Raw genomic sequence first — 115343 nt, forward strand, 5'->3', positions numbered from 1 at the left:
GTCTACTGCATATCAGCATCCTCACCTTGGTCAGTCAACAGGCTATGATTATACAAGAACAAAGAATCCAACACGTTCTGCATTTGAAGAATCCTTTGCGAAATTAGAAGGAGGCATTGCTTCATTTGCCACTTCAAGTGGCATGGCTGCAGTACAACTCATATGTAACTTGTTTCAACCAGGTGATGAAATATTAGTCGCTTTCGACTTATATGGTGGTACATTTAGATTATTTGACTTTTATGAAAAACAATATGGTATCAAATTTAAATATGTTGATTTCCTAAATTATGAAGAAGTTGTTAACGCTATTACGACCAATACAAAAGCACTTTTCATAGAACCTATTTCGAATCCACAAATGATCGAAATTGACGTTGAACCTTATTACATCTTAAGTCAACAGCATGATCTATTAACAATTATCGACAACACGTTTTTAACACCTTATTTATCCACGCCTTTAGAAGACGGTGCTGACATTGTACTCCATTCAGCAACTAAATATATTGGTGGTCACAATGATGTATTGGCTGGGGTTGTATCTGTTAAAGATGAATCATTAGCTGAGCAACTTGGGCAATTGCATAACATGATTGGAGCAACATTGTCTCCTATCGATAGTTATTTATTACAACGTGGCTTAAAAACATTACATTTACGTATTGAACGGTCAGAAGCAAACGCTAAGAAGTTAGCCGAGCGATGTAAAGTTTCTAGTGCAATAGACGAAGTACTATACAGTGGTAAAACGGGCATGCTGAGTTTACGTCTAAATAAAGACTTTAGCGTTGCTAAATTTTTGGAAAATTTAGAAATCTGTATCTTTGCAGAAAGTCTAGGTGGAACAGAAACATTCATTACTTTCCCATACACACAAACGCATGTCGATATGCCGGATGAAGAAAAAGATAAACGTGGCATAGATGAACACCTTATACGCTTATCTATTGGTATTGAAGATTATAACGACATTGAGTCAGATATTTTACGAGCATTGGAGAATTCTAAAGTAGGAGTGATTTCATGAGCTTATCAAAAGAAACCGAAGTTATTTTTGATGAACACAGAGGTGTAGATTACGATTCAGCTAACCCACCACTTTATGACTCTTCAACATTTCATCAAAAAGTGCTTGGTGGCAATGCAAAATTTGATTATGCCAGAAGTGGCAATCCAAACCGCCAACTTCTTGAAGAGAAATTAGCAAAACTTGAAGGAGGACAATATGCATTTGCGTACGCCTCAGGTATCGCAGCAATTTCAGCGGTATTACTAACATTAAAAGCAAATGATCACGTCATTCTTCCTGATGATGTATACGGTGGCACATTCAGACTTACAGAACAAATTTTAAATCGCTTTGATATTCAATTTACGACTGTTAATGCTACACAACCTGAAGAAATTGAGCGTGCGATTCAGCCGAATACCAAACTCATCTACGTAGAAACACCATCCAATCCTTGTTTCAAAATTACAGATATACGTGCAGTAGCAGCGATTGCTAAACGTCATCAATTACTTTTAGCAGTAGATAACACATTTATGACACCGCTGGGTCAATCACCACTTGCACTTGGCGCTGATATTGTGGTTCATTCAGCTACTAAATTTTTAGGTGGCCACAGCGATATTATCGCAGGCGCTGCCATTACAAATCGTAAAGACGTCGCTGATGCATTATATCTTTTACAGAATGGTACGGGCACTGCATTGTCAGCACATGATAGTTGGACATTAGCCAAACACTTAAAAACATTACCTGTGCGGTTTAAACAATCAACATCAAATGCGGAGAAACTTGTAGCATTTTTAAAAGAAAGAGAAGAAATTGCCGAAGTATATTATCCAGGAAACAGTTCATTACACTTATCACAGGCAAATAGTGGTGGTGCCGTGATTGGATTCCGATTAAAAGATGAAACGAAAGCACAAGACTTTGTAGATGCTTTAACTTTACCCCTAGTTTCAGTAAGTCTTGGGGGTGTAGAAACGATATTATCTCATCCAGTCACAATGTCACATGCTGCTGTTCCTGAAGATGTTCGAAATGAACGTGGCATTACCTTTGGCTTATTCCGATTAAGCGTAGGTCTAGAACAACCTCAAGAATTAATTGCTGACCTCAACTACGCATTAAAGGAGGCTTTCAATGAGTCGATTATTGAATCAATTACAGAACAACGTTTTAGTAGCTGACGGTGCAATGGGAACAATTCTCTATTCAGAGGGTTTAGATACATGTCCAGAAGCTTATAACTTAACACATCCAGAAAAAGTAGAGTCTATACATCGTTCTTATATAGAGGCCGGTGCCGATATTATCCAGACCAACACGTATGGTGCTAACTTTGAAAAGCTAAGACGCTTTGGCTTGGAACATAAAGTAAAGGACATTCATAAGGCAGCTGTAGCCATCGCAAAACGTGTCGCACGACCTGATACTTTCATACTTGGCACAATAGGTGGTTTCAGAAGTTTACAGCAAGAGGAATTGCCTTTGTCCACCATTCAGTATCACGCTGAAAATCAAATCGATACACTTGTTGAAGAAGGTGTTGATGGGTTATTGTTCGAAACTTACTACGACTTAGAAGAACTGACAAATATTGTTACAACAACACGTCGAAAGTACGATATCCCTATCATTGCGCAATTGACCGCATCAAATACGAATTACTTAGTCGATGGCACTGAAATCAATAAAGCTTTACAGCAACTAGTTGCCTGTGGCGCCAATGTTGTTGGATTAAATTGCCATCACGGTCCACGCCATATGCAACGCTCATTTTCACATATTGAGTTACCAGAAACGGCTTACTTATCATGCTATCCAAACGCAAGTTTACTGGATATTGAGAATAGCGAATTTAAGTATAGCGATAATGCACAATATTTCGGAGATGTCGCACAAGAACTTATTAATGAGGGTGTGAGATTAATTGGAGGATGTTGTGGCACAACACCACAACACATTGCGTATATCAAATCATCTGTAAAAGATTTAAAGCCTGTTAAAAATAAAAACGTCATTCCAATTAATCGTCAGACAAATCGAGCAGTCACACATACGTATAAACATAATTTAACAACAAAAGTTAAAAACAGACCAACAGTTATTGTCGAACTTGATACACCTAAACATTTAGATACAGATCTCTTCTTTGAGAATATTGGCAAACTTGACGAAGCGAACATTGATGCTGTTACCCTCGCTGACAATTCACTTGCTACTGTTCGTGTTAGCAATATCGCTGCAGCGAGCATCATACGCCAACGTTATAACATTGAACCCCTCGTGCATATTACATGTCGAGATCGTAATTTGATTGGCTTGCAATCACACTTACTTGGCTTATCGCTTATTGGTGTTAATGAAATTTTAGCGATTACAGGTGACCCTTCAAAAGTAGGCCACCTACCCGGTGCCACGAATGTCTACGACGTAAATTCAAAAGGATTAACCGAATTAGCATTAAGATTCAATCAAGGTATTAATACTGATGGTGATGCGCTGAAGAAACATACAAACTTCAACATCGCTGGTGCATTTGACCCTAATGTACGCAAACTTGACGGTGCAGTAAAACGCCTTGAGAAAAAAGTAGCTGCCGGTATGAATTACTTCATTACACAACCTGTGTATAGCAAAGAAAAAATTAAAGAAGTATATGAGGCGACGAAACACCTTAATGTCCCTCTATTTATAGGTATCATGCCTATCGCAAGCTATAACAATGCACTTTTCCTACATAACGAAGTGCCTGGTATTAAAATGTCTGAAGACGTATTAAGCCAATTTAAAGCAGTAAAAGATGATAAAGAAAAAACAAAAGCATTAAGTTTGAGACTTTCTAAAGAATTGATTGATACAGTGCATGAGTATTTCAATGGTTTATACATTATCACACCATTCCAACGTATCGATTATTCATTAGAACTCGCAGCATATTCCAAAGCAATTACCCAAAACAAGGAGGCAATATCATGACAACAATTACAACTTCAAATTTAGGATTCCCAAGATTAGGTAGAAAAAGAGAATGGAAAAAAGCCATCGAGAGCTATTGGGCTAAAAAAATCGATAAAGCAGAATTAGATCAAAAGTTAAGTGACCTACATAGAGAAAATTTACTATTACAAAAAAATTATAATTTAGACAGTGTACCTGTTGGTGACTTCTCCTTGTATGATCATATTCTCGATACATCATTATTATTCAACATCATCCCTGAACGTTTCCAAGGTCGCGAAGTTAACGATGATTTATTATTCGATATTGCACGCGGTAATAAAGAACATGTCGCGAGTGCACTCATTAAATGGTTCAACACGAATTACCACTATATTGTTCCTGAATGGGATAATGTTGAACCTAAAGTGAACCACAACATTTTATTAGATCGCTTTAACTATGCGAAATCTCTTAACGTTAACGCTCACCCTGTGATTGTAGGTCCTATTACGTTTGTAAAATTATCTAAAGGTGGACATCAATCATTCGAAGAGAAAGTTCAAACACTATTACCTTTATATAAAGAAGTGCTTCAATCATTAATTGACGCTGGTGCAGCTTATATCCAAGTTGATGAACCAGTATTAGTTACTGATGAAAGCGAAACTTATGAAGCTATTACTAGAGAAGCTTATGACTACTTTGATAAAGCAGGTTTAGCTGACAAATTAGTCATTCAAACTTACTTCGAACGTGCCAATGTTAAATTCTTAAGTTCATTACCAGTTGGTGGTTTAGGATTAGACTTTGTACACGACAACGGTTATAACTTAAAACAAATTGAATCAGGTGACTTCGATTCATCTAAAACATTATATGCAGGTATTATTGATGGCCGTAACGTGTGGGCTGCAGATATCGAAGCTAAGAAAAAATTAATCGAAACGTTACAAGGACACGCAAAACATATCGTTATCCAACCTTCATCATCTTTATTACATGTTCCAGTATCATTAGATGATGAAACTTTAGAGCAATCTATCGAAGAAGGTTTAAGTTTCGCCACTGAAAAGTTAGACGAATTAGACGCGCTACGTCGACTATTCAATCAGAATGATAGCGCAAAATATGACGAATTGAAAGCACGTTATGAACGTTTCCAAAGTCAATCATTCAAAAATCTAGAATACGACTTCGATAGTGTACCGACAAGCCGTAAGTCACCTTTCCCTGAGCGTAAAAAAGCACAAGACGCACGCTTACACTTACCTGACTTACCAACAACTACAATCGGTTCATTCCCTCAAACACAAGAAGTACGTAAATATCGTGCCGATTGGAAAAACAAACGTATCTCTGATGAAGCCTATAATAACTTCTTAGAAAGTGAAATTGCACGTTGGATTAAAATCCAAGAAGATATCGGTTTAGATGTATTAGTGCACGGTGAATTCGAACGTAATGATATGGTTGAATTCTTTGGAGAAAAACTTCAAGGTTTCTTAGTAACAAAATTTGGATGGGTACAATCATATGGTTCACGCGCAGTTAAACCACCGGTAATATACGGAGATGTAAAATGGACTGAACCACTAACAGTCAAAGAAACTGTATATGCGCAAAGTTTAACTGACAAACCAGTGAAAGGTATGCTTACTGGCCCTGTAACTATCTTAAATTGGTCATTCGAACGCGTAGATGTACCACGTAAAGTCGTTCAAGACCAAATCGCTTTAGCCATTGACGAAGAAGTATTAGCGCTAGAAGAAGCGGGTATAAAAGTAATCCAGGTAGATGAACCAGCTTTACGTGAAGGTTTACCATTACGTTCTGAATACCATGAACAATATCTTGCAGATGCAGTAAATTCATTCAAATTAGCAACATCTTCAGTACAAGATGAAACGCAAATTCATACGCATATGTGTTATTCTCAATTTGGTCAAATCATCCATGCTATCCATGAATTAGATGCTGATGTTATCTCAATTGAAACATCACGTAGCCATGGTGATTTAATCAAAGATTTTGAAGATATTAACTACGATTTAGGTATTGGCTTAGGTGTTTATGATATTCATAGTCCACGTATCCCTACAGAAGATGAAATCGCTACAGCGATTGATCGTTCTTTACAACAAATTGATCGTTCACTATTCTGGGTTAACCCAGACTGCGGCTTAAAAACACGTAAAGAAGATGAAGTAAAAGACGCTCTTACTGTACTTGTAAATACAGTTCGTAAAAAACGTGAATCAAATAATCAAAATAAACCCGCGTAGGGAGGGAGCAGTACAGAAATCACTTGTGATTTCGTAGTACTGTCCCGGCACAGCTGACTAGAACTGAAGCGAGCTTTTCCTAAAGCGATGAGTCAGTTCAGTCAGCCACTGCCAAAATCAACATAGAATAACAATTACAATTGGAGGTATTGAACATGCCAAACTATCCATTATGGGATCAACTAAATCAACTGAAAGAAGCTGAATGGGTTGATTTAACACATACCTTTGACCCTGAAATACCTCGATTTAGTGAATTTGAAAAAGGTGAAGTTTCCACTCTTTTCACAGTCAAAGAGCACGGCTTTTACGTGCAACGTTGGAATATCGTCACTCAATATGGTACACACATCGATGCACCTATTCACTTTGTAGAGAATAAACGTTACTTAGAAGAGCTAGACTTGAAAGAGTTAGTATTGCCCCTTATCGTCTTAGACTTTTCAAAAGAAGCTGCAGAAAATGCTGATTTTATCGTCACACGTGACCATTTAGAGCAATGGGAAGCTAAAAACGGACGTATTGAAGAAGGCACGTTTGTAGCATTACGTACTGACTGGTCGAAACGTTGGCCAGATATTGAACAATTTGAAAATAAAGATTCTGATGGTAATCAACATTTACCGGGTTGGGGCTTAGATGCCTTGAAGTTCTTAGTCGAAGAACGTGGCGTAAAATCAATTGGCCACGAAACATTCGACACAGATGCGTCGGTAGATACCGTTAAAAATGGTGACATCGTTGGAGAACGTTACATTCTTGGACAAGATACGTTCCAGCTTGAATTGTTAACGAATTTAGACCAATTGCCAACGCGTGGTGGGGTCATTTATGCCATTAGTCCGAAACCGAAAGACGCACCTGGGTTCCCAGTACGTGCATTTGCGATTAAACCTTAAATAATGACACTTGAAGGCTTGATAACGAGCGATCAAAGCCAAATCTTTCCTAATATTATATAAAATCCTGTCACATCACCCATTACATTCTAGTATCGGGATGTGGCAGGATATTTTATTGATACGTTTTTATAATATTAATGATGTCTTCGTGAATATCCGGATGCGCGATAATCGCACCTTTAACATGATTTAAATCGATAGAGTTGCCTTGAATATCTGTTACAACTAACCCCAACTCTTTCGCATATAATATTTGTGCACTCATATCCCACAGGTTTGCTCCCATATCAATACTTGCACCGAAATCACCAGTGATTGTACGCAATGCACCAATGCCACCAGCGCCAATAAATCGAAAACCATGCGCATGTGAAATCAACGCTTTGAGTAATTCAGAACTCGCACGTTTAGGATCAATAGAAATCAAAGCATCGTTGAGATGATAATACTTGTCTACATAAAGTGGCACGCCATTAATCGTCACACCTTGACCTTGAACAGCTTTATATAATTTCTGTTGATAAAATTCATATGTATAGGCTAGTAAAGGCTCGCCATCGTAGAATAAACTTACAATTAAACAATAATCCTTACCTTGCTTAACAAGATTGGTTGTTCCATCAATAGGATCTATCGCCCAAGCATAACCACGATACATATCTACTTCACTGTTACTTTTTTCCTCACCCATAATCTGGTGTTCTGGATAATTTGCTTTAATAAGTTGAGTGAAATCCGCTTGAACTTCTTTGTCAATATTCGTCACTAAATCTAAGTCATGCTTTTTAGTTTCAACAGCCACATCTTGTAACATCACATCTACTTTTTTAGCAATATGCACTATCCATGTTTCAATACGATGGTCAATATCTTGAATGACATACACGCCCTTCTCACCTCTTACTTTCAGTTTAATAATTGCTTTTTTAATTTTAAAAAATTATCCTTTTTCAACTATACCTAAGATTCGTTAACCTATTAAGTTCTTGTATGAAGTTTATATGTTTTTTCTAATAAAATATCTATTAAATACTCTGCCATTTAATCATTTTCTTTAATAACACTATCTTACCACTAGATTGACAAGAATGTTTAACGGGTAAATATTCAGTAGTTAATTTTTAAAGAATGTGGGGGAGATTAAATGAGTGATAAAACAGTTTATGATGTTATTGATACAGGTGTGAATTATCTATTATCAGTTTATGATAATTGGAACGTTGAGAAAGTATTAGATAAAGAGAATGATGTTTTTCCAAATACTTTACATTGGCAATTTGGACATGTTTTAACTATCTTCGATTCTGCTTTATCAATGGGTTCTCAAAATGCCGTTGATATTGAAACGTATACTAAATTATTTGGTTATGGTTCTAGTCCTGAAAACTGGGAGGAACAAGACATACCATCAATTGAATCGATTAAAGAGGACTTAAAAACAATTCCAGATCGTGCTCGTCAACTTACTGATGAACAACTATCACAAGAACTTGAACAACCGATTGCTGGCTGCAAAACACTTAACGAATTATTAGTGTTAAATGCCATTCACGTCCCATTACATGCAGGCAAAATTGAAGAAATGGCTCGTGTGCTTAAACAGGCCAAGTAATCCAAGTTTCATAATAAATACTTTGAGGGGATAAATATGAATATTATTGCGAATAGTATCTTTGTAGATAATCAAGAAGAAGCTTTACAATTTTTATACAGACATTTTAGGTTTTGAAAAGAAAATAGATGAACCTGTAGGCGAAGGATTTAGATGGCTTACTTTAGTATCTCCGAATCAACCAGATGGTGCTCAATTGGTCTTAGAACCAAATGGCAACCCTATTGCAAGTGATTATCAACAACGTCTATTCGAAGCCAACATACCTATTACGATGTTCGGCGTAGAAAATGTACAACAAACCTATGATGCATTAACGCAAAAAGGTGTTCACTTTACCGTTGAACCGACTACAAGGGGTAGTGCTAAAATGGCCATTTTCAACGATACTTGCGGTAATTTAATTCAAATAGTAGAACAATAAAGAATGAAACGCTTAACATAGTTTATTACTACAAACTGTTAAGCGTTTTTTTATAAGCTTCTACTTACCACTCTTCTTTAACATCCCCATATTCTTCTCTTAATAGACTATACACATAACTATCTGAGAACGCTCCACGTAGACGTTCACTATCTCTCAACACGCCCTCTTGCGTAAAACCAAGTCGCTCAGGTATGGCCCTGCTTTTCGGATTGCGCGTCGACATTTGAATTTCCACACGATTTACATCAAATTCTTCGTACACATAGCGAATCAACGCCTTTGTGCATGCTGTCATAATCCCTTTTTTCTGAAAGTGCTCTGCCAAATAGTAACCGATAGACGTTCGTTTGTTAACAAGATCTAAATAATGCAAGCCGATGACTCCTACAAGTTCCTTGTCATACCATCATATGCCGCAATGAAATCCATATCCGCATCAGTGCGGTTTTTAAATACAACTCCTCATTTCTTATTCGCGTGTAAACTGTTGCAATAGTGAATAGATAAAATTTTTACTATATTCAACCTTCTTTATTTATTCAGCAAAAGGTAGAAATTCTGATAGATACTTACGATTACTATCTATTAATTTAAATAGTTATTCTGCTTCACTTCTCGTTCTTCAAATATTTTTAATTTCAAAAGTTCATTAATTTGATATCCAAATATAATTAGAATCTCTTATATTTTTAAAACATGAAAGAAATTATAACCAAAGCAACATATTACACAATTCAAAGGTATAAACTTATTACATGTTTGTAAAATTTTAAACTTATTCATTATTCTTTTAACTATATATGTTAAGCTTTTATACATCTACTTTATTAAATTTGAAAGGAGTTAAATACATGGAAAACAAATCTAAACAGTTTTCAAATGTATTTATTTTTGCTTCAGTTACTGTAGGGTTACTGGTAATTATTGGAGCCATCTTCCCTAATCAATTTGGTTCAATTTCAGGAGCAATCGGAAGTTTTATTACAGAAACATTCGGTTGGTACTATATGTTACTTATTAGTATTATTCTGATATTTTGTATCACTCTTATTTTTCATCCAATTGGAAAGCTTAAATTAGGAAAACCTGATGATAAACCAGAATTTAATACTATTTCATGGCTAACAATGCTATTTAGTGCAGGTATGGGTATTGGGCTTGTATTCTATGGATCTTCTGAGCCCATTTCACATTATCTATCTCCACCAACAGCGAGTAAAGAAACAGAAGCTGCTCTAGCTGAAGCTATGCGTTCAAGTTTCTTACATTATGGACTACATCCTTGGGCAGTTTACGGTATTGTTGCTTTGGCCCTTGCATATACACAGTTTAGAAAAAATGACTTAGGACTCATTTCTCGTACATTACGTCCTATTTTCGGAAATAAAGTAGAAGGTCCATTAGGTACTGTTATAGATGTTCTAGCTGTTTTTGCTACTATTATTGGGGTGGCAGTGTCACTTGGTGTTGGCGCCATGCAAATTAACGGTGGTTTAAATTATTTATTTGGAGTGCCAAACAATAAGCTTATTCAAGGTGTTATTATTCTTATTGTTACAGTTTTATTCTTACTTAGTGCTTGGAGTGGCTTAAGCAAAGGTATTCAGTATTTAAGTAATTTAAATATGCTTTTAGCTGCGATGTTACTTATTATTATTCTAATTGTAGGTCCTACAATTTTAATTATGAATATGTTTACATCCTCAATTGGTGAATATTTGAATACCCTTATTTTTAATAGCTTTGATGTTGCTCCACTTAATTCACAAAAACATGAATGGTTACAGTCATGGACGATTTATTATTGGGGCTGGTGGATGAGTTGGTCACCATTTGTAGGTATCTTCATCGCACGTATTTCGAAAGGTCGTTCAATTCGTGAATTCGTTATAGCAGTATTAGGTGTTCCTACAATTATTAGTATGCTATGGTTTACAGCCTTTGGTATTACTGGTATTGAAATTGGTAAGCAATCTAAACACATCTTTAGTATGCCACCTGAAACACAATTATTTGGTATTTTCAATGAAATGCCTATGGGTACAATTTTATCGTTTATCGCTATTATCTTAGTAGGCTCGTTCTTTATTACATCCGCAGACTCAGCTACATTTGTATTAGGTATGCAAACATCATTTGGACGTTTAAATCCATCCGGTTTTGTTAAGATTGTTTGGGGAGTCATGTTATCAGCGATTGCCTACGTACTTTTACTATCTGGTGGATCGACAGGTCTAGATGCTCTGCAATCAGCTGCTATTATTTCAGCATTACCATTTAGTTTTGTTGTTATTTTAATGATGATTTCATTTTTCAAAGATGCAAATCAAGAAAGAAAATTCTTAGGTTTAACCTTACAACCTGATCATCAACGTAAAAAGAACTATATTAAAAATAACACAAACCAACAACCTAAAATTAAATAGGACAAAACCTGAGACATTATTAAATGTCTCAGGTTTTATATATTGATGGTAGTCGATGATTAAATTGAAAATGCATTTGTCGCAAGCTTTCTTCTACTTTAGTCCTCTTTTTTGGGGACGACAAATTCAAAATGAATTCTATCTTACTTTTTTGGTTTGTATGGTATATATACATGAACAATACGATAAAATAAGTGATCACAACGAATTAGATACGTTCGTTGTGATCACTTATTTTTCAAATGTTCTTGGATTAAAAATTAGTTTCAATTCGTTAAATGGCCAATATCTCCAAACTACTTTATCTACAATTTTTTATCAACAAGACCAACCACATCAAATTGGCTATCTATACTATTATAAATAAATCTATTCGTTCTGCCACTCATTCATCCCAATCTATACATTAACTAAATAAAAAATTTCATATAATATATTTTTATATTAAATGTTAAAAACTATCCTTTTAGGGTAAGACGTAAATAAACATGCTTTTCAAAGGTGATTTATAAATGATTTATAATAAATTAATTAGTGGTGTATTAGCTTTTACAATAATTTTGAGTGGATGTAGCTTAAACCTGAATTTAGATGATAAAGATAAAAAAAGTTCGAATGATCCACAACAATCAAAAGTGACACAAAATGATAAAAACTCATCAAATGACCAAAATGAATCAGAGAATAATATCAATAATCAAAATATTAGTAAATCTTCAACAGCTAAAGAAAATGATCAACAACCTCCAATAAATAAAAAACCTATAAGTGAATATCATGCATTAAATGTAGCTAAAATTTATGCTAAAAAATATTTAAATTCTGGACGAGAACAAAGTGAATTTTATATTGATAAAAATGCAACAAATAATGAAGCTTATTTTGTTAATTTTAAAAACGGAACAGTTGCTGGGCCTGCATTAACACAAACAATTAAGGTTAATAAATATCGTGGAGAAGTTATAGATAGTTATACTAATGCAACTGATGAAGAAATGAAACAATTTAATAAGGCTAAAGAACAAAAGCATGGTCAAAATCAAGAAGACAATAATCAAATTACTAATGATAATCAAGAAGAAACAAACACCAAAAATCAATCATCGGAAGATAAAGAAGGTACGGAATCTAATCATAATGATGATAATGTGCAAGAAGAATCATCGTCTTCTGAGGATCAACAAGCACAAGACAAATCATCAGAAAATGATTAGTAGCTTAAATCTATGTAATTTAGACTATATTTTTAACATATTTTAGTGGAAATAGATAGAATACAAGAAAAATAAGGAGTGTTAAGTATGGCTAATAAAATTGCAATTGCTGGGGCGGGTGCAATGGGAAGTCGTATTGGTACTTACCTAAAACAAAGTGGACAAGATGTTACATTAATAGATTACTGGAAAGATCATGTTCATCGAATAAATGAAAAAGGAGTAGAAGTTCAAACTGAACATGATACTTATACTGTTGAAATGCATGCCACATTCCCTGAAGAGGTCAATCAAACCTATGATATTATCGTACTTTTAACAAAATCAATGCAATCTGAACAAATGTTGCAAATTTTAAAAGAGCAGGGAGCAATTAGCGAGGATACTGCCATCTTATGTATGATGAATGGTTTAGGCCATGACGAACGTCTATCACAATTCGTTCCAAAATCACAAATTTTCTTAGCCGTAACAATGTGGACAGCTGGATTACGTGGTCCAGGTCAATTGCTATTAGAAGGTGAAGGTTCAATTGACTTTCAACGTGCTGATGGTAAAAAAGACCCACGTACTCAAGAAATTGCAGATATCTTAAATCAAGCTCATTTAAATGCCACTATCAGTAATGATGTATTTAAAGCAATATGGTCTAAAGCCACGCTTAACAGTGTTTTAAATCCACTGTGCACGATATTAGATAAAACAATCGGTGAATTGGGCGCTTATGATCATTCTAGAGCAATGATACGCCCAATCATTGAAGAAATTGTCGACGTAGCACATGCTAAAAATGTAGATATTCATATTAACGACTTAATCTCGAAAATTGAAGCAGCTTATCCTGATCATGCACAAGGTTTACACTATCCTTCAATGCATCAAGATTATAATCATGGTCGTTTAACTGAAATAGATTACTTAAATGGTCAAATTGTGAACTATGGTAAATCATTAGGTATCGCAACTCCTAATAATGAACTGATTACTCATCTCATTCATCAATTAGAAATGAAGTTAAATAAACGTTAATATGAAATAATGTAAAATTAAACTATACTTTTTTGTGAATTATTTGAAAGAATTGGTATTTTTTTGATAAAACTCAATTGTTGTCATTGCCCTAAATAATATATATATATTGATTTTTAAATTAACTTGTAAATGAATAATCAATATTAAATCTTTCTAAATAAGAATAAAATAATAAGACCACTAGTCAAAATTGTTAGACTAATGGTCTTATTATTTTATATATTATTTGTAAATATTTTAATTACTTTTTCAATAGCTTTATCCCAAAATGCATAATCATGTTTTCCTGAGCTCTTTATAAAGTCATACTGTACATTTTTTTTATCTAAATAGTTAATAAAATCTAAGTTACCTTTATAAAGTTCATCTTCTGTACCACACATAATTAATAACTCTGGCAAATCAATATTTTTCTCTATAGCTTTATCAACGAGATGATAAGGATCAAAATTACTACCAACTATCTCCTTATCCGTTCCAACTATAGACTCTGGTGAAAAATCATACCATTTGTATTTTTTAAGCATAGAAACGTCGAATGCAGCAGATAAAGGAGCAGCTTTAGAAAACAACTGACTTTGTGTTAATGCAAATTTAATTGTTCCATATCCTCCCATTGAATGCCCTGCAATAAAATTATCTTCTCTTTTTTTAGACAACGGTAAAATCTGGTGTACATAATTGTAAACTTCTAAAATGTAATCATAATAACTGTGTCCAAAAGCCATATTCGTATAAAAACTGTGATCTGCATTAGGCATTATAATCGCTAATTGATATTCATTAGCATAGCGTTCTATACTTGTATATCTCATATACGAATGAGTGTCGCTAGATAGTCCATGAAATAACATCATTGTTTTAAGTTTTTTTGTTTCGTTCGCTGAATCAAAATAACTGTCATCTTCAGGTAAAATAACATTTAAAGATTGATGCATTCCAAGCGTTTTTGATAAATAATTCATCTGGATTAAAGCCATATTATCTACTCCTTAAATACTTTATTAATTATTCGTTTGTGTAGCTGGATCTAATTTTTTCTCTGCTAGACGTAAAATAATATCTATAAGGATTACTATCACAACAATGGGTAATGCACCAGCCAAGATAAATAGTGTGCCATCAGTAGCATTCGTACCACGAATAACGACATCACCAAGTGAAGGCGCTCCAATGAACGAACCAACAGCAACAACACCTATTGCAACTACTAGTGCAATACGTATGCCTCCAATAATTACTGATAAAGAAAGTGGTAACTCAATCATACGTAAGACTTGATTACGTGTCATTCCCATTCCTTTTCCAGCATCTTTAATATTGATATCCACTTCATTAATACCAGTATACGTATTTTTTATAATAGGAAGAAGTGCATATAAGAAAACAGTGAAAATAACAGTATTAATACCTAGTCCTATTACTAACATTAAAATTGCTAACATAGCAATTACAGGCACTGTTTGAATAATGTTAGCTAATGTAATAATAATTCCAGACAACTTACCAAACCTTGCAATAAGTATTCCAAGAGGTATACCGATAATAGCAGCAAATAATACTCCATATATTGACATTAAGAAGTGATTAATAAATAACTCCCATAGATAACCAAAATTTGTTTGATAATAATGTATTAGTTGTTCGAATAAATTACCTTCCATTAGTTTTGAACACCTTTCTGTTTAGAGTCATTTTCATCGTCAAAGTAATTATGTTTTTTTAAGAAATCTTCTGCTACTGTTGCTGGTTCTTTACCTTTTCCATCTGCTTGATAGTTTAGTTCTTGCATTTGTTCAGTTGAAATTTTACCTTCCAATTTTTTTATAATTGGTTTTAATTCTGGTTTTTCTTTTAATAATTGATCAGTCGCTAAAGGACTTGCATCATATGGTGGAAAGAAATGTTTATCATCTTTAAGTACTTTCAAATCATATGCCGCTATACGACCATCAGTAGAATAACCTACTGCTACATCTAAATTACCAGAATGTAATGCATCATAAACCAAGCCAATTTGCATAGGTCTTACTGTTTTAAAATCGATACCATATTCTTTTTTAAATCCTGAATAGCCATCACCTTTACGACTTTCCCAAGAACTATCCATACCTACCCTTAATTTATTTGCATGTTTTTTCAAATCAGAGACTGTTTCTAAATGATATTTTTTTGCTGTTTCTTTCGTTACCATCAAAGCGTAAGTATTTGCAAAACCATATGAATTAAAGAATGTTTGATGATATTTATCTTTAAAGCCTTTTTGTGTTGCCTTCATTGCTTTGTTAGGGTCTTTAATTGGATCTTCCCCTAATGCCCCTGTTAAATCAGTACCTGTATAACGTGTACCAGACATATTTGCTTGATCACTTGTAATAGCATTATGCTGAATAACACTTGATCCTAAGTTATTAATTAAAGTAGGTTGTATTTTATTATTTGTATCATGTTCAATTAAAATTCTTAACATATGTGAAATGATTTGAGATTCACTTGTGCCTAAAGATGTAATTCTAACATCGTCATCTGAATTACTATTTTTTAAACCTGGTAAACTACATCCAGACAACACAGTTAGACATAGTACAAAAACTGCAATATATTTTTTATAATATTTCATAATGTCCTCCTTTATTGTTTATCTGGAAACTTTAAGTCCTTTCGGAACTATCCACTTTTCAATTTGAGCTAAAATTAAATCTACAATTAGTGCAAGTACAGTTACTAAAATAGTACCTACGATAATCATCATTGGCTCATATAAAGCTAAACCATTGAAAATCAAGTCACCTAGTCCTCCAGCACCAACATAACTTGCTAAAGCTGCCCAGCTAATTACATATACTGAAGATAAACGGATACCACTTAAAATCATTGGTAAAGCTAATGGTAATTCGACATCTTTCATCAATTGAAAATTTGTCATACCCATACTACGTCCTGCTTCTTTTACATTGCTATCAATATTTTGGACACCTACAATTGTATTATTTAAAATTGGTAATAATACGTAAATAAATAATGCAATAATTGCTGTTGTTTTACCCACACCAAAAAGTGGAATCATTAAAGCTAAAATTGCTAAAGTTGGAATTGTTTGTAAGATTCCAGCTACAGTTAAAGAAATCTTCGATAACTTTTCTCTTTTTGATAGTAGAATCCCCAAAGGAATAGCAACAATCATAGCAAGTAATAACGCTACTACTGATATATACAGATGCTCAAAAGTTTTATTAACTAATATGCCACCATTGTCTATTAAATAACTCATACTTTATCCGCCCCTATTTCTTTAGGCTCGACAATGCCTTCATCTTCATTTATTGTTTCTTCTTCAATTTCACCCCAAAGTGTATCGTATACGATATCTACTAAGTTAGATCGAGTTACTAATCCGATTAGAGTTTTACCATCTGTATCAACAATGGGTACATTTCTTACATTACGTTTTAAAATTGTACGTACAGTATCTTGTAATTTACTATCAACTTTAACGCGATAAATATCTCGCTGCATTGTATCAATAAGTTCTTTCATTTGACGTAGTCCTTGATTAATATCTTCAATATCTAAATATCCAAGTAAATGATGTTTATTATCAATTACAAAAACTGTGTCTACTCGTCGGTTTCTCATAATATTAACTGCATCATTTAATGACTCATCAATATGTACAGTGACTGGTGTAATCATTGCATCTTTTACTGTTCGTACATTTGGTCTATCTTGAATCAAACGATTCTGACCAATAAAATCTTTAACAAAATCGTTAGCTGGATGACGTAAAATATTATCTGGTGTATCATATTGAATTACTTTACCTTCAGACATAATACAAATTTTATCTGCTAATTTAATTGCTTCATCCATATCATGTGTAACAAAAATGAATGTTTTTCCTAGTTGTTTTTGTAATTTTTTCACTAAATCTTGTAATGTGTCTCTGGTAATTGGATCTAATGCACCAAATGGCTCATCCATTAAAATAATATCTTGCTCAGCTGCCAAGGCACGTACTACACCAATACGTTGTTGTTGTCCACCAGATAATTGTGAAGGATATCTATCTAAATATTCTTCAGGCAAATCTGCAAGTTTAATCAACTCTTTTGCTTTTCTGTCTTTTTTCTCTTGCGACCATTTTAATAGTTTAGGTACAAGTACAATATTTTCTTTAACTGTCATATGAGGCATTAGACCAATTTGTTGAATCACATAACCAATATTTCTTCTTAATTCTACTGCATTGATATCTTTAATATTCTTACCATTAATTGTAATCTCACCATCTGATGATTCGATCATTCTATTAATCATTCTTAATGCGGTTGTTTTACCACTCCCACTTGTTCCTATGAAAGCAACAAAATCTCCTGATTCAATATCAATGTTCATATTATCTACTGCTTTTTTCCCACCTGCATAGACTTTTGATAAGTTTCTAATACTTAACATATATCCAGTCCTCTCTTTTTTATATTTATTACAAACTGAGGACTTAAAGTGTATGTTATACAAAGTTTACTAAGTAAAAACAAGGCACATTAAGTCCTCAATATTTCAATCATTCAATTATTAACTACTAAATTAGCCTCTATTTTCTTCTATTAATTCCTATTCGATGTCCTAATTGTTTAGGTCTTTCATTAATAGGGATTGTATTAAAATATAACTCTATAGATTCTAATATTTGTTCAGGAAAAGGTGCTGATCTATTTGTATTTATATCTATTCCCATCAACATAACTTCATATATGGCGCTACATATATCATCCTTATTAAACATTTCCATATAAACGTGTACACGTTTACTATCGTAATCATAAAGATGTACTTTTACCTGAATATTTTCGTCTTCTTTCATTTCTTTTAAAAATGTTATATGATTTTCTAATGTGAAAATTGTATACTGCAATCTTTGAATTGTTTCTTGATTAAGACCAATTAATGCTAACCATGCATCTGTTGCATCACTAAAAACACGGTTGTATTCAGCATCATTCATATGTCCGTTATAATCAACCCATTCTTTTTTTACATTTGTTTGGTAAATATAATGTTCTGACATATTAATTTACCACTTGATGTTTTTTAGATTTTTTCATTGAATCTGTATCTTCTGGCCAATATTCTTCTGCGAGTTGTTTTACTTTAATCAAGAATTCATTACGTTTTTGATCAAGTTCTGACATTGTATATCCTTGTGATGTCGCTTCACTACCGCTCACTACTTTTTCGTAAAGATCCTCTGTCAATTCTGGCGCAATTAACTTAGTCCATGGTTTTTTCAATGCAGGACCAAATTGTTTAAGCATGTGTCTCATACCACCTTCGCCACCTGCAAGATGAAATGTCATGAATGGTCCATATTGTGCATAACGTAAACCAGCTGCATGCGTAAATGCTTTATCTACTTCTTCTGTTGTCGCAATACCATCATTAACAATATGTAGAGATTCTCTCCATAATGCCTCCATTAGACGATCTGCAATATGTCCTTCAATTTCATTTCTTACATGGAGGACATCCATGCCAATATTCTCATAAATTTCCTCAGCTTTAATAATCGTTTCTTCTGAAGTACTTTGACCTGGTACAATCTCAACAAGAGGTAAGATATATACTGGATGGAAAGGATGTGCTACTACTAAACGTTCAGGATTCTTTAAATTTTTTTGCAATTCAGTTGGTATAATACCAGATGTACTTGAACCAATAATAGCAGACGGTTTCGCATAAAAATCAATTTCTTTTAAAACAGAATCTTTAATAGATTCTACTTCCGGAACATTTTCTTGAATAAGGTCTGCATCTTTAACTGCTGCTTTCAAATCTGTAGTAAAGCTTAAATTATCTAGTGATGCATTCTTAGCTAACCCCATTTTTTTAGCATAAGGCCAGTTTTGTTTAACTTGTGTTAGCATTCTTTCATAGGCACCTTCGCTAGGATCTGTAGCAACGACTTCATGCCCATGAGCGAGTATTCTTGTTATCCAGCCACTACCAATTACGCCTGTTCCAACTACTGCGAACTTCATTATTTACCTCCTTGATTATTTTTAAGATTAAGTTTCTCTCTTGCTTCTGCAGGTGTTAATGGGACTAAATCATATTCTTTCATTATTTTCTTAGCTTCTTCAACTAATGCTTCGTTTGTTGCTTTAACACCTTTTGAAATATACAAGTTATCTTCAAGACCAACACGAATATTTCCACCGCGTTTAGCAACTTCTCTAACTGTCGGTAATTGCATTCTACCAATACCGAATGCAGACCATTGTGCATCTTCAGGGATTCTTGAAATAAGATAGTCTAACGTTTGACCATCATTTTCAGCACCCCAAGGTATACCTAAACAAAATTGGAACATAGGTTGTTCGACTAAGCCTTCTTTAACAAGTTGCTTTGCAAAACTGACATGACCTGTATCAAAACATTCAAGTTCTGGTTGTACACCTGCATCTTTAATCATTTGCGCTTGTTCTCTCAGCCATGAAGCGGGACTAATATATATCGAATCTCCCATATTAACGCTGCCACAATCAAGCGTACACATTTCTGGTAATGTGTCACCTACTGGTCTATGACGCTCTTTAGGCGTTTGAATCCAGGTTCCTTTACCACCTGTTTCTGGGTGTTCTTGACTTGGAATAAAGTCGCCACCGCCACCAGCTGTTACATTAATAATAATATCTTCGTCTGCCTCTCTAATGAGTCTTACAGTTTCACTATACAGTTCTGGATCATGACTCACCCCGCCTGTTTTAGGGTCTCTAACATGAATATGTGCTACTGTTGCTCCAGCTTTTGCACACTTAATTGCTGAATCAGCAAGTTCTTGTGGTGTTACTGGAACATTTTCATTTTTGTCAATTGTATCTCCAGCGCCTGTAATTGCTGCAGTTAATAACACTTTTTTCAAGATAAGCACTCCTTTATATTTTAAATACGTTACAAACTATACCAACTGGTCGGTAAAGTTTCAACCGTAGCATAAAAAATAAGCTGAAAAGTTTCAATCTCACCTAACAGCTTAAAACCTGAAAATTTATTTTTTTTCTTTATTAATACCTACTTCTACGTTTTCTTTTAACCGATTTATTACTCTTTCACGCATTGATTCATCAATTGCACTTATTCCAAAAACTTCTGATAACCATAAACCATCAACAGCTAACCTAATGATTGTTGCATCTATTTCATCTAGACCGTCATTAACAATTTGAGATTGCCAATCTTCATATAAAGATTTTAATGGTAAGAGTAGCGCTTTATTTGAACCTTGTGCAGCAAGCATTGCAGAAGTAATAGGCGCATTTTCAACACGATGCTCTTTCGTTGCTTCAATAAACGCATTTAACCATTGTCCTTGTTTACAATGTGTATTATCAATATGACTATTTACATTTTCTCGATATAATTCATTAGCATAATTGACAAGTTCTTTTATTAGACCTTCTCTATTTTTAACATGATAAAGCAAACCACCCTTGCTTATACTTGCTTCTTTTGCTACTGCATCTAATGTTAAATAGTCAGTACCTTGTCTATTTACTATATTAGCTGCAGATTCTAAAATATACTGTTTCTTAGATTTCCTCGTCATCAATTCACCCTCTTCCAATTAAAATCAATATTGTTTACATAATACTCTTAAATAGATAGAGATTATTATATTATATAAATTATTTTAAAAAAAGTTTTACGTTCTAATCTTTTTAACTATATTAAAAATGATTACACTTAAAAAATGTATAAAGTATGTGAGAATAAGACAAAGAATTCAAAATGCATTCTTCTTCCTATCCCAACTGTGTATGTAACCTAATTTATATTTAATATAAACTTCTTTTACGAAAGTCCTAGCTCTATGACTTAAATCAAATTGAACTTAAATTTTTTAACCTTTTGTATTGATTGTATAAGAGTAGAAGTGAAAAACTTAATATAAGTGTATTTTCTTTCATTTTAATTATTGATTATCTTTGTAAACGATCATTTAAAATGCTTTATGTCAAGTAGATAAGTAAGTAATTAAAAGATACTATTAAATTTAACTAATTTCTCATCTTTAAATTTCATTTTCATATTCTTCTCTCAATAAACTATCTGAGAATTCCCCAGGTAATCCTAAAAATTGTCGATTTTGTTTAGTTAAATCGTTAGTCACAATAATTCACTTTCTCCCTTTGCTTATTTGTGATTTCTTTAAAGTTGTTCGTTGACAAGACGTTCTATAGGAAGACCTTTTTTTAAAACGTTCAATATAACGATTAAAGCTTACTATTTCTTTTTTCATTTGGTTCAATTTTGATAGAATCAGTATCTTTAAAAGCAATTTCATTAAGATAACTAGATAAATTTACATAGTTTTCTGCTACAAGATATCTAGCTAAAACAGCAATCCCCCCATGCTCCACCCTCACTAGCAGTTTGCATAACACTAACGGGACTTTGCATTGCTGCTGCCAAAAATGTTTGAGCAACTTTTTTGGTTTTGAATATACCTCCGTGTCCATATATTGAATTAATTTCAATATCTTCATTCTTTTTAATAAATCAATACCAATTTTTAATGTACTAAATGCACTATATATGTGAGTCTTCATTATATTAGCTAAATTGAATGAACTATCTATCGATCATACTAACATAGGATAACCTGTTGAACCTCTGTAATAAATTCTCCGGAAATTATCACTTTTAAACTTAAATATTGTAATATTATAATTTATACCCCAAAACTGACTCCATCTTTACAATAGTTTTTATTGTGCTATCCTACACTTGGAATATTCTTAATCTAACATAAAAATTTTAACCACTTTCACTTTATTATATATAGTTTTACTAAACAATAAGCTTAAAAATAGAAAGAGATAACTCTATTCTCTATTATATTCGGAATGAATCTATAAGTGGATATCATACGTTTATTGATTACTTAAAAAATTATTATAAAATCATCTTGTAAATAAATTTGAATGTATATTTACAATAGAATTAATCATCATATTCTTCCCGGAGTAAACTATACACATAACTATCTGAAAATTCTCCTTGTAAACGTTCATCACTTCTCAATATACCCTCTTGTGTAAAACCAAGTCTTGTTGGTATAGCTCGGCTTTTCTTATTTTTAGTAGACATTCGTATTTCGATTCGGTTAATATCATATTCTTCATATACATATTGAATAAGTGCTTTAGTGCATCTAGTCATAATACCTTTCTTTTGAAAGTCTTCAGCTAAATAATAACCAATCGAAGTTGTTTTATTAACTAAGTCTAAATAGTGCAATCCTATGACCCCAATCAGTTCTTTATTGCTCCATATTCCACAATGAAATCCATTACCATCGATAAATTGTTGCAACGCTGAATGGATAAAGTGTTTACTATCTTTCACCTTCTTTGTATGTTCGACAAAAGGTAGAAATTCTGCTAAGTAGTTACGATTGCTATCTACTAATTTAAATAACTGTTCTGCTTCTCGTTCTTCTAATATCTTTAATTTAATATCTTTATCTACTTGGTAACCAAAAATCATAACTATCCCGCCTATGTATTTAATTATTAATAAATCTCAAAGAAAAACCGCTACTAAAGTGGATATGGAAATCCATCACCACGAGTGAACTGTTCTAGTGCCGACTGAATAAACTTCTTACTGTGTGTAACTTCCGTTGTATATTCTACAAATGGCAAGAACTCGCCTAAATAATCCCGATTCGCATCAACTAATTTGTAAAGTTGATCCGCTTCACGTTCTTCTAATATCTTCAACGTCACATGTTCATTCACTTGATAACCAAACATCATAACTATCGCCTCCAGTTTAAATTTTCAAATTATTCGGTAAATTAAATATATAGTAACATAAATTGATTTAATTAATATTAAAGCTTATAAATTATTATGCTTCAAAAATCCTTAAAAATTAAGGCTGAGCAATTAAATTCAATCGCTCAACCTCATTATGGTAATAACTATTCATTTATTAATAACCAGAACCGACTTCTTCACCATCTTCATCGTATTCAGTTACATAACCATCGTCAGTGTCAACGGTATATGATCCGGCTAAATCTCCGTCTTTGTCAGTAAATGAGAAGCCCCATTTACCATCATCTGTTTTTTCTGGTTCTTTGTATGTGTAAGTATCCGTATCTAACGTATGACCTTCGTATGATTCTACTTTATCAATGACGTTATCACGTGTCACTTCGCCTGAACTTGAATCAGAATCATCGCTATCACTATCAAACTCAGCATCCATTTTGTCATCGATATACTTATCAATCTCATCATCATCAAACGTAACTGTGACATCTGTTACGTCATCATCGTCTTCCCCAGAACTAGTCACATTAACAGAATCTGATTTGAACGTTTTACCTTCATAAGTACCTTGTGCATAAACGGTTACTTCTTCATCAGGGTTATATGGTCCAAATGTTTCAGAAGATGATTCACTTCCGATTTCTTTATCATTCGCGTATATTTTCACATTGTTTAACATATAGCCGCCATCAACGCTGACTGTGAAACGTTTTTGTTTAAATGATTCATAAGCAGTAGCATCATCACTCATGTTAATCATTAACGCACCTTTGAATTTCTTACCATCGATGTCTTTTGTTGCTTTTAAATTGTAATCACCGATTGGGAACGTACCTAACGTTTTTTCGTCATCTTCCGTAACCGTTGTCGTACGCTTTTTACCATTATATTCGTAAGTAATATCTCCACTACTACTTGGATAAATGCTCACTGATTTTTGTGGAACATTGAATGAATAATTATCAAAAAATAGGAATTTCTTGCCATCCTTTGAAATATTTAACACACTATTTCCATTAGCATCTACAGATAAATTATTATAACGATTATCTTTAATTTCTTTCGCGCTTTGTTCTACGTTACTACCGACATTATTTAAGTCATCTTCTGTTTTGATGTAATTTAAATATGCGCGTGCTTCTTGTTTGCTTAATTTTTGGTCATTTTGAGTTGTAACTTCTTTGGCTAATGCCTTTTCGTCATCTTTCTTGATTGCTTGTGCAATATTAGATGCTTGTTTTTCCGGAGAAAATTGATTTTTTAATACTGAAAATGCAAGAATCAAAGCAATTAGCAATATAGCTATAACTGCAATAATAATCCAAGTCTTTTTATTATCGCCTTTACGTGGTTGTTGATCATGTCTGTCGGTATAACCGTTTTGATTATGGTTATTATACCCTTGATATTGATGCTGCTCATGCTTATCTTGTCGACTTTGGTTGTGATGATCTTGCTGTGTGTTAGAGTGATTTGTTTTAGATTGCTGAACGGGTTTCCCACAATTTGTACATACCTTCACACCTTCGCGAAGAGGTTGACCGCAATTACTACAATATTTCATTAGTAAATCGAACTCCCATCAAATAGATTATTGAACTCACTGATTAAGTTTCCAAAGATTTGGTTAAATAAAGATTCACCGAAAATAGTCACAAATAAGAAGAACACAATAATGTAAATAATCACACCGTAAAAACTTGAAAAGCGAGTATGATGATTTGCACTATATTTGGCAATCATGTAAACACCTGAAACAACGATTAATAAAATGGATAGTATAAATAATGCGCCACCAAAGCTAAAAGAATTAGCGAACATTAAAATAAGTGCAATCAATAGTACTGCGACTGAAACACTATTAATAAGTACAAAATCTGACAATACTTTTTTAAATGTAATTGGCTGTCTAACTACTAATCGCGTAATACCATATGTTGCTCCCACTATCACTGCTAGGAATAAAATGATACCTAAAACAACAGAAAAGATAATTTGGCTTTTCGGTGTTTCAAACATTCCAACTGATGAAGGAATTACAATAGCAAGTAACAGTGCTACGACTAATAAACCGACAATGATTAAAGAAAATAACAATTTAAAACTAAATGCTTGTTGGCTTTTTAGTACTTGATCAGGTGAAGCGAAAGCACTTTTAAAGAAACCTTTACTTTCTTCTGTCACTTCTTTTGCATGGTCACTAAATTGGCTTGTTTGTTGTGGTTGTTGATGGTTTGAATATGACTGATTGTATTGTGGTTGATTGTGATATGTATGTGATGCATTGTTGTGAGGTTGTTGGTGCTGATTTGATTGAGGTTGATGCATTTGATGTTGTTGTGTCGATGTAGTATAGTCAGGTACATGCTGATGATCTCGCACTTTACCTTCTTCATTAGGATGTTTATCCTGTTTCGATTCGTTTGTTCTTGATAAATGATTACTTTGATTTGATGTCGTTTCGTTACCTTCACCTAATGATCTAGTTGAATCGTGTCGTCTACCATTAGCTTCAGCATTAGAGATATCTTTTTCAGCAGAATTAATAGTATGAGACTGTCTATCTATTTTATGGCCACACTCTCCACAAAATAAATCGTTAGGTTCGATAGCATTTCCACAATTTGGACATTGCATAGGAATCCCTCCAATTTTATTATTTTTTAAATCTTCAAAAAGTATATCATTTATTTTGTGTTGCTTTCTATATTATTTTAAACTTTTTATCAAAATAATTATATATTTTAAAAAGCATTATTTAGATGTGCGTATTTAATATAATAATCTAAATATTGACTTGACTAAACTGAAATAAAAAAACGATGAAGTCTAAGACTCCACCGCCAATAAAATTTTAATTATTTAATTGTTTTTTCTAAAATATGCCTGGGTTAAAACCAGCTTCCCATTTATTAAATGGCCAATATCTTAAAACAACTTTACCTACAAGTTGGTCTTTATCTACTAAACCAACTTCACCAAAACGGCTATCTACACTATTTTGTCTATTATCACCTAAAACTAAATACTTATCTTTAGGGATTTTATTTTTGCCATTTGCACCGTTCACTTGGCTTGTTTTAAATGTACCTGTCAAATACTTACCTTGTTTATGCTTCTTATTATAATCTAAATAAGGCTCTGATACCTTTTTGTCATTAACATATAATTGATCACCTTTATACTCAACTTTATCACCTGGCGTACCAATCACACGCTTAATAAAATCACGTTGTGCATCTTCATGGAAGACAACGACATCACCATTATCAATGTGGTTCAATGTTTTCGAAATCTTACTAACTATCACTTTATTTCTATCTTGGAAAGTTGGATACATCGATGAACCTGATACTGTGTATGATGTTCCAATAAACTTTAATACAATACCTACAATTAAGAGTGCGCCACCAATGGCTACAATCCATTCAATTATCTCTTTTTTCAATTAAACCCCGCCTATCATCTTTTATAAACACAACTTACTTTATCACAAATATATTGCAAAGTCGTTTCACTCATCTTTAAAAAGCGTAACGTTAATCAATTTACTTCGTTTTGAAAATTAAGCTCATCAAGAAAATCATCCTCAATGTGCTTATTGATAGCTTCATCGTAACAAACCTATCACAAGATTACTATTCAAGTTATCACATTTAAGAATGCCTTCTTACTTACAATTTCAAAAAATAATCTAATCTTTCATATTCGTAAGAAATGGCATCGACTTTGTAAGGTTAGATAAAGGCAGTACTGACGCAACCCTTCTACAATTATAAGTGTAATAGAAACAAGGAGTGATGATATTGAAAACCTTAAGAAATATATTCATTGCAGTTGCCGTCATTGCAATTATTGTTATCGGAGGATTGTTTGGATTAAATGCTTATTCCAATCAACACCCTAACAATCGCTCAATCAACGACTGGAACAAGCTCAATCCTTTAGCCCAAACATATGAATATTACATTAAGACTCAGAAACCATCTAAAGTGGAAGTCGTTGATAAAGAAAAAGACTTCTATATCTATCATTACAATCAAACTGGTTACACGAAAGATGGTAAATCTAAAAAAATTGAATACACAGCATCAAAAAAATTAAAACAAAATCATTACTTAGTTGTACGCGAAAAATCTCACACAATTCTGTCATACGAAGAAGTTAAAAAATCAGAAATTCCAACTAAAGCAAAAGAAAAATTATAAATCAAACAAGGAGTGCAATCGACATGCCAATTTTAAACGTCAATCATTTATCAAAAGTATATGGAAATAAGCAAAAGTATAAAGCCCTAAACGACATCAACTTTTCAGTGGATAAAGGGGAATTCGTCGCCATAATGGGACCTTCAGGTTCAGGTAAGACTACCCTCCTCAATGTCATTAGTTCCATCGATAGTATTTCTGGAGGAACTGTAGAAGTAAGTGGCAATGAAGTTAATCAACTCAAAGATAAGCAATTAGCACAATTTCGTAAGAAAGAACTTGGATTTATCTTCCAAGATTACAGCGTCTTACCTACCTTAACCGTTAAAGAAAATATTATGTTGCCACTATCCGTTCAAAAAGTAAGTAAAGATGAGATGGAACAAAATTATAAAGAAGTCACTGAAGCACTCGGTATTTATGAGTTAAGCGATAAATATCCAAGCGAAATATCAGGTGGTCAGCAACAACGTACCGCTGCCGCACGTGCATTCGTTCATAAACCGTCTATCATCTTTGCCGATGAGCCGACAGGAGCACTTGATTCGAAAAGCGCACAAGACTTACTTAACCGTCTAGAAGATATGAACGAGCGATTCAATAGCACGATAATCATGGTAACTCATGACCCATCTGCAGCGAGTTTTGCACAGCGTGTCATTATGTTAAAAGATGGCAATATTCATTCAGAAATCCATCAAGAAGATAAATCTAAACGTGAATTTTATGATGAAATCATTCAATTACAGTCAGCCTTAGGTGGTGTCGCAAATGACGTTTAATCAAATTACACTCAAAAACTTAAAAAGTAATTTTAAAAATTATGCACTGTATCTTTTTTCACTCATTTTTAGTATTATTTTATACTTTAGCTTTGTCACTTTGCAGTACACACAGAGTATTAATAATGGTGATTCTCCAAAAGTAATCCAAGAAGGTGCTAAAGTAGGCGCAGTTTTCCTATTTATTACAATTATTATTTTCTTAATGTACGCGAACCAATTATTTATTAAACGTAGAACACGAGAATTTGCGCTATTTCAACTTATCGGACTAACACGACAAAACATTTTAAGAATGCTAGCTATTGAACAGTTCACATTCTTTGTTATTACTGGCATCTTAGGTATTGTAATTGGTATTGTAGGCTCTGAAATTCTACTCAATATTTTAGTGAAGATGATGCATTTGAAAGTAGGTGTCTCAATCGGATTTGAATTTCCTGCATTGATTCAAACAATTGTGATGCTTGTACTAGCATTTATCTTGATTATGCTCCAGAACTTTCTTTTCCTAAAAAGAAGAACCATCCTGTCACTGATGAAAGATAATACTAAATCAGAAGCTACTAAAGCTAAAATTACCGTTCCTGAACTTATTGCCGGTATTCTAGGCATTATCATGATCATCTTTGGATATTATATTTCCACTGAGATGTTTGGTAAGTTCGAAGCTTTAACAATGGTCTTGATCACACCTTTCTTAATTCTGTTTCTAACCGTTGTGGGGGCTTATCTATTCTTTAGAAGTTCAGTATCTATCATATTTAAATCACTGAAAAAATCTAAACATGGACGCATTTCAATTACAGATGTCGTATTTACTTCATCAATTATGCATCGCATGAAGAAAAATGCGATGTCACTAACAATTATTGCTATTATTTCAGCAGTGACAGTAACTATTCTATGTTTTGGTGCAATTAGCAAAGCAAATACAGATTATATGATTCAAGTATCCTCACCTCAAGATGTTAACTTTGCTAAAGCGCAATCAGCTCAAAAGTATGAAAAACTATTAAAACAAAATCATATTCAATATGACACGAAAACTTTTGAAGGTAGTAATACGAAATTATTTAAAAATGATGCCTTAAAAAGTAAAACAAACGAAGGTATGCAAAATGCTGGTATCGTTGTTATGCCAGATAAAAATATTAATGGTAACCATGCTACTATTACTAACCTACAAGGACCACTTTCTGGCATTGTAAGTGTTCATACGAGTGAAGATATGACACTTCAAGGTCAACAAAAAATGACATTAAACGTGAATAAAAAGGATGACAATGAGGTAATTCCGTCGACCGTTTCTATAGGAGGTCCTGTCTTAAAAGTAAGTCCAGATAATTTCAATAAATTGAAAATGAAGGACCAACTAATGCATCATTACGGTTTTAATATCACAGATCATAAAGACCTCTCTAAAGCGGAAAAACTAGCTCAGAAAGTAAGTGCAAATGTTGAATTAAAAAATGACACGAAGAAAATGCTAGATGAAAGTAACGGTATTCTAATGTTTGTCACATCATTCTTAGGATTAGCGTTTCTCATCGCAGCGGGATGTATTATCTATATTAAACAAATGGATGAAACCGAAGATGAAATTAACAATTATCGCATATTAAGACGTATCGGCTTCACACACACGGATATGACGAAAGGTCTAGCATTAAAGATTCTATTCAACTTCGGTTTACCTTTAATCATCGCATTATTACACGCACTATTTGCTGCAATGGTATTTATGAAACTATTGGGAGAATACTCTCCAACACCGATTATCATTGTGATGATTGTTTATTCACTTGTTTACCTTATCTTTGCAACAATCTCATTTATCCATGCAAATCGAATTGTAAAACACTCTATTTAATAATTGAAAAGAAAGGACGTTGTTTAAATGAATATTAAAGAATTAATTCGCAAATCTTACGAGGATTTATTAAGTTTGAAAGTCAATTGGTTTAACGGTCTTATGTTAGTACTTATCGTCTTCATCTTGAGTGGCATTGCGACACCATTTATTGGAGTACCAGTAGGCTTACTTGGTGGTGGTTATATTCTAAAACGTTATGAAGAAAAGACTAATAACTAATATTGAAAATCAAAGCATTTAGAACAAATATATTAAAGGGCTACATTGCAAATAGACAGTAGTTAACTGAGCTGAGAAAGTGCCTTAAATCAAGCGATTCTCAGCTCTATTCATACATACGGGGTTTGGGGCCACAACATAGAGAATTTCACAAAGAAATTCTACAAGCTAAGCAGATTAGGGTAGGATAGAATTCAAAGGAATTCTATCCTACCCCTTTTTTCATTTTATTTTAATAATTATGATTATTATATATTAATACCGTTTTTTTATTTTATATATTTTATAATTAAATTGACAGAAATATTTTATTCATCTAAGAAAGGACATCAAGTTATGCAACAAAAAAACAAAGTATCGCTTCTCTATTCGAAAGTTTTCAATAGGAATAGTCTCCATATTATTAGATGCCTTTTTATTTATGGACTTTCAAGATGTAGCTCATGCAAGTGAATTACATAATAGTACGTCAACAACAGACACGGCTTCCAATCAACAATCTTTTGAAAAGAAAGTCAATAATTCAACACATGAAGACGTACAAAATGCAACTTCACCATCTCAATCTATTCCCCTGAAAAATTTAGAAAATACAACAAAACTCAACCCAAATTTCGATGCTGAACCATTAACGATTACAGCGACTGTTATAGTAACTGAAGGAAATGGCATCTTAAATGCCAATGTAAGTTATGCATATGATTCAGATGATGATAATAATCAGGCATTCACTAACTATTACGTAACACCCAAGCAATTAGACTTTGATGTTCATTTTACAAAATCTTTAGTTGGTCGTCCGTTGAATAATGGAGAGTTTCAATTCACTATGAAAAATGCTGACAGCGAAGTTATCGCTACTGGTACAAATAATGCGACAGGTCAAATTAATTTCAACTTTATTGAAGGTAAACGTCCAACTTATACAAATGCCGATGCCGGTAAGACCTTCACGTATACTGTTGAAGAAGTTCCTAGTAATTTACCGAATATAAATAGTGATGCTATGAAAGCAATTGTAACTGTGAATGTCACTAAAGATTTACATGTGCTTACAGCAACATCCATTGTGCCAGCAGATACTGAATTTAACAACACTGTTGAACCACCAGTACCACCAACGCCAAACAAACCACCACATAATCCGCCTAAAACACCGGGTCAACCTCCAGTTAACCCACCAGGCAACCCACCTGAAAAACCAGGTGTGCCACCAACACCTAAACAACCAAATCAACCGAAACACCTACCAAATACTGGTAGCGACGACGCTAATATGAATAAATCATTATTAGCAACAATGTTTGCAGGTTTAGGTAGCGTATTATTAATTGGTAGAAGAAGATTACGCAATAAATAATCACTTATAATTACTAAAGGCCTATGAAGCATTGCGTTTCATAGGCCTTTAAATTGTTATGGTAAAAATTTAAATGATAGATAAATACTCAACCAGCATATGATTACAAATGCGCCTACTACAAAGATAAATGATAAGATACTCGTAATGAAATTGCGTGTTTTAGTAGTCTGAACTTCATTAGGATCTTGACCATTCATAAAAGCTACGATTCGATCGTAATTATCCATGCCGTGTTTATATTTAATTTTATCTATCCTTGTAGAACTATAAAAACCTATAGAAAAAATGACATAGGTTATCGCAACACCCCACCAACTTAAATAAAATAAAAGCGGTCCTATTAAAACACATGCTAATAACGTCCAAATTAGCATCATCCACGTCCAAAAATCCATGTCTTTTTTAATTTCTTCATGTTCCATACGTTTCACGTCTCCTTTGACAAGATCATCTAATGAAACATTAAATAAGTTACACATCATTAATAAATTATGGATATCTGGATAGCTTCTTTCATTCTCCCAATTAGAAATCGTTTGTCTCGAAACATATAATTTCTCAGCTAGGTACTCTTGAGAATAATTTTCTTTTTCTCTATATTTCCGAATTTGTTGACCGATTTCCATCACCCATAACTCCTTAACCATTTAGATTAATCTTGCCTAGATTATAAGCAAGATAGACATTAATAGTTGTATCTCACTTCAACTCCATAGAAACGTTTCTTCATATAAAAAACTACCAAATTTCTTTGTCATTCGCATCTTTTTCATTGTCAAAGTCCTTTTACATGTTGATTTATCAGTATTTATAAGACTTCTCGACGTCTAAAAAAGGAACTGCGCTATTTATTTAAACGCAGTTCCTTTTGTTAATTAAGATATTATTGATTAAAAGATTTTAAGATAACGTCTAGCATTTTTTCAATATATGCTTCATCAAGTGTTTCCGGTTTAATTAAAATATTGAAATAAATTGGTGAGAAAATCATATCTATAAATAAATCTTGATCCTCTTCTTTTATGTGATGTGCTATGATTGATTTCAATAATTTTCGATTACTTTTAAAATAACCCTTCATAAACAATTCACGTGCTTCAACTTGTTGATTACTAATTAATATTTCAATAACCGCACGCCCTAAATTCGTTTTATAAATTTCCATTATTTTAATTAAGAATTGATACAACCCCGTGTGTAGATCTTTATTTTCATTTTCAAAAATCTGTGTTCTACTCACGAACATATCTACAATAATTGAAGATTTATCTTTCCAACGTCGATATATTGTAGCTTTAGACACACCTGTGTTTTCAGAAATTTGATCGATGGTGATGTCTCTAAAATGTGTTGTAGCCAACATTCGATCTAATTCATTAAAAATTTTATGATTGATTGTCGGATCTTTCGGTCTTCCAGCCATGTTTTCCCCTTCTTAAATGCGTAATAAATTCAACCGCTTCAAAAATAATTACTGCACTTACAAACCATGCAATAAATCCAATAACAATACTAAGTAGCCATTGATTTGTAAAATATAGCATCGCCCATGTTGCTAGTATACTAATAAGTACGCCCGTCATGCCAAAAACTGCACCTCTACTTACGTGCTTAGCAATAACATCGCCATGTTGCATTCCTGTGATAAACAATGAAACCAAGAATACTGCAGGTAATGTAGCAAACACACCCCCGAGTTCTTTCCAAGGTAAAATAACAGAGATAATATAACTCAGCGTAACTGCAAGTCCCCCAACCAAGAATTTAATTAATGCTAATTTCATTACAAAAGCCTCCAATGATTAATTCATATGTCTAACAACAAATATACTTAGAGAAATTACAAGCCAACATATTAATGCAAATCCTGTTCCTCTTTTATAATCTCTTTTACTAATATAAAGAGACGTTAAAAAGACTGTTATGATGCACGATATAATTCCAATAATGGCACCAGAACTAAGATGAATTGACATTTGAACTAATTGATTGCCACGATGATCTATCGCAAGGGCTATAATTGCAGCTAAGTAGACTGCCGGCATAGTAGCGATAATGCCACCCATTTTACCACCGACCTTCTCAGCCATTATAGATGCAATCGCCACTGCAAGACCTCCAATAACAAAATGAAGAATAGCACTAGAAATGGATATTCCGAACACAATAAACCCTTCTTCTTTAATTATTAAACGATACGTTTCGTTTAATAATATTGTAAATCTATTTATTAGCTATGTAAACAGCACTTTATAATAAAAATGAATGCTATATGAACATAAAAAACACTAAAATGATTCAACTTTTAATCATCTTAGTGCTATTATTAAGTGGTATAACTTTAAAACCTATTTTTCAAGGAATAGCATTATACACACTTTTCATCTATTTTTTATAAATTTTTATTTTAATTTCGTAATAATCATCATGTTCTTTATCACGTTGTTCTACACGTATACCAGATTGTTCAATGGCTTGAATGCTTTTTCCAACTTCGTCACGGGCTTGTGTTAAATCTTTAGAGAATTGGAAAGATTGAGCCTTTACTTTTTCTGGTCCAATTTTCTGTTTAACACGTGCCTCTGTTTGTTTAACATTTAATTTTTGACTAATCACTTGTTCAATTAGCTTTTCTTGATCGTCCTCTTTAAGAGATAAGACAGCACGAGCATGACGCTCAGTAATCTTGCCTTCTCTTAAACGACTAATCACTTTAGGTGCTAATTTCAATAATCGCAATTTATTTGCGATAAAACTTTGACTTTTACCTAAACTTTTAGCTAATTCACTTTGCGTTGTTCCACCAATCTCAAGAAGCTTTTTATAAGCTTCCGCTTCTTCAACAGCAGATAAATTTTCACGTTGAATATTCTCAATTAATGCAACAACTGCTGTTTCTTCATCATTCATATGACGTATAATGACATCTGCTTGAGATTTATGCAGTGACTGTAGTGCTCTAAAACGTCGTTCACCCGCAATAATTTCGTACATATTCTCTTCAATCGGTCTTACAACGATGGGTTGTAATAAACCATGCTCGTCAATAGATTCAGCAAGTTCAGTAATCTTACTTGAGTCAAACACCTGTCTTGGTTGATAACGGTTAGGTACAATACGCTCAATTTGAATGGATTCGACGCTAGAATTGCGATCTTCTTCAATGTATCCAACGATGTCATCTTTATTTTTCAATCCAAATAATTTTGAAAAAGGCTTTTTCATTATCCATTCACTCCTCTTAAAATTAATTTTAACATGTAGGTGCTATTAATTTTTTAGTAAAGGAGATTTATTAGGCGTACCAGGTTTTCTAGGATATTTTTTAGATGTTTGACGACGTTTATCTATAATAATCATTTGTCGTTCACCAGCATCTTCTGGTAAATCAAATGTATAAGAATCACTAAAGACGCCACCTAATATACTAATCCCAAATTGTGCTTCTTCTAATTCTTCTTCTCCTTTAGAAGACTTCAATGCGATGAACTGGCCACCCTTTTTAACTAAAGGAAGGCACAATTCACTTAACACTGTAAGTCTGGCTACTGCACGTGCTGTAACTACGTCATACGTTTCTCTGTTTACGCCTTTACCGAATGTTTCAGCGCGATCATGTACAAAGCTAACTTGTGTTAAGCCAAGTTCAGCAGCTAGATGATTTAAAAATTGAATACGTTTATTTAAAGAATCTACAATGGTTACTTTCAATTCAGGGTAAACAATCTTCAATGGAATACTTGGGAAACCTGCACCTGCACCAACATCACAGATGGTTAAAGGCTGATTGAAATCATAATAAAAGCTCGGTGTAATTGAATCATAGAAATGTTTCAAATAAACTTCATGTTCATCTGTAATACTTGTGAGATTCATTTTCTCATTCCATTCTACAAGTAAACGATAATATGTTTGAAATTGTTCTTTTTGTTTATCTGACAATTCAATTCCATGTTCACTTAATTCTTTAGCTAGCCATTCTACGCCATTCATTAATTTTTCACCCTTTGCAATTTACCTTGCTCTAAATAAACAAGTAAGATTGAGATGTCTGCTGGGTTAACACCAGAGATTCGTGATGCTTGTGCAATATTCAATGGTTTAACTTCAGCTAATTTTTCACGAGCTTCAGTCGCTAAACTATCCACTTTACTATAATCTAAGTCTTCCGGAATTTTTTTCTCTTCCATGCGTTTAACTTTTTCAACTTGTTGCAATGATTTATTGATATAGCCTTCGTATTTCGTTTGAATTTCAACTTGCTCTTCAACCGCTTCAGGTAATTGATGACTTTCTTCTAGAATTTCTAAGATTGTATTATATGTCATTTCAGGACGTCGTAATAGATCAATTGCTAGAATGCCATCTTTTAGACGTGAACCACCATTTGCCTCAATGACAGATTGTGTGTGTTCATTTGGTTTAATACGAATATCAGTTAAACGTTGGATTTCATCTTGAATTTGCTGACGCTTTTCATTAAAACGCGCGTAACGTTCTTCTGAAATCATACCTAATTCATAACCTACATCAGTCAAACGCAAGTCAGCATTATCATGACGTAGTAATAATCTATATTCTGCACGAGATGTTAATAAGCGGTAAGGCTCATTCGTACCTTTTGTAACTAAGTCATCAATTAAAACACCAATATATGCATCTGAACGACTTAAGATTTTTTCTCCGGTACCAAGCACTTTACCTGCAGCATTGATTCCAGCCATAATACCTTGACCAGCCGCTTCCTCATATCCTGAAGTACCATTGATTTGTCCAGCCGTATATAAATTTTTAATCATTTTAGTTTCCAATGTTGGCCATAATTGCGTTGGCACAATCGCATCATATTCAATGGCATAACCCGCACGCATCATGTCTGCCTTTTCAAGACCAGGAATCGTTTCTAACATTTGACGTTGTACGTGTTCTGGTAAGCTTGTTGAAAGTCCTTGAACGTAAACTTCATTTGTATTACGACCTTCAGGCTCTAGGAAAAGTTGATGTCTAGGTTTATCATTAAAACGCACAAATTTATCTTCAATTGATGGACAATAACGAGGACCTGTTCCTTTAATCATACCTGAATACATAGCTGATAAATGTAGATTATCATCGATGACTTTATGTGTACGATCATTGGTATATGTTAACCAACAAGGTAATTGGTCTAGGATATATTCTGTAGTTTCAAAACTAAATGCACGACCTACATCATCACCAGGTTGAATTTCCGTCTTAGAATAGTCAATTGTTTTCGCGTTTACACGTGGAGGTGTACCCGTTTTAAAGCGCACAACTTCAAAACCTAATTCTCTTAAATTATCAGCTAGAGTGATAGATGGAAGTTGATGATTTGGACCACTTGAATATTTCATGTTACCTAAGATTATTTCACCACGTAAGAATGTACCTGTCGTAATAACAACCGCTTGAGCGCGATATTCAGTACCGATATTTGTGCGGACACCTTTTACTTCATTGTCTTCAATAATTAATTCATCCACCATACCTTGCATGATGTCTAAATTATCTTCATCTTCAATGACACGTTTCATTTCTTGTTGATATAACACTTTGTCTGCTTGAGCACGTAACGCACGTACTGCTGGTCCTTTACCAGTATTTAACATACGCATTTGGATATGTGTTTTATCAATCGCTTTAGCCATTTGTCCACCTAATGCGTCAATTTCTCGAACGACAATACCTTTCGCTGGACCACCTACTGATGGGTTACATGGCATGAATGCAATATTATCTAGATTAATTGTTAGCATTAGTGTTTTTGCGCCACGTCTTGCAGATGCCAAACCTGCTTCAATACCTGCATGTCCAGCACCAATGACGATTACATCATATTCTTGAACCACCTAATTGACCTCCTTTAAATTTCCTTTGTCCTTAATTTTATAAATAAGACTTCCTACCGTCTCAGTTTCTTTAATATTTATCATTTCTTAAACGTTACATAGCTATAAGGTATAAACTATTATTTTCCTAAGCAGAATTGACTAAATAGTTGATCAATCAATTCATCACTAGCAGATTCACCAATAATTTCACCTAATAATTCCCAAGTACGCGTTAAGTCAATTTGAACCATATCCATAGGAATACCTGATTCAGCTGCATCAATCGCATCTTGAATGGCATTTCTAGCTTGCTTTAATAAAGAGATATGTCTTGAATTAGATACATACGTCATATCTTGGTTTTGAACATCGCCACCAAAGAATAAATCTCGTATTTGTAATTCTAGTTGATCAATACCTTCTTGTTTAAGCATAGATGTTTGGATAAGTGGTGTATCACCAATCATTTCTTTTACTTCATTTATATCTAAGTTTTGTTCTAAATCAGTTTTGTTAACAATTACAATGGCATCTTCATTTTTAATAACTTCATATAATGTACGATCTTCTTGTGTTAATGGCTCATTGTTATTTAATACAAATAAGATTAGATCTGCTTCACTTAAGGCTTTGCGTGAACGTTCGACACCAATTTTTTCAACGATATCTTCAGTGTCACGAATACCTGCAGTATCTACCAATCTTAATGGTACACCTCTAACATTGACGTATTCTTCTAAAACGTCACGAGTTGTACCTGCAACTTCAGTTACGATGGCTTTATTATCTTGAATAAGGTTATTTAACATTGACGATTTCCCTACATTTGGTTTACCAACGATAACGGTTGAAAGACCCTCTCTCATAATTTTACCTTGTGTTCCAGTCTCTAATAATAGATTAATTTCGTTTTTAATCTTTTTAGATTGCTCTAATAGGAATTCAGTTGTAGCATCTTCAACATCGTCATATTCTGGATAATCAATGTTCACTTCTACTTGCGCGAGAATTTCTAAAATGGATTGACGTTGTCGCTTAATTAAATCACTTAGTCGCCCTTCGATTTGGTTCATGGCAACTTTAGAAGCACGATCTGTTTTAGAACGAATAAAATCCATAACAGCTTCAGCTTGTGATAAATCGATACGCCCGTTCAAGAATGCACGCTTTGTATATTCCCCTGGCTCTGCCATTCTTGCACCATGCGTCATTGTAAGTTCTAATATTCGATTAATTGTTAAAATACCACCGTGACAATTAATTTCAATAATGTCCTCGCGTGTAAATGTTCTTGGTGCTCTTAGCACAGATATCATAACTTCTTCAACAACTTCATTTGTTTCGGGATCTACGATATGACCATAATTAATCGTATGTGAATCTACGTCTTGTAACTTTTTCTTTCCTTTATATAGCTTATCTCCAATTTCAACGGCTTGTGGTCCAGATAAACGGACAATACCGATTGCTCCTTCACCCATAGGTGTTGAAATACTAGTTATCGTATCAAAATCCATGATTATCCTCGCCTCCTTATTCAAGTAAAATTTCATTATAACATTGTAATTTGTTTCTATAAAAATTGCTAATAAGTTGATTTATCGCTCATAAGTTAAGACTTCGGTTTGTCTAACGTCAGACTAACAGGTGTCTAAAACTCCCCTACCCTTCTATCTAATCTTTTTATTAAAGACCTTTGCAATTTTTAATACATGTTCTAAGCTACCCTGGATTTCAAGTGTAGTCATATCCTTAGCTGGTTGCCTAGCAATAACGATAATATCACGTGCAATAATATCTTCTTTATGAATTTTGAAATTCTCTCTTATCGCACGTTTAATTCTATTTCGAGTCACTGCATTGCCTAATTTTTTAGATACACTAATACCTAATCGAAAATGATCTTTATTACTATTGTAGGTATAAACAACAAACTGTCTATTTGCTACCGATTTTCCTCTTTTATAAATCGTTTGAAAATCAGTATTCTTTTTTATACGGTAAGCCTTCTCCACGTTCACATCACTCGCTTATTTTATTCTTTGCCATCTTAGCTAAAGTTAGTTTTGATATAGCGTATCTCAATTTATACCTATTCAAACGAAAAAAAAGACCACTGAGAAGTCAGTGATCTTATGCTGATAAAACTTTACGGCCTTTACGACGACGACGTGCTAAAACTTTACGGCCATTTTTAGTGCTCATGCGTTTTCTGAAACCATGAACTTTACTATGTTTACGTTTATTTGGTTGATAAGTACGTTTTACCATGCAAAACACCTCCATCTACATATTTATCCAGCTCACTTGCTCTTGTAGTGATCCTGATTATTTTAATAGATAAATTATAATTTCTGATATCAGAATTCTTGTTTTAATTCAATTTTATCTAGTCATAATTCAAACAACTACTACAATATAACAAATTACTATTTATAAAGCAAGTAGCATTTGCATTAAGATGTTATTTTTTAACCACTTGTCAACAACCATTTTTAATATTTATACATTTCGCCAAACGTGCGTCTCACACACTTTATTCATTTTAAATTCATCTTTATAAATTATTTCCCAAAGCTGTTGTAGTACATAAACTTAGTTTTTTAAAATTATCCACTTATACACATACGAGATTCAAGATTCTGTGGATAATATATTAATTATTAACAGATTTATACCGAATTTAACAACATATTCACACCTATTTGACATCTCTCTAAGTTAAAAAGTATAATTATGTGGATAAGTCGTCTAACTCATTATTTTTAAAGGATTTATTTATTGATTTTATATACGTATTTAGTGTGAATAAATCATAGCATATATAAAGTTATCCACTGAATGTTATTAACTTGTGGATAATTATTAACATGCTGTGATTATTTTTATCCACTTGTCTAAATGTCTGTGTATAAGTCCTAAATTTAAAAGAAGATGGAGTTTATTTTATGTCAGAACAAGAAATTTGGAAAAAAGTATTAGAAGTTGCTGAATCAGAAATATCTAAATCGACATTTAATACTTTTTTGAAAGATACAGAACTCAAAGAAATTCGTGATAATGTTGCAATCATCTTTGTAATTCATGAATTTTACGCAGAATGGTTAAATTCAAACTACAAAGAAGTAATCCAAACAATTATGAAAGATGTTATTGGTTATGAAGTTGAACCCAAATTTTTCACTGCTGAACAATTAGCTGAACTTGATGAGACAAGTCGTAAATCTAACACGCCAAGCGAACCTCAACGTCAAATCATTGAAGATGGTCATGAAGGCACAGATCAATTCAATACTCACAATACATTTGATACTTTCGTCATTGGACCTGGCAATAGATTTCCACATGCAGCAAGTCTTGCAGTTGCTGAAGCACCAGCACAAGCATACAACCCTCTATTTATATATGGTGGCGTTGGTCTTGGTAAGACACATCTTATGCATGCGATCGGTCATCATGTTCTTAGCAATCAACCAAATGCTAAAGTACTATATACTTCAAGTGAAAAATTCACAAATGACTTCATCAAATCAATTCGTAACAATGAACCTGAAGCCTTTAGAGAGAAGTATAGAAACATCGACGTGTTACTGATTGATGACATTCAATTTATTCAGAATAAAGAACAAACGCAAGAAGAGTTCTTCCATACATTTAATGAATTACATCAAAATAAGAAGCAAATTGTCATTTCAAGTGACCGTCCACCTAAAGAAATTGCAAAATTAGAAGACCGTTTACGTTCTCGTTTCGAATGGGGATTAATCGTTGATATTACTCCTCCTGACTATGAAACGCGTATGGCGATTCTTCAGAAAAAAATCGAAGAAGAGAATTTAGAAATTCCTGCTGAAGCTTTAAATTATATTGCTAATCAAATTCAATCAAACATCCGTGAATTAGAAGGCGCACTCACACGTTTGCTTGCCTATTCTAAACTTCAAGGCAGACCTATTACGACTGAATTAGCAGCAGAAGCGCTCAAAGATATTATTCAAGTTCCTAAATCTAAAAAAATTACGATTCAAGATATTCAAAAAGTCGTTGGACATTACTACAACGTTCGCATCGAAGATTTCAGCGCAAAAAAACGTACAAAATCAATTGCTTATCCACGTCAAATTGCGATGTATTTATCAAGAGAACTTACTGATTTTTCATTACCTAAGATTGGTGAAGAATTCGGTGGTCGAGATCATACGACAGTAATTCATGCGCACGAAAAAATCGCTAAAGATATTAAAGCCGATACAATTTTTAAACAAGAAGTTGAAGATTTGGAAAAAGAAATTCGCAATCAATAAAATAAAAGTTGAAAACTGTTATACAACAGATTATGAATGATAAAGTGGGAAATAAAAAATAGTGACAAGTTATTATGGTATAAGAAGCATTGATTAATGATAAACGTCATAAACATTTTATTCGTAATTGTGGATAATGTTTAAAAGTAATACACAACATCAACAGTTTATCTACATGTGTATAACTTTGGCACACAAGGATTTTCTTAACATATCCACTAATCCACAAGCCCTACTACTATTACTATGAATTTAAAACCTATATAATTATATATAAACGACTGGAAGGAGTTTAAATTAATGATGGAATTCACAATTAGAAGAGATTATTTTATTAATCAATTAAATGACACATTAAAAGCCATCTCACCAAGAACAACATTACCAATTTTAACGGGTATCAAAATCGATGCTAAAGATAACGAAGTCATCCTTACTGGTTCAGATTCTGAGATATCTATTGAAATTACAATCCCTAAACAAGTAGATGGTGAGGATATCGTCACTATTTCTGAAACAGGTTCAGTTGTACTTCCTGGTCGTTTCTTCGTAGATATTATTAAAAAACTACCAGGTAAAGATGTTAAATTATCAACAAATGAACAATTTCAAACACTGATTACTTCAGGACATTCTGAATTTAACTTAAGTGGTTTAGATCCTGATCAATATCCATTATTACCTCAAGTATCACGTGATGATGCAATCCAATTATCAGTAAAAGTATTAAAAAATATCATTGCACAAACAAATTTCGCAGTGTCCACCTCAGAAACACGACCAGTACTTACTGGTGTTAACTGGCTTATACAAGATAATGAATTAATATGCACTGCGACCGATTCACACCGCTTGGCTGTAAGAAAGTTGAAATTAGAAGATGACTCTGAAAATAAAAATGTCATCATTCCAGGTAAAGCTTTATCAGAATTAAATAAAATTATGAGTGATAGCGATGAAGAGATTGATATTTTCTTTGCTTCAAATCAAGTTTTATTTAAAGTTGGAAATGTAAACTTTATTTCTCGTTTATTAGAAGGACATTATCCTGATACAACACGTTTATTCCCTGAGAATTACGAAATTAAATTAGGCTTAGACAACGGTGAATTCTATCACGCAATCGATCGTGCTTCTTTATTGGCACGAGAAGGTGGTAACAACGTTATTAAGTTAAGTACAGGTAATGATGTTGTAGAATTATCATCTACATCACCTGAGATTGGTACTGTAAAAGAAGAAGTTACAGCAACGGATGTAGAGGGTGGCAACTTGAAGATTTCTTTCAACTCTCGTTATATGATGGATGCGTTAAAAGCGATTGATAATGATGAAGTTGAAGTTGAATTCTTTGGTACGATGAAACCATTCATCCTTAAACCAAAAGAAGATGATTCTGTCACACAATTAATTTTACCAATTAGAACGTATTAGTTTTAAAAGCTATTAACTTGGAGTTACGACGAATTCAAAAGGAATTCCGTCCTAACTCCTTTTTTATTTAATTTAAGCTCATTCAGCCTTCAATATAGACACAAAAGTTATTCACTAGTGGGATAACTCTAAATAATATATCATCAAGCTAAAATGGCCCTTAAAATTAAAAATCAGGCTATTCTCTATACAACCTCATTTGTAATCTTCAATTTTCTTTAAAAAAGCCGCTTCAAATTGAAAAATATAACTAATTTTCCTACTAAAATTAAATATGTAAAAAGATATTGTAAAGTAAACGGTTTCACATTCCATTTTAAATGAAATTTAAACCTAAAAAAGGTATAATATATTAATGACACATAAAGAAACGGAGTGATTATTTTGGTTCAAGAAGTAGTAGTTGAAGGCGATATTACGTTAGGCCAATTTCTTAAAACGGAAGGCATTATTGAATCAGGTGGACAAGCTAAATGGTTCTTACAAGATGTTGAAGTTCTAATTAATGGCGAGCGCGAAACACGTCGTGGTAAAAAACTAGCTAACCAAGATCGAATTGATTTCCCAGATATCCCTGAAATTGATTCTGTAATCATTATTCATCAAGGTGAACAATGAAACTTAAAACACTCCAATTAGAAAATTATCGTAACTATGAAGAAGTTACGCTCGAATGTCATCCTGATGTGAATATTCTGATCGGAGAAAATGCACAAGGGAAGACGAATTTGCTTGAATCAATTTACACATTAGCTTTAGCCAAAAGTCATCGTACATCGAATGATAAGGAGCTTATACGGTTTAACTCAGAGTATGCTAAAATAGAGGGTGTACTAAATTATAGACATGGAACGATGCCACTAACGATGTTTATAACTAAAAAAGGTAAACAAGTAAAAGTGAACCACTTAGAACAAAGTCGACTAACTCAGTATGTTGGACATCTTAACGTGGTTCTTTTTGCGCCAGAAGATTTAAATATTGTTAAAGGCTCCCCTCAGATACGAAGACGCTTTATTGATATGGAATTAGGTCAGATATCTGCAGTATATTTAAATGATTTGGCTCAATACCAGCGTATTCTCAAACAGAAGAATAATTACTTAAAGCAACTGCAATTGGGCCAGAAGCAAGACACTACAATGTTAGAAGTCTTAAACCAACAATTTGCACAATATGCTTTAAATGTAACGTTGAGACGAGAGCATTTCATCAAAGAATTAGAATCATTGGCTAAACCGATTCATGCAGGTATCACGAATGAGAGAGAAACGTTGTCATTAACTTATTTACCAAGTATTAAACTCAGTGATATGAGCAAAGGTGAACAGACGTTATTGGACGAAGTGATTACGCTATTGAATGACAATATTAAGCGAGAAATGGATAGAGGCGTCTGTTTATTTGGACCACATAGAGATGATTTAGGCTTTAATGTAAATGATATGGATGCACAAACATATGGATCTCAAGGGCAGCAACGTACGACTGCATTATCCATTAAATTAGCAGAAATAGAGTTAATGAATATTGAAGTTGGAGAATATCCAATCTTATTATTGGATGATGTGTTAAGCGAATTAGATGATTCTCGACAAACACATCTATTAAGCACGATTCAACATAAAGTACAAACCTTTGTAACAACAACATCTGTAGACGGCATAGATCATGAAATTATGAATAATGCTAAGCTTTATCGAATCAATCAAGGTGAAATTATAAAGTAATAGAAAGTGATGGTGAATACATTGTCAGATGTAAACAACACAGATAACTATGGTGCTGGACAGATACAGGTATTAGAAGGGTTAGAAGCCGTTCGTAAAAGACCTGGTATGTATATAGGGTCAACTTCAGAAAGAGGTTTGCACCACTTAGTATGGGAAATCGTGGATAACAGTATCGACGAGGCACTTGCTGGTTATGCAAATCAAATCGAAGTTATTATTGAAAAAGACAATTGGATTAAAGTAACTGACAATGGTCGAGGCATTCCTGTTGATATTCAAGAAAAAATGGGCCGTCCAGCAGTTGAAGTTATCTTAACTGTACTGCATGCTGGTGGTAAATTCGGCGGTGGCGGTTATAAAGTATCTGGTGGTCTACATGGTGTAGGTTCTTCAGTTGTTAACGCATTGTCTGAAGAATTAGAGGTATACGTTCATCGTAACGATACTATCTATCATCAAGCATATAAAAAAGGTGTACCTCAATTTGATCTTAAAGAAGTAGGTAGCACTGATAAAACAGGTACAGTCATTCGCTTTAAAGCAGATAGTGAGATATTCACTGAAACAACTGTTTATAACTATGAAACGCTACAAAAGCGTATTAGAGAGCTTGCATTCTTGAACAAAGGTATTTCAATCACTTTAAGAGATGAGCGTGAAGATGTAGAGCAACGCGAAGATACATATTACTATGAAGGCGGTATTAAATCTTACGTTGAACTATTAAACGAAAATAAAGAGCCTATTCATGAAGAACCTATTTATATTCATCAAACTAAAGATGATGTAGAAATAGAAATCGCTATGCAATATAACAGCGGTTATGCAACAAACTTATTATCTTATGCGAATAATATTCATACTTATGAAGGTGGTACGCATGAAGATGGTTTCAAACGTGCCTTAACGCGTATATTAAATAGCTATGGAACACAAAGTAAGATTATTAAAGACGATAAAGAAAGATTGTCTGGCGAAGATACACGTGAAGGTTTAACAGCCGTCGTATCAATTAAACACGGTGATCCTCAATTCGAAGGACAAACTAAAACGAAATTAGGTAACTCTGAAGTACGTCAAATTGTTGATAGATTGTTTGCCGAGCATTTTGAACGTTTCTTATATGAACATCCAAATGTTGCACGCATCGTTGTGGAAAAAGGAATTATGGCATCACGTGCACGTGTCGCAGCAAAGAAAGCACGTGAAGTGACACGTCGTAAATCAGCTTTAGAAATTTCAAGCTTACCAGGTAAACTTGCAGACTGTTCAAGTAAGAAACCTGAAGAAAGTGAAATCTTCCTAGTAGAGGGTGACTCTGCCGGGGGGTCTACAAAAGAAGGTCGTGACTCTAAAACACAAGCTATCTTGCCGTTAAGAGGTAAAATCTTAAACGTTGAAAAAGCACGTTTAGACCGTATTCTTAACAATAATGAAATACGTCAAATGATTACAGCCTTTGGTACTGGTATTGGTGGCGAGTTCGATATCTCTAAAGCACGTTATCATAAAATTGTAATCATGACAGATGCTGATGTGGATGGCGCGCATATTAGAACTTTATTACTAACGTTCTTCTATCGTTTCATGAGACCACTAATCGAAGCGGGATATGTGTATATTGCACAACCGCCATTGTATAAATTAGCACAAGGCAAACAAAAATATTATGTATTTAATGATCGTGAACTTGATAAATTGAAATCAGAATTAAGCCCTACACCTAAATGGCAAATATCACGTTATAAAGGTTTAGGAGAAATGAATGCGGATCAATTATGGGAAACGACTATGAATCCTGAAAACCGTATGATGTTACAAGTTAAATTAGAAGATGCGATTGAAGCGGACCAAACATTTGAAATGTTAATGGGTGATGTAGTTGAAAATCGTAGACAATTTATCGAAGACAATGCAGTATATGCGAACTTAGATTTCTAAGTTAACGTCTAGTATTGAAAATCTTAAAGACTGTACAGCATAATGGCTTGCAGTCTTGCTATTTTAAGTGAATTGATTATAGAAGGAGGATATCTTGATGGCTGACTTACCTCAATCAAGAATAAATGAACGAAATATAACCAGCGAGATGCGCGAATCATTCTTAGACTATGCAATGAGCGTTATCGTTTCACGTGCGTTACCTGATGTACGTGATGGTTTAAAACCTGTACACCGTCGTATCTTATATGGCTTAAATGAACAAGGTATGACCCCTGATAAACCATATAAAAAATCAGCACGTATCGTTGGGGATGTAATGGGTAAATATCACCCTCACGGAGACTCATCAATCTATGATGCCATGGTCAGAATGGCACAAACATTCAGTTATCGTTATCCACTTGTCGATGGTCAAGGTAACTTTGGTTCAATGGACGGCGATGGTGCCGCTGCCATGCGTTATACTGAAGCGAAGATGACTAAGATTACGTTAGAATTACTGCGTGATATTAACAAAGATACAATCGATTTTCTAGATAACTATGATGGTACTGAAAGAGAGCCGGAAGTCTTACCTTCTCGTTTCCCTAACTTATTAGTTAATGGTGCATCAGGTATCGCTGTAGGTATGGCAACAAATATTCCTCCTCACAATTTAACCGAAGTCATCAACGGTGTTTTACATTTAAGTAAGAATCCAGATGTAACGATTGCAGAGCTTATGGAAGATATTCAAGGCCCTGATTTTCCAACAGCTGGTTTAATTCTAGGGAAAAGTGGCATCCGACGTGCTTATGAAACAGGTCGAGGATCAATTCAAATGCGTGCACGTGCGGAAATTGAAGAGCGAGGTGGCGGTCGCCAACGTATCGTAGTGACTCAAATCCCGTATCAAGTTAATAAAGCGCGTATGATTGAGAAGATTGCAGAACTTGTTCGTGAAAAGAAAATTGAAGGTATTACTGATTTACGTGATGAAACAAGTTTACGTACTGGCGTTAGAGTAGTAATCGATGTTCGTAAAGATGCAAATGCCAATGTTATTTTAAACAATTTATATAAACAGACGCCATTACAAACTTCATTTGGTGTTAATATGATTGCACTTGTTAATGGACGTCCAAAATTAATCAATTTAAAACAAGCTTTAGTTGAATATTTAGAACATCAAAAGACAGTTGTACGTCGTCGTACTGAATACAACTTGAAAAAAGCGAAAGACCGAGCACATATCTTAGAAGGTTTACGTATAGCGTTAGATCATATCGATGAGATTATTACGACAATTCGTGAATCAGAAACAGATAAAGTCGCTATGGAAACATTGCAAGAGCGTTTTAAATTATCTGAACGTCAAGCGCAAGCTATTTTAGATATGCGTTTGAGACGTTTAACTGGTTTAGAACGAGATAAAATTGAAAATGAATACAACGAATTACTCGGTTATATTTCTGAACTTGAAGAAATCTTAGCCGATGACGAAGTTTTACTTCAATTAGTTCGTGATGAGTTAACTGATATTAAAGAACGTTTTGGTGACAAACGTCGTACAGAAATTCAATTAGGTGGCTTAGATGATTTAGAAGATGAAGATTTAATTCCTGAAGAACAAATCGTCATCACATTGAGCCATAATAACTATATTAAACGTTTACCAGTTTCAACGTATCGTTCACAACACCGTGGCGGACGCGGCGTTCAAGGTATGAATACATTGGAAGAAGATTTCGTAAGTCAACTTGTAACGTTAAGTACACATGACCACGTTCTATTCTTCACGAATAAAGGCCGTGTTTATAAACTTAAAGGATACGAAGTTCCAGAATTATCTCGCCAATCTAAAGGTATTCCAGTCATTAATGCGATTGAATTAGATAATGATGAAACAATCAGTACGATGATTGCTGTTAGAAACCTTGAAGATGAAGATAGTTACTTAGTATTTGCAACTAAAAATGGTATTGTGAAACGTTCTGCTTTAAGCAATTTCTCACATATCAATAAGAACGGTAAGATTGCGATTGGATTCAAAGAAGACGATGAATTAATTGCAGTACGTCTTACAGATGGTAACCAAGATATCTTAATTGGAACATCCCATGCTTCATTAATTAGATTTGCAGAAACAAGTTTACGTCCATTAGGTCGTACTGCTGCAGGTGTAAGAGGTATCTCATTACGTGAAGATGATGTCGTTGTAGGTCTAGATGTTGCCCATGCCGATAGCGAAGATGAAGTGCTAGTCGTCACTGAAAATGGTTATGGTAAACGTACGCCAGTGAGTGAATATCGCTTATCAAATCGTGGTGGTAAAGGTATCAAGACTGCGAAGATTACTGAACGTAATGGTAATATCGTTTGTATCACAACTGTTAATGGCGAAGAAGACTTAATGATTGTTACAAATAGTGGTGTTATCATTCGTTTAGAAGTAGAAGATATTTCTCAAAATGGTCGTGCAACTCAAGGTGTTCGCTTAATGAAATTAGGCGATGATCAATTTGTATCAACAGTTGCTAAAGTTATTGATAAAACAGAAGATGAAGATGCGACTGAGGCTGCTCAAACTGAAAATGGTGAATCAAATGCAGAAAGTACAGAAAGTCCTAGTGAAGAAGTAATTGATGATGATACACCAGGTAACGCACTTCATACTGAAGCGGACGAAGAGACTACAGTTTCATCTGATGAAGATGCAACAGATGAACGTATTGAAGTTAGACAAGACTTCATGGATCGTGTAAATGAAGACATTGAAAATGCATCTAACAATGATGAAGATGACGAAAACTAAAGAATAGAAGGTTAATCAATAATAGAAAGTTACAACAATATTGATTTCTTCAACAAATAAGACTTCCCTAATACCAGGGAAGCCTTATTTTTATAGCTTATTTAGTTTTCTAATTCTTTCATAACGTATGGAATTTCACTAATTAAACGTGAAGGTGGTACGACATACATAGATTCAGATAATTTTTCTCCAATATAACTATGTGTATAAGTTGCGCTTGTTATCGCATCTCTAAAATCATCAAATTGTCCAACAAAGCTTGTAATCATACCAGCTAACGTATCTCCCATGCCACCAGTCGCCATTGCCGGTGTACCAATGGCAAGTCTATATTCTTTGTCTTTGAAGAATATTTCAGTACCGTGTTTTTTCAGTACAACTGCAGCACCTAACTTATCTACAGCTTCTCTATTACGTTCATAAGTTTGTTCTTCAATAGGGATACCACTCAAACGTTCCCATTCCTTTTGATGTGGCGTGAAGATAACACGGCAAGTTGGGATATCAGGTTTTAATTTACTAAATATCGTTATAGCATCACCATCAACAATTAAGTTTTGATGTGGCTGAATATTTTGTAGTAAAAATGTAATTGCGTTATTACCTTTGAAATCGACACCTAAGCCTGGCCCAATTAAAATACTATCAGTGTTCTCAATCATTTTAGTTAACATTTTAGTGTCGTTAATATCGATAACCATCGCTTCTGGGCAACGAGAATGAAGTGCAGCATGATTTGTAGGATGTGTAGCTACTGTAATTAATCCACTCCCACTATAAACACATGCACGCGCAGCCAACATGATTGCTCCCCCTAAATTGGCACTCCCACCTATAAGTAAAATCTTTCCATAGTCACCTTTATGTGTCTCTTCTTTTCTTTTAGGAATATTAACTGTTGTTAATGTTTCCATGAATTAAACCCTCCCTTGAAGACGTTTCGAACGTATAATACTAAATTGTAAAAATGTGATTATTGTCAATTCTATATATAACTCAAATTTTAAGTGACGATGAGATGCGTAGCGAAAGCATCAACAACTAACTCGCCTGTTGAGTTTTAAATTTGAATGTTTGTTTATGACCTTTTTAAATACAATAGAAAATATTATACCTGTGAATGACTTTCGTCAACACTATTATGAAGATTATTTTGTAATGAATGATGGGAAGTGATTATGTTGGTTAATAGAGGGTGTTTACGACTAGCATGAATATAATATTATTTACAATTTACTTGCTAATTATAAAGGAGTTTGCTATATTAAAAATAACTTAATAAGTTATTGTTCGTGGGACAAGTAACATAATTAATTAATTTCAGAGAGCTTGTGTTGAGTGTGAACAAGTAATTGATTGTTATGCGAATCTACCTACAATTGTGAACAACCGGTAATAACCGTTATTTTAAGGAAAGTGCAATTTGATACATATGTAGTGTTAAATTGTTAAATAGGGTGGCAACGCGTAGACCACGTCCCTTGTAAAGGGGATGTGGTCTTTTTTTATTGAAAATACGCATGTTATCCGAAATTAAATTTTTCAAAAATTGGGAAGGATGAGTATTACATGTTAGACATTAGACTATTCAGAGAACAAGCAGACACAGTTAAGAGCAAAATTGAACTACGTGGAGATGATCCTAAAGTAGTTGACGAAGTATTAGAATTAGATAATGAACGTCGTCAATTAATCGGTAAAACTGAAGAAATGAAAGCACGTCGTAACAAAGTAAGTGAAGAAATCGCTGAAAAGAAACGTAACAAAGAAAATGCAGACGACGTTATCAAAGAAATGCGTGAACTTGGTGACGAAATCAAAGAAAACGACGCTAAACTTAACGAAGTGGATAATAAAGTTAGAGATATCTTAATTCGTATCCCTAACCTAATTGCTGAAGATGTACCACAAGGGGATTCTGATGAAGAAAACGTTGAAGTTAAAAAATGGGGTACACCTCGTGAATTTGACTTTGAACCAAAAGCACACTGGGACTTAGTAGAAGAATTAAAAATGGCAGACTTTGAACGTGCTGCAAAAATTTCAGGTGCGCGTTTCGTATACTTAACTAAAGATGGTGCATTATTAGAACGTGCATTAATGAACTACATGCTTACTAAACATACAACGCAACACGGTTATACTGAAATGATGACACCTCAATTAGTTAATGCAGATACAATGTTTGGTACTGGTCAATTACCTAAATTTGAAGAAGATTTATTCAAAGTTGAAAAAGAAGGTTTATACACAATTCCAACTGCAGAAGTTCCATTAACAAACTTCTATAGAGATGAAATCATCCAACCAGGCGTATTACCAGAAAAATTCACTGCTCAAACAGCTTGTTTCCGTAGTGAAGCAGGATCAGCTGGTAGAGATACAAGAGGTTTAATCCGTTTACACCAATTCGACAAAGTTGAAATGGTTCGTATCGAAAAACCTGAAGATTCTTGGGACGCTTTAGAAGATATGACACAAAATGCTGAAGCAATTCTTGAAGAATTAGGTTTACCATATCGTCGTGTTATCTTATGTACTGGCGACATCGGTTTCAGTGCTAGTAAAACATACGACTTAGAAGTATGGTTACCAAGTTATGACAACTATAAAGAAATTAGTTCTTGCTCAAACTGTACTGATTTCCAAGCGCGTCGTGCTAACATCCGCTTTAAACGTGATGCCGCTTCTAAACCAGAATTAGCACATACTTTAAATGGTAGTGGACTTGCTGTAGGTCGTACATTTGCAGCTATCGTTGAAAACTATCAAAATGCAGATGGTTCAATAACAATTCCAGAAGCATTAGTACCATTCATGGGTGGTAAAACTGAAATCCGTCCAGTAAACGACTAATTCATTAGTTAGTAAGAAGTACAGATTAAAATAAATATGTTAAGGCTATATCGCAAATTCGTAGTAGCTTACTAAACTGAGAAAATGCTCTTACCGAGCTTTTCTCAGTTTTTTTTCGTCCTTACATATGAGATTCTAATATATTAAATTTAGTCCATCTCCTCTTAGTATATTTCTAATAATTAATTGCATAAAATTCCACTTTTTCTTAATAAAGGGATGAAGTAAAAAGGCTAATTTAGACTACTTTTTAAGAGATAAATAAACCGTTGTCTACAAAAACAGACACATTTAAAATACTTTCAAATCAACACTTCTAAGTAGTCGTTCAGTCTAACGTCACACAACCCTGCGTCTAATGTTGTTGCCACTCTAGCATCCGTATATTAGACTGAAAATATTAGTATATTACTTTATAAAATTAATAAGAATAAAGGAGGTTACAAAGATGCCATCACATGTGACATTTAAACAGGGCGTTAAAGAATGTATACCTACTTTATTAGGCTACGTTGGAATTGGACTATCATTTGGAATAGTGGCGGCTTCACAACACTTTAGTATCATCGAAATACTATTATTATGTTTGCTTGTGTATGCTGGTGCAGCACAATTTATTATATGTGCGCTTGTGGCTACTGGAACACCGATTTCTGCCATTGTCCTTACAACATTGATTGTCAATTCACGTTTCTTCCTACTTTCAATGACGTTAGCACCTAATTATAAAGATTATGATATTTGGAATCGACTAGGCTTATCTTCAATTTTGACAGATGAAACCTTTGGCGTTGCAATCACGCCTCATTTAAAAGGGGAGAAGATAAACGATCGTTGGTTACATGGATTGAATCTAACTGCATATTCATTTTGGGCACTAGCAAGTATTGTTGGTGCGTTACTCGGTAAATACATATCTAATCCAGATATGTTAGGTCTCGATTTTGCGATTACCGCGATGTTTATCTTTTTAACAATGGCACAATTTGAATCAATCACTTCATCTAAACTTAAAATTTACATAGTACTTATCGTATTTGTCATCGTGATGATGCTCAGTTTAAGCTGGTTCATGCCGTCATACGTCGCAATTTTAATTGCATCTATGTTAGCAGCAACATTAGGGGTGGTGATGGATAAATGACAACATCTTGGCACATGTTTATATTAATCGTGTTGTGTGGACTTGTAACTTTAATTATTCGAGTAGTCCCATTCTTAATGATTTCACGTATTCAACTTTCAGAAACGGTAATTAAATGGTTATCGTTTATACCAATTACATTATTTACAGCACTTATCTTAGATGGCATTATCGAGCAACAAGAGGGCGTAGCAGGATATACACTCAATATCCCATTTGTTTTAGTAACAATTCCGACTGTTTTTGTTGCACTTTTTACACGAAGTCTTACGACAACAATATTAGTGGGGATTGTTCTTATAGCAGGTTTACGTTTCTTCTTTTAGAAAAGGCAGAACCCAACAACTAACAATTGAAGTTGGTTATACAATTAGATACAATAAAAGTCTAGAACGTAAATGGTACATTGATACTATTTTATAAATACGCAGTAAATGAATAGAGATAAAAAACTTATTAAGAGAAGTGGAGGGACACGGCCCTGAGAAACTTCAGCAACCGGCGATGCATACGCACGGTGCTACTACCAACGAGATACTCGAATGATAAGTAATGGAGACAAATCGCCTCATACTTTAATAATTGAGTATAGGCGATTTTTTATTTAAAAGGAGGTAACCGCATGACCAATTACACAGTAGAAACATTAAATTTAGGACCCTTTACAACTGAATCAGGTGAAATGATTGATAATTTACAATTACGTTATGAACATGTAGGCTATGCTGGTCAACCGCTTGTTGTAGTGTGTCACGCACTTACTGGTAATCATCTAACATATGGCACAGATGACGAGCCTGGTTGGTGGCGTGAAATTATAGACGGTGGTTATATGCCGATTTATGATTATCAATTTCTAACGTTTAATGTTATTGGTAGTCCCTTTGGTTCAAGTTCTCCTTTAACTAATCCAAATTTTCCAAAGCATTTAACTTTGAGAGATATTGTAAAAGCTATTGAATTGGGCATACGCGCACTTGGCTTCGACAAGATTAATATTTTAATTGGTGGTAGTCTAGGTGGCATGCAAGTCATGGAGCTTCTATATAATCAACAATTTGAAGTGGATAAGGCGGTTATTCTAGCAGCAACTGATAAGACGTCGTCATATAGTCGTGCTTTCAATGAAATTGCACGAGAAGCGATTCATCTTGGTGGCAAAGAAGGTCTTAGTATTGCACGACAATTAGGCTTTCTAACGTATCGTTCATCTAAAAGTTATGACCAACGCTTTTCACCAGATGAAGTGGTGAGTTATCAACGACATCAAGGTAATAAATTTAAAGAAACTTATGATTTGTCCTGTTATTTAACAATGCTAAATGTTTTAGATAGCCATAATGTTGATCGCGGACGCACGAATGTAGATGATGTTTATCAATCTCTAGATACTAAGGTATTAACAATGGGATTTACGGATGATTTATTATATCCAGATGATCAAGTGAGGGCAGTAGGGGAACGATTTAAATATCATCGTCATTTCTTTGTTCCAGATAATGTAGGTCATGATGGCTTTTTATTAAATTTTAATGATTGGGCACCTAACTTGTATCATTTTCTTAAAGTAACGAAATTTAAGCGGAAATAGACGAAGCGGGTAGGTCGTCGCTATGGAAGTAAAAACACATTGTTATAGTCTTATGCTATACCTCAATCTTCACAATTTGTTTTAATTTTGCTTAGAGGTTAAAATAGAAGTTATAGTCAAAATAGTATAGGAGTGGCGAATTTGTTTTCAAAAGTACATCCTAAAGCAACAATTATAGGAACAATTGCACTTGTTATGGTTGCTTTAGTTACGTATGTATTACCAGTACTTGGATTAATTCTATGTTTATTCGCTACAATTCCAGGTATTATTTTATGGAATAAGTCTATTCCATCATTTGGAATTGGAGCTTTGATCACAGTTATTCTTACCACATTGTTGGGTAATACATTTGTATTAAGTGCCATGATTTTAGTTTTAATACTTAGCTTTATTATTGGCCAATTATTGAAAGAACGTGCCTCTAAAGAACGAATCTTATTTATAGCTACAACATATTTAAGTATATTTACTTTAGTCGCATTTATGTTATTACAAACGTTTAAAAAGATACCTAGCGCTACGACATTAATTAAGCCTTTTAAAGATACAATGCATAATGCTGTTGTAACATCAGGTGTTGAAGCAGATTATAAAACAATCTTAGAAGAAGGCTTCCGTCAAATGGCAGTTCAACTTCCAAGTTTTATTATCATTACGGTCTTTATTTTAGTCTTAATTAACTTAATTATTACATTTCCAATTCTTCGTAAATTTAAAGTAGCTACACCAATTTTTAAACCTTTATTTGCTTGGCAGCTTAACCGTTCATTACTATGGGTATATATGGTTGTTTTACTTTGTGTAATGTTCGCTACTGAACCAAGTACTTTCCAAAGTATCGTGTTAAATTTCGAAGTTGTGTTATCATTACTGATGTATATCCAAGGATTGAGTGTAATTCATTTCTTTGGTAAAGCAAAACGTATACCAAACGCTGTAACGATATTGCTGATGGTTGTGGGGACAATTATTACACCAGCAACACATATCATTGCATTACTTGGCGTACTTGATTTAGGAATTAATTTAAAACGAATGATTAAAAAATGACTTTAAAAAGTGAATAGAGGTGGAATAATGAACCGTCAATCCACTAAGAAGGCGCTATTGATACCATTTATTTTAATGGTACTCACTTCGATTGCACTTGTAGTTGTATGGTTTATCTTTAAACCATTAGTCGCTACAATTGCAGCAGCTATTTTAGTCGTGATGATTATTATTAGCATCGTGTTAGTCAGACAAGCCTTATTGAAAATGGATAATTATGTGGATAACTTAAGTGGTCACATCTCGGCTGGAAGCAACAGAGCAATTAAACGATTACCTATTGGTATGGTCGTGCTTGATGCTGATGACCATATTGAATGGATTAACCAGTACATGTCTGAACACTTAGAAACGAATGTCATCTCAGAACCAGTCAATGAAGTTTTTCCGAATATTTTAAAGCAGCTTGAAAAGGTACAAGAAGTTGAAATCGAACATGGTCAATATCATTACCACGTTCGTCATTCAGAGGAAGAAAGTTGTTTATATTTCTTCGATATTACAGATGAAGTACAAACTAATGAGTTATATGAAGAATCAAAACCAATCATCGCAACGTTATTCTTAGATAACTACGATGAAATTACGCAAAATATGAACGACACGCAACGTTCTGAAATCAACTCAATGGTAACACGAGTGATTAGTCGTTGGGCATCAGAATACAATATTTACTTTAAACGATATAATTCTGACCAGTTCGTAGCGTATTTAAATCAAAAAATATTAGCCGAAATCGAAGAATCTAACTTTGAAATCCTTAGCCAATTACGTGAAAAGAGTGTCGGTTACCGTGCTCAACTAACACTAAGTATCGGTGTCGGAGAAGGTACAGAGAACTTAATCGATCTTGGTGAATTATCACAATCTGGTCTAGATTTAGCATTAGGTCGTGGTGGTGACCAAGTAGCTATCAAGAATATGAACGGAAACGTGCGATTCTATGGCGGTAAGACTGACCCGATGGAAAAACGTACACGTGTAAGAGCGCGTGTTATTTCTCACGCATTAAAGGATATCTTAACTGAAGGCGATAAAGTTATCATTATGGGACATAAACGTCCTGACTTAGATGCTATAGGTGCGGCAATTGGGGTTTCAAGATTCGCATTAATGAATAATTTAGAGGCCTATGTTGTTTTAAACGAGGAAGATATTGATCCAACGTTACGCCGAGTGATGGATGAAATCGATAAGAAACCTGAGTTGAAAGAACGATTTGTTACATCAGATGAAGCATGGGATATGATGACATCTAAATCTACAATTGTCGTTGTGGATACGCATAAACCAGAAATGGTATTAGATGAGAACATTCTAAATAAAGCTAATCGTAAAGTCGTGATTGACCATCATAGACGAGGAGAAAGCTTTATTTCTAACCCATTATTAGTATATATGGAACCTTATGCAAGCTCGACTGCAGAACTTGTAACAGAGTTATTAGAATATCAACCAACTGAACAACGTTTAACACGTTTAGAATCTACTGTTATGTATGCAGGTATCATTGTTGATACACGTAACTTCACATTGCGTACAGGTTCTAGAACGTTTGACGCGGCAAGCTATTTACGTGCCCATGGTGCAGATACGATATTAACGCAACACTTCTTAAAAGATGACATCGATACGTATATTAATCGTTCAGAACTTATTCGAACGGTTGAAGTTCAAGATAATGGCATTGCAATTGCCCATGGTTCTAACGAAAAAATTTATCATCCTGTTACAGTTGCACAAGCTGCGGATGAGTTGTTAAGTTTAGAAGGTATAGAAGCTTCTTATGTAGTAGCTAAACGTGAAGATAACTTAATCGGTATATCAGCACGTTCATTAGGCTCTATTAATGTTCAATTAACGATGGAAGCCTTAGGTGGCGGTGGTCACTTAACTAACGCTGCAACACAATTGAAAGGATTATCAATTGAAGAAGCGATTGAACAGTTACAACAAGCAATTACAGAACAAATGAGTAGGAGTGAAGACGCATGAAAGTAATTTTCACACAAGATGTTAAAGGTAAAGGTAAAAAAGGCGAAATTAAAGATGTACCAGTAGGATATGCAAATAACTTTTTAATTAAAAATAATTATGCTGTTGAAGCAACTCCAGGTAATTTGAAACAATTGGAACAACAAAATAAACGTGCTGAAGCGGATAGACAAAAAGAAATTGATGACGCTAAAGCCTTAAAATCAAAATTAGAAGAAATTGAAGTTGAAGTGAGTGCTAAAACTGGTGAAGGAGGCAAATTGTTTGGTTCTGTAAGTACTAAACAAATTGCTGAAGCACTTAAAACACAACATGATATTAAAATTGATAAACGTAAAATGGATTTACCTCAAGGTATCCATGCATTAGGTTATACAAATGTACCTGTTAAATTAGACAAAGAAGTTGAAGGTACAATCCGTGTTCACACTGTAGAGAAGTAAGAAGCGGGTAAAGTAGTTCTTTGATTATAATCATTAGAACTACTTACTTAAGTGCTAAAGCACTTAAGTTCATTAAAAACTGTGTATTTGAGCGTCATTCAACTACGCTACGTGAACTAATGACTAAAAATTTTCAAATAACAATGTTGCACTATGATTTGTGAAAATTAAGATGGATTTAGAGGTGTAATGATTAATGGATAATATGTATGAGCAAAAGCAAATGCCACATAATAATGAAGCTGAACAATCTGTCTTAGGTGCAATTATTTTAGATCCACAATTGATTAATTCGACTCAGGAAGTGCTCCTTCCTGAGTCCTTTTATAGAGGTGCCCACCAACACATCTTCAGAGCGATGATGAACTTAAATGAAGATGGTGATGAAATTGATGTCGTAACGTTAATGGATCAATTAACGAAAGAAGGTACATTAAGCGAGGCTGGTGGTCCTCAGTATTTAGCGGAACTCTCAAATAATGTACCTACGACACGTAACATTCAGTATTATACAAATATCGTCGCAAACCATGCATTAAAACGCAGATTAATTCAAACTGCGGATAGTATTGCCAACGATGGTTATGATAATGAACTTGAATTAGATGCGATATTAAGTGATGCCGAGCGACGTATTCTTGAATTATCCTCTAATCGTCAAAGTGATGGATTTAAGGATATTAGAGATGTATTAGGACAAGTTTATGAAACAGCTGAAGAGCTCGACCAAAATAGTGGTCAAACGCCGGGTATTCCTACGGGTTATCGTGATTTAGACCAAATGACAGCTGGATTTAACAGAAACGACTTAATTATCTTAGCTGCCCGTCCTTCAGTAGGTAAGACTGCCTTCGCTCTTAACATTGCTCAAAAGGTAGCGACACATGAAGGTAATTATACTGTCGGCATTTTCTCACTTGAGATGGGGGCAGACCAATTAGCAACACGTATGATTTGTAGTTCAGGTAATGTGGATTCCAATCGACTACGTACAGGTACGATGACAGAAGAAGACTGGAATCGATTTACAATAGCAGTCGGTAAATTATCACGTACCAAGATCTTCATTGATGATACACCTGGTATTCGAATTACAGACTTACGTTCTAAATGCCGTCGTTTAAAACAAGAACATGGTTTAGACATGATTGTGATTGACTATTTACAGTTAATTCAAGGGAGTGGTTCACGTGCTTCTGATAACAGACAGCAAGAAGTATCTGAAATTTCACGTACTTTAAAAGCGATTGCTCGTGAATTAGAATGTCCAGTTATTGCACTAAGTCAGTTATCTCGTGGCGTGGAACAACGTCAAGATAAACGACCAATGATGAGTGATATTCGTGAATCAGGTTCTATCGAGCAAGATGCGGATATCGTTGCCTTCTTATATCGTGATGACTATTATAATCGCGGTGAAGGCGAAGATGACGATGACGGGGGAAATTTCGAACCACAATCGAATGATGAAAATGGTGAAATTGAAATCATTATCGCTAAACAACGTAATGGTCCGACTGGTACTGTGAAGTTACATTTCATGAAACAATATAATAAATTTACAGACATTGATTATGCACATGCAGAAATGTCATAAAAATATTTTACCGTACATTAAATTATATTGTTAATTTAATGTACGGTTTTTACTTTGTTTTGATGATAGAATTTGAGCGTAAGTATGTGTAATGATTTTTTGGTAAATGAGTTTGAATCGTTGTACTATCAAGGTTTTAACAGTTTTGTTAAATAAATTGACGTTAGAGTGTAGAACTATTATACGCTAAAATTAATGTTCGATTTTTATTTGCATTATGAAGTTCGTATTGATAGAATACTTAATGGTTAATTGAGAAAACTTTGGAGGTGCTCACATGTCATCAATCGTAGTTGTTGGGACACAATGGGGAGACGAAGGTAAAGGTAAAATTACAGATTTCTTAGCGGAACAAGCAGATGTTATTGCACGTTTTTCAGGAGGTAATAACGCAGGTCATACGATTCAATTTGGTGGAGAAACTTATAAATTACATTTAGTGCCATCAGGTATATTTTATAAAGATAAACTTGCAGTTATAGGTAACGGTGTAGTTGTAGATCCAGTTGCATTATTAAAAGAATTAGACGGTTTAAATGAACGTGGTGTATCTACTTCAAACTTACGTATTTCTAACCGTGCGCAAGTCATTCTTCCATATCACTTAGCACAAGATGAATATGAAGAACGTCGTCGTGGTGATAATAAAATCGGTACTACTAAGAAAGGTATCGGACCAGCTTATGTGGATAAAGCGCAACGTATTGGTATCCGTATGGCTGACTTATTAGAAAAAGAAACATTTGAAAGACGTTTAAAAGAAAACATTGAAGTTAAAAATGCATACTTCAAAGGCATGTTTAATGAAACTTGCCCACGTTTCGATGAAATCTTTGATGAATACTATGCTGCAGGCCAACGTTTGAAAGAGTTTGTTACAGATACTTCTAAAATCTTAGATGATGCATTTGTAGCTGAAGAAAAAGTTTTATTTGAAGGTGCACAAGGTGTTATGTTAGATATTGACCATGGTACATATCCTTTCGTAACTTCAAGTAACCCTGTTGCAGGTAATGTAACAGTTGGTACAGGTGTAGGCCCAACTTTCGTATCTAAAGTGATTGGTGTATGTAAAGCATATACATCTCGTGTAGGCGATGGTCCATTCCCTACAGAATTATTTGATGAAGATGGACATCATATTAGAGAAGTTGGTCGTGAATACGGTACAACAACAGGACGTCCACGTCGTGTAGGTTGGTTTGACTCAGTTGTATTACGTCACTCTCGTCGTGTTAGTGGTATTACAGACTTATCTATTAACTCTATCGACGTACTTACAGGTCTTGATACAGTGAAGATTTGTACTGCTTACGAATTAGATGGAGAAGAAATTACAGAATATCCTGCTAACTTAGATCAATTACGTCGTTGTAAACCAATTTTTGAAGAGTTACCAGGATGGGAAGAAGATATCACTGGTTGCCGTACATTAGAAGAATTACCAGATAATGCACGTAAATACTTAGAACGCATCTCTGAATTATGTAATGTACGTATTTCAATCTTCTCAGTAGGTCCAGACCGTGACCAAACAAACCTATTAGAACAATTGTGGTAAAAAAGGTGCGCAAGTGAGCGTTTAGGTTTTGAACAGAATCGAAAAGTGAGCAAAACTGTTTTTCAAGTTTTGTCGAACTTTGAGTATTTCTGCCGAAAAACTTGCTCACTGTAACCCGTCTATCATTCCAACAATATTAATAATTAGTGAGGCTGGGACAAAATAAAATGTCTCAGTCTACTTTATCATTTTGTCAGTAGCTGACTGATTTGAAAAATGCTCTTGTATCAAGCTTTTTTCAAACCTAGTCATCCTTGACGAGGTAACAACGAAATAAACTTTGAGAAAATTTTATTTCTGTCGCACCCCCGTTTTTTATAAAAATATAAGTGTAAAAAATCGATAAATATAGCATTTGTAACCTTAAAACCATTGTTATTACAACGTTTATCCAAAAAATTAAGGAATTATAAAAAAATATTAAAATTATGTAAAAAATGTCTTGTATTCAAAATAAAGCCTGTGCTATAATCTATCTTGTGCTTAAGAACGGCTCCTTGGTCAAGCGGTTAAGACACCGCCCTTTCACGGCGGTAACACGGGTTCGAGTCCCGTAGGAGTCACCATTTTTTAGGTCTCGTAGTGTAGCGGTTAACACGCCTGCCTGTCACGCAGGAGATCGCGGGTTCGATTCCCGTCGAGACCGTATTGCTTATCCAAAAGGATAGGCATTTTTTTATGCCTTCATTTTACTTACTCATGTAAATCCACATTTTAAACTTTTTAGATATCCTTTTCAAAAAATCAAAAAATATACTAAAAGCTAAATATCGTAATACATTCTTTAGCATTACAAAAGTATGACGTCGCAACAGAATCTTAATATTATTCTTATGTTTAAAATAGAAAGCTTGCTACTAAACCATTGAGTCGTATCATCATTCTGTAATAATGGGTTAAATGGGCGTCACTACGACTTTTGTCCCGTATTCAAAGGGTTCAACTTATTTGTAATATTAAATTAGAGTGGTAAACTTTAAACGAATACTATTCTATAATTTTAAATATGAAAATAGAATTACATGAATATTAATGGTAAATTATATAGTAGATTAATATGCGCTATAAACTTATTAAAAACGCATCAAATCACAGTTTAATCTTTACTAATTCATAAGAACGAATAATAAAATATAGAACTACAATTTGAGAAATGAGGTTTATAGATATGGCAAGAAAAGTTGTTGTTGTAGATGACGAAAAGCCAATTGCGGACATCTTAGAATTTAATTTGAAAAAAGAAGGATATGATGTTTACTGTGCCTATGATGGTAATGATGCAGTAGATTTAATCTACGAGGAAGAACCAGACATCGTATTATTAGATATCATGTTACCTGGTCGTGATGGTATGGAAGTGTGCCGTGAAGTACGTAAGAAATTCGAAATGCCGATTATTATGTTAACAGCGAAAGACTCTGAAATTGATAAGGTCTTAGGTCTTGAACTTGGTGCGGATGACTATGTTACGAAACCGTTCAGTACACGTGAATTAATCGCGCGTGTGAAAGCGAACTTACGTCGTCATTATTCACAACCAGCTCAAGAAGTAAGTGGTACGACAAACGAAATTACAATTAAAGATATTGTCATTTACCCAGATGCTTACTCGATTAAAAAGCGTGGGGAAGATATTGAATTAACACACAGAGAATTTGAACTCTTCCACTACCTTTCTAAACATATGGGTCAAGTCATGACACGTGAACATTTATTACAAACAGTATGGGGTTATGATTACTTCGGTGACGTGCGTACAGTAGACGTAACGATTCGTCGTTTACGTGAGAAGATTGAAGATGATCCTTCACACCCTGAATATATTGTGACACGTAGAGGCGTTGGATACTTCCTCCAACAACATGATTAGGGGCTTGCGACTATGAAGTGGCTGAAACAGTTACAATCCCTTCACACCAAGCTTGTTATTGTTTATGTGTTATTGATTATTATTGGAATGCAAATCATCGGTCTGTATTTCACTAATAGTTTAGAAAAAGAACTGACAAATAACTTCATGAAGAATATTAAACAGTATGCGACACAGCTTGAAGTTAACATTGAGCGGATATACAGAGATGATCCCTCTAACGCTCAAAAAGAAGTTCAAAGTTTATTAAATGAGTATGCCAACCGTCAAGAAATTGAAGAAATTCGTTTTATTGATAAAGATCAAATTATCATGGCTACAGCGAAGATATCATCACATAATATGATTAATCAAAAGGTTAACGATAACTCCGTTCAAAAAGCCTTATCGCTAGGTGAATCAAATAGTCACAATGTTTTAAAAGACTATGGTAGCGGTAAAGAGCGAATTTGGATTTACAACTTACCCGTAAAGAATGGCAACGAGACGATTGGTAATATTTACATAGAATCGAATATTAATGATGTATATAATCAGTTGAATAATATTAACCAAATATTCATTATCGGTACTGCGATTTCCCTCTTCATTACCGTTATACTTGGTTTCTTTATCGCGAGGACGATTACAAGGCCGATTACTGACATGCGTAATCAGACGGTAGAGATGTCTAAAGGTAATTATACGCAACGTGTTAAGATATATGGTAATGACGAAATCGGTGAATTAGCTTTAGCCTTCAACAACTTGTCTAAGCGAGTTCAAGAGGCACAAGCGAATACTGAGAGTGAGAAACGTCGTTTAGACTCAGTTATCACGCATATGAGTGACGGTATTATCGCAACAGACCGACGTGGTCGAGTGCGTATCGTCAATGATATGGCGATAAAAATGTTAGGTATGTCTAAGGAAGACTTAATCGGTTATTACATGCTAAGTGTATTGCATTTAGAAGACGAATTCTCATTGGATGAAATTCAAGAGAATAACGATAGCTTCTTATTAGATATGAATGAAGATGAAGGCATCATCGCACGTGTGAATTTCAGTACGATTGTTCAAGAAACTGGATTTGTGACAGGTTACATCGCCGTATTACATGACGTTACAGAACAACAACAAGTTGAACGTGAACGTCGTGAATTCGTTGCGAACGTATCTCACGAATTACGTACGCCTTTAACATCGATGAACAGTTACATAGAGGCACTTGAAGAAGGTGCTTGGAAAGATGATAATTTAGCACCATCTTTCTTATCGGTAACACGTGAAGAGACAGAGCGAATGATTCGTCTTGTTAATGATCTACTACAATTATCGAAAATGGATAACGAATCTGAACAAATTACGAAGGAAATTGTCGACTTCAACATGTTCATTAATAAGATTATTAATCGTCATGAAATGGCCGCGAAAGACACGACGTTTGTACGTGAAATTCCTTCTGAAACCATCTTTACTGAAATTGATCCAGATAAGATGACACAAGTGTTTGATAACGTTATTACTAACGCGATGAAATATTCTCGTGGTGAAAAACGCGTCGAGTTCCACGTGAAACAAAACGCTTTATACAATCGTATGACGATTCGTATTAAAGACAATGGTATAGGTATCCCAATTAACAAAGTGGATAAAATCTTTGATCGTTTCTATCGTGTAGATAAAGCACGTACACGTAAAATGGGTGGTACAGGTTTAGGACTTGCCATTTCGAAAGAGATTGTAGAAGCGCATAATGGAAGAATTTGGGCGAATAGTGTTGAAGGACAAGGCACATCGATATTTATTACACTTCCATGTGAAGTTATAGACGACGGTGATTGGGATGAAGAGTAAAGAGCATATTAAATCCATTATTCTTTTCCTATTAGTTATGATGAGTGTTGTGCTTACGTTTATGGTGTGGAATTTTTCACCAGATTTAAATAATATTGATAGCACAGATAGTAAAAAGAGCAATACTAAGACGATTGGTAAGCCCATGTCTGCCAATATTGAGAATGTGATATCTCCGTATCAAATTGTAGAAGTTAAAGGCGATAAGGTTAAAGGGCTGGCACCATCTCGTGCTCAATTGTCTCAAGTAACAGGTACATTGAAGAATCATGAAGTCAGTAAAGTGGAACATATTCATCGAGATTATAATTTAAATATTCCCATGTTAAATGACCACTTTACTGTGCTAGATTTTACTTATGATATGCCGCTAACGACATATTTAGGTCAAGTATTGAATTCATCAGCGAAGGTACCTAAAAACTTCAAATTTAATCGTATTATCGTAAGTCAAAATCCTAAAGAGAATTTAGAGTTGTATGCGATTAGTGAAGATCGTCATGAAGTAATGAAAGTAACATTGACTACGAAAGCTAATCATTTTATTAAAGTGATGGATCATTTGAATAAAGAAATGCAGAAATATTCAGAGGTAATCACAAATAAAGATACGATTGATAAATCAACGCATATATTTGCGCCAAATCGTCCGAAAGACATGCGTTCTTACCGTATGGTTTATGATACGATTCCAGTCGAAACGATGAATGCTATTCTATTTGACGATTCAGTGATTATTCGAAGCGGTAAGAGTGGTTCAACAACGTACAATAATAACACTGGCGTAGCGAACTATAATGATGAAAGTAAGAAATATCATTATAAAAATTTATCTGAAAATGAATCTAGCTCAAGTGATATGGATTCAACGATTCCAAGTACATTTGAATATATAAATGGACATGGTGGATTCTTCAATGATGACTTCCGTCTTTTCAATACAGATAATTCATCGGGTGAATTAACGTACCAACTCTTCCTCAATGGGCACCCAACATTCAATGATCAGCAATTAAATGATATAGAGGTTACTTGGGGAGATAAAGGTATTTATGACTACAAACGTGCGCTATTGCGTTCTAGTGTACCTTTAGAAGGTAAAACGAAGTCACTTGATAGTGTTGAAAGTGTTCGTTCTTCACTCGCAAATAATCATACGATTGATTTTGAAAAGGTAACGAATATGGTCATTGGTTATAAAGAAGATGATCAACCTGTTAAAGATGATATAGAAGTGCAACGTAATAGTGAGTTTGTGCCAACATGGTATGTTCAATACGACGGCGATTGGTACACTTATGAGGATGGGAGGCTTGAATAAATGAATTGGAAACGAACGAAGACATTGTTTATTTTCGTGTTTATTCTAGTTAATATCCTACTCGTATTGATTTACGTGAATAAGGTGACGAAGTCTCAAATTAACGAATCTGAAAGTGATAATGAGGTTAAATTCCAGCAAGAAGAAATTAAAATTTCGAAGGATATTTTAAATAAAGATGTAAGTGGGACGAAGATGCAGATGATTACTGCTAAGTCTAAAGACTTCGAAAGTTATGCGAAGGGTAAGTCGTCATTAGAAGCGGAAGATTCTGGTAATACGTTAACAGGTGAGATTGATAGTACGGTTAATGTGAGTGATAGTAATTTAAGTGATTTAAAAGATTACATCATGAGTAATGTTTACAATGGTAAGATGTATCAACTTGGTGATGTTACATCTGATACTGTGACATATGAACAGGCTTATGAAGGTTATCCGTTGATGAACAATAATAAAGCGCGTCTACGCTTTAATATCAATGATGGTAAAGCGACAAGTTATGAACAATCGGTAATGAATAATATTGAACCTGCTAAGAGTGATAATAATCCTAAGAAGCAAGTGATTACACTACGTAAAGCAGTAGAAACGTTATACTTTAATCGTTACTTGAAATCAGGCGATGAAGTGATGGACGCAAGACTGGGATATTACTCGGTTGTGAGAGAAACGAATGTGCAATTATTGCAGGCGAACTGGGAAATTAAAGTGAAGCATAAAGGTAAAGAAGACGTGAAAACTTATTATGTTGAAGCGACATCATCAAATCCGAAAGTGGTTGATAATTAGGGAGTAGGGTTGTAAAAAAATTCTTAGATGAATATTTACTCATTCTGTTGTGATACTTGCCTAGGGGGCTGGGTCGAGCCTCCGTCTCGACACTCATCCTACTCCCTCAGGCGTCACACAACGTCATTTATTATCACTCATCAGTGCTACTTACTTAAATGCATAAGTTCTTAAATCTACAAATAACATGTTATTTGTAGTGTTGGGCAATATCGCTACGTAACAATCTTCAGACTTCTTCAATAAAATTTAATACACTGTTTCAATAATTAATAAATAAATAATCTTCTCCTTTCTCTTCTCTTATTTAAGAGAAGGAGTGGTTTAGAGTGTAGGAAGTATAATAAGTGTGTGAGTCTATTAGTGTCTCATGCACTTATTTTATTTATCTATGTTAGCGTTGTACATAAACATGGAATTGGAACTTTAATTTTTGTATTGGTATAGTATAATATAAAGGTATTTTATAGGACTGGATTGTTTCGAATGATGTGGATTGTTCGAAACTTCATTTTTTTAATTATAGAGTGCAAAATATAAGGAATTAGACTGAAGGCACTCTAAAATATAGAGTAAGTTGTCGGAAGTAGAAAGGATGAGTCGCTTGATACGAATGAGTGTATTGGCGAGTGGTAGTACAGGGAATGCCACTTATGTTGAAAGTGATAAGGGCAGTCTATTAGTAGATGTTGGACTCACTGGCAAGAAAATGGAAGATTTATTTAGCCAAATTGATAGAAATATAAAAGATTTAAACGGCATTCTAGTTACTCATGAACATAGTGATCATATTAAAGGATTAGGTGTGCTTGCGCGTAAATATGGCTTGCCGATTTATGCGAATGAGAACACTTGGAAAGCAATTGAGAAGAAAGATAGTAAAATTCCAATGGATCAAAAATTCATATTCAATCCTTATGAAACAAAATCTATTGCAGGTTTTGATATTGAATCATTTAATGTATCTCATGATGCAATTGATCCACAGTTTTATATTTTCCACAATAACTATAAGAAATTTACGATGATTACAGATACAGGCTATGTGTCAGATAGAATGAAAGGTATGATTCAAGGCAGTGATGCCTTTATGTTTGAGAGTAATCATGATGTGGATATGTTACGCATGTGTCGTTATCCTTGGAAGACGAAGCAACGTATTTTAAGCGATATGGGACATGTGTCTAATGAAGATGCAGGACTAGCGATGACTGATGTCATTACAGGTAATACGAAGCGCATTTATCTTTCACATTTATCACAAGATAACAACATGAAAGATTTAGCACGTATGAGCGTTAGTCAGGTGCTAAATGAACACGATATAGATACTGAAAAAGAAGTGCTATTATGTGATACAGATAAAGCACAAGCTACACCGATATATACATTGTAATTATTTAGACGAACGACCTACTTACAAAATTAGTATTTGTGAGTAGGTTGTTTTTTAATTTATTGAGTTAATTATCTAATAATTTGGACTATACATGATTATTCAAAAGTAACCTTATAATAACAATATTTAGCCTAAATCTGTGAATAAATATTTAAGACTTACTTAAAGTTATCCCCAAAATTGAATGAAGTTATCCACTTTTGTGTATAATACACACAGAAATACTCACATTATTCACAGACTTATCCACATATATACAAGGACAGTCACATAAAATGGGGATATTTTTAAAAAATATAGCTTAATTCGTATACATTACTGTTATAATTAGAGGGAATTCTGTTAACAAGTTGATAACTTGTGGATAAGTAGGATAACTATTAATATCTATGGAGGATTTTATGAAGATAACAATCTTAGCTGTGGGTAAATTAAAAGAAAAATATTGGAAACAAGCTATATCAGAATATAAAAAAAGACTAGGTGCTTATTCCAAAATTGAAATTATTGAAGTACCCGATGAAAAAGCACCTGAAAACATGAGCGATAAAGAAATTGAACAAGTGAAAGAAAAAGAAGCACAACGACTACTAGCTAAAATCAAACCTCAAGTAACAGTCATCACTTTAGAAATTCAAGGAAAAATGTTGTCATCAGAAGGATTGGCTGAGGAAATGCAACGACGCATGACACAAGGACAAAGTGATTTCGTCTTTGTCATTGGCGGATCAAATGGATTGCATGAAGACGTCTTAAAACGCAGCAACTACGCACTTTCATTCAGCAAAATGACTTTTCCACATCAAATGATGCGTGTCGTCTTAATAGAACAAGTATATAGAGCATTTAAGATCATGCGAGGCGAAGCGTATCATAAGTGATGCGGTTTTTTCAACCGCTTCATAAAGGGATTTTGAACGTATCGGAACGTATGAGGTTTATGAGAATTGCTGTTATGTTTTTGTGAAGCGTATCACAAATGATGCGGTTTTTTCAGCCGCTTCATAAAGGGATTTTGAACGTATCAGAACATTTGAGGTTTATAACAATTTAATAAATAAGGGGTTATAGAATGGACAATCACAAAAAGATTTTTGATAATTTATTTAAAAATAATATTACAAAATTCCAAAATTACACTAGTAAATCTTATGAAATAAGAAATAATAATGAAAAAAATAGTTATCTTCCTATGGTTCAAGAGATAAGAGAGTTGTTTGGAAAAAAGGGGGAAATATTTTCTGAAAGTATAGGAACACATCCTGATTTTTTAAAAATAGAAAATACTATTGAATATCAGTATATTTGCTCCCTTTTTATAGATATATCTGGGTCTACAAAGTTAGCTTTGAAATATAGTTTGGATAAAGTTAAGCTATATAAAAATGCGATAATATCCAGTGCTATAGAAATATTTCGAGCATTTGATGGTCATATACATAGAATACAAGGAGACGCGGTACTTGTATATTTTGGACATCAAGAAATGAAAAAAAGCGATGCAATAATTAACGCAATTAATGCAGCGTCATTAATGCAATACTTTAATGATACAACACTAAAAGATTTTTTTGAAAATAAAAACTTAGAACCTTTAAAAATTAGAATTGGAATTGATTTTGGTGATGATCAAAGTGTATTGTGGTCAAAGTATGGTCTTGATGGAATTAATGAGATAACTTCTACTAGTATTCATACTGATTTAGCTTCAAAATTACAAAGCAAAGCACCTTCAAATAAAATAATGATAGGAGAAAATATAAATAAATACTTAGATATTCCAAAAGAATTTCGAAGTACAAAAACTGAAAAGAGAGATGGTAGGGTTGTTGAAAAAAGGTATATTTTAGATACAAGTAATTATGGTAGATATTCTATGGAAATATTTGAATGGGAAAATTATCTTGATAGTTTTTCAATGTTATCTCCTTATTCATCCATTAATAATCAATATTATTCTCCTGAAGACTTTAAAATACGATGTTGGATTATTGATGAAAATCAGAATGAATACGAATATATTGAGAGAAATAATGCAGTAGAAAAAGGAAAGAGTCTAAGATATAAATTAGAAATTTATAATGAGAATTTGAATTACAATAATATTAAATGGAGAGTAGTAAACTATGGGAAAGAGGCAACAATGCTAAATGAATTAGAATTTGAAATGGTTAAGTATGAAGGATGCCAATATTGTAATCAAGCAACGGCTTATACAGGATTACACTTTATGGAATGCTATTTATATGACGAAAATGATAAATTAATTTGCAAGGATAGGTTTGGTATTTATATAAATGATAATGATAGAGAAGTGAGAAAATTAGGAGTAGAAGATTGAACAAAATGAAAAAAGATGAATTTATAAAATTACATCAAAGTTATTTAAGTGATTATATTAAATTTGCAGATGCTAAAGCGCTAGCTATTATAACTATAAATGGATTTATTTTAAAGTTTAATTTATCTAATATTAATATAAATTTTAATAATACTCAATCGTTTTTCAATTTTATAGGTTTTATATCATTGGTAATTTCAATTGTGCTAGCAGCATATGTGGTATATCCGAGAACAAATAATAAAAGTGAAAAAGGAATTATTTTTTGGGATAATGTGAATAGGTTGAAAGAGGAAGAGTTTCTTAATCAAATAAAATTAGAAACAGAAGAAACGCTCCAAGATAAGATAATTCAGCAAAACTACTTTTTAGCTAAAACAGCTTCGAGAAAATATAAAATACTCAGGATAATATTTTTTGTTTCTGCAGGGGGATATTTTTGTTTATTATTATCTAGTATCTTTAGAGTACTAAATTCTTAAGTTTTATAGAGTAAATATAATAAGGAGAGTTGAGAGATCATGGCAACTATAGGATTCGAAGAAAAGTTATGGCAAGCAGCAGATAAATTACGTGGCAGTATGGATGCAGCAGAATATAAAAATGTAGCATTAGGTATTATATTTTTGAAATATGTTTCTGATTCTTTTGAGGAAAAATATGAAGAATTATTGAATGATGAATATGCTGATGAAGAAGATAAAGATGAATACTTAGCAGAGAATATTTTCTGGGTTCCTAAAGAATCAAGATGGCAATACATAAATGACAATTCTAAGAAACCAGAAATTGGTCAAATTATTGATAAAGCGATGATAGCAATTGAAAGAGAAAATGAGTCCTTAAAAGGCGTGCTACCTAAAGATTATGCACGACCTGCTTTAGACAAGGAAAAATTAGGAGATATTATTGATTTATTTACTTTCAAAGTCGGAGACACTGAAAGTAAAAAGCAAGATGTCTTGGGGCGTGTTTATGAATACTTTATCGCAAAATTTGCGAGCGCTGAGGGAAAAAATGCTGGGGAATTCTATACACCAGCTTCAATAGTTAAATTGCTTGTTGAAATGATTGAACCTTATCAAGGTAGAATTTATGACCCTTGTTGTGGGTCGGGCGGAATGTTTGTACAAAGTGAACATTTTATCGAACGACATCAAGGCCGCATAGATGATATTGCTGTTTATGGTCAAGAATCTAATCCAACTACTTGGAAATTAGCGAAAATGAATTTGGCTATTCGAGGTATAGATAATGATTTAGGTGATCATCATGCAGACACATTTCATAATGATTTACATAAAGGTTTGAAGGCTGATTTTATATTGGCTAATCCACCATTCAATGCAAGTGATTGGGGACAAGAAAAATTATTAGATGATTACCGCTGGAAATTTGGAATTCCTCCAAAAGGCAACGCCAACTATGCATGGATTGAACATATGGTTTCTAAACTTGCACCAAGTGGTACTGCAGGATTTGTATTAGCGAATGGTTCAATGTCTACAAGTGGTAAAGATGAATTAGAAATACGTAAAAACTTAATTGAACAAGACTTAGTTGAATGTATAGTCACTTTACCAGGACAATTATTCTATTCTACACCTATCCCTGTATGTCTATGGTTCCTGTCAAAAAACAAATCTAAAAACGGTAAAAATGAGCGACGTGGAGAAGTACTATTTATAGATGCTAGAAATATAGGAAGCTTGGTATCAAGAACATTAAAAGAATTCTCAGATGATGAAATAAAAGATATAGCAAATGTATATCACTCATGGCGTGGTACAAACGATAATCAATATGAAGACAAAGCAGGCTTCTGTAAAGTAGCAAAGACAGAAGAAATAAAAAACAATGAATATATCTTAACACCAGGACGTTATGTAGGCTTAGCAGAAGTAGAAGAAGATTCAGAACCATTTGAACAGAAAATGGAAAGAATCACAGCAGATTTGAGCGAACAATTTGCGAAATCAAAAGAACTCGAAGACCAAATCCGAAAATCATTGGAGGGTTTAGGTTATGGAGTTTAAAAAGGTTAAATTAAGTGAGATATCTATTATAACTATGGGGCAATCTCCTAAATCAGAATTTTATAGTGAAATTGATGGTACACCATTTTTACAAGGAAATAGAACTTTTCAGCACATTTATCCAGTTATTGATACTTATACAAAAAAAGTTACTAAATTAGTTAATGCTAATGATATTCTATTTTCAGTTAGGGCTCCGGTGGGAGATATAAATATAGCACCTGTCGATCTATGTATTGGTCGGGGATTATGTGCAATAAGATCAATAAATAATAATCAAGAATTTTTATTTTATTTATTAAAGTCAAAAATTAATGAATTGGAATCTCAAGCAACAGGAACTATTTTTAGTTCTGTAAACAAAAAAACTTTAGAAAATTTTATTGTAAATATACCTAATGAAAAGCAACAAAAAAATATTGGAACAATATTATCTAATTTAGATAAAAAAATTGAGCTAAACCAAAAAATCATAGCAAACCTTGAAGAACTTTCTCAAACATTATTCAAACGTTGGTTTGTTGATTTTGAATTCCCAGATAAAAATGGAAATCCATACAAATCAAGCGGTGGAGAGATGATTGATAGTGAATTGGGGGAGATACCTCTGAGTTGGGAAATTCAAAAATTGAACGATATTTTTAAAATAAATTATGGTAAGAATTTACCGATTAAAAAAATATTGAATACTGGTTATCCGGTTTTTGGTGGAAATGGTATTATTGGTTATTACTCAAGTTATATGTATGAAACTCCAAAAATTCTAATTTCTTGTCGGGGTGCAGCTTCAGGAAAAATTCATATTTCTAAAGAAAAATCATTTGTTACAAATAACTCAATTGTTCTCGATGAAAAGAAAAAAAATTATTTTTACTATTTTAAGGAACTTTATAAATATAATGATTTTAAACGCTATTCAACAGGATCAGCACAGCCTCAAATTACTATTGCTAACATAAAGGATCTTATTTACTTAACTCCTGATACGAATATAATAGATCTATTTAATAGTAAAGTTAGCTGTTTATTTAACAAAAAAAATAATTGTGAAGATGAAAACCAAAAATTAATCCAACTCCGTGACACATTACTACCAAAATTAATGTCAGGTGAAATTGAGATACCTGATGACATTGAGGTGATGGAAGATGAGCTTTCAATTTAGTGAAGATGATTTAGAACAGGTTGCATTGAAGTGGTTTGAGGGTCTTGGTTATTCTGTTAAGAATGGTCGAGATAGTGGTGAAAATGGGATTATGAATGAACGGGAGAGCGACAAAGATGTTGTGCTTGATGATCGTTTAGAAGCAGCTTTAAGACGTATTAATCCTGAACTAAATAATAGTGCTATTGAACAGACTATACGTGAAATTACTATTGAGAAGTCTCCTAGTTTATTAGAGAATAACCGTTCTTTCCATGAAATGATTACAAATGGTATTGAGGTTGAACACTATAATGATGTCGGTGAGACGATTAATGATTTGGTATATGTATTCGACTTTGATAACCCGGGAAATAATGATTTCTTAGCGGTTAATCAATTAACTGTGGTGAATGGAGATTATAAAAAGCGACCTGATATTGTGTTATTCATAAATGGATTACCGGTAGTGGTCATTGAACTGAAAAATTCTACAAATGAATCTGTTGGTATTGAAGACGGATACCATCAGTTAGAAACTTATAAAATGAGAATTCCACAATTATTTAATCATAATGCAGTGTTAGTAACGAGTGATGGTGTTAATACAAAAGCTGGTTCTTTAACTGCTGATTATGATCGTTTTATGACTTGGCGTACTAAAGATGGCAAAATTGAAGATTCATCAACGTTTCGTAGTTTAGATATATTGATTCACGGTATGTTAAATAAAGAAGTACTATTAGATTTAATTCGTCATTTTGTTTTGTTCCAAGATGATGGTAAAGGAAATATAGTTAAAATATTAGCTGCATATCATCAATATTATGCAGTGAACAAAGCTGTTGATCGTGCTATGGAAGCAACATCTGAACATGGTGATGGTAAAGGTGGTGTTATTTGGCACACGCAAGGTTCTGGTAAGAGTTTGACAATGGTCTTCTTCTCAGGAAAGTTAATTCAAAAATTAAATAATCCAACATTAGTGGTCGTAACAGACCGTAATGACTTAGACAATCAATTGTATGGTACTTTTGTTAAGTCCAAAGGACGCTCAGGTAAAGGATTATTAAGACAAACACCTAAACAAGCTGAATCACGAAAAGAATTAAAAGAACTATTATCAGTAGAATCAGGTGGTATCGTATTTACAACTATGCAGAAATTCGAACCTGACGAAGATCAAGTGACAATGGATGCATTAACAGACCGTAAAAATGTAGTAGTAATGGCAGACGAAGCACACCGCACACAATATGGCTTCAAAGCAACTTACGATGAAAAAGGTGAAGGTATTAAATATGGATATGCAAAATATTTAAGAGATGCTCTACCTAACGCTTCGTTCGTTGGTTTTACTGGAACACCTGTATCTTCGACAGATAAAAATACGCAAATGGTATTTGGTAATTATATTGATGTGTATGATATGACACAATCTGTAGAAGACGGTAGTACGGTTAAAATATACTATGAAAGTCGTATTATTCCATTAAATTTACCAACCGATTTAGATATTGATGAAGCATATGATGTCATTACTTCTGGCCAAGAAGAAGATACTAAATCTCGATTGAAATCTAAATGGTCACGTATAGAAGCTCTATCTGGTGCAGAACAACGTGTACATGCTTTAGCGACTGATATTATAAATCACTTTGAAACAAGACAGAAGGCTATGAAGGGTAAAGGTATGATTGTCACAATGAGTCGTCGTATTGCAGTTGATTTATATGATGAAATTGTAAGACTTAAACCCGAATGGCATTCTGATGATGATGACAAAGGTGTTATCAAAGTCGTTATGACAGGTTCATCAAGTGATCCGCAAAACTTCCAAAAACATATAGGTCCGAAAAAGCGAAGAAACCTTCTAGAGAATCGTATGAAAGATGTTAATGATGAATTGCAACTCGTAATTGTGCGAGACATGTGGTTAACAGGATTTGATGTGCCTTCAATGCATACAATGTACATAGATAAACCGATGAAAGGCCACAATTTAATGCAAGCTATTGCACGTGTTAATAGAGTATTTAAAGATAAACCGGGCGGCTTAATTGTTGACTATGTAGGTATTGCTGAAAGTCTGAAGGAAGCATTAAAAGAGTATACAGACTCTGATAGAGAACAAACAGGTATAGACACAGATAAAGCACTTGAAGTTATGCTAATGAAATACGATATCATTCAAGATATGCTGTATAATCACGACTATTCTGATTTTGAGTCAGAAGATCAATTAAATCGCTATAATGCTATCTCAAATACGATGGATTATATCATTGGATTAGGTGAGAAAGAACGAGAGCGATTTGTGACAACAGTGACAGAGCTTTCTAAGGCATTTGCATTATGTGCAACAGAGGAAGCTGCTCAAGAACTGAATAGTGAAATTGCGTTTTTAAAAGCCGTGAAATCCGGACTTGTTAAATTATTAGCTCCACCTAGTGAAGGAAGCAGCCATAAAAAGACACCTGCTGAAATAGAAGCAGAAATCAATCAATTGATTTCAAAATCAGTTGTAACTGAAGAAGTTGTAGATATTTATCAAACACTCGGAATTGAAAATCCAGATATCTCAATATTGTCAGATGATTTCTTAAAAGATGTAGAAGGACTACAGCAAAAAAATGTTGCAGTTGAGTTGTTAAACAAATTACTTAAAGGACAAGTTAAGTCATTAATGAAAACAAATGCTACAGTATCTAAAAGATTTTCTGAGATGCTAAGTAAATCAATACAAAAATACAATAATCGTTCTATAGAAGCTTCAAAAGTCATAGAAGAATTGATTCAAATGGCGAAAGAAATAAATCAAGAAAAACAAAGAGGAAAAGACTTAGGTCTAAGCACGGAGGAAATTGCTTTTTATGATGCATTAGCCTCTCATGAAACTGCAAAAGAAGTAATGGGGGATAAAGAATTAAGGGCTATTGCACATGAATTAACAAAAACGGTCAAGAATAATATGAGTGTAGACTGGTCAAAACGTGAGAGTGCAAAGGCTAAAATGAGAGTCCAAGTAAGACGACTATTAAAGAAATATGGGTACCCACCTGATCTTCAAAAAATGGCTGTAGAACAAGTTGTAGAACAAGCAGAACTAATGGCTAGCCAACAATAAAAATAAATTAATCATAGCATCCTTCACCGCAAAGTGAGGGATGCTCTATTTTTATTGTAAGTAATATAATTTTCATTTTGATTGGTAATAGTTAATAATTATCTGTAAATCATTGTTAAGTACCGTTGTTATAGTATCGTCATTCATAAAATCATCATAGATATTATCCAATATTTCTTCATCTTCAATTGCTGCGAAATGATGTACTAGTCCTTTTACTATTGAAACGTAATCATGTGATGCTAAACAATTAGTAACTGTTCGCCAGTCTGATTGTGTAGTATCATGGTTCATAGATAATCCTCCTTTTATTTCAATGTCCATTTTTGACGTGCTTTAGGATTGAGTGGATGCATGATTTCATTTGTTTCAGGATTAATAAGTTTCTTAACCTTCTTCTTATGCTCTTTAAGCAATTCAAATACTTGCCCGACCCTTGCTTGAACATTCGGCTTTTTGGCATATGAACCCCAAGCAAGTATTACGATATCGCTATCAGAAGCAGCTTTCATAATATGAATGTCGCTGTGTTTATCATAAGCCTCTTTTAAGTGTTTTAGGTTTTTAGGAGTAGTAATATTTGAATAAAGATTAACAAAGTGTACCGTACCAATATCTTGTTGTGATAGTTGATTGATAATGAGTTGTGTAGTGAGATCGATGTTTATAATACCATCGTAGTTTGGATACATTGTGATGACTGTAGCAGTCTTCTTACTATCGTCCCATGTCTTTGTTAGTAAGTAGCGGTGAGTTCTCTTTTCGTCAAATATTGCAGTGGTGACAAGTGTATTTGTGATATTTTCCATTGATTTTATCTCCTTAGTATTCTTCGGGTAGTAACATTACATAATAAGAAAAGTCTACATCGTCCTCTCGGATGACGTAGACTTTACTAATGTTTACCTGATGATTGTCATTTGCTTTTGTATATTGAAAGTATTCGGGATTTTCTTGAGTATGTCTTATAAAAAGCTTTTGTTGATGCATAATAAACTGAAAGATATGAAAATAGTCCAAGGGTTCTTGTTCGTTAGATGGTTTGGTATCTTTTTGTAGGACGAGGTCCCATATTTGATGTTGTAAGGTGGGGGATAAGTTATTGGCAATACCACGTGTAATATATCTATTCATAAGCGTTTTCCTTTCTTTCTGATTCTTTCATCCAAATGATAATTTCACTAAGAATTGTAATGACGAGTTGTGTAATTTTGATGTATTTATGCATATTATTGTGCTCCTGTTAGTAAGTATCGTTGATCCAAAAGGGGCATGATAGTGTTGTGTAGGTATAAGAAATCCATATCGTGGTTTTCATCAATATAACCAATGGCTATGAGCTGTTTCTGATAGTAGAGAATGAAAGGATAGATATTACTTTCGTGAAGTGTATCAGAGTAGTAGGTGTAGGTTTGAAGTGTTTTATTACTGAGTGGCCCAAGCCTTACATATTGGTCAGGTAAGATATGATCAGCGATTTCCTCGATAGATTCACATTCCCACTTTTCATCTTTTGGCAGTTCGAATAAGTTGGTTATATAGTGCTTGAGTTGTTGTTCTAGTGTCATCATTATGACCTCCTAATGTATTTGGTTGATGTATACATGTGATACATCATTTAGATAATATAAGTTTGAAATAATGTTTGTTTCGCTTAGAAATCCCACTGAAATACAGAAAATATCCCAATCGAAAATCATCACAATTGTTGATATGACAAGGAAATCCCGTTATCCCGCTCATTTCTCAGGAAATATAGCTATATATTTATATATGATTTGGATTTGTAGATGTCAGTACGACTTACTTTTTCTTTTTATATTATTTATTTATAAATAATAATGGGATTTCGGGATTACGCTTGCGTAATCCTTCTGCCACTTGAAGTTATCCAATCCCATTGCTATACCGTTCATATTTTATTTTGGGATGTTCTTTCGTCATACAATATAAACTTCACATTGAGTTGTGACTTGTTAGTATGTTGAAAAGGTTCGTTAGATGGGTGTTATTGAATGACGAAAGGACAGTACATAGATATTAGATTTGAAAGTAGAGTGTTTGAGGCAAAAATAAAGACGAAGTGCTGAGGAGCACTTCGTCGAGTGGGGTGTCATTGAAAAGTTGTTTAATAATTTCATTATTAAGTTTTAGTGTAACGTAGAATTGCTTTTTATGATTCTCATCTTTACGAATGTCAATACAGTCAATAACCGTTAGGTACAAAGCTTTGAGCTGTGATTTATCCATGGATTCTATATTTTGAAATATTCGTTGTAATAGGGCAGCGATTTGTTTCGTATCATAAGATGGTTTCTCTTGATTTTGTTGGTGCTTGAGTTGATTCATTTGATTTGTAATGTCATTGAGTTGTGTTTCATATTGATGTATGGTTGGTTTGAGTGCAGATGTTAAGTCTGGATTGTCTTCGATGGTTTGAATTAGATTTTTTAGTTTAGTGTTTATTTCATCAAATTGTTGTTGCTTATAGGCAATATCATGGTTAAGTGCAGCCATATCAATTTGACTATCTTGATTAACACGTTCGACAACTTGTTTGAGAACTTTATCGCTTTTGACAATTTCAAGTATTTGATCCATAACGTATTTCTCAATGACATCGGCTCTAACACTATTCGCAGAACATACTTTTGAGCCTTTGTTTCGAAAGTTACTACAAGAATAATAGCGTATTCGCTTCTTGGTACCATCTTTCAATGTGTTCGTTGTGTTACTAGCTGCCATTGGTGCACCACATTGTGGGCAGTGAATAATACCCGTTAATAGATTGGTTCCTTTACCATGCACTTGTGGTTTTTCACTTACTTGTTTTTTACGTGCTTGGACTTTATCCCATAAGTCTTTGCCAATAATAGGGGCGTGCTTACCTTCAGCGATTACTGGCTTATCATTCAAGCCTTTACGTCGTTTATCATTCCAATCTTTGTATTTTGCGAATTGAATTTTACCAATATAGAATGGATTTGAGAGAATATAAGTAACAGCTGAAATACTAAATGGATTACCCTTCTTAGTGACATAACCTTTATGATTGAGTGCATTGGCTATTTTACGATAACCATGACCTTTGGCATAAGATTCAAAGATATATTTAACGATGTTAGCTTCATGTTGATTAATCATTAATTCTTTTTTATTATCAGGTATGTTATTATATCCTAATGGAAGATTGCCTTGATAATAGCCCTCTAAAGCTCTTTGATGTTGTCCGTTATAAATATTCTCTAAAATTGTATTTCTTTCAAATTCGGAAAACTCGCAAGTATCTGGAGCATTAACTTGCCTGTTGAATTTTTGACTTCCATGCGTTCAGACAAGCTAAAAAATTCAACATTTTGGCGATGAAGTTCTTCGACGATTGTAAGTAAATCGGAAGTATTACGTGCCAAACGATTTGTTTTATAAACCATAACACAGTCTAATTTTCCATTTTTAGCATCATTTAACATGCGCTGTAATTCAGGCCGGTTCATAGATTTTCCTGATATACCCCGATCTGCATATATATCAACAAGTTCATAGCCGTTAAATTGGCAATATTGCTCTATTTGTGTAATTTGACCCTCTATACTATAACCCATTACCTGCTTTTCCGTGGATACGCGGATGTACCCTCCGATTCTCTTCTTCTTCATTTCATTCATGTTTTTTCATCCTTTCATCTATTAAGCAATCGATGATTGCGTCGTTTGATTGACAATGTTTAGAGGTTCATTTTTGAAATAGATCCCTGCAAGGGTTTTGTTTTTAGTAATACTAATTACATCAATATAGGGATTCAGCATGTTTAATGTGAAACGTTGTTGCATGACATTTTGTAAAGCCTTTTGAATTTGATGCGTATGGATTGATGTTATAGGTTTTGACTGTTGTCGAAATGATTGCGTTTGTTCTCTGAATGTTTCTGCATCAATTTTACCTTGGGCTAATTTTTCTATCAGTTGTTCTTGCGTGACTGTACTTTTAGCTTCTATGTCTTTTTGTTTTTTGAGTCGTTGTTGAATTGTATGGTTGATTTTTGAATACAGATGTTGATTTTGAAAGAAGTCTTGACATGTAGATAAGACACTCGCTTCTAATGCTTGTGCGTTAATCCCTTTGAATTCACAGACAAAACGAGATGCATTCATATTTTGAGGACAAACATAATAACGTAATGTATGGTTCTTTTTTCTAATGGTCATATTAGTTAGTGTTGAATCACAATAAGGACATTTGATTTTTTGTTTGAGTTGGTTTTCTGACGTCTTACGTTTGACTTGTTTCTGAGTTCGGGTAACTTGAGCTTCTTCGTATATCGTTGTACTGACAATAGCTGGAAACATGTTTTCATATTGTCCGTATTGATTGATAACACGGCCACAGTAATTAGGGTTAAGGATAATATTACGCACTTGATAGGGCTTACGATTAATGAATTTATCATCAGCTTCTAAGTATTGCGCAATTTTTTTATAACCATAACCTTGAAGGTAATAATTGAACACTGCTTTTACTGTTGGTGCTTTTACTGTGTCTATCATGAATGTTCCATTATGGTAGTGATAGCCAAACGGAGCGTGCGTTGTAATTAGTTTATCTTGGCTTGCTTTTTCTCGGATTCCATTTTTAACTTGTTCTCCAATATTATCGGATTCAAGTTCAGCGAGACTCATGAAAATATTGAGTTTGAGCCGATCGAATGCTTTATCCATGTCGAAGTAGCCATCATGAACGCTTAAGATATGAACATGATATTTTTGACACAATTTCATGAGTTTTAATGCATTTTTTAGGTTACGATGAAGTCGATTCAGACGATAGCAACATAATACGTCACATTGTCCCTGTTGAATCAGTTCAGTAATTTGTTGATAACCATTCCGCTTATCAGTGCGTCCTGATTGCTTATCGCTATAAAAAGTGATTTGTTTAATACTGTGTTTTTTGGCTAGTGCTTTGATGGTCTGTTTCTGTGCTGCTAGAGATTGTTGTTTGAGTGTACTTTGACGTAAGTAACCAATGGCTTGTTTCATCCTGTTTCCTCCTTCCACAGTGATAATATATATTTATGAACGAATTTATAGATGAGCCCAACACCAGCCAGGTGTTGGGCGTATTATTAGTCATCAACGTGATTGATTTCTTCAATCACTAAATCAGCGAGTAATGTGATTAATTCGTCCATATGGTCATCCTCCAAATATCAAATTATATTGAATTGATAACATGTTGCATTGTTATTCGTTCTAGCCGTGTACTTGGGACAAAATGTTCAGTTATCTCTTTTTCATTCATGAATTCAGGGTACAAATGATAAAATTTTAGTAGTTTTTGTTCCGTTTCAGTTAATACATATTGTTGTATATGGTAGTATCTGTCGATATAATTAACGATAATAGGTTTTTGATGATCATCGACTTCTACCGAATCAATTGTATAATCTAATAAGTTGACGTTTGTTTTCATTTTTATGCCTCCGGTTGATTTAATGAGCTACAACGCATAGAGCGTTGTAGCGGTATAATATTCAAATTTATAGTTCTAAATCGTCACTTGCTTCTTTTTCTTTCGCTTGTTTAATAAAATTATTAAGCAAATCTGGATTTGTATTATCATCAAATTTCGGTGGTGTGAAAGTTTCTGTATTGGAACTTAAGCCAAAAATAGATGCAAGTTCTTTATCCAATTTAAGATGATAGAATACTATCGTTTTTGATTTGCCCGTTGCATCTTTGATACTACGTTTAGTTGTTTTACGGTTACGATCAGATTGAATATGTCCTTTATCTCGCAGTGAATTGACGACATTTTGTTCATCTTGATATTGGTTTTCTTCTAACATGCGTTTAAAAACATCTTTCAGTATTTTCACTTGAATATGATCATCTTTCAGTTCAATAAGCCCGTAATTTTCGATCATATTTGAGAGTTTATTGTTTTCCGAGAATTTTCCTCTATTCTGTGCCACAAATTGGGTGATAGTTTCGAGAGCTTTGGAAGACAGATCTCTTTCACTAACAGAATCTAAATGATAGTTAATGAGGTAGTCTCTAACTGCATCCAAATCGATAGGTGTCGCGATCACACGTTCTAATATTAGTGCTGAAGTCGTAATAGTGGCGTAGCGCTTGAACATGCGGATACCTGTATTGCTCGTTTCATTTTCTAGTTGCGTTTTGAACCATTGATGCTCAGTTCGGAACCATTGAATGACTTCTGCTTCACGATTAAGTAGGTACTCGGCGACTAAGGGCATCACATGACCGTAATTAGTTAATGTTGCCTTTTTAATGGCATCAGCATTTTCAGCACTTTTAGTGAAATGTTCGTTAATTTCGATGGTTCTAACCCGTAGCCCATCATTTTTTGCTGAGTCTTTAAAAATACTATGTTCGCCTGTTACTATAATGCTAGTTCCCCAATGTCGGATACCTTTAGCCTTGCCGTTTATATCTGAACGTTGTCGTCCTAGTCCTTCTGCAATACTGTACAGAAGTCCGGTAGAATCTTGAAATGAGGAAGAGGACAACTCATCTAATACAATAGGGACACCGTGATTATCATTTAGGTAACTTTCTATTCCATTACGTGTTCCGTTAAGTGATTTCATTAATGTATTTGAGCCTTTGTCTACATTACCCGCCACACTAGCTGAAAGTGCACCACTAGTACTTTTACCGCTACTAGAGTTGCCTACAAACGAGAAAATAGTGCCTGCAAATTCAACCTCATGTTTTGCTTTTAAGTACGCAGTCACTAAAGAAGAAACACCAAATACCACGGCAAGCTCTAGCAACAAGTTCCCTTTTACTTCATCAAGATACATTTGCCACCAGTTCCTAAAAGTACCTTTAGGTTGCAAATCATATTGTGTGTTGCATAGGATATCTTCATTTAAAGAATGCTGTACTTTTTTAGATAAATAAGGTTCATCCAACGATATGATAGGGTAATTCTCAGTGCTAATCACACCAACACCTTGATACATTGGCGATATAGGTGTTTGAGTTCGCATTTGTTGAAGAATGAATCCCAAATCGCGGGTAAATTTTTCATTAACATTGAATCCGAATTTGATGATGGTAGGAAGCTTTTGTGATGATAAAATATCAGCCTCTTCAATTAATTCGGTATTATTAAAATCTGATAAAATAATTTTTTCAACTTTAGTCTCGGGATCTATGAATCTTGCTGTTATAACAATGGGGCTTGATATGAAAACTTTTTTATCATCATCTTCATTTTTCTTGGCAGGGATAATTAAAAACCAACCGACCATTGTCAAAATCGCATTCCCAAGTTTGAAAGGTAAGTTTGAAGGGTTCATTGGAACCCACCTCCTTTCCAGTTACTTTTGTGACGCATTGGATTTGGTCCTGTTTTACGATACACTAAGTTCCTGTTGCTATTCTTACCAATAATGACAAATGGGACATTTGGCATGTTCTTTATAAAGTATGAAAACCAGCGACCAACATCTTGTTGTAATTCAGTTGAACATGTCTCAGTTTTTATTTTTAAGTCATGAAATGTAAATGTAGGGTCTTCAGATAGACTGAAAGCAACACCTAAACGTCTTCTTTTAACTTCGTTAAACTCTTCACCTTTGTACTGCATAATTATTTACCTCCAAATGTATTAATTTGTGTATCGGCCGAATACATATATAACTATATAGGTAATAGTGTGAAGAGTAAGTCTGTAAAATAGACTTGAAAATTCCATACAAAAATTTTCGTGTAATATATTGACAAAAAAAGTGCCGATTTTCATCGGCACTTCTTTAATAATGATAACTATTTCGTTGTTATAAAAAAATATTCAGATTGATTATCTTCATCTTTATCAATATCTTTCTTATAATGATAATTTAAAGCTTTTTTTAATTCAGCAATAAGTTTATTGCGATTTTCTTTGGTGTACTTTGGTGTATCCACTAACTCACTTTGACTTAATAATCTAATGACTAGGGCTTTAGGGGCAGATGCTTTAGTTTCTTTGTTAGTTAAATATTTCGCAAGATTTACGTCAATTTGAACGCGGCGTTCTTGTTCTAAATAGTCACTATAGCTATAAGATTGAGATGCAGCTAATCTTACATTAACTTCATCCTTGAGTTCATCTAATTCATCCATATAGTAATTAATTATATCTATTTTTTGAGCACTGCTAACATTTGGAGCTGTTATTATATCGATAACCTTAGATTTTATACCAACTTCGATATTTGAATCGATTAAGAAATATAAATAGTAATTTGTCATAGCAGTTTTATAATCAATAGGATTAGTAATTTCATTTTTTATAAAATAATATAAGTTATCATTAATTTTATTTGTAGATTCTATATCTTTTTTATTAACGCCATTTTTTAAAAAATGGATATAATCAGAGTTATTCGACAATATATCATGTATAACAAATTTACTATCACATTTAAATGCATAGGATTTTCCAATTTTAAAATTTTCAGAATCAATACCAAGTGCAAGGCAAAACTTTTTGAAATTTGCTGAAAAGTTAGTTTTAGTTGGCACAAATAAATCATGATCTTCCCATTTTTTTTGCTTATTTTCTTCATTTGTATTACTGCATCCATCAAGAAGATATAATTCATATTTAACTATGTCAGTTAAAATCATTGGATATTTTACCTTGTTACGAGTGTTGCGATTATTATTTAATTCCTCATAAGATTTACTTGCTTGACTCATCACTTCTTTTACTTCCTTTGTATCCATATTTTCAATTATTGATTGTAACTCATGTCCCCAATTGCTATACATCAAATCACTCATTTCTAATTTTTAAATAATTATATCTTAAGAATTGTGAATATATAGAGAGAACATAGGTTCTTGATTTGTTATAATTATTTGTATTAAGTAATTTCGTTATAAAGTGGATTGAACAATAGAAATTAAAAGAATACATTTATTAATTTACAAAATTTTAAATTTATAAAAAGGGACTATAAGCTATGTCTAACTACTTATAGTCCTTCTTCATTAGTATAAATATTAAGAAAGTTGTATATCTTTATAACCTTCATTTACATTAATAATGTTGTGATAACCTTTGTGTTCTAAAATACCAATAGCTATCGAACTTCTAATGCCAGACTGACAGTGTACATAAATAACATCGTTTTTATTGAAAGGTAAATCTGTTTCTAAAAGTTTGCCGTGTGGTACATGAACCGCTTGAGATAAGTGGCCATTATTCCATTCATTATCATTACGTACATCTAATATATGTGATTCGTTACCTGTAATGTCTTCACTATGAATGGAACGTGTTTGAATCTTAGATTGCGGTAATTGATATCCAGCAATATCATCGTATCCAATGAGTTGTAAGGTGTGTGTTGCTTTTGAAACAAGGTGATAGTCTCCAATCAAGTTAATTTCTTGATCATAGTTTAGATACCAGCCAATTTGATTGATGAAATTTTTATCATATGGAATATTGATTGTACCTTCAATATGTCCACCATGATAAGCCTCCTTACTGCGGAGATCAAAAGTTAATCTGTTTGTATTTGTAGCTGGATAAACCGTATAAGGTTGATATAAATTCATACCGAATTGATTAATTTTTTTCATTTGTGCAAAATGATGTGGTGGTGCAGGTTGGTCAGAAATGAGTTTATCGATAAAGGTAGCTTCGTTATTTTCAGAAAAAGCCCAGTTCGTTTGTTTTTCATAGCCAAGAGTAGATGTTGGAATAGCACCTAAAGATTTACCACAAGGACTACCAGCGCCATGGCCAGGCCAAATTTGAATGTAGTCTGGCAAGTCTTTAATACTTTCAATCGATTTAAACATTTGTTTAGCGCCTATTTCAGATGATCCTTCTACTTTAACCGCTTTTTCTAGTAAATCAGGTCTACCAATATCTCCTACAAAAATAAAATCACCACTGAATAGTCCCATTGGAACTTGTGCTTCAGCACCTTTGTCAGTAAGTAAAAAACTTATACTTTCTGGCGTGTGACCAGGTGTATGAAGCACTTTTAATTTTATATTTCCTACATAAATATCGTCATTATGTTGAACAAAATGAGTGTGGTTAGGCATATTTTTATAACCTAATGTGTCATCACTTTCACCTGATACATAAATATTAGCATTTAACTTTATAGCAACATCTCTAATTCCTGAAGAAAAATCTGCATGTATATGTGTTTCAGCTGCATGAGTAATAGTTAAACCTTCTTCATCAGCAACTCGAATGTATGAAGATAAGTCACGAATAGGATCAATAATCATGGCTTCTCCAGTTTTTTGACAACCGATTAAATAAGATGCTTGAGATAAATGTTTATTATAAAATTGTTTAAAAAACATAATATCATTCCTTTCTAATTATATAAATAAATTGTGATTAGCTTGTTCTGTATATCCAATATATGCACCTACGCCACCGTATTCTACATCATCACGTAGTTCTTCTTTTGTAATGCCCATCAAATCCATACTCATTGTACAAGCGATAAGTTTAACACCTTGCTCAACTGCTTGATCAATAAGAGAAGGTAAAGTATCGACATTTTTCTTTTTCATGACATAACGCATCATTAGATTGCCTAAACCAAACATATTCATTTTAGAAATAGGCATGTTAATTGGTGAATGTGGAAGCATGAAGTCAAAAAGTTTTGCAATACCTTTTTTCTTAATACGTTGACTTTGAATTTTTTTAAGTGCATTTAAGCCCCAAAATGTACAAAAGATGGTTACATCTCTACCTGCGGCTTTAGCACCATTAGCAATAATCATTGCTGCAACTGCTTTATCTAGCTCGCCGCTAAATAAAACAATCGTTGTTCCATTTTTCGTGTGTGTCACTTCTATATTTTTATTTTCTTCTTTTTGAATAATAGCGCGAATTTCATTACCAGAATCATTGAGTCTAACAAGTGTATGTCCAGTTTGTTTGACCCAACTTTTAATATCATTTAAAAATCCGTGATCAGTTACAACAACTTCTATTTGGTCACCAATAGCGATGTTTTTGATTTCTTTACTAATATTAACAATAGGTCCTGGACACTGTAGATTACTATAATTGAATGTCTTACGATTATCTTTAATTTCTCTATCTTCTTTTACTTTAGATAAATTATCATTATGATGTTGTTGTTCGTATGCGGTATAACCTCCGTCTAAATTCACCACATCGTATCCGCGTTGTGCAAGAAATTGACTGGCTTTTCTACTTCTATTACCACTTTTACAATAGATATAGTAAGTTTTATTTTTGCTTTGTTTAAAAGTCTCTATATTTTCAACTGAATGTAATAAAGCGTTTTTAATGTGTCCTAATTCAAATTCTTCAGGATGTCGAACGTCAATTAATTGACCCTTAGAACTCAATTCTTGTAATTCTTTTTTAGTGAAATCATTAATGTGTTTCGTTTTATATTGTGACATAATTGCCTCCTTTTAAATACCTATGGGGGTATATTATAACGAATTAGATAGTTTGTCAAATACCTATGGGGGTATTTGACAAACTAAAATTTAATCAATATGATGTAAGTATTAAAAATTAATGTGGAGTGAAATATATTGGAATATAATAAAAAAATGATTAATCGTATTCATCGCATACAAGGACAGCTTAATGGAGTCATTAAAATGATGGAGGAAGAAAAAAATTGTAAAGACGTCATCAGTCAATTAAGTGCCTCTAAAAGTTCTATTCAACGTTTAATGGGTATTATCATTAGTGAGAACTTGGTAGAATGCGTCAAAATGTCTGAAGAAAATAGTGAAGATTCTCAGGCACTAATTAATGAAGCAGTTGAATTATTGATAAAAAGTAAATGATAAATATAACAACAATTATAGTAATGTTAGTTATTGGTATCTTAGGAGGATTTATTTCTGGATTAGTCGGTATAGGGGGAGCCATTGTTATTTACCCGGCTCTCTTATTATTACCACCATTATTTGGTTTACCTACTTATAGTGCTTATATTGCTTCAGGATTAACTTCAAGTCAGGTGTTTTTTAGTACATTGAGTGGATCTTTAAACGCATATAAAAGTAAAAATTTTTCTAGAACGCTTATACTTAATATGGGAAGTGGAATGGTAATAGGTAGTATGCTAGGTGCAATCTTAGCGAATTTAATAAATGTTCAGTTTGTTAATACAGTTTATATTATTATTGCATTACTAGCTCTTATTCTAATGTTTATAAAAGTCACACCATCTACTAGTCATATTAAGTTAAATCGTCTACTTTTAATTACAATAGGTGGTATCATCGGTTTGGTATCTGGTATTGTAGGAGCTGGTGGAGCATTTATTATTATTCCAGTACTACTTGTTATATTTAAATTACCAATGAATATGGTGGTTACAAATAGTATTGTAATTGCATTCATTTCTTCTATTGGAGCATTTATTATTAAATTATTACAGGGTTATATTCCTATCAATAGTGCAATACCGTTAATTTTAGGTAGTATAATATTTACGCCTCTAGGTATGAAAATGGGCCAGAAAATACCTGACTATATTCAAAAAACGATAATATGTGTTTTAATCGTCGTTGCAATTATTAAGTTGATTTTTTAAGAACATTATATGAGAGAAAATCTATTAAAAAGCGTCTCAATGATATTGAGACGCTTAAAATTTATCTAGCCTTAAATGAGTCAATGGCTGCTTTGATTTCATCTCTAACACGTTGGAATTCTGACCAAGGTTTGCCAGCAGGATCGTCAAATCCCCAATGTTCTTTCTTTACATTAGACGGCAATACAGGACAGTTTTGATCAGCATCACTACATAGAGTTACTACTAAATCAGATTGGTTTAGTATAGTGTTGTCAATTAAATTAGAAGTATGATTTGAGATATCAATTCCAACTTCTTTCATCGCTTCGATTGCTTTCGGATTGACACCGTGTGCCTCAATACCGCCAGAATATACTTGCCATTCATCACCTAAGATGTTCTTAGCCCAACCTTCAGCCATTTGGCTACGGCATGAATTACCTGTACATATAAAGTAAATTATTTTCTTTGTCATCATTGACACCTCTTTTTTAAAATATAATAAGTGTAACGTATAAACCAACTAATGTGATAAACAGAACAGGAATCGTAATAACAATACCTGTTTTAAAATATGTGCCCCATGAAATTTTTACTCCCTTTTGTGTTAAAACGTGCAACCATAGTAGTGTTGCCAAGGAGCCGATAGGTGTGATTTTAGGTCCTAAATCTGAACCGATGATATTGGCATAAATCATGCCTTCTTTAATTAAACCGGTAGTTGCAGACTGTCCAATAGCAATTGCATCAATTAATACGGTAGGCATATTATTCATAATGGATGAAAGGAATGCGGATATAAAGCCCATACCTATAACACTGCTAAACAATCCATAGTTTGATATACTTGATAGAATATTAGCTAATAATGCAGTAATACCCACGTTTTTCAGACCAAATACAACTAAATACATTCCTATAGAAAAGAGCACAATATTCCAAGGTGCGCCTTTAATCACTTGTTTCGTGCTTACAACGCTTGATTGATAGGCCAATACAGTAAATATAAACGCAATTGAACAAGCAATTATCGATACCGGAATTTGAATAAATTCACTAACTATATAACCAATGAATAAGATTGATAAAACAATCCATGAAAACTTGAATAATTTTGGATCTTTAATGGCTTGATCAGGTGTTTTAAGGTTTTTAATTTCAAAATGGTTAGGAATAACTTTTCTGAAATATAGCCATAATACAACAATACTTGCAAGTAAAGAGAATAGATTTGGAATCATCATGCGACTTACATATTCAATAAATCCAATATGGAAGTAGTCAGCAGAAACGATATTAACCAAATTACTTACAATTAATGGAAGAGACGTAGTATCTGCAATGAATCCACTTGCAATGATAAAAGGAAAAATGACTTTTTGATTAAACCCTAAATTTCTTACCATAGCGAGCACGATTGGAGTGAGAATTAATGCAGCTCCATCGTTCGCAAAGAAAGCTGCTACAATAGCGCCTAACAACATAATGTAGACAAACATTTTAAACCCATGACCATTTGAAGCTCTGACCATATGTATAGCCGCCCATTCGAAAAATCCAATTTCATCTAAAATTAATGAAATGAGTATAACAGCGACAAAGGTTAACGTCGCATTCCAAACAATGCCTGTAACTTCAATAACATCCGAGAGACTAACAACGCCTGTAATAATGGCGATAATAGCACCAATCAATGCTGTAATACCAATATCTAACCCCTTAGGTTGCCAAATGATAAAAATTAACGTTAATATAAAAATAGTGATTGCTAATATTGTCATTGTTAACACTCACCTTTCTCTACTGTTTCACATATACATGGGACAGTACAGGAACTCAATAGAGTGAGTCGTGATGTAACGTTATCCAATACGTCATGATTCAATTTATATAAATTTTTATTACCATCCTTTCTAGATGTAATTAAATTATTGTCTTTTAATACTTTCATATGATGACTTAATGTGGGTTGAGAAAAAGAAAAATGCTCTAATAAATCACAAGCGCATAATTCACCACAAGATAACAAATCTAATATTTCAAGACGACTACTATCAGCCATCACTTTTAAGTATTGTGAAATTTCTTTATAATTCAATTTTTCTTCTTCCTTTCTACTTGGAACCTTTTATAACGTTGATAATTTTTATTGTCACTTGATAAATTATATACTTGCTTAACTTCTAAATTATTAACTGGTTTAAAGTAGACTTTATTTATCGCATAGGTCTCATTATAATTAATAACATTAATATTCTGATATTCGATAAGGTATGACAAAGTAATTATTAAGACTTTCATTTTTAATCTTGTTTATCCAAAATGATTCATCTTCTTTTTTGTTACTAAAAAGGTCATCACGTTGATTTAGCGTAACTAACGATTGATTAACAACCCACCAATTATGGCCTATATTAGCTCTATTTAAATCTTCTACTAAACGTTTAGATTCTAAATAAGGTGTTTTTTCTGCTAGTGTTACGATTATCATCTGTGTTAAATTTTTATTTTGAATTTTAGGTAATAATGTTTCAACATTACTGGTAGTTTGAGTTGATTTTTTCTTTAATTCTCTATGATGATTTTCACTAGAATCAAGTAACAGCAAGGTATGGCCTGTAGGAGCTGTATCTACAATTACGTAATCCATGTCTTCTTGGTTTTCCATAATGTCACTAAAGGCTTTGAAAAATGCTATTTCTTCTGTACAAGGTGATTTTAAATCTTCCATAATATAATCAATATCGTCTTGTGGTGTATCATCATTCACTGTGGCTAGTACTTCTTTTTTATACTTTTCTAATGCTTGTTCTTCATCAATATAAGCAGTATTTAAATTACTTGTGGTTTCAACATTAATTTCTTTAGTAGGGTCAGTAGTTGCTAAAAGAACACGATATCCTTTATTAGATAACGCTGTAGCTAATTGCGTTGCTACTGTCGTTTTACCAACACCACCTTTTCCCATTGTAAATAAATATTGAACTTTACTATTTTCAATTTCCTCTATTAATTCATTGAATTGCGGATGATCTTCAACAATAAAGTCATCATTTTCAATTAAGTTATCATCATTTAATAGATTAGATAAATTTTCTATACCTTCTTCTTTCTGTTTTTTATATGGAACATAATAAGCATGATTGTTATTTAACCATTCAGTAAAATGATTAATGTTTTTATCTTGTTCTAATTTCATCTGACTCGAAATTAAACCGTAACTTTCTTCTATATAGTTGTTAATGATTACTTTGAATTTAGAAATTGACAGTTGTTGTAATTCTTTTTGCGCTCTTTGAATTTCATATATAGAAGAGTGGTTAGGTCTAGCAATTAACATCATTGTCGTATCTTTTGGATTGCGTAATTTTTCCAATGCTAAGTTATACTTATCTCTATTTTCATCCAATCCTGATAATTGCCCTAGGCAAGAAGCGTCATTACTCGTTGTATTTAAATAATCTGTCCATGCAGAAGGTAATTCAAGCATTCTCAGGGTGTGACCTGTTGGAGCTGTATCAAATATAATGAAATCAAATTCTTGTTCTAAAGTTTTATCGGATAAAAAATTTGTAAATTCATTAAATGCTGCTACTTCAACTGTACATGAACCACTTAACTGTTCTTTCATCTCAGAAAGCACAACTTCTGGTAGAATACCCTCATAAGGTTCTATAGATTGTGCTTTATAATCGTCTGCAGCAACAATCGGGTCAAAATTGGCTATAGAGAGATTAGGTATAGGTTGATATTTAGTTAATTTATTAGATAATTCCATTTGAAATACATCTTGTAAATTACTAGCTGGATCAGTACTTACTAAAGCTACTTTCTTTCCATTCTCTGCTAAGTTTAAAGCAATAAAACTTGATATCGTCGTTTTGCCTACGCCACCTTTACCAGTAAAAAACAAATATTTTGTTAACTCAATGTTATCTAGATTCAATTTATTTAAGTATTTAACAGCATCCATCTCCATCACAGCATCCTCCATTTCTCATTTGATTAACTGTAATAATTTCATCGGCTTCTTCTTGGGTAATATAAGCGCCCGTTTTAGCTATATTTCCTTCTATAAAAGTGATTGGTAAAACTTCATTACCTTTGTCTTGAATTAAACGAATAACTTCTTTATTTTTAATAAATTCATTCGGATTACTGTTCATATTATAACGTTGAACTTCTATTTGATTTTGTTTTAAATATTCATTGATTTGGTTTGTCTTTATTAGTGTTTCATCCGGTTCTGGACCACATACACCAGTAGAACAGCACATAGCTTCTTCGTATATTTCAATATTTAACATTATACTCACCTCATTAATTAATTTTCGATTATAGACTAACATCTATATAGATTGATGTCTATGTTTTTATTTGAGTTTTAAAAATTTTACTAAATTTAATTCTTAATAATACAATTTATGAAAAAATTATTTTAATATTTCTGTGAGCAATGCCTAAGTTTATGAAAGAATTATAGTTTTTTTCTTGCGATAATATGTATACTGATTTATATTTAATATATCAAAAAAAATTGATGTATTGAATGATATAAAACTGCTTTGATAAAAAGGAGGTGTGCTTGATTGCGAGTAAACCATGCAAGTACTTTAACTGTTGGTTACTTTGTAAGTTATTTAAATCTTGTTATGCTATCAAGAGAAATCAATTTAAAAGAAGCTACAATATATATGGAGAAGGAGTTCTTTAAAGGGAACATTAATCAGTATGGAGAATCAACAAAAAATAACTATAAACAAGCAATTCAAGAATTGAAATAAAGATAATATAAACTCAATGAAATATTATAAAAAGGATGGTCTTTTATGGAAGTTATTAAAGCAAAGACTGATATGAGTGAAGATCAACAATTTGACTTTTATGAAAATATGTTTAATGCACTTGCCGATAAAATCAGATTAAAAATACTACATTCAATACGTCAAAGCGATTCAAAATCTTTATGTGTTTGTGATTTAGAAGAAATTTTAGAGTTAAAGCAATCTAAACTTTCGTATCATTTAAAAAAATTAGTAGATGCTAATATACTGAGTGCTGAAAAGCATGGGACATGGAATTATTACAAAATTAATGAACAACAAATACAGGTAGTTTTGAATGAAGATACTTGTTGTAAGATACTATAAGTGTCTTCTTCTAATACAATATACATCAACTTTTTTTGATTAATAAATCAAAAAAAGTTGATTAAATAAATTCGGAGGCGTTATACTGATGTTAGACTCAATTATAGAATTCATAAAAACATTTTTAATGTTGTTTTTTGAATTATTAATACTATTCATCATCGTGAGCTTTATTGTAAGTTTAATTCAACAAGTAGTTTCGGAAGAAAAAATCAAAAGACTTTTGAGCAAGCCTAATCAAGCAATTAGTTATATGTTGGGGACGGTGTTTGGTGCTATGACCCCATTTTGTTCTTGTTCTACAATTCCTATACTCGCAGGTCTATTAAACTCTAAAGTACCTTTTGGTCCAGCAATGAGTTTCTTAATTGCTTCACCATTAATGAATCCATTAATGGTGTTTATGTTATGGGCTTTATTAGGTTGGAAAGTTGCAGTCGTTTATTTTGTAGTACTAGCTATTTTTAGTATTTTAACTGGTTTAGTATTTTCAAAAATGAATTTAGCTGAAAGTTATAAAGGCGTAAATGTTAAAGGCGATGGATTTTTTGCTAATAAACATGGATCTCGTTTTAAACAAGCATTAAATGATGCGTGGGCATTTTTATATCCAATGCTTCCTTACCTATTGATTGGTGTGTTTATTGGAGCGTTCATATATGGATTTGTACCCGAAACATTTATTACAAAATACGCAAGTGGTGATGGCGTTATATCTGTATTCATTGCATCTGTTATAGGCATTCCAATGTATATTAGACCTGAAACAATGTTACCCATAGCTGAGGCATTAGTATCAAAAGGGATGCCTTTAGGAACAGTAGTTGCGTTGATCATTGGTGGTGCTGGTGCAAGTATTCCGGAAGTTGTATTATTATCGAAATTATTCGAGAAAAAATTTGTAGTCTCATTCGTTATCGCAATTTTAGTTGTGGCTATTGTTACAGGTTTGATAGTGAACATCATTATTTAAAGGGGGTGAGTTAATGGGAATCAAAGATGTATTAAATAAAATGAAACCTCAGGATCAATCATGTTGTTCTGTAAAAATTGAAGAAAAAACAGAGAAGAATGAAAAAGAACAGCAGGATAATAATAATTGTTGTAACAATTAATTTAGAAGTCTGTAAAATATATGCTTATAACATATAAGCGAACGACAAATTCCAATGTAATAGTATGGAATTTGTCGTTCTTTCGTTTCAGTTAAGGAAAATTTGCTAATGCTAACATTGGTCAGAATGTATTGTCATGCGATAGTTCAGATGAAATCGTTTAATTAAAATCTTGTTTTAAACATCGATGACAAGGTCTATTGTAGGACGTGTAGACATCATTTTCGGAATGATATAAATAAATCCATAAATGGAGATAAATCAAATCTATTTATACCGCGGGGGGGTATGTGTTATAGTATAAGTAACTTTACTATAACATTTTCATCAGGAGGGGTTAATTTGAATAATAATGGTGAAGAGCATAATCATCAAAATCACATGAATCATTCCAATCAAATGCATCATGATAACCATGCCTCACATCATCATAGTGGCCATGCACATCATCATGGAAATTTTAAAGTTAAGTTTTTTGTTTCATTAATTTTTGCAATACCTATCATTCTTTTATCGCCACTGATGGGTGTTAACTTACCTTTTCAATTCACATTTCCAGGTTCTGAATGGGTAGTGTTAATATTAAGTACAATTTTATTCTTTTATGGTGGTAAACCGTTCTTGTCTGGTGGTAAAGATGAAATTGCTACAAAAAAACCAGGTATGATGACCTTAGTTGCCCTAGGTATTTCAGTAGCTTATATTTATAGCTTGTATGCTTTTTATATGAATAACTTTAGTAGTGCAACTGGTCATACAATGGACTTTTTCTGGGAATTAGCAACCTTAATTTTAATTATGCTATTAGGACATTGGATAGAAATGAATGCTGTCGGAAATGCTGGAGATGCTTTAAAGAAAATGGCAGAACTGTTACCTAATAGTGCTATTAAAGTTATGGATAATGGCCAACGCGAAGAAGTTAAAATATCAGACATCATGACTGATGATATCGTCGAAGTAAAAGCCGGAGAAAGCATTCCAACAGATGGTGTTATCGTTCAAGGACAAACATCTATAGATGAATCCCTAGTCACTGGAGAATCTAAAAAAGTACAAAAAAATCAAAATGACAACGTCATCGGGGGTTCTATTAATGGGTCTGGAACAATACAAGTCAAGGTTACAGCTGTGGGAGAAGATGGATATCTTTCTCAAGTTATGGGACTTGTTAATCAAGCACAAAATGATAAATCTAGTGCTGAATTGTTATCTGATAAAGTAGCGGGTTATTTATTCTACTTTGCTGTAATTGTTGGCGTGATTTCTTTTATTGTCTGGATGCTCATTCAAAATGATGTTGATTTTGCACTCGAACGTCTTGTAACTGTGTTAGTCATTGCTTGTCCACATGCTTTAGGATTGGCAATACCTTTAGTCACTGCACGTTCTACTTCAATTGGTGCACATAATGGTTTAATTATTAAAAATAGAGAGTCTGTAGAAATAGCTCAACATATCGATTATGTAATGATGGATAAAACTGGTACTTTAACTGAGGGTAACTTTTCTGTGAATCATTATGAAAGTTTTAAAGAAGGATTAAGCAATGATACTATATTAAGCCTTTTTGCCTCATTAGAAAGTCAATCTAATCACCCATTAGCTATAAGTATTGTTGATTTTGCGAAAAGTAAAAATGTTTCATTTACTAATCCACAAAACGTTAATAATATTCCAGGTGTCGGATTAGAAGGTCTAATTGATGATAAAACATATAAAATAACAAATGTCTCTTATCTTGATAAACATAAACTTAATTATGACAATGACTTGTTTACTAAATTAGCTCAACAAGGTAATTCAATCAGCTATTTAATTGAGGATCAACAAGTCATTGGTATGATTGCTCAAGGAGATCAAATTAAAGAAAGCTCAAAACAAATGGTAGCTGATTTACTGTCAAGAAATATTACACCAGTCATGCTTACAGGTGACAATAACGAAGTGGCACACGCTGTCGCAAAAGAATTAGGTATTAGTGATGTCCACGCACAACTCATGCCAGAAGATAAGGAAAGCATTATAAAAGATTATCAAAGTGACGGTAAAAAAGTCATGATGGTTGGAGACGGTATCAACGATGCGCCGAGTCTTATAAGAGCCGATATTGGTATAGCAATTGGTGCAGGCACAGATGTTGCAGTGGATTCAGGTGATATCATACTTGTTAAAAGTAATCCATCAGATATTATTCATTTCTTGACCCTTTCAAATAATACTATGAGAAAAATGGTGCAAAACTTATGGTGGGGTGCTGGATATAACATTGTAGCAGTCCCTCTTGCCGCCGGTCTATTAGCTTTTATTGGTTTAATATTATCACCAGCTATAGGTGCAATACTGATGTCTTTAAGTACAGTCATCGTAGCAATTAATGCTTTTACATTAAAATTAAAATAAAAGGGGAATACAAATCTATGAGTAAAAATATATTTACGATTTTTATTATTTTGTTTTCAATATTACTTATAAGACCTCATAATGTATTGGCAGAAAGTATGCACAATATGAATATGGAAGAAGATAAACAAAAACAAAATGATGAAATGGATATGGAAGGACACGATGAAAGAAAAAAATTAAATTCCTCAAAAGGAATAAATGAAATAATTTTTCCGGAAATTTTAAAATCTGAAAAAGATAAAAATGGATATGAGAATTATACATTAAATGCACAGGAGGGAAAGACAGAATTTTATAAAGATAATTTTTCTGAAACTTTAGGATATAATGGAAATCTGCTCGGACCAACTCTGAAACTTAAAAGAGGTGAAAAAGTAAAAATTAAGTTAGTTAATAATTTAGACGAAAATACGACATTTCATTGGCACGGTCTTGAAATTGATGGAAAAGTAGATGGCGGTCCTTCTCAAGTTATAAAACCAGGTGAAGAAAAAATAATTAAATTTGAAGTCAAACAAGAAGCTGCTACATTATGGTATCATCCTCATCCTTCTCCAAATACTGCTAAACAAGTTTACAATGGACTATCTGGTCTATTATATATAGAGGACGGTAAAAATCATAATTATCCTAATGAGTATGGAAAAAATGATTTACCTATAATCATTCAGGATAAAACGTTTATATCAAAAAAATTAGATTATTCAGAAACAAAAGATATAGATGGTACTCAAGGTGATACAGTAATTGTTAATGGGAAAGTAAATCCTAAATTAACAACAAAAGAAGGAAAAGTTCGTTTAAGACTTTTAAATGGTTCTAACGCTCGAGATTTAAATCTTAAATTAAGTAATAATAAAAGTTTTGAATACATTGCTTCAGATGGGGGATTTTTAGACAAACCTCAGCAGTTAAAAGAGATAAATTTAGCTCCCTCTGAAAGAAAGGAGATAATTGTCGATTTATCTAAATTAAAAAATGGTAAAGTCAACCTTGTCGATAATGATAATACTGTGATTTTACCAATAAATAACAAAGAAAAAAGTGATAATAAGGAAATAACTACCAAAATAGATAAGAGAATAAAACTAGAAGGTATGGATGATAAGGTCACTATTAATGGCAAAAAATTTGATCCTAATAGAATAGATTTAACGCAAAAGAAAGATAAAAAGGAAATTTGGGAAATTGAAAACGTTAAAGACAAAATGGGGGGAATGAAGCACCCATTCCATATTCACGGTACTCAATTTAAAGTTGTTTCAGTAGATGGGAAGGCACCTCCAAAAGATATGAAAGGTAAAAAAGACGTTATATCTTTGGAACCTGGTCAAAAAGCCAAAATCGAAGTTGTTTTTAAAAACACCGGAATATTCATGTTTCATTGTCATATCCTTGAACATGAAGATAGCGGTATGATGGGACAAGTAAAAGTAACAAAATAATAAATAAGGAATTTTAAATATGTATAAAAAATTAGGGTTTATTATATTAGCATCAGGATTAGTATTGTCAGCTTGTTCAGATGGAAAGGAAGAAGATAAAAATACTAAAGATCAAAAACAAGAAGAACATATGGAACACAAAAGTGAAAGTAAAGTTCCAGACGATATGACAAGTACAGATGATAGTAAATTTAAAAAAGGTGACAAAGTTACTATCACAGCAGGACACATGCCAGGTATGAAAAACGCAAAAGCTACTGTTAAAGGCGCTTATGAAACATATGCTTATGTCGTAAGCTATACACCTACCAACGGGGATGAAAAGGTAAGTAATCATAAATGGGTTGTTAATGAAGAGGTTGCCGATGCTCCAGAAAATGGATTTAAGAAAGGTGATACAGTGAAATTAGAAGCTGACCATATGCCTGGAATGAAAGGTGCAGAAGCAAAAATAGATGATGTAAACAAGACAACTGTTTATGTAGTTGATTATAAATCGACTGAAAACGATAAAATGGTAAAAAATCATAAATGGATGACAGGAAATGAACTGGAAGCACGCTAAAAATCTAGTTCTAAATTGAGAAATAAATAAATATAAAAAATATTCTTCTTAATCAATAATTTAAATAACTTATTATTGTTAAGGAGAATATTTTTTTAGTGTGTAAATTAAAAAGAATTTTAGAAGAATAACATTTATCAAAAAATTGTTCATTACCTTATTAATTGAAATTATATAATTAAAAACCGCATCATTAACTGATACGCAGAAGCGTATCATCGATAGTAAGTTTTTTTGTTGTAAAGTTTAATAAAGGTCCTTATTTAAAAACAGACGACTATATGATGTGCTACCCAAAAGTTGCACTTTTAGAATTAAGCAGATTGTAAGGTATGTTTTCCGAATTCATCAGGAGACATGCCTTTTAATTTTAGCTCAATTCTATCTTTATTATAGTATCTAATATATTCATGTACTGCGATTTCTAATGCTTCATATGTCTTGAAGACTTCTCCATAAAACATAATATTCCAAAGAAGTTCTCCGTCGGTGAATTATCTAAACAGTTCCCTTTACGTGACATGCTCGTTGTCGCACCAAATTCTGTTATGGTATTTCCCCAACTACTATACTGATAATGAAATCCTTGATCCGAGTGAACCATTAATTGATTTAAATCATTTCGATGTCGTTCAAACGCCTGTTTTAACGGTTGAATCGTGATATCTAAGTTCGGTGAACGACTGACCTTATATGTGATAATTTCAGAGTTATAACAGTCCATAATTGTTGATAGATATAATTTCTTGCCTTTGACCTTAGTTCTTCTCTTAGATGTTCTAACTCTTCGCGTTTTGTTTCATTCAGCAGTTTACTCTTCGATACTTGTTTTTGGCTATTTTCTTTCTTAGACATATGTTTTATATTGTCCAACCCATGTTTGAATAAGCGATCTATTCACATTATGCTTTTTACCTAAAAATTTATATCCTCCTGCTTTGTTTAAATATTCATTAACTACTTTACCTTAAATTCAAAGCTAGGCTTTTTATTTTTCATACAAAAACACCCCTAAAGTTGGGTTTAGTGTCCAACTTTAGGGGTGCAGCACAATAGGAACTGACCTAAAAAAATGAGACAAATAAAAACACCTTTCGTTGAAAATAGGGTATAGAACCTTATGAAATCAATTTGGAGGTGTTTTTTCTATGGCGACGAGAGTAAGTTATCCAGCAGAAGTGAAAATGAAAGCTATTGAAATGAGATTGGCCGGTGTTCCTGTGAAGCAAGTAATGGAAGAACTATGCATCCGTAATGTAACGCAACTCAAAACATGGATGAAATGGTATCGTAATGGCGAACTTCATCGCTTCCAAAAGCCTGTTGGAAAGCAATACACGTATGGAAAGTACCAGAAAATGAAAGTGAAACAGCTGAACTTCAAGCAGAAAATCGGTATTTGCGACAACAGGTAGATATTTTAAAAAAGTACAGAGACTTGGAGAGGACGTGGTACCAAAAGTAGTGGTTCAGTTATCAGCTAGTAGAAGAGTTAAAAGAAGTAATGACGGTAAGTAAAGTGTGCCTGCACTTAGGAGTAGCCCGATTTACATACTATCGTTGGCGTAAAACAGCTAATCAGCACACACAAAAAGAAGAACGAGACCAACAGATTGGCGACTTGTGTAAAAAGAATAAATTTCATTATGGCTATCGAATGATTGCCAGTCTATACCCTGGTGTAAGTGAGAAAAGGGTACAACGTGTCATGCAGAAGAACGGTTGGCAGTGCCGTGTTAAATTGAAAAAACGCAAGCGAACAGGACAACCTGTATATGTAGCACCCAATATCGTATCACGTGATTTCACGGCTATACAGCCTCTCGAAAGATTAGTGACTGATATTACGTACTTGCCTTTTGGTCAATCTATGATGTATCTTTCGAGTATAAAGGATCTATGCAATGGTGAAATCGTGGCCTACACTATTGGATCCACACAAGATACAGCCTTCGTATTGGATACCCTAAATCAAATAGCAGAGCTATCAGAGGGCTGTATTCTTCATAGTGATCAAAGTTCTGTTTATACGTCTTATGCTTATCAAAAAACAGTCAAAAAGAAAGGAATTACCATGAGTATGTCCCGTAAAGGCACGCCCGCTGATAATTTCCTCATCGAAACGTTTCACTCCTCGCTAAAGTCTGAAATGTTATACCTCGACGAAATCTATCGCACAACAAATGCTTGTGTAATACAAATTTTCGAAGAGTATATTGACTATTATAACCATATCCGTATTCAAAAGAAACTAAACAGCCAGTTGCCAGTACAATACCGTCAAAAGGCTGTTTAGAGGGTGTTTTATTATTGTCTCAAAAATGACAGGCAGTGCCATGAGAAGATTGATGAATTTCTTTATTGCTAAGTTCATTTATTAAGTGTAAATCCATTATTTCAGTTTTCTTTCAGTAGAAATTAATTGTCATACTATTTTTTATTAATCTCAGACAAATATTTTGCATAACCGATTGCTCTTTTTGCAACATCAAATTCATAATAGAGAAATCCTGGTCTTCTTAAATTGAGTTCTAAAAGATAGATATGTCCATTCTCATCAATTGCAAAATCTATTCCTATCTCACTTATTTTCGTCTTAAATAATTCTTCAAATAAGTCAGTGAATCTTCTAGATAACCAGCGCATTTTTTTATTAATAGTTTCGTAATTTTCATCGCCATAATTACGCTTTATGAAACCTTCCCACAGTCCTGTATAACCTCCCAGTTTCATTGGCGTCATTTTCTCAAATTCAATCCCAATTCTCGGTAAAATCACAACGATTTCCCACTTATTATTGTAGTTCCGCATTAGATGCGATCTGATATCAAATGCTTGATAATCCTTAGTACGACTCATAATATACTTCTGGACAACATAAGCATTCTTATCTACAGTTTTATTCAGCCATTGTTCAAATTCTTCTTGATTCATACTTAATTCTTTATTTTTATATACAATTCTGTAGTTTTTGTCACTTAATTCAATATAATATAAATCATTACCCATCAGACCAATCTGGGGCTTTATGATAATCTTCTTATATTTTTTAATAAATTTAATTGTTTCATTGGTATTTTGATAATAAATATAAGGAATTATATATTCTGCTAAAGAACCTTCTTCTTTAAATTTGTCATACACCTCAATTTTATTTAAAGAACCTCCAAATGCATTATGAGTTAAAGGGATGTGACTCAAAGTATCATAGATTTTCTTATATTTTTTTCTTCCCACCAGTCGAATACGATCATATACAACATCAATATCTTGGATATATGAATATTCTTTAGTTTCCCATTTATGATTTATGTATGTTTTTCCATGAATTATTTTATTTCCATAATCAATGTCATCAGGTGTGAAATAGAAAAACTCACAATTATACATACTTGCTGCAGCGACACATGCCATTTTTAATTTGCTGATACCTTTAGACGGTGACAACATAGCAATAACCGGTTTCTTATTTTCATTTTTTACAATCTGATTTACCGTTAACTTATTTTCTTCTTGCAATGCTAAATATTTCGCATACTTCATGGCAACTTCCTGAGCGTCAAGCTCAAACATTGTACATCCTGGAAATGAGTTGACTTCAAATAGCCAAAGCTTCCCATTTTCATCAATACCAATATCTAAACCTAAAGCATCTAACTCATAATCATATCCCTTTTGAAAATATACTGGAAATTCTTTAGCAAGTTTTCTTAATTCGTCGAGTATCACTTTCCATTTTTCAGCAAAGTTGTATTTAAGGAATGGGACAATTTTTGCAATTGATCCTCCCTGACTGAGATTACTTTCAACACTTCTGCCGCTTCCAATTCGAGGATAAATTTTTACACTTTGCCAATTACCCCCTTCTCCCCGTCTTACATGAATCCGTATATCAAAAGGAAGACTTGATTTAGTCACTGAAGAAATATACTTCTGAACAATATAATTTTTATTTGTAAGTTTATATATGTATTTTTCAACTTCTGTTTCATTATATGTATTTATATTTTCGGCGGCCCTTATTGTATATTTATCATCTTTCTTTTCTATATAAATAATTCCTTTACCGCGGTTTCCGCCGGAAGGTTTTATAATTATTCTCGAGTGTACACTCAGCATTTCCTTAACATCATTGATATTTTTCAAATCTCTATAAGGGATTACTAACTCTGCATATCTTTCATTAATCAGCCTTTTGTTCACGAAATCTTTGTTTCCTATTCTGTGCATAGTAAACGGAATCGTTTTTTCAAGTTCTTGATAAATATTTTTCGATATTTTCTTTGAAGGCGAATTATCAATGACATCCGGAAATTCAGTTACCATTCTGATCCATTCTCCATTCTTTAAAAACAATCCATTTATATTTTTATGATTTATGTCTACATCTTTTGGATTAAAAAAGAAGAAATCACAATCTAACATTTCGGCAGACAAAGCTGCTGCTTTAGCCATTGTATTTGGATTTTCAAAATGTCTAAGCATGCCTATTAAAGGTTTCTTTCTAGTGTTTTTCATTTGTAACCTCCGTTGTTAAACTTGAAATGCATACTAATATCATACCACTTATTATATGTGGGTTTACAGATATTTTCAATTACAGTTTAAACTCTACGTAAAATTGACAATTACACTAAAATAAAAAAGAACGGATTTTCATCCGTTCTTTCATTTCTACGTCGCTACTCCGAGCGGTGAGAATATTATATAACTGACGACAACAACTGCAAGGACTGCAATTCCTGCGACATATCTGTATTTCCAAGGTGTCATATCCACTTTTGAGAAGTCTTTGCTTAAATCAAATTCATTCGATGGATACAGTTTGTTAAATATCAGCAATTCAGCAAGGTCTATAAAGAAGAGTACGCTCAGTATATATAAATAATGTACATCCCTTAACAGTAGGTTTGTCGATGTATACAAAACTATATGTGTAATAAAGGTCACTTTCGCACCAAGTTTCGATGTCTTCTTCGCAAAGAATCCGACTACAACAAGGATCAGAACAGGCAGACTGTATATACCGTTAAACTGTTGCACCACCGCATACAGTCCTGACGAGAAAAGCGAAATAACCGGTGCAAGTATCACTACTATTACACCTACAATTATAGTTGTGATTCTTCCCACTACTGCTAATCTTCTGCCTGAGACTTTTTTATTTATAAATGATTTGTAAAAGTCGAGTGAGAACAAGGTCACCGTACTGTTGAGTGCCCCGACAAATGAACTCAATATGACTCTGAAAATAATCGCACCGAAGATACCTAAGGCCCATTCAGGTAAGAGTGTATTAATCAGCATCGGATATGCATTATCAGCTGTACTCCATACATCTCCATGGAATATGTTAAATACAATAATACCCGGAAGTAATAAGAAAAGTGCACTGAATATTTTAAATATGCTTAAGTATATTGCGCCTTTCTGCGCTTCTTTTAAGATTTTCGCAGCCAGTGCTTTTTGCACAATCATCTGGTTTGTACACCAGAAAAACAAGTTATTAAAGAACATCCCGAACATCAGGGTCGGCCACGGTACAATCGTTGAATCTACTGCACCCCAGCCGTTTAATTTCTTAGGAGTTTCTTTAACAATGTGGTCGAAGCCATGCAGATAGCTTTCATCTCCTAAATATTTAAACGCAAGCACTGTGACAAGCAAGCCGCCGAATATTAGGCTGATGCCGTACAGCGTATCACTGTAGGCACTGAGTGACAGTCCGCCGATAAATAAATACAGTATACCGACAGCGCCGATTACCGCTGCGATAATAATAACTGCAGTATTATCGCTCACATTCAGAGATTCGCTGACCTTGAATAACTGATTAAACACCAGTGATTCCGAATATAAAACAACCGGCAGGAACGATACTATATACGTGAATATAAATAAAAGTGATACGAGTCTTTTAGTAAAAACATCGTAACGCATTTCAATAAATTCTGAAATCGTGATGATTCCGTATTTTAAATACTTAGGCAAAAACACCCAGCACAAAAGCACTACTGCTACTGTTGCTGTTACTTCTCATTCCATAACTTCCATACCTGCAACAAAGCTCTGGCCATTTTGTCCGACGAGCTGTTCGGTTGATAAGTTTTCATGATTATTGTAGAAGCTACAGCTAAACCGGCCAGGCTGTGTCCGCCCATAAAATATCCGGATGCACTGTTTTTATTTACACTTCTAGATCTGAAATATACATATAATGTGACGCCGATAATTACTATTAAAAATAAAATAATAGACCAAACATTGAACTGTAACCCATAATTTAGACAATTAAAAAAAGCGTCATGCTGCGAGTAGATGACCTCGGTATTGTACCGGGGTCATCTTTTTTAATCACCACTGATATCTTTCATTATTATACTTATTGATATAATTACCAACTGTATGCTTCAGTTCTTTAAAGAACTGGCACGCTTTATGGTCCACCATATCCTTAAAATGACCAAAGAAGGATTCCATAGGGGCATTATCCCAGCAGTTTCCCCGACGGGACATGGATTGGCGGAGACCCAGTTGTTTGACTCTGTTCTGGAACTCGGGGTGGGTATAATGGATGCCCTGATCGGAATATATCATTGCTTCCGGATGAAACAATTCTACGGTTTCATTCAGCTGTTTGAGGATGCGATAGACGATATCCATCTTTAGAGAGCGTGAGACGACATGGGTAATGATTTCTTTCGTTATACTGTCTTTGACGCAGGAGATATATGCTTTTTGGCCGTTTCCATAGTAAATGTAAGTGATGTCGGTCAGATACACTTTGCCCAGTTCATTTTGATCGAATGTCCGGCCCAACAAATTCTTGCTTGTGCTGTGCACCTTCGTCGCTTTCAACATATGCCTGTACGGTTTGGCTTGTCTGATTGTTGCGGTTAAATGATATTTTTTCATCAATCGCCGTATCTTTTTGTGGTTCATGATGATGCCGTAATCGTTCTCCAAAAACAGTTTGATTTGTAGTGCACCGATTTTTCCCTTTTCTGCATCAAAAATCTTTTCAATCAATGCCGCGTCTTTGTCGTCATTTTTCATTCTCATTTGCCTGCCTCTCCTTTTAAATACGCGTAATAACCACTTCGGCTGACACCAGAGAGCTTACATAGGTGGGATACCATATTTTTAAGTGGATGCTTGCGATGGAATTGTTCGATCAGTTCATATACTTCAGACGGTTTTAGTCTCGTCTCTGATGCTTCGCCTGCCTTTCGCGTGTTTCGAGCTTTTTAGAAATTCATTTTCTGCCTCTAAATATTTGATCCGTGCTTCAGCCCGCTTTAATTTTTTCTGCTGCTGAGCGCGCCGTGTCGGATGGCCGTCCTGTGGCCCCTCTGCCCCGGGAATCATTTTTCAGTCCGACCTCACCATGCTTTTCATATGTTTTTCGCCACCGGCTGAGGGACCGGTCCGGCTGTTCTTTTCCGATAATCGCCAGGTCAAATCCATGGTCAATGAATATCCGCACCGGTGTGCCCCCTGAAAGATAGGTTTGGACAGCCACCTTCTTGAATTCCGGATGATAAGTGATCGAGCGCTCTGAGACTCTGAGAATATTTGGATTCTTTTCTAACTGCTTCATTTCAAATGCTGAAAAATGCTGTGCCATAAGCTGCCTCCGTTCCAATACTTTGTTTCATTATAAAGAAGATCATTGAGTGGGCACAGAAAAACTCGAATAATGGATGTTTTTTATTAACTGTCCATTATTCGGGTTATAGTTCACTCAGATTGCACTCCTGCTTTTCTAACGTTGGGATTTCCTATGTAACCAATAATTAAGGATTTTCAAGGGTATTTGGGTTCCAAATTAAAGTTCAATTACATTAAACCTGATGAAGTTTTAAAAGTAAAACTACCTTCGTTCATTTTGAGAGAATTTATACATGCTTCATATAGAATGAAAAATGGAGAGCCATTTTCTTACAGTAATGATTTAACAATTAAAGTGAAATACTTTGATAAAGAAAAATCTAAATTTCAATATCTCTCTACTAAAATGCCATACGAAATTAAATATAAAGGGCAGGGCTATGCTACATTTCAATATTGAACCGGCCGTCATAAGATTAGACTAGTATTAAAAAAGTACCGTAAAAAAAGCATCGTAAGTGAGGCGGGTTTTATTTATGAAAGTAAAATAAAATTTGAATTCCATCTTAAATGTATTATATGTTCATTGTTGGGTAATATGTAGATGTTTAAGAAGTTGATTTATATAATGTTTATCAATTTATGATAAAGAGGGTTATCGTGATGAAGAGTTTGATAAAAAGGATAAAGGGACATGGATAGTTGAATCTATCATGACAATTGAACCAAAAGGTAAGTACAAGGAAACTAGAGGTATGTTTCTATATATTAATCGCAATACTAGAACAACTAAAGGTTATTATTACGTGAGGAAAACAACAGATGACAGTAAAGGTAGACTAAAAGATGATGAAAAGAGATATCCTGTAAAAATGGAACACAATCAAATTATTCCAACGAAGCCGATACCTAATGACAAACTAAAAAAAGAAATAGAAAACTTCAAATTTTTTGTACAATATGCCAACTTTAAAGATATTAATGATTATAAAAACGGGGATATTTCATACAATCCTAATATTCCTAGTTATTCTGCGAAATATCAACTGAATAATAATGACTATAACGTGAAACAATTAAGAAAAAGATATGATATTCCAACCAATCAAACCCCTAAGTTATTGTTAAAAGGGGATGGCGACTTAAAAGAATCATCCGTAGGTTCTAAAAATTTAGAATTTACTTTTGCAGAAAATAAAGAAGAGGATATATTTTTTACAGATGCAGTACAATTCACTCCTAGCGAGGATGATGAATCATGAGTCAAACAGATTATCAAATAACACCTGATAATATAAAAGGTAATTCTAAAGAAACCAGCTCAATATCCAAAATCAGTTATGAAATAGAAAATGCGAATAATAAAAGTTTGAAAAAATGGCAAAGGTTATTCGATGGATGGTTTTATGATTACACCTGGAAGTGACTGAAAATAATCAGTAGTCCTAAGATAATTTTTTATATGGAAATTCATAAAGCATCCTTCATCACAAAATGAAGGGTGCTTTGTTTATTTATAAGTGTTATATTTAGAAATGACTTACTGCTCATTATCTATAAAGATTTGTACATTGAAAATATTGATTGTTTTAACAATAGGAGGTCATGTTGTTATTATGAGTCAGTTTAAGGACACATTATATAAACTATTTGAGCCAATGATGAAAATAGAGTTCTATCAAACTCTTTTGGTTAATCTTTTAATTATACTTGCTTATATCTTGATGGGTATAATTGTAATTGCGATATCAAGAAAGTTAGTTACTAAATTTTTCAACGTTAATGAAAAGAAAAAGAACCGTCATAAAATTAAGAGAAGTGAAACACTATCCACATTGATTCAAAATTTAATAAGTTATGTCGTATGGTTTATTGTCCTTACGTCAATACTTTCACGTTTCGGTATTAGTGTATCAGCAATTTTAGCAGGAGCTGGAGTTGTTGGTGTTGCCGTTGGTTTCGGAGCACAAACAATTGTAAAAGACATTATTACTGGTTTCTTTATTATATTTGAAGGACAGTTTGATGTGAGTGATTATGTTCAAATTAATGCATCTGGGGTAACAATTGCTGAAGGTACAGTTAAAACGATTGGTTTAAGATCAACACGTATACAATCAGATACTGGAGAAATTTATACATTACCTAATGGTATGATTAGTGAAATAGTCAATTATTCTGCTACAGATGTTTCACCTATTGTGATGATACCGATTTCTCCAAATGAGAATTATAAAGTAATAGAAGAGAAATTATTAAGATTTTTACCTACATTAAAGAATAAATATGACATATTTGTATCCGCACCAGAATTACTTGGTTTAGATAGTGTTGATGGCAATGAAATGGTGATTAAACTTTTAGCACATGTTAAGCCCGGAATGCATTTTCCAGGACAACGTTTGCTTCGTAAAGAGGTCATACAATACTTTAGTGAAGAAGGCATTCATATTCCTAAACCAACACTTGTAAAACTTGATAAAGAATTGAATAAAAAAGAATAGTCTGCAGTTTCATTTTTAATGTGAAAATTCATAAAGCATCCCTCATCGCAAAGTGAAGGATGCTTTATTTTTATTATGATAAGTCATGAGTGATAGTGATTTGAAAAACATTGTTGAGTAAAGTTGTTATAAAGTCATCATGTATGAAATTTCATAGACAGTATCTTGTATTGATACATTGTATACACACTATTCATTCTGGCTTTAGTTATATTTAAACAAGAGGAATGAAGATGACAAAACTCTTTACTGTTAAAACAATATTTGCTTTTATAGTTTTGTATAGATGTGCATATAATTTTAACTTTGCAACAGAACCTACGATTAATATAAGACCACATAAAAAAGGAACAACACTCGTTATGTATGCCAAAGATAAAGCGAATAATAAGAGTGCTTCTTTAAAGTTAAAAGTAAAATAAATCAAAAATGAAACAATGATGCATTGTGAACTTCACGAAATCATATTACGATAGTAGTAACAAAAACTTTCATAAAGGGCGTTATCTTTGGAAGAAATTAACTTGTTAGAAGATAAAAAATTAGCGAATAAACTAGCTATATATTCTTATATTAGCTTTGTTGTTTTCGGCATCATTTTTTATATTATTATGAAGTTCTCAGATACACCGAAATTTTTTGATTCCTTGTTAGTTAATGCATTATTCGTGATTATTCTGATCGTACTTATGTTTGCTGTGCACGAGTGTATTCACGGGGTATTTTTCAAACTCTTTTCACCTGAAAATAAAGTTTATTTTGGGGCAGGTAACGGTATGATTTATTGTGCAATACCAGGTGGGACGTTTACACCGCTTACGTTTTTAATTAGTAGTATCGCACCGTTTGTCATCATCACAATGCTATTTATAGTGACTTTATTTTTAGGATGGTTTCCACGAGGACTCTTTTTCTTCTTTGCCACATTTCATGCAGGATGTTGCGCTGGTGATTTCTATTGGGTTTGGAAAATGATTAAAGCTCCGAAAGACGCAACCATTGAAACAACGGATAAAGGCATTATTATCCGTTCATAATTAAGATATGTTTAATAAATTTTTTAAAAGCATCCAACATTAAATGACCTGTTGGGTGCTTTTAGTTTTATAATACCAACTCGATATCATCTAAGTGTTTTCCAATAGCTACCAAATACAAAGGAACATCTGATTTGAATTGAATCGGTGTTAATTCGATTTCTCCTTCAGCGTATTGAACTAAATGTATCAATTTACTATCTGTAAAACGCAAAAATCCTTTCACACGGTATACTTGTTGTGGGAGTTGGGTTAACCTTTCAATGAAATCTGCTTTTGTTTGTGAGCGAGGCGTATCTATCAACTGATGATTGATGGCGTGATGGAGTGTACCTCTTTGTTTAGCATCTAAATGTTTCACGTTTAACAATGTGTTTAACGTTAATTCTCCCCATTGTCCTACTTGTATGTTTGCGTCTCCATTAATGACCTCTAGATGTCTTAATAAGCAAGCGATTTGATTAAAATCAGCGATATCAATCTTATTCACAAATAATGTAGAACAATGACTTAACTGTTCATAGAATAACGCTTGAATATCTCTAGGGTATGTTTCTATCTTCTCGTACAACTTTGCATCAATGATGCCGAGCATACTTCTAATAGTGGTAATTGGAGCTAGTACAGGGGTTAGACAGGCGTCAACAACGGCCAATGGTTCAGCGATACCACTACATTCTATAAACACAAGATCTGGTTGATGTTCTAAATATATTTCATGCAATTGTTGTGAAACGTTTGATTTCATAGCACAGCAAATGCAGCCTTCTACAATCTCACTGATAGGAATAGTTGGATGAATGAGTTGACTATCGACACTCATTTTTCCGAATTCATTAATAATTAATGCAGTTTTTATATCATGATTCAATGCGTCTTTAATTAGATGGTTCAATGTTGTTGTCTTGCCACTGCCTAAGAAACCTCCAACAATAATGATTTCCATAATAAACTCCTAACTTTGAATGAGATACCCGCGTTACGATTTTACAGTGTTATTGAGGTAGGGAAATAAATCAATAATCAAATCGTAATTATTACTATTTAAAAAGTATACCTAAATCGATACACATTTTCAAAAAATGAATAAATTAAGGGGGGATTAAATGCATTTTTGATGTCTAACATTAATAATTTTAAAAATTAGCATTGACAATTAGACGGATTAATGTAAATAATAAAACGTAATGATTTTGATTTAGGAGATGTATACATGTTTAAGAGAAGTATTATTTTATTATTTGTAGCTGTTTTAACCTTATCACTAGCTGCATGTGGCAAAGGTGATAGTGATAAATCATCTGATCATAAAGGTAAGTTAGAAGTGAAAACGACTGTTTATCCACTTAAATCATTTGCGCAACAAATCGGTGGTAAATATGTTGATGTTGAATCAGTTTATCCAAACGGAGTAGACCCACATACATATGACCCAAGTCAGAAACAAATGGTTGATATTGGTAAATCAGATTTGTTCGTATACACAGGTGATAATTTAGATCCCGTAGCTAAGAAAATTGCCAAAGCCATTAATGATAAAGATAAAACATTATCTTTAGAATCAACATTAGATAAAAATAGTGACTTATTAAAAGGCGAAGAACACGAACATGAGCATGAACATGGTGAAGAGCATGAAGACGGCGAAGAACATGAGCACCATCATCATGGCAAGTATGATCCTCATATCTGGTTAGATCCTGTGATCAGTCAAAAATTCGCTAAAGAAATTAAAGATGAATTAGTTAAGAAAGATAATAAACATAAAGATTACTATGAAGATAACTATAATAAATTAGTTAAAGACTTAAAAGGCATCGATAAAGATATGAAACAAGCAGTTAAAGGTAACGAAGGTAAAACAGTTTATATTTCACATGACTCTATTGGTTACTTAGCAGATAGATATAACTTCAAACAAGAAGGTATCGAAAATATGAATGCTGAAGAACCTAGCCAAAAAGATTTAACAAATATTGTTAAACAAATTAAAGAAGATAAAGTGAAATATATCTTAGCTGAAGAAAATGTATCTAACAAAGTTGCCGACACAGTTAGAAAAGAAACTGACGCAAAAACAATTAAATTCTATAATATGGGCTCACATACGAAACAACAAGATGACGACAAAAATACGTATCAATCATTTATGAAAGAGAACGTTAAAGCGATTGAAAAAGCCCTTAAGAATGAATAATACGATATAAGATAAAAGGTATTAATGCTTCATATCAAGGCCTCGTGATGATAGTCATGAGGTCTTCTTTATAAGTAGAGGTAAGTCTTCCCTCCTTATAGAAGGAAGATAGAATTGGGCAGGGATTAATGTTATGGTGATAATGAATCATAGTATTAGAGGAGTGTATTAGAAATGTCTTTAGGTACATTGGTGCATGTTATATTTTATACGCTATTCTTTATAATAGTCGGAATGGCACCTGTACTTGGCGTTTATTTGCAAAAAAGAAAACAAAAAGATAGTAAATCTAAATAATCATTAATATTTATTAAAAATAGGCAGCTAGCAGATTAAATTCTACTAGCTGTCTTTTTGTATATTTATGAACGCGTGAATAAATTGTTATAAATTAAAGTGATGACAATTCGATATTATATAATTGTA

General features: G+C 33.3%; 102 protein-coding genes, 2 tRNA genes, 9 pseudogenes and 1 riboswitch (1 of these 114 cut by a window edge). Of the genes and pseudogenes, 62 read left to right on the plus strand and 51 right to left on the minus strand.

Features of this window, described 5'->3' with window-relative positions:
- From HMPREF2715_RS10265 to HMPREF2715_RS10285, 5 genes are all read left to right on the plus strand, one after another.
- Nucleotides 1-1030: the 3' portion of a PLP-dependent transferase gene (locus HMPREF2715_RS10265; protein ID WP_070840017.1), read on the plus strand. The gene continues 74 nt to the left of window position 1, outside the view; 1030 of the gene's 1104 nt are visible here — the last part of the coding sequence; the start codon falls outside the window, past its left edge; the stop codon is at nucleotides 1028-1030.
- Nucleotides 1027-2202: a cystathionine beta-lyase MetC gene (metC, locus tag HMPREF2715_RS10270; protein WP_070840019.1), complete on the plus strand. Its 1176-nt coding sequence runs from the start codon at nucleotides 1027-1029 to the stop codon at nucleotides 2200-2202. The genes HMPREF2715_RS10265 and metC overlap by 4 nt, the downstream gene beginning before the upstream one ends.
- Nucleotides 2156-3994, plus strand: a complete 1839-nt coding sequence (locus HMPREF2715_RS10275; RefSeq protein ID WP_070840022.1) for a bifunctional homocysteine S-methyltransferase/methylenetetrahydrofolate reductase — start codon at nucleotides 2156-2158, stop codon at nucleotides 3992-3994. Before metC ends, HMPREF2715_RS10275 begins: the two co-directional genes overlap by 47 nt.
- Nucleotides 3991-6240, plus strand: a complete 2250-nt coding sequence (gene metE / locus HMPREF2715_RS10280; RefSeq protein WP_037551806.1) for a 5-methyltetrahydropteroyltriglutamate--homocysteine S-methyltransferase — start codon at nucleotides 3991-3993, stop codon at nucleotides 6238-6240. The genes HMPREF2715_RS10275 and metE overlap by 4 nt, the downstream gene beginning before the upstream one ends.
- Nucleotides 6241-6395: 155 nt before the next feature.
- Complete coding sequence (locus HMPREF2715_RS10285) at nucleotides 6396-7139, plus strand: cyclase family protein (protein ID WP_049426411.1); 744 nt, start codon at nucleotides 6396-6398, stop codon at nucleotides 7137-7139.
- A 115-nt stretch (nucleotides 7140-7254) separates the two neighbouring features.
- Here the strand turns inward: HMPREF2715_RS10285 and HMPREF2715_RS10290 are convergent, their stop codons facing one another.
- The gene (locus HMPREF2715_RS10290) at nucleotides 7255-8028 is read right to left on the minus strand and encodes an inositol monophosphatase family protein (RefSeq protein WP_070840025.1); all 774 of its coding nucleotides are present in this window, start codon (nucleotides 8026-8028) and stop codon (nucleotides 7255-7257) included.
- A gap of 258 nt (nucleotides 8029-8286) precedes the next feature.
- On the opposite strand from HMPREF2715_RS10290, the gene HMPREF2715_RS10295 reads away from it, so the two are divergent.
- Nucleotides 8287-8754, plus strand: a complete 468-nt coding sequence (locus HMPREF2715_RS10295; protein WP_037551811.1) for a bacillithiol transferase BstA — start codon at nucleotides 8287-8289, stop codon at nucleotides 8752-8754.
- A gap of 36 nt (nucleotides 8755-8790) precedes the next feature.
- Nucleotides 8791-9178, plus strand: a pseudogene (locus tag HMPREF2715_RS10300) (VOC family protein).
- A gap of 64 nt (nucleotides 9179-9242) precedes the next feature.
- Here HMPREF2715_RS10300 and HMPREF2715_RS12115 read toward each other — a convergent pair.
- A pseudogene (locus HMPREF2715_RS12115) lies at nucleotides 9243-9850 on the minus strand (GNAT family N-acetyltransferase).
- A gap of 182 nt (nucleotides 9851-10032) precedes the next feature.
- Between HMPREF2715_RS12115 and HMPREF2715_RS10310 the strand changes: the two are divergent.
- The 4 genes from HMPREF2715_RS10310 to HMPREF2715_RS10325 all read left to right on the plus strand — a co-directional run bounded on the left by HMPREF2715_RS10310 (nucleotide 10033) and on the right by HMPREF2715_RS10325 (nucleotide 13850).
- Nucleotides 10033-11607 carry a BCCT family transporter gene (locus tag HMPREF2715_RS10310; RefSeq protein WP_070840028.1) on the plus strand — a complete coding sequence of 525 codons (1575 nt, stop codon included), beginning with the start codon at nucleotides 10033-10035 and terminating at the stop codon, nucleotides 11605-11607.
- A 55-nt stretch (nucleotides 11608-11662) separates the two neighbouring features.
- Nucleotides 11663-11974: a hypothetical protein gene (locus HMPREF2715_RS12120; RefSeq protein WP_070840030.1), complete on the plus strand. Its 312-nt coding sequence runs from the start codon at nucleotides 11663-11665 to the stop codon at nucleotides 11972-11974.
- Between the two features lie 145 nt (nucleotides 11975-12119).
- Nucleotides 12120-12821, plus strand: coding sequence for a hypothetical protein (locus tag HMPREF2715_RS10320; protein WP_070840033.1), 702 nt, complete (start codon nucleotides 12120-12122; stop codon nucleotides 12819-12821).
- An 87-nt stretch (nucleotides 12822-12908) separates the two neighbouring features.
- Nucleotides 12909-13850, plus strand: coding sequence for a ketopantoate reductase family protein (locus HMPREF2715_RS10325; RefSeq protein WP_070840037.1), 942 nt, complete (start codon nucleotides 12909-12911; stop codon nucleotides 13848-13850).
- Between the two features lie 218 nt (nucleotides 13851-14068).
- Here HMPREF2715_RS10325 and HMPREF2715_RS10330 read toward each other — a convergent pair whose 3' ends face one another.
- The 15 genes and pseudogenes from HMPREF2715_RS10330 to lepB form a co-directional block, all read right to left on the minus strand.
- Nucleotides 14069-14833, minus strand: a complete 765-nt coding sequence (locus HMPREF2715_RS10330; protein ID WP_002502244.1) for an alpha/beta hydrolase — start codon at nucleotides 14831-14833, stop codon at nucleotides 14069-14071.
- Between the two features lie 24 nt (nucleotides 14834-14857).
- Complete coding sequence (locus HMPREF2715_RS10335; protein WP_016930948.1) at nucleotides 14858-15517, minus strand: ABC transporter permease; 660 nt, start codon at nucleotides 15515-15517, stop codon at nucleotides 14858-14860.
- A complete protein-coding gene (locus HMPREF2715_RS10340) occupies nucleotides 15517-16473 on the minus strand; it encodes an osmoprotectant ABC transporter substrate-binding protein (RefSeq protein WP_002502246.1) in 957 nt (318 codons plus the stop codon). Before HMPREF2715_RS10340 ends, HMPREF2715_RS10335 begins: the two co-directional genes overlap by 1 nt.
- Before the next feature lie 18 nt (nucleotides 16474-16491).
- Nucleotides 16492-17124, minus strand: a complete 633-nt coding sequence (locus tag HMPREF2715_RS10345) for an ABC transporter permease (RefSeq protein WP_002502247.1) — start codon at nucleotides 17122-17124, stop codon at nucleotides 16492-16494.
- A complete protein-coding gene (locus HMPREF2715_RS10350; RefSeq protein ID WP_016930946.1) occupies nucleotides 17121-18308 on the minus strand; it encodes a betaine/proline/choline family ABC transporter ATP-binding protein in 1188 nt (395 codons plus the stop codon). Before HMPREF2715_RS10350 ends, HMPREF2715_RS10345 begins: the two co-directional genes overlap by 4 nt.
- 139 nt (nucleotides 18309-18447) lie before the next feature.
- A complete protein-coding gene (locus HMPREF2715_RS10355) occupies nucleotides 18448-18921 on the minus strand; it encodes a thioesterase family protein (RefSeq protein ID WP_016930945.1) in 474 nt (157 codons plus the stop codon).
- 1 nt (nucleotide 18922) lies between these two features.
- Nucleotides 18923-19891 (minus strand): 3-hydroxyacyl-CoA dehydrogenase NAD-binding domain-containing protein, encoded by a 969-nt coding sequence (locus HMPREF2715_RS10360; RefSeq protein ID WP_070840041.1) that lies wholly within the window; start codon nucleotides 19889-19891, stop codon nucleotides 18923-18925.
- Nucleotides 19891-20775: a beta-keto acid cleavage family enzyme gene (locus HMPREF2715_RS10365; RefSeq protein WP_016930943.1), complete on the minus strand. Its 885-nt coding sequence runs from the start codon at nucleotides 20773-20775 to the stop codon at nucleotides 19891-19893. Before HMPREF2715_RS10365 ends, HMPREF2715_RS10360 begins: the two co-directional genes overlap by 1 nt.
- A 126-nt stretch (nucleotides 20776-20901) precedes the next feature.
- Nucleotides 20902-21459: a TetR/AcrR family transcriptional regulator gene (locus HMPREF2715_RS10370; RefSeq protein WP_016930942.1), complete on the minus strand. Its 558-nt coding sequence runs from the start codon at nucleotides 21457-21459 to the stop codon at nucleotides 20902-20904.
- A 782-nt stretch (nucleotides 21460-22241) separates the two neighbouring features.
- Nucleotides 22242-22409: an FGGY-family carbohydrate kinase gene (locus tag HMPREF2715_RS12470; RefSeq protein WP_370863063.1), complete on the minus strand. Its 168-nt coding sequence runs from the start codon at nucleotides 22407-22409 to the stop codon at nucleotides 22242-22244.
- Nucleotides 22410-22856: 447 nt separating this feature from the next.
- Nucleotides 22857-23399 carry a GNAT family N-acetyltransferase gene (locus tag HMPREF2715_RS10380; RefSeq protein WP_141757456.1) on the minus strand — a complete coding sequence of 181 codons (543 nt, stop codon included), beginning with the start codon at nucleotides 23397-23399 and terminating at the stop codon, nucleotides 22857-22859.
- Nucleotides 23400-23479: 80 nt separating this feature from the next.
- Nucleotides 23480-23671: pseudogene (locus HMPREF2715_RS10385) on the minus strand (RimJ/RimL family protein N-acetyltransferase); the annotation flags it as partial.
- A 181-nt stretch (nucleotides 23672-23852) separates the two neighbouring features.
- The gene (locus HMPREF2715_RS10390; RefSeq protein ID WP_070840046.1) at nucleotides 23853-25259 is read right to left on the minus strand and encodes a zinc ribbon domain-containing protein; all 1407 of its coding nucleotides are present in this window, start codon (nucleotides 25257-25259) and stop codon (nucleotides 23853-23855) included.
- On the minus strand, nucleotides 25259-26332 hold the full coding sequence (locus HMPREF2715_RS10395) for a zinc-ribbon domain-containing protein (RefSeq protein ID WP_070840049.1): 1074 nt from the start codon (nucleotides 26330-26332) through the stop codon (nucleotides 25259-25261). The genes HMPREF2715_RS10390 and HMPREF2715_RS10395 overlap by 1 nt, the downstream gene beginning before the upstream one ends.
- Before the next feature lie 238 nt (nucleotides 26333-26570).
- Nucleotides 26571-27143 (minus strand): signal peptidase I, encoded by a 573-nt coding sequence (gene lepB, locus HMPREF2715_RS10400; RefSeq protein ID WP_070840052.1) that lies wholly within the window; start codon nucleotides 27141-27143, stop codon nucleotides 26571-26573.
- Between the two features lie 352 nt (nucleotides 27144-27495).
- On the opposite strand from lepB, the gene HMPREF2715_RS10405 reads away from it, so the two are divergent.
- The 5 genes from HMPREF2715_RS10405 to HMPREF2715_RS10425 all read left to right on the plus strand — a co-directional run bounded on the left by HMPREF2715_RS10405 (nucleotide 27496) and on the right by HMPREF2715_RS10425 (nucleotide 32140).
- Nucleotides 27496-27903 (plus strand): YxeA family protein, encoded by a 408-nt coding sequence (locus HMPREF2715_RS10405; protein ID WP_070840055.1) that lies wholly within the window; start codon nucleotides 27496-27498, stop codon nucleotides 27901-27903.
- 23 nt (nucleotides 27904-27926) lie between these two features.
- Nucleotides 27927-28685, plus strand: coding sequence for an ABC transporter ATP-binding protein (locus HMPREF2715_RS10410; RefSeq protein ID WP_037551836.1), 759 nt, complete (start codon nucleotides 27927-27929; stop codon nucleotides 28683-28685).
- Nucleotides 28675-30558 (plus strand): FtsX-like permease family protein, encoded by a 1884-nt coding sequence (locus HMPREF2715_RS10415; RefSeq protein WP_070840058.1) that lies wholly within the window; start codon nucleotides 28675-28677, stop codon nucleotides 30556-30558. Before HMPREF2715_RS10410 ends, HMPREF2715_RS10415 begins: the two co-directional genes overlap by 11 nt.
- Before the next feature lie 27 nt (nucleotides 30559-30585).
- Complete coding sequence (locus tag HMPREF2715_RS10420) at nucleotides 30586-30780, plus strand: VraH family peptide resistance protein (RefSeq protein WP_053023567.1); 195 nt, start codon at nucleotides 30586-30588, stop codon at nucleotides 30778-30780.
- Nucleotides 30781-31108: 328 nt separating this feature from the next.
- Entirely contained in the window at nucleotides 31109-32140 is a 1032-nt protein-coding gene (locus HMPREF2715_RS10425) for a Spy0128 family protein (protein ID WP_256327036.1), read from the plus strand.
- A gap of 56 nt (nucleotides 32141-32196) precedes the next feature.
- On the opposite strand, the gene HMPREF2715_RS10430 is transcribed toward HMPREF2715_RS10425, so the two are convergent.
- The 10 genes from HMPREF2715_RS10430 to rpmH all read right to left on the minus strand — a co-directional run bounded on the left by HMPREF2715_RS10430 (nucleotide 32197) and on the right by rpmH (nucleotide 40266).
- On the minus strand, nucleotides 32197-32769 hold the full coding sequence (locus tag HMPREF2715_RS10430) for a helix-turn-helix domain-containing protein (RefSeq protein WP_037551841.1): 573 nt from the start codon (nucleotides 32767-32769) through the stop codon (nucleotides 32197-32199).
- A 257-nt stretch (nucleotides 32770-33026) separates the two neighbouring features.
- Nucleotides 33027-33566: a TetR/AcrR family transcriptional regulator gene (locus HMPREF2715_RS10435; RefSeq protein ID WP_037551843.1), complete on the minus strand. Its 540-nt coding sequence runs from the start codon at nucleotides 33564-33566 to the stop codon at nucleotides 33027-33029.
- On the minus strand, nucleotides 33529-33927 hold the full coding sequence (locus HMPREF2715_RS10440; protein WP_037551846.1) for a DUF3147 family protein: 399 nt from the start codon (nucleotides 33925-33927) through the stop codon (nucleotides 33529-33531). The genes HMPREF2715_RS10435 and HMPREF2715_RS10440 overlap by 38 nt, the downstream gene beginning before the upstream one ends.
- Nucleotides 33928-33945: 18 nt before the next feature.
- Nucleotides 33946-34308: a DUF3147 family protein gene (locus HMPREF2715_RS10445; RefSeq protein WP_053024873.1), complete on the minus strand. Its 363-nt coding sequence runs from the start codon at nucleotides 34306-34308 to the stop codon at nucleotides 33946-33948.
- 220 nt (nucleotides 34309-34528) lie between these two features.
- The gene (gene noc / locus HMPREF2715_RS10450; protein WP_037552648.1) at nucleotides 34529-35368 is read right to left on the minus strand and encodes a nucleoid occlusion protein; all 840 of its coding nucleotides are present in this window, start codon (nucleotides 35366-35368) and stop codon (nucleotides 34529-34531) included.
- Between the two features lie 45 nt (nucleotides 35369-35413).
- The gene (rsmG, locus tag HMPREF2715_RS10455; protein ID WP_070840064.1) at nucleotides 35414-36136 is read right to left on the minus strand and encodes a 16S rRNA (guanine(527)-N(7))-methyltransferase RsmG; all 723 of its coding nucleotides are present in this window, start codon (nucleotides 36134-36136) and stop codon (nucleotides 35414-35416) included.
- Nucleotides 36136-38013: a tRNA uridine-5-carboxymethylaminomethyl(34) synthesis enzyme MnmG gene (gene mnmG, locus HMPREF2715_RS10460; RefSeq protein ID WP_011276914.1), complete on the minus strand. Its 1878-nt coding sequence runs from the start codon at nucleotides 38011-38013 to the stop codon at nucleotides 36136-36138. The genes rsmG and mnmG overlap by 1 nt, the downstream gene beginning before the upstream one ends.
- Nucleotides 38014-38132: 119 nt before the next feature.
- Nucleotides 38133-39512, minus strand: coding sequence for a tRNA uridine-5-carboxymethylaminomethyl(34) synthesis GTPase MnmE (mnmE, locus tag HMPREF2715_RS10465; protein WP_070485349.1), 1380 nt, complete (start codon nucleotides 39510-39512; stop codon nucleotides 38133-38135).
- A 153-nt stretch (nucleotides 39513-39665) separates the two neighbouring features.
- Nucleotides 39666-40016 (minus strand): ribonuclease P protein component, encoded by a 351-nt coding sequence (gene rnpA, locus HMPREF2715_RS10470; protein WP_176746492.1) that lies wholly within the window; start codon nucleotides 40014-40016, stop codon nucleotides 39666-39668.
- A gap of 112 nt (nucleotides 40017-40128) precedes the next feature.
- Nucleotides 40129-40266, minus strand: coding sequence for a 50S ribosomal protein L34 (gene rpmH, locus HMPREF2715_RS10475; RefSeq protein WP_000240855.1), 138 nt, complete (start codon nucleotides 40264-40266; stop codon nucleotides 40129-40131).
- Nucleotides 40267-40943: 677 nt separating this feature from the next.
- On the opposite strand from rpmH, the gene dnaA reads away from it, so the two are divergent.
- From dnaA to gyrA, 6 genes are all read left to right on the plus strand, one after another.
- Nucleotides 40944-42299 (plus strand): chromosomal replication initiator protein DnaA, encoded by a 1356-nt coding sequence (dnaA, locus tag HMPREF2715_RS10480; protein WP_016930933.1) that lies wholly within the window; start codon nucleotides 40944-40946, stop codon nucleotides 42297-42299.
- A gap of 300 nt (nucleotides 42300-42599) precedes the next feature.
- Nucleotides 42600-43733 (plus strand): DNA polymerase III subunit beta, encoded by a 1134-nt coding sequence (dnaN, locus tag HMPREF2715_RS10485; protein WP_011274360.1) that lies wholly within the window; start codon nucleotides 42600-42602, stop codon nucleotides 43731-43733.
- A gap of 375 nt (nucleotides 43734-44108) precedes the next feature.
- A complete protein-coding gene (gene yaaA, locus HMPREF2715_RS10490; RefSeq protein WP_172458781.1) occupies nucleotides 44109-44351 on the plus strand; it encodes a S4 domain-containing protein YaaA in 243 nt (80 codons plus the stop codon).
- A complete protein-coding gene (gene recF / locus HMPREF2715_RS10495) occupies nucleotides 44348-45463 on the plus strand; it encodes a DNA replication/repair protein RecF (protein ID WP_037552520.1) in 1116 nt (371 codons plus the stop codon). The genes yaaA and recF overlap by 4 nt, the downstream gene beginning before the upstream one ends.
- A gap of 9 nt (nucleotides 45464-45472) precedes the next feature.
- Nucleotides 45473-47407 (plus strand): DNA topoisomerase (ATP-hydrolyzing) subunit B, encoded by a 1935-nt coding sequence (gene gyrB, locus HMPREF2715_RS10500; RefSeq protein WP_037552518.1) that lies wholly within the window; start codon nucleotides 45473-45475, stop codon nucleotides 47405-47407.
- A 97-nt stretch (nucleotides 47408-47504) separates the two neighbouring features.
- Nucleotides 47505-50204, plus strand: coding sequence for a DNA gyrase subunit A (gene gyrA / locus HMPREF2715_RS10505; protein WP_070840069.1), 2700 nt, complete (start codon nucleotides 47505-47507; stop codon nucleotides 50202-50204).
- Between the two features lie 101 nt (nucleotides 50205-50305).
- Here gyrA and HMPREF2715_RS10510 read toward each other — a convergent pair whose 3' ends face one another.
- Nucleotides 50306-51118: an NAD(P)H-hydrate dehydratase gene (locus HMPREF2715_RS10510; protein WP_053016920.1), complete on the minus strand. Its 813-nt coding sequence runs from the start codon at nucleotides 51116-51118 to the stop codon at nucleotides 50306-50308.
- Nucleotides 51119-51773: 655 nt separating this feature from the next.
- Between HMPREF2715_RS10510 and serS the strand changes: the two genes are divergently transcribed.
- From serS to HMPREF2715_RS10620, 22 genes are all read left to right on the plus strand, one after another.
- Nucleotides 51774-53060 (plus strand): serine--tRNA ligase, encoded by a 1287-nt coding sequence (gene serS, locus HMPREF2715_RS10515; protein WP_049394867.1) that lies wholly within the window; start codon nucleotides 51774-51776, stop codon nucleotides 53058-53060.
- A 448-nt stretch (nucleotides 53061-53508) separates the two neighbouring features.
- Nucleotides 53509-54204, plus strand: coding sequence for an AzlC family ABC transporter permease (locus HMPREF2715_RS10520; RefSeq protein WP_070840076.1), 696 nt, complete (start codon nucleotides 53509-53511; stop codon nucleotides 54202-54204).
- Nucleotides 54201-54530: an AzlD domain-containing protein gene (locus HMPREF2715_RS10525; RefSeq protein ID WP_011274368.1), complete on the plus strand. Its 330-nt coding sequence runs from the start codon at nucleotides 54201-54203 to the stop codon at nucleotides 54528-54530. Before HMPREF2715_RS10520 ends, HMPREF2715_RS10525 begins: the two co-directional genes overlap by 4 nt.
- A gap of 124 nt (nucleotides 54531-54654) precedes the next feature.
- Nucleotides 54655-54756, plus strand: a riboswitch (SAM riboswitch).
- A 70-nt stretch (nucleotides 54757-54826) separates the two neighbouring features.
- Nucleotides 54827-55795, plus strand: a complete 969-nt coding sequence (locus HMPREF2715_RS10530) for a homoserine O-acetyltransferase MetX (RefSeq protein ID WP_011274369.1) — start codon at nucleotides 54827-54829, stop codon at nucleotides 55793-55795.
- A gap of 126 nt (nucleotides 55796-55921) precedes the next feature.
- Nucleotides 55922-56848 (plus strand): YybS family protein, encoded by a 927-nt coding sequence (locus HMPREF2715_RS10535; protein ID WP_029376641.1) that lies wholly within the window; start codon nucleotides 55922-55924, stop codon nucleotides 56846-56848.
- A gap of 27 nt (nucleotides 56849-56875) precedes the next feature.
- A complete protein-coding gene (locus HMPREF2715_RS10540; protein ID WP_070840078.1) occupies nucleotides 56876-58843 on the plus strand; it encodes a DHH family phosphoesterase in 1968 nt (655 codons plus the stop codon).
- On the plus strand, nucleotides 58840-59286 hold the full coding sequence (gene rplI, locus HMPREF2715_RS10545) for a 50S ribosomal protein L9 (protein WP_011274372.1): 447 nt from the start codon (nucleotides 58840-58842) through the stop codon (nucleotides 59284-59286). The genes HMPREF2715_RS10540 and rplI overlap by 4 nt, the downstream gene beginning before the upstream one ends.
- A gap of 196 nt (nucleotides 59287-59482) precedes the next feature.
- The gene (gene dnaB, locus HMPREF2715_RS10550; protein ID WP_011274373.1) at nucleotides 59483-60883 is read left to right on the plus strand and encodes a replicative DNA helicase; all 1401 of its coding nucleotides are present in this window, start codon (nucleotides 59483-59485) and stop codon (nucleotides 60881-60883) included.
- Between the two features lie 277 nt (nucleotides 60884-61160).
- The gene (locus HMPREF2715_RS10555; RefSeq protein ID WP_048667871.1) at nucleotides 61161-62444 is read left to right on the plus strand and encodes an adenylosuccinate synthase; all 1284 of its coding nucleotides are present in this window, start codon (nucleotides 61161-61163) and stop codon (nucleotides 62442-62444) included.
- Nucleotides 62445-62935: 491 nt separating this feature from the next.
- Nucleotides 62936-63010: transfer RNA gene (locus HMPREF2715_RS10560), tRNA-Glu, on the plus strand.
- A 7-nt stretch (nucleotides 63011-63017) separates the two neighbouring features.
- Nucleotides 63018-63090 (plus strand) — tRNA-Asp (locus HMPREF2715_RS10565).
- A 522-nt stretch (nucleotides 63091-63612) separates the two neighbouring features.
- Complete coding sequence (gene yycF, locus HMPREF2715_RS10570; RefSeq protein WP_011274375.1) at nucleotides 63613-64314, plus strand: response regulator YycF; 702 nt, start codon at nucleotides 63613-63615, stop codon at nucleotides 64312-64314.
- A gap of 12 nt (nucleotides 64315-64326) precedes the next feature.
- A complete protein-coding gene (gene walK / locus HMPREF2715_RS10575; RefSeq protein ID WP_037552504.1) occupies nucleotides 64327-66153 on the plus strand; it encodes a cell wall metabolism sensor histidine kinase WalK in 1827 nt (608 codons plus the stop codon).
- Entirely contained in the window at nucleotides 66143-67474 is a 1332-nt protein-coding gene (locus HMPREF2715_RS10580; protein WP_070840080.1) for a YycH family regulatory protein, read from the plus strand. Before walK ends, HMPREF2715_RS10580 begins: the two co-directional genes overlap by 11 nt.
- The gene (locus HMPREF2715_RS10585; RefSeq protein WP_070840082.1) at nucleotides 67475-68266 is read left to right on the plus strand and encodes a two-component system regulatory protein YycI; all 792 of its coding nucleotides are present in this window, start codon (nucleotides 67475-67477) and stop codon (nucleotides 68264-68266) included.
- A 595-nt stretch (nucleotides 68267-68861) separates the two neighbouring features.
- The gene (locus HMPREF2715_RS10590; protein ID WP_011274380.1) at nucleotides 68862-69662 is read left to right on the plus strand and encodes an MBL fold metallo-hydrolase; all 801 of its coding nucleotides are present in this window, start codon (nucleotides 68862-68864) and stop codon (nucleotides 69660-69662) included.
- A 404-nt stretch (nucleotides 69663-70066) separates the two neighbouring features.
- On the plus strand, nucleotides 70067-70546 hold the full coding sequence (rlmH, locus tag HMPREF2715_RS10595; RefSeq protein WP_070632367.1) for a 23S rRNA (pseudouridine(1915)-N(3))-methyltransferase RlmH: 480 nt from the start codon (nucleotides 70067-70069) through the stop codon (nucleotides 70544-70546).
- A gap of 191 nt (nucleotides 70547-70737) precedes the next feature.
- Nucleotides 70738-72006: an adenylate/guanylate cyclase domain-containing protein gene (locus HMPREF2715_RS10600; protein WP_070840084.1), complete on the plus strand. Its 1269-nt coding sequence runs from the start codon at nucleotides 70738-70740 to the stop codon at nucleotides 72004-72006.
- 5 nt (nucleotides 72007-72011) lie between these two features.
- Entirely contained in the window at nucleotides 72012-72488 is a 477-nt protein-coding gene (locus HMPREF2715_RS10605) for a Pycsar system effector family protein (protein ID WP_070840127.1), read from the plus strand.
- Between the two features lie 39 nt (nucleotides 72489-72527).
- Nucleotides 72528-74042 carry a class I SAM-dependent DNA methyltransferase gene (locus HMPREF2715_RS10610; RefSeq protein ID WP_070840086.1) on the plus strand — a complete coding sequence of 505 codons (1515 nt, stop codon included), beginning with the start codon at nucleotides 72528-72530 and terminating at the stop codon, nucleotides 74040-74042.
- On the plus strand, nucleotides 74032-75207 hold the full coding sequence (locus HMPREF2715_RS10615) for a restriction endonuclease subunit S (protein ID WP_070840088.1): 1176 nt from the start codon (nucleotides 74032-74034) through the stop codon (nucleotides 75205-75207). The genes HMPREF2715_RS10610 and HMPREF2715_RS10615 overlap by 11 nt, the downstream gene beginning before the upstream one ends.
- The gene (locus HMPREF2715_RS10620; RefSeq protein WP_070840090.1) at nucleotides 75191-78313 is read left to right on the plus strand and encodes a type I restriction endonuclease subunit R; all 3123 of its coding nucleotides are present in this window, start codon (nucleotides 75191-75193) and stop codon (nucleotides 78311-78313) included. The genes HMPREF2715_RS10615 and HMPREF2715_RS10620 overlap by 17 nt, the downstream gene beginning before the upstream one ends.
- Nucleotides 78314-78385: 72 nt before the next feature.
- Here the strand turns inward: HMPREF2715_RS10620 and HMPREF2715_RS10625 are convergent, their stop codons facing one another.
- From HMPREF2715_RS10625 to HMPREF2715_RS10680, 12 genes and pseudogenes are all read right to left on the minus strand, one after another.
- Nucleotides 78386-78607, minus strand: coding sequence for a hypothetical protein (locus tag HMPREF2715_RS10625; protein WP_031914240.1), 222 nt, complete (start codon nucleotides 78605-78607; stop codon nucleotides 78386-78388).
- A 14-nt stretch (nucleotides 78608-78621) separates the two neighbouring features.
- On the minus strand, nucleotides 78622-79122 hold the full coding sequence (locus HMPREF2715_RS10630) for a DUF1643 domain-containing protein (protein ID WP_070840092.1): 501 nt from the start codon (nucleotides 79120-79122) through the stop codon (nucleotides 78622-78624).
- Nucleotides 79123-79135: 13 nt separating this feature from the next.
- A complete protein-coding gene (locus HMPREF2715_RS10635) occupies nucleotides 79136-79447 on the minus strand; it encodes a DUF960 family protein (protein WP_031914242.1) in 312 nt (103 codons plus the stop codon).
- A 95-nt stretch (nucleotides 79448-79542) separates the two neighbouring features.
- Nucleotides 79543-79881 (minus strand): SAUGI family uracil-DNA glycosylase inhibitor, encoded by a 339-nt coding sequence (locus HMPREF2715_RS10640; RefSeq protein ID WP_070840094.1) that lies wholly within the window; start codon nucleotides 79879-79881, stop codon nucleotides 79543-79545.
- 472 nt (nucleotides 79882-80353) lie between these two features.
- Nucleotides 80354-81978: pseudogene (gene ccrB / locus HMPREF2715_RS10645) on the minus strand (cassette chromosome recombinase CcrB).
- A gap of 21 nt (nucleotides 81979-81999) precedes the next feature.
- A complete protein-coding gene (gene ccrA, locus HMPREF2715_RS10650; RefSeq protein ID WP_070840096.1) occupies nucleotides 82000-83349 on the minus strand; it encodes a cassette chromosome recombinase CcrA in 1350 nt (449 codons plus the stop codon).
- A 175-nt stretch (nucleotides 83350-83524) separates the two neighbouring features.
- Entirely contained in the window at nucleotides 83525-83782 is a 258-nt protein-coding gene (locus tag HMPREF2715_RS10655) for a hypothetical protein (protein WP_070840097.1), read from the minus strand.
- Between the two features lie 67 nt (nucleotides 83783-83849).
- The gene (cch1, locus tag HMPREF2715_RS10660) at nucleotides 83850-85643 is read right to left on the minus strand and encodes a cassette chromosome replicative helicase (RefSeq protein WP_070840099.1); all 1794 of its coding nucleotides are present in this window, start codon (nucleotides 85641-85643) and stop codon (nucleotides 83850-83852) included.
- Complete coding sequence (ssb, locus tag HMPREF2715_RS10665) at nucleotides 85640-85933, minus strand: cassette chromosome ssDNA-binding protein (protein WP_070678286.1); 294 nt, start codon at nucleotides 85931-85933, stop codon at nucleotides 85640-85642. Before ssb ends, cch1 begins: the two co-directional genes overlap by 4 nt.
- Before the next feature lie 179 nt (nucleotides 85934-86112).
- Nucleotides 86113-87030, minus strand: coding sequence for a hypothetical protein (locus HMPREF2715_RS10670; RefSeq protein WP_256327038.1), 918 nt, complete (start codon nucleotides 87028-87030; stop codon nucleotides 86113-86115).
- Nucleotides 87031-87336: 306 nt separating this feature from the next.
- Nucleotides 87337-88665: a persulfide dioxygenase-sulfurtransferase CstB gene (gene cstB, locus HMPREF2715_RS10675; protein ID WP_070678292.1), complete on the minus strand. Its 1329-nt coding sequence runs from the start codon at nucleotides 88663-88665 to the stop codon at nucleotides 87337-87339.
- Between the two features lie 18 nt (nucleotides 88666-88683).
- Nucleotides 88684-89751 carry a DsrE/DsrF/DrsH-like family protein gene (locus HMPREF2715_RS10680; RefSeq protein ID WP_037537711.1) on the minus strand — a complete coding sequence of 356 codons (1068 nt, stop codon included), beginning with the start codon at nucleotides 89749-89751 and terminating at the stop codon, nucleotides 88684-88686.
- Nucleotides 89752-89889: 138 nt separating this feature from the next.
- On the opposite strand from HMPREF2715_RS10680, the gene cstR reads away from it, so the two are divergent.
- Nucleotides 89890-90150, plus strand: a complete 261-nt coding sequence (gene cstR, locus HMPREF2715_RS10685) for a persulfide-sensing transcriptional repressor CstR (protein WP_000456194.1) — start codon at nucleotides 89890-89892, stop codon at nucleotides 90148-90150.
- On the plus strand, nucleotides 90147-90905 hold the full coding sequence (locus tag HMPREF2715_RS10690) for a sulfite exporter TauE/SafE family protein (protein WP_070678295.1): 759 nt from the start codon (nucleotides 90147-90149) through the stop codon (nucleotides 90903-90905). The genes cstR and HMPREF2715_RS10690 overlap by 4 nt, the downstream gene beginning before the upstream one ends.
- Nucleotides 90906-90966: 61 nt before the next feature.
- Here the strand turns inward: HMPREF2715_RS10690 and arsC are convergent, their stop codons facing one another.
- From arsC to arsD, 5 genes are all read right to left on the minus strand, one after another.
- The gene (arsC, locus tag HMPREF2715_RS10695; protein WP_037537704.1) at nucleotides 90967-91362 is read right to left on the minus strand and encodes an arsenate reductase (thioredoxin); all 396 of its coding nucleotides are present in this window, start codon (nucleotides 91360-91362) and stop codon (nucleotides 90967-90969) included.
- Nucleotides 91363-91378: 16 nt separating this feature from the next.
- Nucleotides 91379-92668, minus strand: coding sequence for an arsenite efflux transporter membrane subunit ArsB (gene arsB, locus HMPREF2715_RS10700; RefSeq protein WP_070678298.1), 1290 nt, complete (start codon nucleotides 92666-92668; stop codon nucleotides 91379-91381).
- Nucleotides 92669-92670: 2 nt separating this feature from the next.
- Nucleotides 92671-92985: an ArsR/SmtB family transcription factor gene (locus HMPREF2715_RS10705; protein WP_049432317.1), complete on the minus strand. Its 315-nt coding sequence runs from the start codon at nucleotides 92983-92985 to the stop codon at nucleotides 92671-92673.
- A gap of 150 nt (nucleotides 92986-93135) precedes the next feature.
- The gene (gene arsA, locus HMPREF2715_RS10710; RefSeq protein ID WP_070840101.1) at nucleotides 93136-94866 is read right to left on the minus strand and encodes an arsenical pump-driving ATPase; all 1731 of its coding nucleotides are present in this window, start codon (nucleotides 94864-94866) and stop codon (nucleotides 93136-93138) included.
- Entirely contained in the window at nucleotides 94847-95194 is a 348-nt protein-coding gene (gene arsD / locus HMPREF2715_RS10715) for an arsenite efflux transporter metallochaperone ArsD (RefSeq protein ID WP_037537692.1), read from the minus strand. The genes arsA and arsD overlap by 20 nt, the downstream gene beginning before the upstream one ends.
- A gap of 282 nt (nucleotides 95195-95476) precedes the next feature.
- On the opposite strand from arsD, the gene HMPREF2715_RS10720 reads away from it, so the two are divergent.
- The 7 genes from HMPREF2715_RS10720 to HMPREF2715_RS10745 all read left to right on the plus strand — a co-directional run bounded on the left by HMPREF2715_RS10720 (nucleotide 95477) and on the right by HMPREF2715_RS10745 (nucleotide 101568).
- The gene (locus tag HMPREF2715_RS10720) at nucleotides 95477-95671 is read left to right on the plus strand and encodes a hypothetical protein (RefSeq protein ID WP_002441924.1); all 195 of its coding nucleotides are present in this window, start codon (nucleotides 95477-95479) and stop codon (nucleotides 95669-95671) included.
- A 45-nt stretch (nucleotides 95672-95716) separates the two neighbouring features.
- Complete coding sequence (locus HMPREF2715_RS10725; RefSeq protein ID WP_053031441.1) at nucleotides 95717-96037, plus strand: ArsR/SmtB family transcription factor; 321 nt, start codon at nucleotides 95717-95719, stop codon at nucleotides 96035-96037.
- Nucleotides 96038-96125: 88 nt separating this feature from the next.
- A complete protein-coding gene (locus HMPREF2715_RS10730; RefSeq protein ID WP_070840103.1) occupies nucleotides 96126-97010 on the plus strand; it encodes a permease in 885 nt (294 codons plus the stop codon).
- Nucleotides 97011-97023: 13 nt separating this feature from the next.
- Nucleotides 97024-97152, plus strand: coding sequence for a hypothetical protein (locus HMPREF2715_RS12355; RefSeq protein WP_095327645.1), 129 nt, complete (start codon nucleotides 97024-97026; stop codon nucleotides 97150-97152).
- Nucleotides 97153-97494: 342 nt separating this feature from the next.
- Nucleotides 97495-99555, plus strand: a complete 2061-nt coding sequence (locus HMPREF2715_RS10735; RefSeq protein WP_070678303.1) for a heavy metal translocating P-type ATPase — start codon at nucleotides 97495-97497, stop codon at nucleotides 99553-99555.
- 17 nt (nucleotides 99556-99572) lie between these two features.
- On the plus strand, nucleotides 99573-101003 hold the full coding sequence (locus tag HMPREF2715_RS10740; protein WP_070840106.1) for a multicopper oxidase family protein: 1431 nt from the start codon (nucleotides 99573-99575) through the stop codon (nucleotides 101001-101003).
- Between the two features lie 19 nt (nucleotides 101004-101022).
- Nucleotides 101023-101568 (plus strand): DUF1541 domain-containing protein, encoded by a 546-nt coding sequence (locus tag HMPREF2715_RS10745; protein ID WP_053031304.1) that lies wholly within the window; start codon nucleotides 101023-101025, stop codon nucleotides 101566-101568.
- A gap of 314 nt (nucleotides 101569-101882) precedes the next feature.
- Here HMPREF2715_RS10745 and HMPREF2715_RS12475 read toward each other — a convergent pair whose 3' ends face one another.
- Together HMPREF2715_RS12475 and HMPREF2715_RS11950 are read right to left on the minus strand one after the other, a co-directional pair.
- A complete protein-coding gene (locus HMPREF2715_RS12475) occupies nucleotides 101883-102032 on the minus strand; it encodes an IS3 family transposase (protein ID WP_141749000.1) in 150 nt (49 codons plus the stop codon).
- Nucleotides 101993-102313: pseudogene (locus HMPREF2715_RS11950) on the minus strand (transposase); the annotation flags it as partial. The pseudogene HMPREF2715_RS11950 and the gene HMPREF2715_RS12475, both read right to left, overlap by 40 nt.
- A gap of 403 nt (nucleotides 102314-102716) precedes the next feature.
- On the opposite strand from HMPREF2715_RS11950, the pseudogene HMPREF2715_RS10760 reads away from it, so the two are divergent.
- Nucleotides 102717-103864 (plus strand): annotated as a pseudogene (locus HMPREF2715_RS10760) (IS3 family transposase).
- A 134-nt stretch (nucleotides 103865-103998) separates the two neighbouring features.
- On the opposite strand, the gene HMPREF2715_RS10765 reads toward HMPREF2715_RS10760, so the two are convergent.
- From HMPREF2715_RS10765 to HMPREF2715_RS11780, 3 genes and pseudogenes are all read right to left on the minus strand, one after another.
- Nucleotides 103999-106086, minus strand: coding sequence for a YheC/YheD family protein (locus tag HMPREF2715_RS10765; RefSeq protein ID WP_070581205.1), 2088 nt, complete (start codon nucleotides 106084-106086; stop codon nucleotides 103999-104001).
- 156 nt (nucleotides 106087-106242) lie between these two features.
- Nucleotides 106243-107822, minus strand: a pseudogene (locus HMPREF2715_RS10770) (solute:sodium symporter family transporter).
- Between the two features lie 100 nt (nucleotides 107823-107922).
- Nucleotides 107923-109195: pseudogene (locus HMPREF2715_RS11780) on the minus strand (IS3 family transposase).
- Nucleotides 109196-109384: 189 nt separating this feature from the next.
- On the opposite strand from HMPREF2715_RS11780, the gene HMPREF2715_RS10785 reads away from it, so the two are divergent.
- The 6 genes and pseudogenes from HMPREF2715_RS10785 to HMPREF2715_RS10805 all read left to right on the plus strand — a co-directional run bounded on the left by HMPREF2715_RS10785 (nucleotide 109385) and on the right by HMPREF2715_RS10805 (nucleotide 112720).
- The gene (locus tag HMPREF2715_RS10785; RefSeq protein WP_070581204.1) at nucleotides 109385-109639 is read left to right on the plus strand and encodes a hypothetical protein; all 255 of its coding nucleotides are present in this window, start codon (nucleotides 109385-109387) and stop codon (nucleotides 109637-109639) included.
- A gap of 181 nt (nucleotides 109640-109820) precedes the next feature.
- A pseudogene (locus tag HMPREF2715_RS10790) lies at nucleotides 109821-110441 on the plus strand (tandem-type lipoprotein); the annotation flags it as partial.
- On the plus strand, nucleotides 110438-110605 hold the full coding sequence (locus tag HMPREF2715_RS12130; protein ID WP_154392796.1) for a hypothetical protein: 168 nt from the start codon (nucleotides 110438-110440) through the stop codon (nucleotides 110603-110605). The pseudogene HMPREF2715_RS10790 and the gene HMPREF2715_RS12130, both read left to right, overlap by 4 nt.
- 190 nt (nucleotides 110606-110795) lie before the next feature.
- Nucleotides 110796-111683 (plus strand): mechanosensitive ion channel family protein, encoded by an 888-nt coding sequence (locus tag HMPREF2715_RS10795; RefSeq protein WP_053036231.1) that lies wholly within the window; start codon nucleotides 110796-110798, stop codon nucleotides 111681-111683.
- Nucleotides 111684-111916: 233 nt separating this feature from the next.
- Nucleotides 111917-112105, plus strand: a complete 189-nt coding sequence (locus tag HMPREF2715_RS10800; protein WP_070840109.1) for a hypothetical protein — start codon at nucleotides 111917-111919, stop codon at nucleotides 112103-112105.
- 87 nt (nucleotides 112106-112192) lie between these two features.
- Nucleotides 112193-112720 (plus strand): DUF3267 domain-containing protein, encoded by a 528-nt coding sequence (locus HMPREF2715_RS10805; protein ID WP_070632341.1) that lies wholly within the window; start codon nucleotides 112193-112195, stop codon nucleotides 112718-112720.
- A 67-nt stretch (nucleotides 112721-112787) separates the two neighbouring features.
- On the opposite strand, the gene HMPREF2715_RS10810 is transcribed toward HMPREF2715_RS10805, so the two are convergent.
- Nucleotides 112788-113666, minus strand: coding sequence for a CobW family GTP-binding protein (locus tag HMPREF2715_RS10810; RefSeq protein ID WP_070632336.1), 879 nt, complete (start codon nucleotides 113664-113666; stop codon nucleotides 112788-112790).
- A 267-nt stretch (nucleotides 113667-113933) separates the two neighbouring features.
- On the opposite strand from HMPREF2715_RS10810, the gene HMPREF2715_RS10815 reads away from it, so the two are divergent.
- Together HMPREF2715_RS10815 and HMPREF2715_RS12360 are read left to right on the plus strand one after the other, a co-directional pair.
- The gene (locus tag HMPREF2715_RS10815) at nucleotides 113934-114917 is read left to right on the plus strand and encodes a metal ABC transporter solute-binding protein, Zn/Mn family (RefSeq protein WP_049426151.1); all 984 of its coding nucleotides are present in this window, start codon (nucleotides 113934-113936) and stop codon (nucleotides 114915-114917) included.
- Between the two features lie 174 nt (nucleotides 114918-115091).
- Nucleotides 115092-115214 carry a hypothetical protein gene (locus HMPREF2715_RS12360; protein WP_016930490.1) on the plus strand — a complete coding sequence of 41 codons (123 nt, stop codon included), beginning with the start codon at nucleotides 115092-115094 and terminating at the stop codon, nucleotides 115212-115214.
- The last annotated feature ends 129 nt before the right edge of the window (nucleotides 115215-115343 follow it).

Source organism: Staphylococcus sp. HMSC062A01 (genome assembly GCF_001836805.1).
Lineage (GTDB): Bacteria > Bacillota > Bacilli > Staphylococcales > Staphylococcaceae > Staphylococcus > Staphylococcus haemolyticus.

Coding starts and splice junctions, on each gene's coding strand:
- metC (WP_070840019.1), top strand. CDS start 1,027: ATGAGCTTATCAAAAGAAACCGAAGTTATTTTTGATGAACACAGAGGT.
- HMPREF2715_RS10275 (WP_070840022.1), top strand. CDS start 2,156: ATGAGTCGATTATTGAATCAATTACAGAACAACGTTTTAGTAGCTGAC.
- metE (WP_037551806.1), top strand. CDS start 3,991: ATGACAACAATTACAACTTCAAATTTAGGATTCCCAAGATTAGGTAGA.
- HMPREF2715_RS10285 (WP_049426411.1), top strand. CDS start 6,396: ATGCCAAACTATCCATTATGGGATCAACTAAATCAACTGAAAGAAGCT.
- HMPREF2715_RS10295 (WP_037551811.1), top strand. CDS start 8,287: ATGAGTGATAAAACAGTTTATGATGTTATTGATACAGGTGTGAATTAT.
- HMPREF2715_RS10310 (WP_070840028.1), top strand. CDS start 10,033: ATGGAAAACAAATCTAAACAGTTTTCAAATGTATTTATTTTTGCTTCA.
- HMPREF2715_RS12120 (WP_070840030.1), top strand. CDS start 11,663: ATGATTAAATTGAAAATGCATTTGTCGCAAGCTTTCTTCTACTTTAGT.
- HMPREF2715_RS10320 (WP_070840033.1), top strand. CDS start 12,120: ATGATTTATAATAAATTAATTAGTGGTGTATTAGCTTTTACAATAATT.
- HMPREF2715_RS10325 (WP_070840037.1), top strand. CDS start 12,909: ATGGCTAATAAAATTGCAATTGCTGGGGCGGGTGCAATGGGAAGTCGT.
- HMPREF2715_RS10330 (WP_002502244.1), bottom strand. CDS start 14,833: ATGGCTTTAATCCAGATGAATTATTTATCAAAAACGCTTGGAATGCAT.
- HMPREF2715_RS10335 (WP_016930948.1), bottom strand. CDS start 15,517: ATGGAAGGTAATTTATTCGAACAACTAATACATTATTATCAAACAAAT.
- HMPREF2715_RS10340 (WP_002502246.1), bottom strand. CDS start 16,473: ATGAAATATTATAAAAAATATATTGCAGTTTTTGTACTATGTCTAACT.
- HMPREF2715_RS10345 (WP_002502247.1), bottom strand. CDS start 17,124: ATGAGTTATTTAATAGACAATGGTGGCATATTAGTTAATAAAACTTTT.
- HMPREF2715_RS10350 (WP_016930946.1), bottom strand. CDS start 18,308: ATGTTAAGTATTAGAAACTTATCAAAAGTCTATGCAGGTGGGAAAAAA.
- HMPREF2715_RS10355 (WP_016930945.1), bottom strand. CDS start 18,921: ATGTCAGAACATTATATTTACCAAACAAATGTAAAAAAAGAATGGGTT.
- HMPREF2715_RS10360 (WP_070840041.1), bottom strand. CDS start 19,891: ATGAAGTTCGCAGTAGTTGGAACAGGCGTAATTGGTAGTGGCTGGATA.
- HMPREF2715_RS10370 (WP_016930942.1), bottom strand. CDS start 21,459: ATGACGAGGAAATCTAAGAAACAGTATATTTTAGAATCTGCAGCTAAT.
- HMPREF2715_RS10390 (WP_070840046.1), bottom strand. CDS start 25,259: ATGAAATATTGTAGTAATTGCGGTCAACCTCTTCGCGAAGGTGTGAAG.
- HMPREF2715_RS10395 (WP_070840049.1), bottom strand. CDS start 26,332: ATGCAATGTCCAAATTGTGGAAATGCTATCGAACCTAACGATTTATTT.
- HMPREF2715_RS10405 (WP_070840055.1), top strand. CDS start 27,496: ATGATATTGAAAACCTTAAGAAATATATTCATTGCAGTTGCCGTCATT.
- HMPREF2715_RS10410 (WP_037551836.1), top strand. CDS start 27,927: ATGCCAATTTTAAACGTCAATCATTTATCAAAAGTATATGGAAATAAG.
- HMPREF2715_RS10415 (WP_070840058.1), top strand. CDS start 28,675: ATGACGTTTAATCAAATTACACTCAAAAACTTAAAAAGTAATTTTAAA.
- HMPREF2715_RS10420 (WP_053023567.1), top strand. CDS start 30,586: ATGAATATTAAAGAATTAATTCGCAAATCTTACGAGGATTTATTAAGT.
- HMPREF2715_RS10430 (WP_037551841.1), bottom strand. CDS start 32,769: ATGGAAATCGGTCAACAAATTCGGAAATATAGAGAAAAAGAAAATTAT.
- HMPREF2715_RS10435 (WP_037551843.1), bottom strand. CDS start 33,566: ATGGCTGGAAGACCGAAAGATCCGACAATCAATCATAAAATTTTTAAT.
- HMPREF2715_RS10440 (WP_037551846.1), bottom strand. CDS start 33,927: ATGAAATTAGCATTAATTAAATTCTTGGTTGGGGGACTTGCAGTTACG.
- noc (WP_037552648.1), bottom strand. CDS start 35,368: ATGAAAAAGCCTTTTTCAAAATTATTTGGATTGAAAAATAAAGATGAC.
- rsmG (WP_070840064.1), bottom strand. CDS start 36,136: ATGAATGGCGTAGAATGGCTAGCTAAAGAATTAAGTGAACATGGAATT.
- mnmE (WP_070485349.1), bottom strand. CDS start 39,512: ATGGATTTTGATACGATAACTAGTATTTCAACACCTATGGGTGAAGGA.
- rpmH (WP_000240855.1), bottom strand. CDS start 40,266: ATGGTAAAACGTACTTATCAACCAAATAAACGTAAACATAGTAAAGTT.
- dnaA (WP_016930933.1), top strand. CDS start 40,944: ATGTCAGAACAAGAAATTTGGAAAAAAGTATTAGAAGTTGCTGAATCA.
- dnaN (WP_011274360.1), top strand. CDS start 42,600: ATGATGGAATTCACAATTAGAAGAGATTATTTTATTAATCAATTAAAT.
- recF (WP_037552520.1), top strand. CDS start 44,348: ATGAAACTTAAAACACTCCAATTAGAAAATTATCGTAACTATGAAGAA.
- gyrB (WP_037552518.1), top strand. CDS start 45,473: ATGGTGAATACATTGTCAGATGTAAACAACACAGATAACTATGGTGCT.
- gyrA (WP_070840069.1), top strand. CDS start 47,505: ATGGCTGACTTACCTCAATCAAGAATAAATGAACGAAATATAACCAGC.
- HMPREF2715_RS10510 (WP_053016920.1), bottom strand. CDS start 51,118: ATGGAAACATTAACAACAGTTAATATTCCTAAAAGAAAAGAAGAGACA.
- serS (WP_049394867.1), top strand. CDS start 51,774: ATGTTAGACATTAGACTATTCAGAGAACAAGCAGACACAGTTAAGAGC.
- HMPREF2715_RS10520 (WP_070840076.1), top strand. CDS start 53,509: ATGCCATCACATGTGACATTTAAACAGGGCGTTAAAGAATGTATACCT.
- HMPREF2715_RS10525 (WP_011274368.1), top strand. CDS start 54,201: ATGACAACATCTTGGCACATGTTTATATTAATCGTGTTGTGTGGACTT.
- HMPREF2715_RS10530 (WP_011274369.1), top strand. CDS start 54,827: ATGACCAATTACACAGTAGAAACATTAAATTTAGGACCCTTTACAACT.
- HMPREF2715_RS10540 (WP_070840078.1), top strand. CDS start 56,876: ATGAACCGTCAATCCACTAAGAAGGCGCTATTGATACCATTTATTTTA.
- rplI (WP_011274372.1), top strand. CDS start 58,840: ATGAAAGTAATTTTCACACAAGATGTTAAAGGTAAAGGTAAAAAAGGC.
- dnaB (WP_011274373.1), top strand. CDS start 59,483: ATGGATAATATGTATGAGCAAAAGCAAATGCCACATAATAATGAAGCT.
- HMPREF2715_RS10555 (WP_048667871.1), top strand. CDS start 61,161: ATGTCATCAATCGTAGTTGTTGGGACACAATGGGGAGACGAAGGTAAA.
- yycF (WP_011274375.1), top strand. CDS start 63,613: ATGGCAAGAAAAGTTGTTGTTGTAGATGACGAAAAGCCAATTGCGGAC.
- walK (WP_037552504.1), top strand. CDS start 64,327: ATGAAGTGGCTGAAACAGTTACAATCCCTTCACACCAAGCTTGTTATT.
- HMPREF2715_RS10580 (WP_070840080.1), top strand. CDS start 66,143: ATGAAGAGTAAAGAGCATATTAAATCCATTATTCTTTTCCTATTAGTT.
- HMPREF2715_RS10585 (WP_070840082.1), top strand. CDS start 67,475: ATGAATTGGAAACGAACGAAGACATTGTTTATTTTCGTGTTTATTCTA.
- HMPREF2715_RS10590 (WP_011274380.1), top strand. CDS start 68,862: ATGAGTCGCTTGATACGAATGAGTGTATTGGCGAGTGGTAGTACAGGG.
- rlmH (WP_070632367.1), top strand. CDS start 70,067: ATGAAGATAACAATCTTAGCTGTGGGTAAATTAAAAGAAAAATATTGG.
- HMPREF2715_RS10600 (WP_070840084.1), top strand. CDS start 70,738: ATGGACAATCACAAAAAGATTTTTGATAATTTATTTAAAAATAATATT.
- HMPREF2715_RS10605 (WP_070840127.1), top strand. CDS start 72,012: ATGAAAAAAGATGAATTTATAAAATTACATCAAAGTTATTTAAGTGAT.
- HMPREF2715_RS10610 (WP_070840086.1), top strand. CDS start 72,528: ATGGCAACTATAGGATTCGAAGAAAAGTTATGGCAAGCAGCAGATAAA.
- HMPREF2715_RS10615 (WP_070840088.1), top strand. CDS start 74,032: ATGGAGTTTAAAAAGGTTAAATTAAGTGAGATATCTATTATAACTATG.
- HMPREF2715_RS10620 (WP_070840090.1), top strand. CDS start 75,191: ATGAGCTTTCAATTTAGTGAAGATGATTTAGAACAGGTTGCATTGAAG.
- HMPREF2715_RS10625 (WP_031914240.1), bottom strand. CDS start 78,607: ATGAACCATGATACTACACAATCAGACTGGCGAACAGTTACTAATTGT.
- HMPREF2715_RS10630 (WP_070840092.1), bottom strand. CDS start 79,122: ATGGAAAATATCACAAATACACTTGTCACCACTGCAATATTTGACGAA.
- HMPREF2715_RS10635 (WP_031914242.1), bottom strand. CDS start 79,447: ATGAATAGATATATTACACGTGGTATTGCCAATAACTTATCCCCCACC.
- HMPREF2715_RS10640 (WP_070840094.1), bottom strand. CDS start 79,881: ATGACACTAGAACAACAACTCAAGCACTATATAACCAACTTATTCGAA.
- ccrA (WP_070840096.1), bottom strand. CDS start 83,349: ATGAAACAAGCCATTGGTTACTTACGTCAAAGTACACTCAAACAACAA.
- HMPREF2715_RS10655 (WP_070840097.1), bottom strand. CDS start 83,782: ATGAAAACAAACGTCAACTTATTAGATTATACAATTGATTCGGTAGAA.
- cch1 (WP_070840099.1), bottom strand. CDS start 85,643: ATGAACCCTTCAAACTTACCTTTCAAACTTGGGAATGCGATTTTGACA.
- ssb (WP_070678286.1), bottom strand. CDS start 85,933: ATGCAGTACAAAGGTGAAGAGTTTAACGAAGTTAAAAGAAGACGTTTA.
- HMPREF2715_RS10670 (WP_256327038.1), bottom strand. CDS start 87,030: ATGAGTCAAGCAAGTAAATCTTATGAGGAATTAAATAATAATCGCAAC.
- cstB (WP_070678292.1), bottom strand. CDS start 88,665: ATGTTTTTTAAACAATTTTATAATAAACATTTATCTCAAGCATCTTAT.
- HMPREF2715_RS10680 (WP_037537711.1), bottom strand. CDS start 89,751: ATGTCACAATATAAAACGAAACACATTAATGATTTCACTAAAAAAGAA.
- HMPREF2715_RS10690 (WP_070678295.1), top strand. CDS start 90,147: ATGATAAATATAACAACAATTATAGTAATGTTAGTTATTGGTATCTTA.
- arsC (WP_037537704.1), bottom strand. CDS start 91,362: ATGACAAAGAAAATAATTTACTTTATATGTACAGGTAATTCATGCCGT.
- arsB (WP_070678298.1), bottom strand. CDS start 92,668: ATGACAATATTAGCAATCACTATTTTTATATTAACGTTAATTTTTATC.
- arsA (WP_070840101.1), bottom strand. CDS start 94,866: ATGGAGATGGATGCTGTTAAATACTTAAATAAATTGAATCTAGATAAC.
- arsD (WP_037537692.1), bottom strand. CDS start 95,194: ATGTTAAATATTGAAATATACGAAGAAGCTATGTGCTGTTCTACTGGT.
- HMPREF2715_RS10725 (WP_053031441.1), top strand. CDS start 95,717: ATGGAAGTTATTAAAGCAAAGACTGATATGAGTGAAGATCAACAATTT.
- HMPREF2715_RS10730 (WP_070840103.1), top strand. CDS start 96,126: ATGTTAGACTCAATTATAGAATTCATAAAAACATTTTTAATGTTGTTT.
- HMPREF2715_RS12355 (WP_095327645.1), top strand. CDS start 97,024: ATGGGAATCAAAGATGTATTAAATAAAATGAAACCTCAGGATCAATCA.
- HMPREF2715_RS10740 (WP_070840106.1), top strand. CDS start 99,573: ATGAGTAAAAATATATTTACGATTTTTATTATTTTGTTTTCAATATTA.
- HMPREF2715_RS10745 (WP_053031304.1), top strand. CDS start 101,023: ATGTATAAAAAATTAGGGTTTATTATATTAGCATCAGGATTAGTATTG.
- HMPREF2715_RS12475 (WP_141749000.1), bottom strand. CDS start 102,032: ATGTTTTATGGAGAAGTCTTCAAGACATATGAAGCATTAGAAATCGCA.
- HMPREF2715_RS10765 (WP_070581205.1), bottom strand. CDS start 106,086: ATGAAAAACACTAGAAAGAAACCTTTAATAGGCATGCTTAGACATTTT.
- HMPREF2715_RS12130 (WP_154392796.1), top strand. CDS start 110,438: ATGAGTCAAACAGATTATCAAATAACACCTGATAATATAAAAGGTAAT.
- HMPREF2715_RS10795 (WP_053036231.1), top strand. CDS start 110,796: ATGAGTCAGTTTAAGGACACATTATATAAACTATTTGAGCCAATGATG.
- HMPREF2715_RS10800 (WP_070840109.1), top strand. CDS start 111,917: ATGACAAAACTCTTTACTGTTAAAACAATATTTGCTTTTATAGTTTTG.
- HMPREF2715_RS10810 (WP_070632336.1), bottom strand. CDS start 113,666: ATGGAAATCATTATTGTTGGAGGTTTCTTAGGCAGTGGCAAGACAACA.
- HMPREF2715_RS10815 (WP_049426151.1), top strand. CDS start 113,934: ATGTTTAAGAGAAGTATTATTTTATTATTTGTAGCTGTTTTAACCTTA.
- HMPREF2715_RS12360 (WP_016930490.1), top strand. CDS start 115,092: ATGTCTTTAGGTACATTGGTGCATGTTATATTTTATACGCTATTCTTT.